98 protein-coding genes (2 of these 98 cut by a window edge) are annotated in these 115,343 nt (G+C 54.7%); 48 read left to right on the top strand and 50 right to left on the bottom strand.

From position 1 onward, the window contains the following. The 11 genes from WH298_RS20850 to WH298_RS20900 form a co-directional block, all read right to left on the bottom strand. Positions 1-915 carry the 5' portion of an ABC transporter permease gene (locus WH298_RS20850; RefSeq protein ID WP_180823892.1) on the bottom strand. Its footprint begins 183 nt before the window's first position, so only the first 915 of its 1,098 coding nucleotides appear in the window; the start codon lies at positions 913-915; its stop codon lies off the left edge, out of view. Beyond that, a complete protein-coding gene (locus tag WH298_RS20855; RefSeq protein ID WP_180823893.1) occupies positions 908-2,410 on the bottom strand; it encodes an ABC transporter ATP-binding protein in 1,503 nt (500 codons plus the stop codon). The genes WH298_RS20850 and WH298_RS20855 overlap by 8 nt, the downstream gene beginning before the upstream one ends. Before the next feature lie 4 nt (positions 2,411-2,414). Further along, on the bottom strand, positions 2,415-3,380 hold the full coding sequence (locus WH298_RS20860; protein WP_180823894.1) for a BMP family protein: 966 nt from the start codon (positions 3,378-3,380) through the stop codon (positions 2,415-2,417). Between the two features lie 79 nt (positions 3,381-3,459). Beyond that, positions 3,460-4,575, bottom strand: a complete 1,116-nt coding sequence (locus tag WH298_RS20865; RefSeq protein ID WP_180823895.1) for an LLM class flavin-dependent oxidoreductase — start codon at positions 4,573-4,575, stop codon at positions 3,460-3,462. Between the two features lie 14 nt (positions 4,576-4,589). Continuing rightward, the gene (locus WH298_RS20870; protein ID WP_238344497.1) at positions 4,590-5,384 is read right to left on the bottom strand and encodes an alpha/beta fold hydrolase; all 795 of its coding nucleotides are present in this window, start codon (positions 5,382-5,384) and stop codon (positions 4,590-4,592) included. Between the two features lie 191 nt (positions 5,385-5,575). Then, entirely contained in the window at positions 5,576-6,463 is an 888-nt protein-coding gene (locus tag WH298_RS20875; RefSeq protein ID WP_180823896.1) for a LysR substrate-binding domain-containing protein, read from the bottom strand. Positions 6,464-6,530: 67 nt separating this feature from the next. Beyond that, entirely contained in the window at positions 6,531-8,138 is a 1,608-nt protein-coding gene (locus tag WH298_RS20880) for a hypothetical protein (protein ID WP_180823897.1), read from the bottom strand. A 276-nt stretch (positions 8,139-8,414) separates the two neighbouring features. Further along, complete coding sequence (locus tag WH298_RS20885) at positions 8,415-14,369, bottom strand: autotransporter outer membrane beta-barrel domain-containing protein (RefSeq protein WP_180823898.1); 5,955 nt, start codon at positions 14,367-14,369, stop codon at positions 8,415-8,417. Positions 14,370-14,718: 349 nt separating this feature from the next. Continuing rightward, positions 14,719-15,366 carry a hypothetical protein gene (locus WH298_RS20890; protein WP_180823899.1) on the bottom strand — a complete coding sequence of 216 codons (648 nt, stop codon included), beginning with the start codon at positions 15,364-15,366 and terminating at the stop codon, positions 14,719-14,721. After that, positions 15,367-16,437, bottom strand: a complete 1,071-nt coding sequence (locus tag WH298_RS20895; protein ID WP_180823900.1) for a ParA family protein — start codon at positions 16,435-16,437, stop codon at positions 15,367-15,369. A gap of 238 nt (positions 16,438-16,675) precedes the next feature. Then, on the bottom strand, positions 16,676-17,158 hold the full coding sequence (locus WH298_RS20900; RefSeq protein WP_180823901.1) for an Lrp/AsnC family transcriptional regulator: 483 nt from the start codon (positions 17,156-17,158) through the stop codon (positions 16,676-16,678). 260 nt (positions 17,159-17,418) lie between these two features. Between WH298_RS20900 and WH298_RS20905 the strand changes: the two genes are divergently transcribed. Beyond that, complete coding sequence (locus tag WH298_RS20905) at positions 17,419-17,841, top strand: DUF2000 domain-containing protein (RefSeq protein WP_180823902.1); 423 nt, start codon at positions 17,419-17,421, stop codon at positions 17,839-17,841. On the opposite strand, the gene WH298_RS20910 is transcribed toward WH298_RS20905, so the two are convergent. Beyond that, positions 17,838-18,746, bottom strand: coding sequence for an AraC family transcriptional regulator (locus WH298_RS20910; protein WP_180823903.1), 909 nt, complete (start codon positions 18,744-18,746; stop codon positions 17,838-17,840). The genes WH298_RS20905 and WH298_RS20910 overlap by 4 nt on opposite strands. Positions 18,747-18,845: 99 nt before the next feature. On the opposite strand from WH298_RS20910, the gene WH298_RS20915 reads away from it, so the two are divergent. Both WH298_RS20915 and WH298_RS20920 read left to right on the top strand, forming a co-directional pair. Further along, the gene (locus WH298_RS20915; RefSeq protein WP_180823904.1) at positions 18,846-19,592 is read left to right on the top strand and encodes an SDR family oxidoreductase; all 747 of its coding nucleotides are present in this window, start codon (positions 18,846-18,848) and stop codon (positions 19,590-19,592) included. 131 nt (positions 19,593-19,723) lie between these two features. Further along, positions 19,724-20,185 (top strand): GNAT family N-acetyltransferase, encoded by a 462-nt coding sequence (locus WH298_RS20920; RefSeq protein WP_180823905.1) that lies wholly within the window; start codon positions 19,724-19,726, stop codon positions 20,183-20,185. Here the strand turns inward: WH298_RS20920 and WH298_RS20925 are convergent. Both WH298_RS20925 and WH298_RS20930 read right to left on the bottom strand, forming a co-directional pair. Then, entirely contained in the window at positions 20,182-20,604 is a 423-nt protein-coding gene (locus tag WH298_RS20925) for a nucleotide triphosphate diphosphatase NUDT15 (protein WP_180823906.1), read from the bottom strand. The two genes, WH298_RS20920 and WH298_RS20925, sit on opposite strands and share 4 nt — an antisense overlap. 78 nt (positions 20,605-20,682) lie before the next feature. Further along, positions 20,683-21,831 carry an MFS transporter gene (locus tag WH298_RS20930; RefSeq protein ID WP_339541596.1) on the bottom strand — a complete coding sequence of 383 codons (1,149 nt, stop codon included), beginning with the start codon at positions 21,829-21,831 and terminating at the stop codon, positions 20,683-20,685. 246 nt (positions 21,832-22,077) lie between these two features. On the opposite strand from WH298_RS20930, the gene WH298_RS20935 reads away from it, so the two are divergent. Continuing rightward, entirely contained in the window at positions 22,078-22,572 is a 495-nt protein-coding gene (locus WH298_RS20935; RefSeq protein ID WP_180823907.1) for a MarR family winged helix-turn-helix transcriptional regulator, read from the top strand. A gap of 90 nt (positions 22,573-22,662) precedes the next feature. Then, complete coding sequence (cybB, locus tag WH298_RS20940; RefSeq protein WP_180823908.1) at positions 22,663-23,202, top strand: cytochrome b561; 540 nt, start codon at positions 22,663-22,665, stop codon at positions 23,200-23,202. 30 nt (positions 23,203-23,232) lie between these two features. Here cybB and WH298_RS20945 read toward each other — a convergent pair whose 3' ends face one another. Further along, entirely contained in the window at positions 23,233-23,586 is a 354-nt protein-coding gene (locus WH298_RS20945) for an MmcQ/YjbR family DNA-binding protein (RefSeq protein ID WP_180823909.1), read from the bottom strand. Between the two features lie 126 nt (positions 23,587-23,712). Here WH298_RS20945 and WH298_RS20950 point away from each other — a divergent pair, with 126 nt between their 5' ends. Then, on the top strand, positions 23,713-24,828 hold the full coding sequence (locus WH298_RS20950) for a metallophosphoesterase (RefSeq protein ID WP_180823910.1): 1,116 nt from the start codon (positions 23,713-23,715) through the stop codon (positions 24,826-24,828). A gap of 62 nt (positions 24,829-24,890) precedes the next feature. Here WH298_RS20950 and WH298_RS20955 read toward each other — a convergent pair whose 3' ends face one another. After that, the gene (locus WH298_RS20955) at positions 24,891-25,502 is read right to left on the bottom strand and encodes a TetR/AcrR family transcriptional regulator (protein ID WP_180823911.1); all 612 of its coding nucleotides are present in this window, start codon (positions 25,500-25,502) and stop codon (positions 24,891-24,893) included. A 137-nt stretch (positions 25,503-25,639) separates the two neighbouring features. Here WH298_RS20955 and WH298_RS20960 point away from each other — a divergent pair, with 137 nt between their 5' ends. After that, positions 25,640-26,857: an MFS transporter gene (locus WH298_RS20960; RefSeq protein WP_180823912.1), complete on the top strand. Its 1,218-nt coding sequence runs from the start codon at positions 25,640-25,642 to the stop codon at positions 26,855-26,857. A 74-nt stretch (positions 26,858-26,931) separates the two neighbouring features. On the opposite strand, the gene WH298_RS20965 is transcribed toward WH298_RS20960, so the two are convergent. Next, positions 26,932-27,768: an alpha/beta fold hydrolase gene (locus WH298_RS20965; protein WP_180824289.1), complete on the bottom strand. Its 837-nt coding sequence runs from the start codon at positions 27,766-27,768 to the stop codon at positions 26,932-26,934. Between the two features lie 256 nt (positions 27,769-28,024). Here WH298_RS20965 and WH298_RS20970 point away from each other — a divergent pair, with 256 nt between their 5' ends. Next, on the top strand, positions 28,025-29,029 hold the full coding sequence (locus WH298_RS20970) for a GlxA family transcriptional regulator (RefSeq protein WP_049853473.1): 1,005 nt from the start codon (positions 28,025-28,027) through the stop codon (positions 29,027-29,029). Positions 29,030-29,033: 4 nt separating this feature from the next. On the opposite strand, the gene WH298_RS20975 is transcribed toward WH298_RS20970, so the two are convergent. Further along, complete coding sequence (locus tag WH298_RS20975; RefSeq protein ID WP_180823913.1) at positions 29,034-30,974, bottom strand: methyl-accepting chemotaxis protein; 1,941 nt, start codon at positions 30,972-30,974, stop codon at positions 29,034-29,036. A 395-nt stretch (positions 30,975-31,369) separates the two neighbouring features. On the opposite strand from WH298_RS20975, the gene WH298_RS20980 reads away from it, so the two are divergent. Beyond that, positions 31,370-32,353: an IS110 family RNA-guided transposase gene (locus WH298_RS20980; RefSeq protein WP_180823914.1), complete on the top strand. Its 984-nt coding sequence runs from the start codon at positions 31,370-31,372 to the stop codon at positions 32,351-32,353. An 87-nt stretch (positions 32,354-32,440) separates the two neighbouring features. Here the strand turns inward: WH298_RS20980 and WH298_RS20985 are convergent, their stop codons facing one another. Then, positions 32,441-34,864: a membrane-bound PQQ-dependent dehydrogenase, glucose/quinate/shikimate family gene (locus WH298_RS20985; RefSeq protein WP_191322290.1), complete on the bottom strand. Its 2,424-nt coding sequence runs from the start codon at positions 34,862-34,864 to the stop codon at positions 32,441-32,443. A 384-nt stretch (positions 34,865-35,248) separates the two neighbouring features. Between WH298_RS20985 and WH298_RS20990 the strand changes: the two genes are divergently transcribed. After that, positions 35,249-36,355, top strand: a complete 1,107-nt coding sequence (locus WH298_RS20990) for a Fic family protein (RefSeq protein WP_422616042.1) — start codon at positions 35,249-35,251, stop codon at positions 36,353-36,355. A 156-nt stretch (positions 36,356-36,511) separates the two neighbouring features. Here the strand turns inward: WH298_RS20990 and WH298_RS20995 are convergent, their stop codons facing one another. The 3 genes from WH298_RS20995 to WH298_RS21005 all read right to left on the bottom strand — a co-directional run bounded on the left by WH298_RS20995 (position 36,512) and on the right by WH298_RS21005 (position 38,293). After that, positions 36,512-36,868, bottom strand: a complete 357-nt coding sequence (locus WH298_RS20995) for a YebG family protein (protein ID WP_180823916.1) — start codon at positions 36,866-36,868, stop codon at positions 36,512-36,514. A gap of 73 nt (positions 36,869-36,941) precedes the next feature. Beyond that, positions 36,942-37,736, bottom strand: coding sequence for an SIR2 family protein (locus WH298_RS21000; RefSeq protein WP_008108794.1), 795 nt, complete (start codon positions 37,734-37,736; stop codon positions 36,942-36,944). Next, positions 37,733-38,293 carry a non-canonical purine NTP pyrophosphatase gene (locus WH298_RS21005; RefSeq protein ID WP_009128449.1) on the bottom strand — a complete coding sequence of 187 codons (561 nt, stop codon included), beginning with the start codon at positions 38,291-38,293 and terminating at the stop codon, positions 37,733-37,735. The genes WH298_RS21000 and WH298_RS21005 overlap by 4 nt, the downstream gene beginning before the upstream one ends. 375 nt (positions 38,294-38,668) lie before the next feature. Here WH298_RS21005 and WH298_RS21010 point away from each other — a divergent pair, with 375 nt between their 5' ends. Further along, positions 38,669-40,000, top strand: a complete 1,332-nt coding sequence (locus WH298_RS21010; protein WP_238344498.1) for a putative bifunctional diguanylate cyclase/phosphodiesterase — start codon at positions 38,669-38,671, stop codon at positions 39,998-40,000. A gap of 85 nt (positions 40,001-40,085) precedes the next feature. Here the strand turns inward: WH298_RS21010 and WH298_RS21015 are convergent, their stop codons facing one another. The 9 genes from WH298_RS21015 to WH298_RS21055 all read right to left on the bottom strand — a co-directional run bounded on the left by WH298_RS21015 (position 40,086) and on the right by WH298_RS21055 (position 48,478). Next, positions 40,086-40,574 (bottom strand): hypothetical protein, encoded by a 489-nt coding sequence (locus WH298_RS21015; protein WP_238344499.1) that lies wholly within the window; start codon positions 40,572-40,574, stop codon positions 40,086-40,088. A 242-nt stretch (positions 40,575-40,816) separates the two neighbouring features. Further along, positions 40,817-41,722, bottom strand: a complete 906-nt coding sequence (locus WH298_RS21020) for an ABC transporter substrate-binding protein (RefSeq protein ID WP_180823918.1) — start codon at positions 41,720-41,722, stop codon at positions 40,817-40,819. Further along, positions 41,722-42,519, bottom strand: a complete 798-nt coding sequence (locus tag WH298_RS21025; RefSeq protein ID WP_009128457.1) for an amino acid ABC transporter ATP-binding protein — start codon at positions 42,517-42,519, stop codon at positions 41,722-41,724. The genes WH298_RS21020 and WH298_RS21025 overlap by 1 nt, the downstream gene beginning before the upstream one ends. Then, positions 42,503-43,426: an amino acid ABC transporter permease gene (locus tag WH298_RS21030; RefSeq protein WP_009128459.1), complete on the bottom strand. Its 924-nt coding sequence runs from the start codon at positions 43,424-43,426 to the stop codon at positions 42,503-42,505. The genes WH298_RS21025 and WH298_RS21030 overlap by 17 nt, the downstream gene beginning before the upstream one ends. A gap of 9 nt (positions 43,427-43,435) precedes the next feature. Further along, complete coding sequence (locus tag WH298_RS21035; protein WP_009128461.1) at positions 43,436-43,948, bottom strand: GNAT family N-acetyltransferase; 513 nt, start codon at positions 43,946-43,948, stop codon at positions 43,436-43,438. 9 nt (positions 43,949-43,957) lie between these two features. Further along, the gene (locus WH298_RS21040) at positions 43,958-44,890 is read right to left on the bottom strand and encodes an ABC transporter substrate-binding protein (RefSeq protein WP_009128463.1); all 933 of its coding nucleotides are present in this window, start codon (positions 44,888-44,890) and stop codon (positions 43,958-43,960) included. 16 nt (positions 44,891-44,906) lie between these two features. Then, positions 44,907-46,220, bottom strand: a complete 1,314-nt coding sequence (locus WH298_RS21045) for an LLM class flavin-dependent oxidoreductase (protein ID WP_180823919.1) — start codon at positions 46,218-46,220, stop codon at positions 44,907-44,909. 82 nt (positions 46,221-46,302) lie between these two features. Then, on the bottom strand, positions 46,303-47,460 hold the full coding sequence (locus WH298_RS21050) for an amidohydrolase (RefSeq protein WP_180823920.1): 1,158 nt from the start codon (positions 47,458-47,460) through the stop codon (positions 46,303-46,305). 22 nt (positions 47,461-47,482) lie between these two features. Further along, complete coding sequence (locus tag WH298_RS21055; RefSeq protein WP_009128467.1) at positions 47,483-48,478, bottom strand: MsnO8 family LLM class oxidoreductase; 996 nt, start codon at positions 48,476-48,478, stop codon at positions 47,483-47,485. Between the two features lie 368 nt (positions 48,479-48,846). On the opposite strand from WH298_RS21055, the gene WH298_RS21060 reads away from it, so the two are divergent. The 13 genes from WH298_RS21060 to WH298_RS21120 all read left to right on the top strand — a co-directional run bounded on the left by WH298_RS21060 (position 48,847) and on the right by WH298_RS21120 (position 62,533). After that, positions 48,847-49,824, top strand: coding sequence for a TRAP transporter substrate-binding protein (locus WH298_RS21060; protein ID WP_180823921.1), 978 nt, complete (start codon positions 48,847-48,849; stop codon positions 49,822-49,824). Positions 49,825-49,872: 48 nt separating this feature from the next. After that, a complete protein-coding gene (locus WH298_RS21065; protein ID WP_009128472.1) occupies positions 49,873-50,379 on the top strand; it encodes a TRAP transporter small permease in 507 nt (168 codons plus the stop codon). Between the two features lie 12 nt (positions 50,380-50,391). Then, positions 50,392-51,678 (top strand): TRAP transporter large permease, encoded by a 1,287-nt coding sequence (locus WH298_RS21070; RefSeq protein ID WP_009128473.1) that lies wholly within the window; start codon positions 50,392-50,394, stop codon positions 51,676-51,678. A 282-nt stretch (positions 51,679-51,960) separates the two neighbouring features. Continuing rightward, entirely contained in the window at positions 51,961-53,583 is a 1,623-nt protein-coding gene (locus tag WH298_RS21075) for a TIGR04028 family ABC transporter substrate-binding protein (RefSeq protein WP_180823922.1), read from the top strand. A gap of 12 nt (positions 53,584-53,595) precedes the next feature. Continuing rightward, positions 53,596-54,540 carry an ABC transporter permease gene (locus WH298_RS21080; RefSeq protein WP_036621453.1) on the top strand — a complete coding sequence of 315 codons (945 nt, stop codon included), beginning with the start codon at positions 53,596-53,598 and terminating at the stop codon, positions 54,538-54,540. Beyond that, on the top strand, positions 54,537-55,394 hold the full coding sequence (locus WH298_RS21085; protein ID WP_180823923.1) for an ABC transporter permease: 858 nt from the start codon (positions 54,537-54,539) through the stop codon (positions 55,392-55,394). Before WH298_RS21080 ends, WH298_RS21085 begins: the two co-directional genes overlap by 4 nt. After that, positions 55,391-57,001: a dipeptide ABC transporter ATP-binding protein gene (locus WH298_RS21090; protein ID WP_180823924.1), complete on the top strand. Its 1,611-nt coding sequence runs from the start codon at positions 55,391-55,393 to the stop codon at positions 56,999-57,001. The genes WH298_RS21085 and WH298_RS21090 overlap by 4 nt, the downstream gene beginning before the upstream one ends. After that, entirely contained in the window at positions 56,998-57,987 is a 990-nt protein-coding gene (locus WH298_RS21095) for a putative FMN-dependent luciferase-like monooxygenase (RefSeq protein ID WP_180823925.1), read from the top strand. Before WH298_RS21090 ends, WH298_RS21095 begins: the two co-directional genes overlap by 4 nt. 235 nt (positions 57,988-58,222) lie before the next feature. Further along, a complete protein-coding gene (locus WH298_RS21100; protein ID WP_180823926.1) occupies positions 58,223-59,326 on the top strand; it encodes an alkylhydroperoxidase domain protein in 1,104 nt (367 codons plus the stop codon). A 2-nt stretch (positions 59,327-59,328) separates the two neighbouring features. Continuing rightward, positions 59,329-60,480, top strand: a complete 1,152-nt coding sequence (locus WH298_RS21105) for an amidohydrolase (protein WP_180823927.1) — start codon at positions 59,329-59,331, stop codon at positions 60,478-60,480. A 23-nt stretch (positions 60,481-60,503) separates the two neighbouring features. Next, on the top strand, positions 60,504-61,352 hold the full coding sequence (locus WH298_RS21110) for a VOC family protein (protein WP_180823928.1): 849 nt from the start codon (positions 60,504-60,506) through the stop codon (positions 61,350-61,352). 181 nt (positions 61,353-61,533) lie between these two features. Next, positions 61,534-62,085 carry a GNAT family N-acetyltransferase gene (locus tag WH298_RS21115; RefSeq protein WP_180823929.1) on the top strand — a complete coding sequence of 184 codons (552 nt, stop codon included), beginning with the start codon at positions 61,534-61,536 and terminating at the stop codon, positions 62,083-62,085. Positions 62,086-62,257: 172 nt separating this feature from the next. Next, a complete protein-coding gene (locus tag WH298_RS21120; protein ID WP_009128496.1) occupies positions 62,258-62,533 on the top strand; it encodes a hypothetical protein in 276 nt (91 codons plus the stop codon). A gap of 206 nt (positions 62,534-62,739) precedes the next feature. Here the strand turns inward: WH298_RS21120 and WH298_RS21125 are convergent, their stop codons facing one another. After that, positions 62,740-63,252 (bottom strand): SRPBCC family protein, encoded by a 513-nt coding sequence (locus tag WH298_RS21125; RefSeq protein ID WP_180824293.1) that lies wholly within the window; start codon positions 63,250-63,252, stop codon positions 62,740-62,742. Positions 63,253-63,427: 175 nt separating this feature from the next. Here WH298_RS21125 and WH298_RS21130 point away from each other — a divergent pair, with 175 nt between their 5' ends. Beyond that, complete coding sequence (locus tag WH298_RS21130) at positions 63,428-64,327, top strand: LysR family transcriptional regulator (RefSeq protein WP_180823930.1); 900 nt, start codon at positions 63,428-63,430, stop codon at positions 64,325-64,327. Between the two features lie 383 nt (positions 64,328-64,710). Next, positions 64,711-66,354, top strand: a complete 1,644-nt coding sequence (gene eptA, locus WH298_RS21135; protein ID WP_180823931.1) for a phosphoethanolamine transferase EptA — start codon at positions 64,711-64,713, stop codon at positions 66,352-66,354. An 80-nt stretch (positions 66,355-66,434) separates the two neighbouring features. Here eptA and WH298_RS21140 read toward each other — a convergent pair whose 3' ends face one another. Then, positions 66,435-67,211: an ABC transporter ATP-binding protein gene (locus WH298_RS21140; RefSeq protein WP_180823932.1), complete on the bottom strand. Its 777-nt coding sequence runs from the start codon at positions 67,209-67,211 to the stop codon at positions 66,435-66,437. Positions 67,212-67,405: 194 nt separating this feature from the next. On the opposite strand from WH298_RS21140, the gene WH298_RS21145 reads away from it, so the two are divergent. From WH298_RS21145 to WH298_RS21155, 3 genes are all read left to right on the top strand, one after another. Continuing rightward, a complete protein-coding gene (locus WH298_RS21145) occupies positions 67,406-68,479 on the top strand; it encodes an ABC transporter substrate-binding protein (protein WP_180823933.1) in 1,074 nt (357 codons plus the stop codon). Positions 68,480-68,489: 10 nt separating this feature from the next. Then, entirely contained in the window at positions 68,490-69,497 is a 1,008-nt protein-coding gene (locus WH298_RS21150) for an ABC transporter permease (protein WP_152929155.1), read from the top strand. Positions 69,498-69,607: 110 nt separating this feature from the next. Continuing rightward, on the top strand, positions 69,608-70,657 hold the full coding sequence (locus WH298_RS21155; RefSeq protein WP_180823934.1) for a PLP-dependent cysteine synthase family protein: 1,050 nt from the start codon (positions 69,608-69,610) through the stop codon (positions 70,655-70,657). Between the two features lie 72 nt (positions 70,658-70,729). On the opposite strand, the gene WH298_RS21160 is transcribed toward WH298_RS21155, so the two are convergent. After that, positions 70,730-71,788 carry an ABC transporter substrate-binding protein gene (locus WH298_RS21160; protein WP_180823935.1) on the bottom strand — a complete coding sequence of 353 codons (1,059 nt, stop codon included), beginning with the start codon at positions 71,786-71,788 and terminating at the stop codon, positions 70,730-70,732. A 199-nt stretch (positions 71,789-71,987) separates the two neighbouring features. Between WH298_RS21160 and WH298_RS21165 the strand changes: the two genes are divergently transcribed. Continuing rightward, entirely contained in the window at positions 71,988-73,136 is a 1,149-nt protein-coding gene (locus WH298_RS21165) for an acyl-CoA dehydrogenase family protein (RefSeq protein ID WP_180823936.1), read from the top strand. Positions 73,137-73,297: 161 nt separating this feature from the next. Here the strand turns inward: WH298_RS21165 and fhuE are convergent, their stop codons facing one another. Further along, positions 73,298-75,493, bottom strand: coding sequence for a ferric-rhodotorulic acid/ferric-coprogen receptor FhuE (gene fhuE, locus WH298_RS21170; protein ID WP_180823937.1), 2,196 nt, complete (start codon positions 75,491-75,493; stop codon positions 73,298-73,300). A 575-nt stretch (positions 75,494-76,068) separates the two neighbouring features. Here fhuE and WH298_RS21175 point away from each other — a divergent pair. Next, positions 76,069-76,464 carry an H-NS family histone-like protein gene (locus WH298_RS21175; protein WP_180823938.1) on the top strand — a complete coding sequence of 132 codons (396 nt, stop codon included), beginning with the start codon at positions 76,069-76,071 and terminating at the stop codon, positions 76,462-76,464. Between the two features lie 135 nt (positions 76,465-76,599). Here WH298_RS21175 and WH298_RS21180 read toward each other — a convergent pair whose 3' ends face one another. The 3 genes from WH298_RS21180 to WH298_RS21190 are packed head-to-tail and all read right to left on the bottom strand — an operon-like array spanning position 76,600 to position 80,226. Then, positions 76,600-77,799 carry an aminotransferase class I/II-fold pyridoxal phosphate-dependent enzyme gene (locus tag WH298_RS21180; RefSeq protein ID WP_180823939.1) on the bottom strand — a complete coding sequence of 400 codons (1,200 nt, stop codon included), beginning with the start codon at positions 77,797-77,799 and terminating at the stop codon, positions 76,600-76,602. A gap of 19 nt (positions 77,800-77,818) precedes the next feature. Beyond that, positions 77,819-79,123 (bottom strand): LLM class flavin-dependent oxidoreductase, encoded by a 1,305-nt coding sequence (locus WH298_RS21185; protein ID WP_180823940.1) that lies wholly within the window; start codon positions 79,121-79,123, stop codon positions 77,819-77,821. Between the two features lie 32 nt (positions 79,124-79,155). Continuing rightward, entirely contained in the window at positions 79,156-80,226 is a 1,071-nt protein-coding gene (locus WH298_RS21190; protein ID WP_180823941.1) for an iron-containing alcohol dehydrogenase, read from the bottom strand. Between the two features lie 340 nt (positions 80,227-80,566). On the opposite strand from WH298_RS21190, the gene WH298_RS21195 reads away from it, so the two are divergent. Genes WH298_RS21195 through WH298_RS21205 form a run of 3 tightly spaced genes read left to right on the top strand, consistent with a single transcriptional unit; the run spans position 80,567 to position 83,573 of the window. Continuing rightward, positions 80,567-81,112: a GNAT family N-acetyltransferase gene (locus WH298_RS21195; protein WP_007890026.1), complete on the top strand. Its 546-nt coding sequence runs from the start codon at positions 80,567-80,569 to the stop codon at positions 81,110-81,112. After that, on the top strand, positions 81,109-82,260 hold the full coding sequence (locus tag WH298_RS21200) for an amidohydrolase (RefSeq protein ID WP_180823942.1): 1,152 nt from the start codon (positions 81,109-81,111) through the stop codon (positions 82,258-82,260). Before WH298_RS21195 ends, WH298_RS21200 begins: the two co-directional genes overlap by 4 nt. Then, the gene (locus tag WH298_RS21205; RefSeq protein ID WP_180823943.1) at positions 82,260-83,573 is read left to right on the top strand and encodes an MmgE/PrpD family protein; all 1,314 of its coding nucleotides are present in this window, start codon (positions 82,260-82,262) and stop codon (positions 83,571-83,573) included. The genes WH298_RS21200 and WH298_RS21205 overlap by 1 nt, the downstream gene beginning before the upstream one ends. On the opposite strand, the gene WH298_RS21210 is transcribed toward WH298_RS21205, so the two are convergent. Both WH298_RS21210 and WH298_RS21215 read right to left on the bottom strand, forming a co-directional pair. Next, complete coding sequence (locus WH298_RS21210) at positions 83,570-83,794, bottom strand: hypothetical protein (RefSeq protein ID WP_007890034.1); 225 nt, start codon at positions 83,792-83,794, stop codon at positions 83,570-83,572. The two genes, WH298_RS21205 and WH298_RS21210, sit on opposite strands and share 4 nt — an antisense overlap. Before the next feature lie 115 nt (positions 83,795-83,909). Next, entirely contained in the window at positions 83,910-84,032 is a 123-nt protein-coding gene (locus WH298_RS21215) for a hypothetical protein (protein ID WP_255438391.1), read from the bottom strand. A 459-nt stretch (positions 84,033-84,491) separates the two neighbouring features. Here WH298_RS21215 and WH298_RS21220 point away from each other — a divergent pair, with 459 nt between their 5' ends. Beyond that, a complete protein-coding gene (locus WH298_RS21220; protein WP_180823944.1) occupies positions 84,492-88,205 on the top strand; it encodes an FAD-dependent oxidoreductase in 3,714 nt (1,237 codons plus the stop codon). Positions 88,206-88,247: 42 nt separating this feature from the next. Here the strand turns inward: WH298_RS21220 and WH298_RS21225 are convergent, their stop codons facing one another. From WH298_RS21225 to WH298_RS21250, 6 genes are all read right to left on the bottom strand, one after another. Then, entirely contained in the window at positions 88,248-88,613 is a 366-nt protein-coding gene (locus WH298_RS21225) for a type II toxin-antitoxin system PemK/MazF family toxin (RefSeq protein ID WP_180823945.1), read from the bottom strand. Next, a complete protein-coding gene (locus tag WH298_RS21230; protein ID WP_180823946.1) occupies positions 88,613-88,885 on the bottom strand; it encodes an AbrB/MazE/SpoVT family DNA-binding domain-containing protein in 273 nt (90 codons plus the stop codon). The genes WH298_RS21225 and WH298_RS21230 overlap by 1 nt, the downstream gene beginning before the upstream one ends. Positions 88,886-88,971: 86 nt before the next feature. Further along, positions 88,972-91,257 carry a molybdopterin-dependent oxidoreductase gene (locus WH298_RS21235; protein ID WP_180823947.1) on the bottom strand — a complete coding sequence of 762 codons (2,286 nt, stop codon included), beginning with the start codon at positions 91,255-91,257 and terminating at the stop codon, positions 88,972-88,974. A gap of 53 nt (positions 91,258-91,310) precedes the next feature. Next, on the bottom strand, positions 91,311-92,072 hold the full coding sequence (locus WH298_RS21240; protein WP_007894075.1) for an amino acid ABC transporter ATP-binding protein: 762 nt from the start codon (positions 92,070-92,072) through the stop codon (positions 91,311-91,313). Then, on the bottom strand, positions 92,065-92,988 hold the full coding sequence (locus tag WH298_RS21245) for an amino acid ABC transporter permease (protein ID WP_180823948.1): 924 nt from the start codon (positions 92,986-92,988) through the stop codon (positions 92,065-92,067). Before WH298_RS21245 ends, WH298_RS21240 begins: the two co-directional genes overlap by 8 nt. Next, a complete protein-coding gene (locus WH298_RS21250) occupies positions 92,985-93,881 on the bottom strand; it encodes an ABC transporter substrate-binding protein (protein ID WP_007894078.1) in 897 nt (298 codons plus the stop codon). The genes WH298_RS21245 and WH298_RS21250 overlap by 4 nt, the downstream gene beginning before the upstream one ends. A 500-nt stretch (positions 93,882-94,381) precedes the next feature. Here WH298_RS21250 and WH298_RS21255 point away from each other — a divergent pair, with 500 nt between their 5' ends. Further along, positions 94,382-96,553: a TonB-dependent siderophore receptor gene (locus WH298_RS21255; protein WP_180824294.1), complete on the top strand. Its 2,172-nt coding sequence runs from the start codon at positions 94,382-94,384 to the stop codon at positions 96,551-96,553. 17 nt (positions 96,554-96,570) lie between these two features. Here WH298_RS21255 and WH298_RS21260 read toward each other — a convergent pair whose 3' ends face one another. Beyond that, positions 96,571-97,485 carry an alpha/beta fold hydrolase gene (locus WH298_RS21260; protein ID WP_180823949.1) on the bottom strand — a complete coding sequence of 305 codons (915 nt, stop codon included), beginning with the start codon at positions 97,483-97,485 and terminating at the stop codon, positions 96,571-96,573. Positions 97,486-97,655: 170 nt separating this feature from the next. Here WH298_RS21260 and WH298_RS21265 point away from each other — a divergent pair, with 170 nt between their 5' ends. Continuing rightward, positions 97,656-98,573, top strand: a complete 918-nt coding sequence (locus WH298_RS21265; protein ID WP_180823950.1) for a DMT family transporter — start codon at positions 97,656-97,658, stop codon at positions 98,571-98,573. Between the two features lie 2 nt (positions 98,574-98,575). On the opposite strand, the gene WH298_RS21270 is transcribed toward WH298_RS21265, so the two are convergent. Continuing rightward, a complete protein-coding gene (locus WH298_RS21270; protein WP_180823951.1) occupies positions 98,576-99,463 on the bottom strand; it encodes a MurR/RpiR family transcriptional regulator in 888 nt (295 codons plus the stop codon). A gap of 298 nt (positions 99,464-99,761) precedes the next feature. Between WH298_RS21270 and WH298_RS21275 the strand changes: the two genes are divergently transcribed. The 4 genes from WH298_RS21275 to WH298_RS21290 all read left to right on the top strand — a co-directional run bounded on the left by WH298_RS21275 (position 99,762) and on the right by WH298_RS21290 (position 104,466). Further along, on the top strand, positions 99,762-101,891 hold the full coding sequence (locus WH298_RS21275) for a TonB-dependent siderophore receptor (protein ID WP_180823952.1): 2,130 nt from the start codon (positions 99,762-99,764) through the stop codon (positions 101,889-101,891). Between the two features lie 49 nt (positions 101,892-101,940). Continuing rightward, positions 101,941-103,050: an ABC transporter substrate-binding protein gene (locus WH298_RS21280; RefSeq protein ID WP_180824295.1), complete on the top strand. Its 1,110-nt coding sequence runs from the start codon at positions 101,941-101,943 to the stop codon at positions 103,048-103,050. A 117-nt stretch (positions 103,051-103,167) separates the two neighbouring features. Next, positions 103,168-103,320, top strand: a complete 153-nt coding sequence (locus WH298_RS21285; protein ID WP_007891871.1) for a con-10 family general stress protein — start codon at positions 103,168-103,170, stop codon at positions 103,318-103,320. 249 nt (positions 103,321-103,569) lie between these two features. Beyond that, entirely contained in the window at positions 103,570-104,466 is an 897-nt protein-coding gene (locus WH298_RS21290) for an SDR family oxidoreductase (RefSeq protein ID WP_007891876.1), read from the top strand. A gap of 67 nt (positions 104,467-104,533) precedes the next feature. On the opposite strand, the gene WH298_RS21295 is transcribed toward WH298_RS21290, so the two are convergent. After that, positions 104,534-105,439: a LysR family transcriptional regulator gene (locus tag WH298_RS21295; RefSeq protein ID WP_180823953.1), complete on the bottom strand. Its 906-nt coding sequence runs from the start codon at positions 105,437-105,439 to the stop codon at positions 104,534-104,536. Between the two features lie 146 nt (positions 105,440-105,585). Between WH298_RS21295 and WH298_RS21300 the strand changes: the two genes are divergently transcribed. Further along, entirely contained in the window at positions 105,586-106,332 is a 747-nt protein-coding gene (locus WH298_RS21300) for an SDR family oxidoreductase (RefSeq protein WP_007891719.1), read from the top strand. A gap of 35 nt (positions 106,333-106,367) precedes the next feature. Here the strand turns inward: WH298_RS21300 and WH298_RS21305 are convergent, their stop codons facing one another. Further along, complete coding sequence (locus WH298_RS21305; RefSeq protein WP_180823954.1) at positions 106,368-107,540, bottom strand: ROK family protein; 1,173 nt, start codon at positions 107,538-107,540, stop codon at positions 106,368-106,370. Positions 107,541-107,692: 152 nt separating this feature from the next. Between WH298_RS21305 and WH298_RS21310 the strand changes: the two genes are divergently transcribed. The 6 genes from WH298_RS21310 to proP form a co-directional block, all read left to right on the top strand. After that, positions 107,693-109,012, top strand: coding sequence for an MFS transporter (locus WH298_RS21310; RefSeq protein ID WP_180823955.1), 1,320 nt, complete (start codon positions 107,693-107,695; stop codon positions 109,010-109,012). Positions 109,013-109,022: 10 nt separating this feature from the next. Further along, positions 109,023-110,666 carry a GMC family oxidoreductase gene (locus tag WH298_RS21315; RefSeq protein ID WP_180823956.1) on the top strand — a complete coding sequence of 548 codons (1,644 nt, stop codon included), beginning with the start codon at positions 109,023-109,025 and terminating at the stop codon, positions 110,664-110,666. Continuing rightward, complete coding sequence (locus tag WH298_RS21320) at positions 110,659-111,738, top strand: M24 family metallopeptidase (RefSeq protein WP_180823957.1); 1,080 nt, start codon at positions 110,659-110,661, stop codon at positions 111,736-111,738. The genes WH298_RS21315 and WH298_RS21320 overlap by 8 nt, the downstream gene beginning before the upstream one ends. A gap of 10 nt (positions 111,739-111,748) precedes the next feature. Continuing rightward, positions 111,749-112,528, top strand: a complete 780-nt coding sequence (locus WH298_RS21325) for an SDR family oxidoreductase (protein ID WP_180823958.1) — start codon at positions 111,749-111,751, stop codon at positions 112,526-112,528. A gap of 215 nt (positions 112,529-112,743) precedes the next feature. Continuing rightward, a complete protein-coding gene (locus WH298_RS21330) occupies positions 112,744-113,634 on the top strand; it encodes an oxidoreductase (RefSeq protein WP_180823959.1) in 891 nt (296 codons plus the stop codon). A gap of 333 nt (positions 113,635-113,967) precedes the next feature. Continuing rightward, positions 113,968-115,343, top strand: the 5' portion of a protein-coding gene (proP, locus tag WH298_RS21335; protein WP_007891707.1) for a glycine betaine/L-proline transporter ProP. 64 nt of this gene lie beyond the right edge of the window; the window shows 1,376 of its 1,440 coding nt (coding positions 1-1,376); the start codon lies at positions 113,968-113,970; the stop codon falls past the right edge of the window.

A 115,343-nucleotide genomic window follows, 5' to 3' on the forward strand; every position in this document is an offset into this window, starting at 1 on the left:
AAACGGTTGCAGTCCGGCGAGAAATGACACCGCCAGTCCTTCAAAACCTAATCCCGATGAGAAGCCGTCGATCAGGCGATAATGCACGCCGAGCACTTCAAAGGTGCCCGCCAGGCCGCTGATGGCACCAGAAATTGCCATGCTGGAGAGCACGGTTTTAGCGGCAGATTGTCCCTGTAAGCGCACAAAGCGTGGACTTTGCCCACTGGCGCGCAGTTTTAAACCGAAGGCGCTATGGTTGAGCATCACCCACACTGCCACGGCGATCAGCAGCGCCAGAAACACGCCCGCATGCAGTCGCGTGCCCTCAATCACCTGCTGAAATACGCCATCGGCCGGAAGCTGCGCTGACATATTGAAATTTGAGTTCACCGGGCGCATCGGTCCCTGCACCAGATACTTCAGCAAATAGATGGCGATAAAATTCATCATCAACGTAACGATGATTTCATCGATGCCACGCCACACTTTCAGCAGTGCCGGGATCGCGCCCCAGATAGCACCACACAAAGCACCGCTGATAATTGCCAGTGGCAGCAGCGCCGCCCCCACATCACCGAAGGCGAGAAACGGCAACATCGCGCCAATCGCTCCCATCTGCAGCTGCCCTTCGCCGCCGAGATTAAACATGCCGCCACGAATGGCGATCAGTGCGCCGAGCGCCACCAGCAGGCGTGGCGTCATAAACACCAGCGTGTCCGAAAATGCACGGATATTACCGAATGCGCCGTCAATGGCGGTGGACAGCGCCGCATGCGTCGGCACGCCCATGCCAGCGATGAGGGCTAAGCCCACCCCTAACGAGCCGACAAAGGCACTGAGTGTGATCCACAACGATCGTGACGCGCTGAGCTGTGCCAGCACGCGGCGCAAGGAAGCGCTGGTTTGTGCCAGCGTGGTGACGGAATCAGACATGCACACCTCCAGTCATCTGCGCACTGTGACCCGATGTCATCAAGGTGCCAATTCGTTCCATATTCATCTCATCACCCACTACAGTGCCGGTAATACGTCCACCGTTCATCACGACGATGCGGTCCGATACGCGAATTAATTCTTCAATGTTTGAGGAGATAATCATGACCGCGGTGCCCGCATCTGCCGCATCAGCGAGGCGCGTGAGCACCGCTTCCGCTGCCGCCATATCAAGACCGCGCGTCGGTTGATACACCACGATAATTGACACCGCCTGCGCCAGTGCGCGCGCCACCACGATCTTTTGCTGATTGCCACCCGACAGCGAGCGCGCCGGGCTGGCATGGGAATGAGTGCGAATATCGGCGTGTTCGATCATCTCGATGGCGCGCCGGGCAATCGCCGGATGATCAAGTAAACCCAGGCGGCGATAGGCGCCACGCATAATGTCGGGATAGAGCAAGTTGTGAGAGACTGGCAAATCGAGCGACAACCCTTCGTGATGACGATCCTGCGGCACCAGCGCCAGGGTGACGTTGTCACTTAAGCGCGCGACGTCACCGCTGTCCGGCTGCAGTTCACCCGCCAATAAGGCAAACAGCTCGCTCTGCCCGTTACCCTCTACGCCCGCGACACCAATCACCTCGCGCGATGCCAGCGTTAAGTTGATGTCATGCAAACCTGGAGAGCCGCTGCCAGGACGCACCTGAATGTTGTTCAGACGCAACTGCTCGGCTCCGCTACTGCGCTGTAAACCCAGTCGCGTGCCGCTGCTGACCGCGCGCCCAACGATTTTCTCCACCAGTTCGTCCGGCGAACAGCCAGCGGTTACTCCGCTGCCGTTGGTTTTACCGCGACGCAAAATGGTGTAGCGATCGGTATTTGCCAGCACTTCATCGACGTTATGCGTGACCACCGCCACCGCCGTGCCGCTGGCACAGATGCGGCGCAGTGTTGCGTACAATGCAGCGATCTCTGTGGGGGTGAGAATGGTGGAAGGCTCATCCAGCAGCAGCACGCGCGTGTCATTGACCAGCGCTTTGAGAATCTCAACCCGCTGCTGCAACGCCAGCGGCAAGTGAGCGACCCGCGCTGCCGGATCGAGATCAACGCCGTAGTGCTGCATAAAGGCACGGATGTCAGCATGACGGCGAAACGCTTTGCGCCGATCGCCACGTGCCACCAGCGCGAGGTTCTCTGCGACGCTGAAGGGTGCCACCAGTTTGAAATGCTGATGCACCATGCCAATGCCATTGGCGATGGCATTGGCTGGTCGTCGGTGAATCACCTGACGTCCGCCCATCAGCACTCCGCCTTCCGTTGGCTCATGCACGCCATACAGAATGTTCATCAATGTCGATTTGCCCGCGCCGTTTTCACCCAGCAGCGCGTGTATCTCGCCGGGAAAGAGCGACAACGAAACCTTGTCCAGCGCGACAAAGCCGTTGGCATAGCGCTTTGAGACGTGATCGAGTTCGATAAGCGGGCTCGACATGATATCAATCCTCAACCTTGACCTTGCCGGATTTGATGTCGTCCATCACCTTAAACACCTTGTCCTGCACCGCTTTATCCACGTGGGCAAAGGGTTTCGACAGGGTCCAGCCGTTGGTTTTCAGGTTTTCGGTAATGATGCGATTGCCTAACTGATGATCGGCATAATGCTTGCCGATATCGGCGTAGGATTTATCAAAGTTCATCACCGTTGAGGTCATAATCGAATTAGGAAACGATTTGGCTTGATCGGTATAAGAACCAATGGTCAGCACGCCCTCTTCATCCGCCGCTTGTTGAATCCCGGCATCGGCGGTATCAGCAGAAGGAATAACGAAATCGGCACCGCGCGCGATGGCGCCTGTCGCAATCTCTTTGGCGCGCGCCACGTCAGTAAAGGAGCCAACGTAGGCGGAATCGACCACGACCCTGGGATTAACATAGGCGGCACCTTTCTTGATGAACTGCACGGTGCGTTCTGCCGACGGAATCGGTTCACCGCTGATGACCGCAATATGCCCGCTTTTACTGGCGGAAGCCGCCAGAGCACCGAGCACAAAACCGTATTCATCCCAATCCACTGACCATGCCGAGTAGTTAGGTAGATTATTGGTCGAACCCTCATAGGAATAGAGGACAAACTGGGTGTTCGGGAATGCCCGTGCTACCTCTTTGATCGCCGCGGAATAGCCGGATGAGTGCGCAATGATTAGCTTCACGCCGTCAGAGGCGAGCTGGCGTAACACCGATGGCGCTGCTTCGTAAGTGGTATGTTCAAGATAGCTCGGCGCGAAACCCTGTTGCGTGGCCATCGATTTGAATGCGGCATAACCCGCCATATCCCATGAACCTTGGGTGACGGTCTGCGTGAACAGTGCCGCCACGCGTGGTTTGCTCTCATCGGCTTGCACCATGGCGCTGCTGCCCATCGCCGCCGCTACCGCAACAGCCAACATCATTTTCATTTTCATCGCTCGACTCCTGGCAATCCGCATCGCGGAAAAAAGGTGGGTGACTATGTGTTGTTCCCAATCGCCATCAATGACGACACTACACTGCATTCGCGCGTTGGTATTCGCGTGCGTGGGTGTTGACGCCATGCTGCTCCAGCACTTCCAGCACCTCAGTGCCAACCGTGCGCAAATCGTCAATAAAGTCCGGTACTATCACCGTCACACCATCAAGTTGTGCGCCTTTAATAATCGCTGCCAATTTCCTGCCGATGGTTTCAGGCGACCCGACCAACGCGGCGCGTGTCATCGAGTTGCGCTGCTCGCCCTGCGACACAAAACGCTGCGCCATGGTGTTCTGCTTGAAGCTCTTATCGCCGGAGTATTCGCGCGTCTGATTATCCAGCGCGATGGTGTCGACGCCCGCGTCATACAGCGCCACCCGCTCATGTGCTTCAGCATCCGTTGCGCCTGGCACGATGGTGAAAAGCCCGTAGGTTTTGAAGTCCGGTTTGCCCTGCTGCATAGCGAGTTCTTTGGCACGCAGCCCGGTTTTGATGAAGTCGTCATGATCCGAACCAAGCATAAAGCTGCCGGTACAGTGCTCCATGGTGAACAGAAAACCGCGGTCTGAGGCACCGGCACAGATAATCGGCGGTGGCGATGCCGGTTTTGGGTTCGACATGCAATCGGTCAGCTGGTAATGCTTGCCGTTATGATTGACGCGATCTTCCGTCCATAACCGCTTCAGCACCGTCAGCCACTCCGCCGCCAGTTCGTAGCGCTCGGCATGATCGAGATCTATCCACAAGCCCATTTGCCCCTGATCGGTAGGATTTGAACCGGAGACGATATTCAGACCAAAACGTCCCTGCGAGATTTGATCCAGCACCGCGCTCATTTTCGCTACCACCGCCGGATGAAACACCATGGTGTGTACCGTGCCCCACACGCCAATACGGCTGGTGGCTTCGGCAATCCCCGCCATGGTTGTCAGGCTTTCCAGCGTCACGTCCCAATGCTGTGAGGGCCCACCGTAGCCGCGCCATTTCGCCATCGACAGCGCAAAATCAAATCCCAGCTGTTCCGCCAGCATCGCCACCTGCTTGTTGTAATCGTATGTGGCTGGTAGCTGCGGGCTGGTGGTAGAGGTAATCCAGCCGCCGTTGCCAACCGGCAGAAAGACGCCGAACTCAACATTTTTCGCGCTAGTCATTTCAACTCCTCAGTTCAATGCACAGGCGAGTGAAGGCTCGCCATAAAGTCGCGGGTAATTTGGTTAAACAGCGGGGTTTCAGTCTCGGAAAAACTGTGGCCACCCTGCGGCACAATTTTCAGCTGCGCGCCGGGGATGTTCTCGGCCAGCAGGCGTGATTGGTAGGGCGGCGTCAGAATGTCGTCCTGCGCACACATCACCAGCGTTGGCGTTTGGATCTGTGGCAGCGCGGCGCTGGCATCGTGCGCCATAATCGCGTCAATACGGCTCAGCACCACGTCGCGCGCCGGAAAGCGTGTTGCCGAAGCCAGCAGCGCGGGCGATAAGGTGTCGGCGTTGGCCTTGATATGTTCTGGCGGATAGAGAAAAAGCGCGCTGCCATGCACATACTCTTCCAGTGAGCTACCTAGCAGCAGCGCACGGCGCATACGGAAGCACCAGTTGAAATGCATATCTGACTTGGCCCAGCTGGCGTACTGCACCATGCCCGCCAGCAGCTGCGGTTGACGTGCCGCCAGAATCTGGCCAATCGCGCCGCCGGTAGAGTGCCCGACTAAAATCGGACGATGCAGCTGCAGCGCGGCAATCAACGCCTGCAAATCGTCCACCAGCGTATCGATGCTGTAAGGTCCGGTAGGATGATCGGACTGGCCTGCACCACGTTGATCGTAAGTCACCACGGTAAAGTCATCCGCGAAAGCACTGACCTGTGGTTGCCAGTAAGCGGCGGTTCCGCCGAGTCCGGAGACAAAAATGATCGTCGGTCCCTGTCCCGCAATTTCATAATGGGTGCGAATTCCGTTAGTCATGATGCTCGGCATCGATTTCCCCCTAGTGGATTTTTGCCTGTCTGCAGCGATGACTAATAAGTACCATGCACTTTCCTGCCAGCTGTAATATCGAATGCAGCACGCGGCGTTGCCGCTTTTAGAACGCGCGGGACGTGCAGCACATCGATCCGGTCGCCAAAAATCGCGACGCTACCAACCGGGTCGATCACTCAATCAAATTCCCGGCACACATGCTTAAGAAATTGATGGGCGGCAAAGGAGAGCGTGCGGTCGCGATGCACACAGATCTCGATGTTGGCCGATTCCATGGCTTCGTTATCAATCGGTATGGCAATCAACCTGTTCTGTTCTATTTCACGTGCGGCTATTTGTTTCGGACCAATGGTTAACGTGCGCCCGGCAATGGCCATCGCTTTGGTCAGTTCGAGATTGTTGGTGTTCACTATCGAACGCGGGTTGAGATGCAGGCTGCGCGTGACTTTGTCGAAAGTTTGCCGCATGCCAAAACTGGACACCGGCAGCGCCACCGGATAAAAACAGATGTCTTCAAGGGAAAGGGATTGGTGCTGGGCAAGCGGATGCTGCGGGGAAACCAGGCACTGAATTGGTGCAGGACAGCGTTTAATCACTTCTATTCCAGGGCGATCGCCCATGTTGAAGACGATGCCAATATCGATCTCATCACGAATGATGGCCTCAATGGTCCGATCGGAAGATTCGCTGTTAATGGAGAACTGAATCGCGGGGTAGTTTTCATTAAAGTCAGTCATGATGCGCGGCAAAATAGCCTGCACCACCGCTTCAATCACCCAAATTTTCACTTCGCCTTCGCGCAACCCTTTTAAGTTTTTGATCGACTCGTGAATGCGGTCGAGGTCGCGACACATCTTGCGCGTAAAGCGCTCGAGCATCATGCCTGCCGGGGTCAGGCGAATGCCGGTATTACTACGTTCAAGCAGCATCACGCCAAGCGTATGTTCGAGTAAGGCGATTTGCCGACTAATGGCCGAGGGCGCGACGTGCAGACGATCCGCTGCGCGCCTGATCGATCCGGTGGCAGCGACTTCGTTGAAGTATTTATAGGTGTTGAGGTTCACTTACATCGCCCTGTGTAAAGGATTTATCGCACAAGGTGATGCAAGAGTTATTCCATATCTCGAAACATTACTTACTGGGATTAATTATACTCACGGTGTCTGACTCAATACCCTGTTGCCTAAGCATGTAACCTAAATCATCCACTAAATCAGTAATGATATAAATGCGACTTCCAGGATAATGTATTTGTTGGCTGATTATGTGCTGGCACAACCTTTCCATTCCTCTAACCTCATTATTTACCCCGTCAGTTTCACCCGACATATCGATTAACCCGGGATAGCTCTCCCCTTCATAACTCATAACCTCATGGGCAAAGGTCCAAATTTTAACCTGCCCGCCTTCAGCGGATAAATCCGCCTTCTCGGTAACAAAATCCTGGAATTCCCCATTAAAATAATGGCGCATGCTATGTGATATATCGATATACCATACTTCATTGAGATGGCGTTTAAAGAGGTGTGTTTGTTGTAAAAAATCTTCAAACGCCTGAGTTTCTGTCGTATCTGGTGAGACTTGGGTGAAAAGCATTTGGCGACTGTTATTCACATGACGGTGATTATCGATGCCATCATAATTAACTACCACCACCTGTCCATGTTGCGGACAAACACCGGCAGAATATTTATTGAACACGATATCAATATGCGCATCGGTCAATTCGATACGTTGTTTACATTCGATAATTAACGTTGAGTTTTGAGCAGTAACATTTTCATCAGTGGTAAGCACTAAGTCGGGATGAATCGCATCATTATCTTGGTTCACATAGCGGGGTTGATAAATCAACTTGTAATCAGAATGCGGATGCGTCGCAAGCGTTGCTGTTTTTCCTAACGCCAGTGGCGAGCGGCCATCTTGCGCGGCTTTGAGCTGGAATCCGCAGCGGGATAATTGCTGACAGCTAATAGCAATTATCCAGATTTCATACACTTGCCATCTGAATTTCCAAAAGGGCAATTCAACAAATCCACTGGCAATTTGTAAGATATTTTCATGGCCGAAATGGGTTTGGACTTCAGTTAATAACTCAGCATAACCAGGATGATTTTTGACAACCTCTTCAATATGGCCATTTTTTTCATGATATCTATCGCCAATGTAACAATTATTCAACCCCTTAAAGATAGTATAATGTTCATCGCCGTAGATTTTGTTTGCGCGTTTAAGAATTGAAAAAAGCTCTAATGCACTCCAGTCAATGTTATTATCGCTAATATCAATGGAAAGTTTATTAATAACTTCATGCCCCATCCAATCCATCACATCATTCTTGACGCGCCGCATCTGCTCGTAATCTCCGGGCATCAAGGTTTTGAGTTGTTCAAAATGACGAAATGCTTCCATGGTAAAATCCACGTTACCACTGTCTGTTTCAACTTGCCATTGAATTAAACCTTCGCCGCTTGCTGTAAGGAAGTTAGAACGTTCACAATAATTAATAATATCGGTATACATTTTAGATAACGGTTCTGCTACAGCAATCAAGGCGCGCAAATATGCTTCGGCAGAAACATGACGCGACTCCAATGCTGAAATGAACTCACCTTCGGGTAAATCCAACCGCTGTTTCATTTTTCGATACAGATCAAGATCGCGAGAATGTTCAGGATGGAAATCAAAATTTTGGTTTTTTAGCAAAAAGCGATGTAGCTCAGCAGCCGAAGTGATCATCGAATGAAGTTCCTTATCATATTAAGTCAAATAATGGGTTGACTATGTGCGAGATTGATTGGCAATAGGCGCGTTAATTCAAGTAATATTCGAATGTAGCGAAAGCGTATATTAAATCCAAGCAGAATTTATTTTACCGACGAAGCTTGAAAGGGATTCGAACGGTTGCCATCCATAGCGTGTTGAACGTCAGTTAAGCGTTTTTTCGGTCACATAAATGGCGCCCCTACGAAGCGTGAAATTTGTAGGGGCGCCATTCATGGCGACCTGGATCAATCAAAATGACCACCTAACGCCCGCGTTATAGCGCCAGCCTTTGGCGCCGTTGCCGTCGATCTCTTTGCGGTAGTCCGCTTCGGCATACAACGATACATCCTTGTTTAGCGTTGCGCTGCCGCCCAGGCCGACATCCCACATCTGGCCGAATTTACCGCTGTCAAACGTTTGACTGCCTTCTGCATCCGCCGCACCAATTTTGGTTTTCGCAGTGCCGCCCCAGCCTTTGTAGTAATTGGCGCGAACATACGGTGTGTAGGCGTTCTGGCTGCCGTCTTGCCAGGTGCGATCGAGGCGCGCGCCGAGGCGGCCAATGGTTTGATCGTAATCGTTATACGACACGCGGGTGTTATCACGATCGGTGAAGCTATCCATCTTCATCTGCAGCCAGGTAATTTGCGCCTGCGGTTCGAGGCGCACGCCGTTGGCGAAGGTGAACGGATAGCCCGACTCCACCGAGGCGGTCCAGCCGTTGCCTTTCGGTGATGCCACCTCTTTCTGCCGCGCAATATCCGTCTCGCCGCGATACCAGCCCCAACTTAGCGAGCCATCGAGGTAGAACCCGCTGTCGCGCAGCCAGGTGCCGTAGAGCGAAATGGTGTCGCTATCGAAACTGGTGGAGCTGTAACCGTCCGCCGCCTGTGGACGAATGCGCGTATTACCCCGCGTATATGCCACCCCACCGCGCAGGCTTTCTTCAGCACCATCAACCTGCAGCAGGTTGCCGCCCAGTTGTACCGCGCTGTAATCCAGGTCGAAGTCGTAACCGTAATCGGCTAAACCGCGATTACTTTGGTACTTCAGATTAGAGCCGAGATAACGAATAAACATCTCGCCGCCCACGCCTTCAGGCTCGCCTTGCTGCTGACGCAGTTCACCGAGGCGCTTATGCAAGTCGTCAGTCACCGCCAGCGAGTAGTAAGCCAGACCAACCGGCGCCGAGATATACGATGGCACCTGCGGTGTAACGGCCAGGCGCGCCGCACGCTGGCCGCTGCCCGCTTGCGGCTGGCACAGCGAGCCATCTTCACAGACGAAGGTATTGGCGAGACGATAATCCCACGCCCCCGCAGCCGAACTGCCCGGCGCGAAGCTGGCTAAGCCGTATTGCCACGGCCCGGATGCGACATAGCCATTCTTCAGCACAAAGCTCGTGGCGCTGGCGTTACCGGTTACCTGCGCCAGCGAGACGCCTTCGTTGGCAGCAATCACGCCATCGCGGTTGCTATCCAGCAGCGGGCCGCCAGCCAGTTTATCCTCAATCAAAGTGGTGCCCGTGGCGTTGCCGTTGACGCGTAACAAATCACTTTGCGTTGCCGTCGAATTGAGTTTCAGGTTGCCGCCGGTTGATGCCAAATCGCCATCAATGGTTAAAGTATTCGCCGCTGCGTTGCCGCCGTTGGTGAGATCCAGCGTACCGGCGTTGTTTACCACCAGCGAATCGCCGGTTGCGCCCTGCAGCAGCGGATTAACATTATCACCGGCGTACAACGTACTGCCGGCATCGATATTGATGGTGCTATGCGCCAGTTTGATGTTGTCGGTCAGCGTCCATTGGGTATCGAAGAAGTTGAGCGTGCTCCAGCCCGCGCCGAGGTTGGTGCCTTTGCTGGCATCATCGCTGGCAAAGGAACCGCCGCGCGCCGACAGCTTGCTGAGGTTAAGCGTGCTGCCCGCCCCGTTTTCCGTGGTGATGTGGCGCGTATCCGCCAGGCTGACTTTTTGCACCGTCGCCTGATTCGCCGCACCGCTGCCCATCGTCAGGCTGCCGTTCAGCGTGCCGCCGGTAACGATCAGCTCATCGCTGCCGCTGCCGGTATTCACGTCGCCGATTACCGAACCATCAAGGAGCGCGATCACATCATTGCCTGCGCCACCGGCCACCACGACCTGATCCGGGAACGGTGCGTTGATGGTGCCTTCATTGACAAATACCGTGTTTCCGCCGCGCAAATCGATCAGCGGAGAGACGCGGCTGAGTGAGCTAATCGATCCCTGATTGATCACCTGGCTGGCGGTGCTGGTCTTAATCGCCGAGCCGCCGTTAGCATCGCGAATGCTAATCGACCCCTGCGAAATGACTCTGCCGCTGGTATTGGCGCGAACGCCGGTGCCCTGCGTGGAAACCAGAATCGAATAGTCCTTGCCGATCACCAGATCGTTACTGGTGGTCGAGCCATCTTCATTTTCGAAGCGATAGCCGGTGCCGGTACCGCTGACGTTAATCAGCACGCGACCATTAGGATCAAATGAGGTGGCCGAACGCACGCCGTTGCCGCCTGATACCTCAAGCATCACGTTTTCCAGCGAGATGTTGGCGGTTTCAGCGCGGTTATTGAGGGCACTTCCGCTGCCTAAAGCGCCGATAATGATGTCGTTGGCTTCAACGCCCTGCGCACCGCTATCGAGCAGCAAACCGTCGGCTTTGCGCATCGCTTGTATCGTGCTCGCGCCCTGCCCGTCACCATAGATTTTTAGCCAGCCACCGTCGCCAACACGCAACGCGGCGATGCCGTCGTCAACGCGCAGGGAGCTATCCATTGGCACGTATTGCCCGTAGCCGCTGCTGACGTCTACGCCCGTGCCCGAAGCAATATGGATGCTGCCACGGTTAATGAAATTACCGCCGTCATGCACGCGCGCGCCGGTGCTGTTGGGGCCGCGCAGATCGACTGCGCCCTGATACTGGTTGAAAATGCGCGCGCCGTCGCTGACATCAAAAGCGGTGGCATGGCGGCCATTGCCGTTGATTAAACCGGCGGCGTAGATCTCCGTTTCATTGGTACTCGCCTGTGCCGCGGTATTGTTGCGTCCGTTAAGCGTGATGGTGTTGGTTAATACGCCGGAAGCGTTATAGGTTGCGCGCATCACCGTGGCATTCTTGCCGGTAACAAGATAATTATCGGTCCCAGACACGTAGGATCCTGACTCTGACACCACAATACCGGTGGTGTTTTTGCCGCTGAGCGTAACGGTGCCGGCGGCCTGCGGGTAGAGCCACCCCTCAGTGGCGACTTCATACAGCGTCGAACCTTCAGTACTGACGTTAACGTTGCCACCATTGCTGATCAGCCGCGAACCGTGATCCTGAATCTGATAGCCCACCTGCTGTGGATGATGAAACACCACGCTACTCTGCGGGCCAAGGTTTACCTGTCCCCCCGCGCTCACCAGTCCACCGACCGTGTAATCGCCATACAGATTCATGGTGCTGTTTTGATTGATGCGGGATAGCCGGTCATAGGCAATAAAGCCGTAGGCACCCGAGTAAATATTCAGCGTACCGGTATTGTTGATGTCAGTGGTTGTCACCTTGTCGCCGACAAACTCATAACCATCGGCATACAGCGCCACACCATTATTGGCGACGCTAATTACGCCGCTATTGGTCACCTTGCCACCGTTGGTCGCATAGATTGCCTGCGGTGCCAACCCCATTAAGCTGATATTGGCGGTATTGATCACCTGCGCATGATTACGCGCAATCAAACCACGCTGAAATTTATCATTACCGCTTAGCGCTGCATGGTTGGTTAACAAGGTATTTTCATTAAACTGCGTATCGGGATTAACCACAGAGCCCTGCAACAAATAGCGATTACCGTCCACTTGAGCCCAGCGGGCATCTTGACCGATAAGGTTGACCTTGGTTGCCGCATCAACGGTGGCACGTGCACCGTCGGTAATCCACAGCCCGGAAGCGTAATCACTGTTCAGATTGAAGGTCGCCCCGTGAGTGGCGATCTCGCTGCCGTCGCCAGCGGCAAATACGCCAAGGGCAAAGGGCGCATTCATGGAGAGCGTCATGCCGCGGCCATCAAAATCCGCGCCCTGCTCAAGGCGAAAAAGCGTGCCGCCGTTACTAGATGTGGCGTAGTGCCCGTTAGCCGGCAAGTTGATTTTGGCGTTGGGCCCGATGGTGTAAAAACTGATTTGTCGCTGAGCGAGAAAGTCTCCATTGCCTACGGATGAGGGCACGGCGCTGGGAGTGACGTTGACTGTGGCATTGCCTTCAGCGCGGATGCCGATGCCTGCCGTGCCGCGCAAATTAATTTTCCCGCTGACATTAGCCGTAGCGCTGCTGCCCGGCTCACCTATCACCCAAACAGCGGTATTGTTGGTGCCGCTAAAACGATCGGCATCACCACGCACGTTAATGGTGCCGCTGGAGTAAGCGCTAGCGCTGTCACCATCACGCGCGATGACTTTGAGGCCGGTGCCGTTATCGCCATTAAGATTGATGGTGCCAGCATTGCCCACCTTACCGCCGCTGCCGGCATTAATCGCCAACATGCCAACGTTTTCCAGGGGCTGATATTGCGCTTTGCCGTTTACATCGATCACACCGTTGTTGCGGGTAACGGCGTTCGGCGCAAGTTCTACCCGCATTCCCACCGCATTTTGTACTTTGGAACCAATCACGATGCGGCCATCGTTAATCACTTTTGAATCCAGCAGCTGATAAATGCCGCTGACACCGCCACTCAAATTAACGGCGACCTCTTCGCTGCGATCATTTTTACGATTCTGCGGTGCACGGCCGATATAGATGGTGCCGTCTTTGGCATTCACGAAACTACCGTTTCCATCGCTGCTCGGCAGCACGCCCGCCGCGCCGCCAGCGCCGGAAATGTCGCTGACGCCGACATTGATATTGCCGTGGTTCACCACCCTGCTGTTGTAGGAACTGATGCCGGTACTGAAGCCCGGGCCGGGTTGCAGATTGATGACGCCTCGATTGATAAAGTGGCTACTGTAATTGGCGGTCACCGCGCTACCGGCCGCACCAACCGTGCTGCTATCGACGCCTTTACCGTTGGCGTTATTAAGAAAACCGGTATTAATCACGCCATTGTTTATTCCGCGCGCGCCGTTGAGCAACTCCAGGCCAGAACCGGTGCTGGAGAGCTTGCCATTGATAATCGCTTTCGCGCCATTTATGGCGCGCATCACCACGCTATTACTGTTCACCACCTCCAGCGTTTTGCCGCGATTGATTTTGACCGTCGCCTTAGGACCATCGGCGCTGAGCACCACCTGATCGAAAATCGGTAGCGCCACCTCATCGTCGAAGTTGTTGCCGCTCATGCGATAGACCACGCGTCCGTCCCGCAGCGCGTAGGCTTTGTTAAATTCTGCGTTGTAGCTGTCGGTGCTGAGATTGGCGTTGGACAGTTGATCGATCAGCCAATCGTTGTAATTGCGAAGTTCATTGAGATTGGTGACGTTGAAGGTGCTGGTGCCGCCGTCCAGCGTGTTGACGGTGAAGACGCCCGCATATTGCACCACGTTGCCCACATCATAAGCCAGGCGATCGCCGCCGTATGGCGTGGTGCCTGCGGTGAAGGTGATGCGATTATTGGAATTCCAGTTGAGGTTGCCTTTATTGCTGGCGGTAAATAACTGGCTTTGCTTCGCCGCCATCGACCAGCTATTCGTTGAGGAATTGGCCGCTGCGTTATGCTCGCCAATATCGATATTAAGCGTGCCATTGCTAACGGCAGCGACGCGTGCATTAATATATTGTTTGTCGTTTACATCAAAATAATCTGGCACTACGGTATCCAGACCTACTGCGGGAAGATCGACAATTTCAGACGTTTTAAACACGGAATATGTGGTGTAAGTATTTTCCTCATAATTAGGAATACCAATTAAATAGCTCTGCTGACCGATTTGCAGTCGCGCTTCGCCAATGACATTGTCATTGATAATTCGACCAATAGTGCGCAACTCACCAATCGTCACGCTGCCCGTGCCATTCTCACCGGGCGTAAACTGCGGCAATCCACTGAGCGTTTGTGTGCTGCCATTACATAAACAGTATGCACCCACCTTATTGTCATTAATTTCAGGCGTATAGGGCTTTAATATCGCAGCCGTTGTCGGCAGCACAGGGAACATCATGCCTTGCGCAGCCACAAGGCTTAGTAACACCGGATTTAATTTAAACACAATGTTTTCCTCAACAGAGAAAAGACAAATTGCGTACGGATGTACGCTTCAGGTTTGTTTAACTGACTGAATTATTTTGTTTCAGGTTTTTAATGTTTGAAATTGGGTGAAATGAGTATCAACGCTAGGTAGGGTTAGCGTCTAGTTTGAGTTAAGGATTTGTGAGATGGGAGAGAGGATTTAGGAATTTGGCTAACATTAGCCTAATATATATTGGACCTACAAAACTTGATTTGAAATTTCACCATTCAAAAATCAAGTCAATCATTAGATTGTCAAAAACTAATGTTAGAACATATTAAAAAAGAAAAAACCCTCAGCCATTTAATTAATGCCTGAGGGTTAAGAATCAACTAAACCTTTCAGGACTGAGGGAGGTTCCAATTGCTCGGTCACAATAGTTTGCAAGCCAAATGCCCTTTTGGATAATGGATGTAGACTTACTTGCGATGCAACTTTTCACAATGCCAGAAATTTTATTAACAAACAAATCATCATGCTCCCCCTGCAAATAATTGACAAAATGCAAACCATCATATTCTTTAACTAAAAGATCTGGAACTTGTCCATTTGGAAACAATAAATCAACCACGTCTGATGAGACCACGACACGAGGATAAATCGCCTTTTCACTCTCAACAAAATATGCATCGATCAAAGCCGGACTGAAAATGAAGCTGTTTGAGCTATAATGTTTATTGATAACAACACCACCTCTGCAAAGAAAGCCATTTTTAATCAAATGTTTTTGATACAATGACACCGCACTCACAAAGTCGTCAAACCCTTCTTTATGGTATAATTTAGATATCACTATCGAGTCTGAAAATTGAGTGAGCTCTATCTGTTTCTTGCCAAATATCCTTTGACATTCCACATGACAATCAAAAAGTGAATCCAGCAGCTCTCCTTTATATCCACTTTCTTTTTCTTTTTCAACAATACCTTTGAAACCAAGAATATCTATGAAGGCAACGAATGAAGTAGTAATTTCCATTTACTTAATTCTCTTTTCATATTCAAAAATAGTAGTGCATGCCTTTGCAAATAACTTGCGGTAGCTTTCAATCCTTTCCGCAGCGCCAGTCCAGTTATTACCTCTCCACGGATCTCCACTTTTTGTTATTAAAGCCGTATCAGATTGATTTATATTGAAAACTGCTTTACCCACTTCTTGCATCAATGGGGCCAATTGATTGAAATCAGGGATTTCAATAACAATAGCGCTACCTTTAGAATCCCCTGCAAATTCCGGAAGATACTTATCATCACCCATTAAAGGTTTAATCTTATTGTCAATCTCTGCAGGTATTCTATCCATCCACATTTGATAACCTGGCTTTGCTACTCCAGAATATTTTTTAAATGCTTGAACAATACAGCCTAAAAATGCAGGGCTACCATGTCTAATTGGCAATCCCATTTCATTATATGTTTTAATTGCTTGCTGGTGTTCGTTTATCCATCGACTGATAATATGACTTAATGTAGATATAGCTTGTACGTTAAAGCGATCAGGTGCAACTGGAATAAAGAAAGCATCACATGATAAGAAAAATGATCTCGTTAGTGCTCCAGAACTAGGCCCCACATCTATAAACACATAATCATACTTTTCTTTTTCAGCTATTCTTACAAGAAAATCACCAATTGATATGTAGGTCCTCATTAAATTAGTTCGTTGACTTAATCGTTGGACGTGAGCTTCTGCTAAATCATCCTCAATAGAAGATAGGTCTACAGAGCCTCTGATCAAGTCCAAATTCTCGCTTATCTTAGCTGTAAAAACTTTATCTAAGTCAATGAAGGCTGAATCACCCTTGATCCTCTGATTCAAAACCTCCAAAATATCCGTACCTGGTAACTCTGCAATTTTTTTGTTTTTTTCAGACTGTGCATCGAGTTCTTTAATAGTTACCGCCATGGAAATTTCGGTTAAATTACATTGAGGATCAGCATCAACCATTAAAACCTTTTTACCTATTCCTGCAAGATAGCTGCAGATATTGAAAGTAGTGGTGGTTTTTGAAACGCCACCTTTATGATTATACAGTGTGATAATTTTCATAATAAATCCTTCTATTATAATGATTTTTTGACTTACTGGATGTTTAACTACTATTAGCACTTTGGACTATCTTAAAACCTTTAAGTAAATCCATTGCTAATAATAACTCGCATATAAAAAGTTATGCAACCGCCATGTTTATGAGTAGATTATAAATCTACTTTCAATATATCTAATTTTAAAAATCACGGTTCACTTTTACCAGATAAATATTTCAAAAACAACAACATCAGTAAAATTAATTTCCTATATTAGATTGCACTTCTAAAGGCCAGGCCGCCAATCCCTTTATCTCCTTCAGCACAAACATACTCTGCATCTCTTTTATCCCTGGCAGTCTACGAATAACCGACATCGCGAAGTCGGCATACGCATCCATATCTGCCGCCACCACTTGCAATAAGAAATCGGCATCGCCGCCGATGCTGTAGCAGGACACCACATTATCCAGCGACATCACTTCCTGTTCGAATTTACGCGCTTCGGCTTCACTGTGGCTATCAATAGAGACGCGCACGAACACCATCACATTAAGGCCAATCTTTTTTCGATTAAGTACCGCACGATAACCCTGAATCACTTCATCCTCTTCCAGCTTGCGCACTTTGCGCCAGGTGGGGGATGCGGAGAGGCCAATTTCGTCGGCGAGGTGTTGGTTGGTGATGCGCGCGTCCTGCTGCAACTGCTGAAGAATTTTGATATCTGTCTTGCTTAAGCTCATAACGGGATAATCCTTTCCGTAGACTTGCGGTTTAGGGATTTTTTATCCCTAACGCGTCCTTTTTGCAATGCATTCCGCAAGCACTTTTCTTTCGCCTTGCCGCATACTTTTCACTTGATGATTGCCATCAGAATCATTGCGCGGAAGTCGCCATGAATGGCGACCCTACGTCGTAGGGTGCGCATTTATGCGCACCAGGCAGACCAGCATTATTCGCTAAACCGCGCACCTCTAAAACCACTCAAAGTGAAGGCTGTATCATGAATTTCGACGCAAACACCCATCGCTGCACCATCGTGATTGATCAGCAACTGCCCGCAGGATTGGCAATGAACGCTTGTAGCGTTATCGGCATTAGTTTTGGAAAATTGATAGGCAATTTGGTGGGGCCAGACCAGCAGAGCCAGGATGGCGTGAACTATCCTGGCGTTATTTACGCGCCGCTGCCGGTGTTATTGGCTGATGGCAATTACCTGCGCGAGTTGCAGCAAATAAGCGGCGTCGATAACGAGATCTTTGCGATGCCGTTCAGCGCGCTGGCACAATCCTGCAAAACCTACGATGAATATGGCGAACGTATCGCCAACGCGCACAGCGATCATATTGAGTTGGTGGCGTTGGGTTTGATCGGTCACAAGAAAAAAATCACCCGATTAACCGGCAATTTGAAGCTTTATCGCTAAACATCCTGTTCTGCCTCGGCCGCAAACCATGCAGGTGGCTGGCCGACGTAGCGGCTGAATGCCACGCTGAACGCGCTGGCAGAGCGATAACCGACGCGCTCCGCCACTTCGGCTACCGCCATGCTTTTTCCACGCAGAAGATTTTTCGCGAGCGCCATGCGCCACGTCAGCAGATAAACCATCGGCGCGACGCCAACTGCGGCCCGAAAACGCACAAAGAAAGCGGAACGCGAAAGTGCAGCGGCTTTAGCCAGTTCTGCCACCGTCCAGCTGTGCGCGGGATTAGCGTGAATAGCACGGATCGCTGCCGCCAGGCGCTCATCGGCTAATCCGCCCATTACGCCCGGACACGCATTACAGATCGGCATCGATCGCAGCGCCTCTATTAACAGCAGCTCCAGCAAGCGCTCCAGCACCACATGGCGCGCCGGCCGCTGCGCGCGACATTCGTCCACCACCAATTGCACCAAGGTGGTCAGGCGAGATTCACCGCGCACCTGAATAAACTGCGGCAGCAGCGAGACGATCAATCCAGCATCGGGCGCGCCGAACTGGCAATAGCCAATTAAGGTTTCCACGTCGGCTGGCTGCTGTTGATCGCCAATCCAGAACTCGCCGGGTGCGAGCATCTGCGGCACGGTTTCTGGCGCATCGTCGGCAGGTGGTTCAGCGCTGGTCATGCAAAATTCCCATGCGGCCGGAATCAGTACAAAGTCGCCCTGCTCAAGGGTTATTGGCGCATGCCCTTTCATCTTCAGTTGACTGCGGCCTGCCAGCACCAGGCAATAGAACGGTTGGCCAGTTTCGCTACGATGTACGCGCCAGCGACCATTAGCTCGCGCACGCTTGGAGAAAGCTGCTTGCGGCTGTAGCAACGAAACCATCTCAGCTAAGGGATCGATCATTTGGACTCCTGCTAATGAAAGTAGGACTCTGCATTGTAGTGAGTCCAGCACATTGACTCTATAGTGATCACCTACCCTAAGGCAATGCAGGAGTGAGAGATGAAAACGATTCTAATCACCGGCTGTTCTTCCGGCTTTGGTCACGCCACCGCGCTCTATTTCCTCGAGCGCGGCTGGAACGTGATCGCCACCATGCGCAATCCGCGTGCCGACCTGTTTCCCGCTGCAGATAATCTGCGTTTGCTGCCGTTGGATGTCAGCGATGCGGCCAGTATCGAGCAGGCTATCGCCGCAGCGGGCGATATTGATGTGCTGGTGAATAATGCTGGAATTGGCGTGCTGACCTCGCTGGAAGGCACGCCAATGTCGACCGTGCGCGACATCTTTGAAACTAACACGCTCGGCACGATTGCACTGACGCAGGCTGTGCTGCCGCAGTTCCGTGCCAGGCAGAGCGGTACCATTATCAACGTGACATCGACGGTCACACTGAAATCCTTACCGCTGCTGGCGGTTTACACCGGTAGTAAAGCCGCGGTGAATGCCTTTACCGAATCGCTGGCGCTGGAGCTACAACCGTTCAACATCAACGTGCGTCTGGTGCTGCCGGGTCTGGCTCCCACCACCGATTTCGGCAAGAACGCGATGCCGCGTATGGAAAACACCCAGCTCGAGCCGTATCAGCCGCTGCTTGATGGCGTGTTTAACGCGATGCAACAGCCGCAGCCGACCACCAAAGCGAGCGATGTTGCTGAAGCGGTATGGCGCGCGGCAACCGATCCCGATGCGCCGATGCGCATTCCGGCCGGTGAAGATGCGGTGGCATTAGCCAACCAGCCAGGTTAACTGTGAATCCCGGCGACAACAAGGTATTCAACAGATGATGCCGGGCGCCAGCGTGGTGCGCAGTTTGTTTGGCAATATCAATAGCTAACCGCTATGTTGTCACTCTCGCCTGCTCACTTTTAGGACTCTGCATGCACATCAGCCCGTTGGCGCAGCAGCCACAGTTATTCGATGCGGTCACCCAGATGTTGCATCGTGAATGGTCAGATTTACCAAACTGGCGCGATGCATCTGTTATTCAGCAGCGCTTGCAGGCACGCAACGCGGATCGAGCTAAAACGGTCACGCTGGTAGCGACCACCACAGCTGGCGAGTTAATGGCGACCGCCAGCATCATCCACTACGAATTAAGCGATCTCAGCGAGCGCGAGTTTTGGCTCGGCGAGGTCATTACCGCGTCAGAACATCGTGGCAAAGGCCTGGCCAGTGCTTTGGTAACGCAATTAATTGCCGAAGCGCGTCTGCGTGGCATCGCGGCGCTGTGGCTGTATACACCCGACCAGCAAGCGCTCTATCGCCGCTTCGGCTGGCAGGATGTGGAACAGCGCGAGATTGCTAATGAAGATGTGACGGTGATGAAGTTGGTCATTTAAGATGATTTCGCCAGCGCCTGCAGTGCCGCCAGTCCATCACGCGTAATCCAGCTACGCAGCGGCGCAAATAACGGTTCAGGTAATTCCTCGGGCGCGAACCAGTGCCAGCCGCTGCACTTCTCCGGCTCCATCAGCTGCGGCTCGCCGCTAGCGTCCTGCGCCACCAGTAACAGCGTGATGTAATGCTTGTTGACCTCGGGAAACACATCGCTCACAAAGGCGCCGTTTTGCACCTCACCGAGTTGCAAGCCGGTCTCTTCCAGCACTTCGCGTCGCGCGCAGGCTTCCGGCGCCTCACCAAATTCCAGATGACCGCCCGGCGCCGACCAATCCCCTGCGCCATGGCTACCTTTACGCTGCCCTAACAACAGTTTCCCATCGCGAAAAATTAACACGCCGATGCCCACTTGTGGCGACATATGTGCTCCTTGTTTGCAGGTCGTCATAAATGACGACCTGAGGTTATCGAAAAACTGCCCCACGTTTTATCACACTCTTTATTGCTGCGGTTTGAAACGTAACGCCATCACCATCAGCAGCACAATGCCCACGCTCATTATTGCCCACGCGCTATCCAGCGATGCGGCGCGATCGCGCACCATGCCGGCAATCAGCGGCATTAGCGCTGCCAGCAAATAGCCACCGCCCTGCACGAAGGAGAGCAGCGCGCCCGCCTCTTCTGGCGTGTGCGCATGATCCAGCGTGACAATTAGCGAAAGCGGGAACAACGCGCCGATGCCCAATCCCAGCAGCAAGGTGGGCAGCCACACCTGCGCGCCGCCCAGTAATATCAGGCTGATCAAACCCAACAAAATCAGGGCCAAGACCACCAGCAGCGGACGGCGACGATCGCGGAAGCGGTGAATCAGCGCCGACAGCACAAACCCCGCCACCACCTCGGTTAGCGTTAAAGCCCCCAGCACGTAACCGCTCTGCTCCGGCAGCCAACCGTGCTGAATATAAAACGGCGGCAGCCACGCCAGCACTAAGGTATAAGCGCCGGTGCCGATACCAAAGAAGATCATCAGCAGCCAGGCACGGCGTGCGCGATCCGCGCGGGGAGCGGTGCGGTGTTGTGCTGGCGCGCTGCCGGGCGAACCTACCAGCCACAACAGCAGTGCAATCGCAGCAGGTAACAGCGGAATCGCGAGCGTTACCGCCAAGCCCCGGGAGTTCGCCAATGGCACGGCACTGGCTGCCGCAATCGCTGCGCCTGCCATGATGCCGGTGGTGAACAACGCCATCAGCGTGCCCGCTTTCGCGCCGAAGTGACGTTTAATCTGCGCTGGCATCAATGCCTGAATTAAGCCAATGCCACAACCCGCCACCAGCGCGCTAACAATCAATGCAGTGGCGGATTGATCGAATCCACGCGCCAGGCTGGCCAGCGCCAGTAACAGCAACCCCGCCGCTATGCCACGCACTTCGCCCAGCGTACGCAGCAGCAGCGGACCGGCCAGCGCCGCTAATCCCATCATGATCACCGGTAAGGTAGTAAGCAGACTTAGCTGCGTGGCGCTAAGCTGCGCGTCCTGTTGCAGCAGCGGAAATAGCGGCCCCATCGCCGCCATAATTGGTCGCAGATTCAGCGCGATAACAAAAACCAGTAAGGCAAACATCCCAACCGCAGGTAAAGTACGATTCACTTTGCAACTCCTTGCACATTAAAAGTATCTTAACGTTAAGATACTTTTCGCGACAGCAATAGCCCCTGCGCACAAAGCAACAAATTAAAAGTTAGGAGGGCAAGGCTGAATAACACATACCAATCGTAGCGGCGCAATTTATTGCGCAATGCCTGGATGGGCATTTAGCCGTCATTGAGATGCGCGATAAATCGCGCCGCTACGGATGGTGCAAAATGTATAAAAGTTAATGAATGGAGAATCAGATTGGCGGATCACGTTGATTTTGTAATGAAACAGTGGACCAGCGCTATGCCTGAGCTGGATGCATCATCAATGGCGGTGTTTGGTCGCATGCTGCGCATCATGCAGCATCTGGCGAAAACCCGCGCGGCGGCACTAGCACCTTTTGGTTTCCGTGATGGCGAATTTGATGTGCTGGCGACGCTGCGGCGCGCGGATGCGCCCTATCGCTTATCGCCGACGCAGCTGTATAAATCCTTACTGGTAACCTCGGGCGCCATGACCAATCGGCTCAATCGACTGGAAGACGTGGGTTTGATAATGCGTGTCGCCGATCCTGAGGATAAGCGCAGCACGCTGGTGGCGCTCACCGACGCTGGCCTCGCAAAGATTGAGCAGGCGCTGCAAGTGCATACGCAAACGCAAAACCACTTGCTGAGCACGCTGGATGATGAGCAGCAGCAGCAACTGCAATCTCTACTCAGTCAGCTGCTGGTGGCAAGCGAAACGGGAAGTTAATTCGCGGTTATCGATGTGTCAAAATATGAATTAATTCAGCACTTTTTCCGTTAAAATATGCCTCCCGCCCGGCATTGTTACGGATTAGAGATGAGCAACAAATACGCCCCGTCGCAAATATTTCTTCACTGGTTGACCTTTCTGTTGGTCGTCACTGCGTATTGCACTATGGAATTTCGTGGACTGGCGACGCGCGGTTCATGGCAAGGCTTCGCGATGATCATTGGTCACTTCAGCGCCGGCAGTTGTGTGCTGGTGCTGATGCTGTCACGCGTGATGCTGCGTTTTCGTCATCGCAGCCCGGCAATTATACCCAAGCCCCCGCACTGGCAAACCGGCCTGGCGCATCTGATGCATCTGGCGATCTACCTGTTTTTCATCGTATTGCCGACGCTAGGCATTTTGTCGCGCTTCTATATGGGCCGCACATGGTGGATTTTCGGCATTCCGATGCCGGTGAGTGGCGATCCCGATCCCGATTTTGCTGACATGATTGCAGACTGGCACGAAACCCTCGCGCCTTATGGCTATTGGCTGATTGGCATTCACGCGGTTGCCGCATTAGCGCACCATTATCTGTTCAAAGACAATACGTTATTGCGCATGATGCCATCGCGTCGCTCACGTTAACACGCGTAGTGACAACGTCACGTAGCATGGCTAAAACGTCAGACTAAAACTGTCGTCGAGCAAGGCTAACATCTCGCTATCCGGCAAGCCGTTTTCCAGTGTGATGCTGAGCCAGTGCTCTTTATTCATATGGTAAGCCGGATAGACGCCATGCTGTTGACGCAGCGAACCATTCAGTTCGGGCCGGGTTTTAATGTTCATCACGTCGATCACCGGGCCATCCGGCAAACCGAGTTTGTGGCTCTCCAGCGGGAACACCAGCGCAAACCATTTGCGATGTCGCGGATGACGCAGCACCGCGTATTCACTGTGTTTTTTCCATGGATAATCGGGTTCTACCTGATAGTGCTGATATATGTAGTCGAACAGCTGCTGGCGTGTCATGCATCCTCCGTGGTGAGCCACGCGCAAAAAAAGCACGTGCGAAGCCATCATACTAATCAGTAAAGACTACACTGCGTATTGATTTTTTTGCGCTGAAACGGCGCCCTTAAACCAGGGAAGTGAATGATGTTTCATCTGATTTTCAGCATACCGAGCTGGTATGTAATCGCGCGGTTTTTATTCCCGTTAGCGATGCCGCTGCTATTAAAAATTGTTCTCTCTCTGCTGGTGTTACTGGCTTCACAGTATCTGCTGGTCAGTCGCTTTACCTCCGGCAGCATGTTCTCGCCGGAAATGCCCCGCGCCATCGTCATTCTGTTCAACTGGGGTTTTAGCGCCGTTTTGTTTCTCGCGCTCACCCAGTTTGTGATTGATGTGGTGGCGCTGATCTCGCTGTTATTCCGTCATCCGTTTGAAATCGTGCCGGCGATTCGTTATGTGGCGGCGGCTTTTGCTTTCATCCTTGCCACCGTCGGTGTTTATCAGGCGATACGCGTTCCGCCGGTTAAAGATGTGACGATCGCCATTAAAGATCTTCCCCGTGAGTTCGAAGGCTATCAGTTGCTGCAGCTGACCGATATGCACATCACCAAACTCTTCAATGAGAAGTGGACGCGCGCGCTGGTGCAGAAAGCTATGACGCTGGATGTCGATCTGATTCTGGTGACCGGTGATGTGATTGATGGCACGTTGCACAATCGCCGCGCGGACGTGGAGCCATTGCGCGGTTTACATGCGCCTGATGGTGTTTTTGCCATCACCGGCAACCATGAATATTTCTTCGAGCAGGAGCGCTGGACCGCGCATCTGGCATCGCTGGGGCTGGAACCTTTGCTTAATCGCCATACCGTGATTAACCGCCATGGCGCAGAGCTGGTGATTGCCGGCATGCCGGATACCTCAGCTTCACGTCGTGGGGCCGTGGGGCCGGATTTAGATTTGGCGTTGGCAGGTGCACCGGAAAATGCGCCGGTAATTCTGCTCGATCACCAGCCGCGCAATGCACGGCAAAACGCCGTGAAGAACATCGATCTGCAGCTGTCCGGACATACGCACGGCGGCCTGATTGTGGGCTTTGACCGGCTGTTTGCCAAACCTAACGCGGGTTTTGTCTCGGGGTTGTATCAGGTGGATGGCATGCAACTCTATGTCAACAACGGAACCGCACTTTGGCCGGGCATGGCGGTTCGCTTAGGCCGACCATCGGAGTTAACTCGCATTACCCTGCAGCGTAAAGAGTAAAGCGCTCACTCAGGTCGCCAGCGCGCATTGAGACTTCAATGCGCGCTGGAATGTAAAGCACATCAGCGCCGCGACGCATCCCACAATCTCATCATTTGCGCGATGCCCCGTTCAACCTCCACGAGGGGAACGTTATCCCGCGCCAGCGTTGAGATGCCCAGCATAAAACTGTTGAAGCTGACCGCCAGTGCCAGCGTCTCCTCATCATTTTTCAACTCTCCACTGCTGATGCCTCTCTCAACGCAATGCTTAATGCCTGCACCGGTACGCATGCGCGACGCCTCAAACGGTTTCAGCACGTGACGATTCTCTTCAGCGCAGGATGACATCACGCTGAGCGCAACCATGCATCCGCGCGGATGCGAAGGATCGTACTGCATTCTGGCGGAGTTCAGCAGCGCCGTCTCCAGCGCCTGCCGGGCGGGTAAGCGGCTATCCCACAACGCTTCCGTTACCTGGGCATGCGTTTGCAGATAACAGTTCGCCGCTTCAGCAAACAGTGCTTCTTTCGATCCAAACGCGGCATAGAAGCTTGGCGCGGTTATCCCCTTGCCTATCGATGCTTTCAGCTGCGCGAGCGAGGTTGAATCGTAGCCATTTTGCCAAAAGAGGTGCATGGCTTTCACTACCGCTTCATCCCGGTCAAATTGTCTTGGTCTGCCTGTTCTCATCATCAACTCCTCCGCCATTTATACTAATCGATACAGAATTCATTGACAACGTACAGCAGCTCTACGCAATATAAATACCGATCGATACATATATTGATGTTGCGCGATGGCGTTGTTCTTACTCAACTAAAGGCTTAACGATGAAATTAGATAAACATGGAGAGGCGCAGCAATTGCCGATATTGGCGCTGCTGGCGCTGGCGATGGCGGGCTTTATTTGTATTCTGACGGAGACGATACCCGCTGGTTTGCTGCCGCAAATCAGTCAGGGACTGGCTATTTCGCCTGCGCTGGCGGGTCAGCTGGTTACCGCGTATGCCGCTGGTTCCCTGATCGCAGCGATTCCGCTGACGCTGCTGACACGAAGCTGGTCGCGCCGCGTGGTTCTGTTGAGCACCGTCGGTGGATTTCTGGTTTTTAACACGCTCACCGCCGTCTCTTCTAACATCACCCTCATTTTAATCGCGAGATTTTTAGCCGGGGCGTCGGCTGGCTTAGCGTGGAGTTTGATTGCGGGCTATGCACGCAGAATGGTGATTCCCTCGCTGCAGGGACGTGCATTGGCACTCGCCATGGTAGGCACGCCAATTGCGCTCTCATTGGGCGTTCCAGCGGGAACCTGGATGGGATCGTTACTTGGATGGCGTCTGACTTTTGCCGTGATGTCGGGGCTGTCGATCATCCTGATTGGCTGGATACTGCTGGCCGTGCCGAATTATCCCGGCCATTCCGCGAAGCAAAAAATGCCGCTCGCGGCGGTATTACGTCTGCCCGGCGTACGCTCCGTGCTTGGCGTGGTGCTGGCGTGGATGCTGGCGCATAACATTCTCTATACCTATATCGCACCCTTTATTGCCTCGGCGGGACTGGCGGCGCGAGTGGATCTGGTGCTGCTGATCTTTGGCATTGCCGCGCTGGGCGGGATTTTCATCACCGGCAAAATCATCGATACCCATCTGCGCAAAGCGGTGCTGTTATCCCTGTCGATGTTTGCGGTGGTAGCGCTGGTGTTTGGCTTGATCACGTTAACACCCGGCGTGATCTATCCAGGCGCCGCCGTCTGGGGGCTGACATTCGGCGGTGCCGCGACGCTGCTCCAGACGGCATTGGCCGATGCCGCCGGTGAATATGCCGACGTCGCGCTATCAATGAATGTCGTGACTTGGAACAGCGCCATCGCTCTCGGCGGTTTAACCGGCGGATTGCTGCTCAAGCATGCCGGTTCCCAATCGTTCCCGTGGGCGATCCTCATATTGCTGTTGGTCGCATTAGCGATTGCCCTGCGTGCCCATCAGGGTTTCCCGGCGACGAGCAGCAGAGCCAAAGTATCACTTAGCCCTGCCAGCGAGACAGAGTGATAACAGGCAGCATGCGTAGGGGATAACGGCAAAAAGCTAAAAGCCGGACGGATGTCCGGCTCATGAGAGGATAATTACGCTTTAGCAAACGCCAGCAGATCGGGGTTAATCTGCTCAGGATGGGTCGCGAACATACCGTGTGACAAACCCGGATAAGTTTTCAGCGTGCCATGCTTCAGCAATTTGATGGCTTTGTGTGCTGAGTCATCAATCGGCACCACCTGATCGTCTTCACCATGCAGCACCAATACCGGCACGCCAATCGCTTTCAAATCTTCAGTAAAATCGGTTTCAGAGAAGGCAGCGATACAGTCGTATTGCGCTTTGGCGCCGCCCGCCATGCCCTGACGCCACCAGTTATCAATCAATCCCTGGCTGACTTTCGCGCCTGGACGATTAAAACCGTAGAACGGTCCTGCCGGCACATCGATAAAGAATTGCGCGCGGTTGGCTGCCAGCGCCGAGCGGAAACCGTCAAACACCGACTTTGGTAAACCTTGCGGATTGGCTGCGGTTTTCAGCATGATTGGTGGCACCGCGCCCATCAATACCGCCTTCGCCACCCGACCTTTCTCAGCGTGCGCCACATAACGCGCCACTTCGCCGCCGCCGGTGGAGTGACCAATATGGATGGCGTTGCGCAGATCCAACGCCCTGGCCAGTTCCGCGACGTCGGCAGCGTAGGTGGTCATATCATTGCCGCTGTCGGTTTGATCGGAACGCCCATGTCCGCGACGGTCATGGGCGATAACGCGGTAACCTTCGGCTAAGAAGAACAACATTTGGTTGTCCCAGTCATCGGCGCTTAAAGGCCAGCCGTGGTGAAACACCACCGGTTGTGCGTTTTTTGGACCCCAGTCTTTGTAGAAGATGCGGGTACCGTCTTTAGTAGTGATGATGCCGTTGCTCATTTTAGAATCTCCAGACTGTGATGATAATGATGTTAAACCGGTGGCGAAGGCCGAGTGCGCCAGCCCGATGCTGGCTGACAGCGTACCGCCAAGAATCAATAAACTTCGTCGTGAAATCGCTAACTGTTCAATCACTGCACCTGACATATTCAATCCCTGTTAACGCTGATTGCTGTTCGATGGATGCATTGTCAGGGAAAACGGCAAGGTGTAATATTGTCATTAATGACACATTAAGGGCCGTAAGTGACAAATGATGAAATCAGCTGAAAACCACGTTGTTGCCGAGGTCGGCCTGGTGATGTATCCCGATTGCCAGCTCGCGGCGATATATGGGCTGACCGATATGTTCAGGATCGCCGCAGAGTGGGCGGAGAATATCTCCGGAGAGGAACGCAAACGAACCATCCGCGTATCGCATTGGCAGATAGACCCAAACAGCGACCACATGCAGTGCGTCTGGGATAGTCATCCTGATACGCCGCATCGTTTAAGCTACGTGATTGCGCCGCCAAGCCTGGTGGTGCCCGCCAGGATGGTGCCGATGAAGGTGCCTGCCGCCTGGATGAGCGAGCTGTATAACGCGGGTGTTACCCTGTGTTCGGTATGCGCCGGCGCATTTGTGCTGGCTGAAACCGGGCTAATCGATCATCGCCGCGCCACCACGCACTGGGCGTTTGCGCAGACGCTGGCAGAGCGTTTTCCGGCGGTTGAGGTGGCGGTAGAAAATATGGTTATTGACGATGGCGATATTATTACCGCTGGCGGGATACTGGCATGGACGGATTTAGGTTTGACGCTGATCGAAAAAGTGTTAGGCACCGGCACCATGTTAGCCACCTCGCGCTTTTTGCTTGTCGATCCGCCGCGACGTGAACAAAGTACCTATTCCGCTTTCATTCCCAATTTTGAGCACGGTGATAGTCAGATTCTGCGCGCGCAGCATCACCTGCATGCACGCTATGCGGAACAGCACAGCATTGAGACCATGTCCGAGCTGGCAAGCATGACGCCACGCACTTTCCTGCGTCATTTTCAGAAAGCGACCGGCATGCGCCCAACGGATTATTTGCAGCAGGTGCGTATTATGAAAGCGCGCGATGCGCTGGAGCTGAGCAATCGTGCTGTCGATCAGATCGCCTGGGAAATTGGCTATAGCGATCCTTCCGCCTTCCGTAAAATATTCCGTAAACTCACCGGCATCACGCCTGGCCAGTACCGACAGCGGTTTGGCACCCAGGAACGGGTGCCAAACGCTTAAGACATCAACTCAGCTGGAAACGCCCAACGGTGTTCGCCAGCTGCGATGCCTGATCTTCCAGCGAACTGGCGGCGGCGGACATCTCCTGCACCAGCGCGGCATTCTGCTGCGTGGTGCTGTCCATTTCATTGACTGCGATAGTAACCTGGCTGATACCGCGCGCTTGTTCATCGGAGGCAATAACAATTTCACCGATGATGGTGCGCACCGAATTTACCGCCTGCGTCATCTCCTGCATGGTTCTGCCGGCATCCTGCACCAGCTGCACCCCGCTACCAACGCGCTGCGTCGACTCCTCAATCAGCGCACCGATATCCTTCACCGCATTGGCGCTGCGCTGCGCCAGATTCCGCACTTCCGATGCCACCACGGCAAAACCGCGCCCCTGCTCACCGGCGCGTGCGGCTTCAACTGCGGCGTTAAGCGCCAGAATATTGGTCTGGAAGGCGATGCTATTAATAATCGCCGTGATATCGCCAATCTTCTTCGCGCTGTCGTCGATCTGCGCCATGGTTTGCACCACCTCACCCACCAGCGTTTCCCCACGGCTGGCGATGTGCGTGGCGTTATCGGTCAGCGTTGTCGCCTGATGCGCATTGGTGGCGTTGTGTTTCACCGTCGCGGTGATCTGCTCCATGCTGGCAGCAGTTTGCTCCAACGCGGCAGCCTGCTGTTCAGTGCGTGATGCCAGATTTAGGTTGCCGCTGGCGATCTCACCCGCGCCCTGACGTACCGATGAACTGGCGTCCTGAATCTGCCCAACGATCTCACGCAGCTGGTTTTGCATGGTATGCAGCGCATAGAACAAGCTGCTGTTATCGCGCCCTTTCAGGATGATGACGTTATCCAGTTTGCCATCGGCCACCGCCAGCGCGATGGTTGCCGCCTCCAGCGGTTCGCCACCAATGGGTTTCAGCACCTTACGGTTAAACAGCATGCCAAGCAGCGTACACACCACCAGAATACTGATGATCATCAGGATTACCGCGTGGATCAGCTGGCGATGCGCGGCGGCCATCACTTTGCTCACCGGCGCCACCACGCCGAGATACCATTGCTGATCGCTGTTACCGATTGTCACCGGCTGCCAGGTCACCAGCGCATCTTCACCGAGCAACGCATCGTGTTGTTCCGTTACGCTATGGCTGAAGTTGTGGGTATCGGCCTTCCACGCTTTGCTGGTCTGGCTTTTATCCGGGTACGAAACCACCTTGCCAGCACTGGAGAGCAGCATCGCATAGCCGCTGCCATCCCAGGGTTTGATTTTATTCACCCTCTCCTGCAGCGAAGCCAGCGAAATATCCGACGTCACTACGCCCCACAGCTTGCCCTGGCTGACAATCGGTGCCGCGACGGAGGTCAGCAGCGTTGGCACGCCGTTGTAGGCGTAGCTGTAAGGCTCAATCAGCGTGTCTTTCTGGCTTTTCTGCGGCAGCAAATAGTAATCGCCCTGACCTGGCGTGAAGATTGAGGTCAGCGGATGCAGGTTGAAATTGCCAGTTTGGTCGCGATCGACAAAAAACGCGTAGCGACCTTTTGGCGCGGCATTCGGCTGGGCGGCAAACTCCGCGTCGCGGCCGTCAAAGGCGTTTTCTTCGAAGATCACTGAGATCGAGAGATAGTCTGGATTGTCGCGCAGTGCCGATTCCATCAGTTTGTCGGCGACCTTACGATCCTGAATGCCCGCTGCGGGCAGCGCGATCAGGCTATGGCCGAGGTTGTGGGCAACATCGCGCGCGTAGCTGAGTTGATGCTGAATTTGCAGCGCCTGGCTCTGCGCGATCTGTTGCAGATAGTTTTCGGCCAGCGACTTTTGTTCATTACTGGATTGCCAGCTCAGCACGCCGATGGTTACGGCAAACCCGAGCGTGATGGTCAAGGCGCCCGTCAGCAGCATCTGCGTGCGGGTGCTCATGGTTTTCTTAGGTGATGCGTGTTTGGCCATTATGGCGCTCCTGGAGTTGACACTTTTCGGTAATCAGAACCACTCCCTGTGCGCGTACATCCCTTTGAAGAGACTATCGGCGCGCGGCGGGGGAACTTGATGGCGAAGGAGGTCGGATCAGAGCGCGGAATCAAAGCATCGCACATTCCGTAGCGGCGCGATTTATCGCGCAATAAATTGCGCCGCTTGTATCTTGAATGTGTTGCTGGTTAGCTACCAGCAACATGAAACGGAGGCAGCTTTTTGCGCCGCTTAAGACCCGATCTTGCTTCGTAGCTTTAAGCCCTCCGTTTCTCCTTTCACGCCAGCAACTACTCTGAACGGTAACCAGAAGCTCTGACTTCGTATGTACAAGGCTAGATGGCGTGATGGTTTAAGTGAAAGGGAGATATCCGATGTTCTGTCTTGGTATTGATGTCAGCAAAAACAAACTCGACCTCTGCCTGTTCCCCGGCAACGGCAAAAAGAAAACGAAATCCATCAAAAATCAGGTCGGCGTAGAACGTGACATCTGCGACTGGCTCCAGAAGCAGAAGTGCCCGCCAGAGCAGGTGATGGTGGTGATGGAAGCGACCAGCGTCTATCACGAAAACGTCGCTTACGGGCTGCACGGGAACACGCCCGTGACGGTCTGTATCGGCAATCCGCAACGGGTCAGGGAGTTTGCCCGCGGAATGGGTATCCTGACCAAAAATGACGCGGTCGACGCCTGGGTGCTGGCCCGTTACGGCGAGCTGAAACAGCCCGATGCCTGGGTTCCGCCGCCACCGGAAGTCCGCAAGCTGAAAGACCTGCTGCGTCTGCGTGACGCCATCGTTGCAGATGTGCAGCGCGCGATGAACATGCTCGCGAAGGCGAAATCAACCCTGACGGCGGGCGAGGTGACCGAATCGCCTGAGTGCACAAAAAAATCGCGGGAAAAGGATCTGAAGCGAATAAACGCGCTGATTGACGACCACATGGATAAGAATGATGGTCTGAAAGATGATCTTAAGCTGCTGGAGTCGATAAAAGGTATCGGCGGCGTAGTGGGAACGACCATGCTGTCGGTGCTGCGTACGTGCCAGTTCCGCAATGCGGGTCAGGTAGCGGCGTGGCTGGGCGTGGTGCCGGTCGAGAAGACGTCAGGCAGTTCGGTGAGAGGGCTGGCCCGGATGTCGAAAACCGGTCCCGCCGACGTGAGAGCGAAGCTGTATATGGCCGCGATAGTAGCGGCAAGGTGGAATCGCCCCGTAAGAGCGCTGTATGAAAGGCTGATGGCGAAGGGCAAGCCAGCCAAAGTGGCGCTGGGAGCGGTGATGCGCAAACTGGTCCATCTCTGCTTCGGTGTGCTTAAAACACGAGAGCCGTGGAACGAAAACTACGTAGCTACCGCTTGACGTTCAAGACGGTAGCTACGGAATGTGCGCTTTTGAGAGGGCGACCGGCATCAGGCCAGCGCCCAATGCCGGTCTTTTCCTTAAGCGTTACTTTTTCTCCGGCAACGCATAGGCCAGCACGTAATCCCCAACCGGCGTCTCCATAAAGTGGTGACCGGCAGCGACAATCACCAGATATTCACGCCCATTCTGCGTGTAGATCATCGGATTGGCCTGGCCACCCGCGGGCAATTCAGTGCTCCACACCTGCTTGCCGGTATGCATATCGATAGCGCGAATCAAATCGTCGGTTGCTGCGGCAACAAAGATTAATCCGCTCGACGTCACCACCGAACCGCCGTTATTCGGCGTACCGATATTAATCGGCAAACCGGTCGGCAGACCGAACGGACCATTACGACGCGCCGTGCCGAGCGGACGATCCCAAATGGTGCGACCATCACGCATATCAATAGCGCGAATGCCGCCGTACGGGGGCTCTTTGCACAGCATGCCGGTGAACGGCAAGCGCCAGCCCGCATTGACGTTGACCGCATAAGGCACGCCAATCTGTGGATCGCCGGCGCCTTCCGCATGCCCTTCATCGTGTGGGTTGTAAGGAACCTCATCGCGCGGTTTCCAGCCCAACGCATCCGCTTTGGCGCGTGGCACCAGAATGTTGTAGTTCGGCATATCGTTGTAGTTCGCAATGATGATGCCGCGAGTAGGATCCACGGCAACGCTGCCCCAGTCAGAACCGCCGTTATAGCCCGGATACTCAATCGAATGACGATCGGCTTCCGGCGGCGTGTACTGGCCCCGGTAGCTGGCCTTCTGGAACTGAATGCGGCATACCAGCTGATCAACCGGGGTTAAGCCCCACATATCCTGCGGCGTTAGATCCGGCTTACTCAGATGATGGAACAGCGAATAGGGCTGCGTGGGCGAGCGCTGATCCGGCTCAATCCCGCCGCCGGTGACTTTACGCTCCTCGACGCCAAATAGTGATTTACCGGTGCGGCGATCCAACACGTAAATCTCACCTTGCTTGGTCGGCATGATGATAGCCGGGATTTTGCCACCGTTTTTATCCGGATAATCCACCAGCGTAGGCTGCGAGCCAGGATCGTAATCCCACACGTCTTTATGTGCGGTCTGGAATGACCAGGCAGGTAAACCGGTGTCGATATTCAGTGCCGTCAGCGATACCGAATACGTGTTCTCCGCCGCTGTCCGCGTGCCGCTCCAGTAATCCCCCGAAGCGTTGCCCACCGGCAAATAGACCAGTCCGAGCTTGTCGTCACCGGTGAACGAGGTCCAGACATCTGGCGAACCGCGTTTATAGGCATTCGGCCCGGTTTTCGGCGTCGCGGTATCCGGTGCTGCCGCATCCCACGCCCACTTCAACTGACCGGTGCGCACGTCGTACGCTTTGATCACGCCCGGTGGGCCAAATGCGCGTTGACCATCAATGGTTTGGTGCGCCACTACTAAGGTATCGCGGATCACCACCGGCGCGGAGTTAATCGCCACATAGCCGTCATAGGTTTCGCCCATATCCTCAGCCAGATTAACCGTGCCTTGATTGCCAAAGCTGCGGCAGACTTCACCGGTTTGCGCATTCAGTTCGATAATGCGTGCGTCCAGCGTGCCGAGAATGATGCGCTGCTGGCAATCGCTGTTATCGCCGGCTGGCGCACTCGTCACTGCGCTGTTTTGTCCGGCGGTGACGTGGCTGTTGGTTTGGCTGTCATACCATGTCAGCCCGCGACAGGCCGCGGTATAAGGAATGGATTTATCGCTAACTTTAGGATCAAAGTGCCATTTCTCCTTGCCGGTGCTGGCATCCAGGGCAAACACACTATTGCGCGCGCTACAGGTGTAGAGCGTATCGCCCACTTTAATTGGCGTGTTCTCCCCGCCCCAGCGCGCCTTAGGCAAATCGCCAGTACGGAACTGCCACGCCAGCTTGAGATCTTTGACGTTGTCCGGCGTGATTTGACTGGCATTGACGAAGCGCTGAGACGCCAGCGATCCGCCATAGGTATACCAGTCGCCGCTGTCCGGCGTGGAGGCTTTGCCGCTACCGGTATCCGCCATAAAGTTGGCCGAGCCGGCCGCTGGAACGTTGCTGGCCGGCGTTTCATTCAGCGGGGCAAACGGCAGCGCAGCGGCGACGATGAAAGCGACAATTAACACGCTCGCCAGCACGCGTGAGGTGCCACGACTGACGCGTGGCGCCAGATTAGGCAACTGGAAAGCGAACCAGATGCCCAATATCAGCATCAGTGCGAAGCGCGGCACCCAACGCCAATAGTCGAGACCCGATTCATAAATGGTCCAGATTAACGTGCCGATAAACACCAGCGTAAACCAGGCTGCACCGCTGGTGCGTTTCATGAAGATCAGCACGGCAGAGATAACTAAACCTATCCCCGCCAGCACGTAATACCAATTACCTCCTAGCGCGACCAGCCAGCCGCCGCCTGCCGCTAATGCAATGCCGAGCAGCAGCAAAACCGTAGCGAACAAGATATTCCAGAGCGAAAGTCTGGTTATTCGATTTGCGATATCCAAAATATGTTTCCCTTTGCCATTAATAATCACAGGTACAAATATTTTTTAACTTCGCTGTAAATTTTAGAATTCATTAACCACTTCGCCGTATTAATTGGTAAATATGCGCAATATTCGGCACTTTTTATCCGCTTATTTTCCCTATAGTTTCTGGGATAAATTTGAATAGCGCGTCACCGATATTACTTTTGCCGAAATTTTGTAATCACTGATTCTCTCTCATCACCAACCCGCTCCTTTCCTTCTGGTTAATGAGCCGATTACAGGCTATTATTCAGCTCACTAACTGAGCCGAATAGCATCGCTATTCGACTCATGCGACTCCGGAGCAACTTCATGATGTGGATTTGGCAGCAGCCTGACTGGCCGCAGTTCCGCTGGCAGGATGAAAAATTATTGCCACGCTTGCGCCAGCTGCAGCAGCAACGTGGCGTATTGCTGGGGCGCGCCAGCGTGCAAGATAATAGCGATCAACAGACGCTGGATACGCTGCTGAGTAACATCCTGTCATCCTCAGCGATTGAGGATGAACGCGTTAATGCGCAGTCGGTAAGATCGTCTCTTGCGCGCCGTTTAGGCGTTTCGCTCAACCAACCTTATCCGGTTTCCGAACGTTCAGAAGGTTTGGCAACCATGATGATGGACGCCATCACTCAGCGCGATGAAGCGCTCACGCTGCCACGTTTGTGCCAGTGGCATCGCTGGTTGTTCCCCGCAAGTGAATGGACGTTCAAGCGATTGAATGTCGGAACGCTGCGCGGTGAAGAGCCGATGCAGGTGGTTTCGGGCCGTATCGATCGACCAACAGTGCATTTCGAAGCGCCACCGCGCGCCGGGCTGGAAGCGCAGCTCAACGAATTTGTCCGCTGGTTTAATCATAGCCGCGAAGATCCCCTACTTGATCCGCTGCTACGCGCCGCGCTTTGCCACCTGTGGTTTGTCACGCTGCACCCGTTTGATGATGGCAACGGACGTATCACCCGCGCTTTGACCGACCTGGCACTGGCACAGGCTGATAGCCAAAGCATCCGTTTGTATGCCATGTCGGCGTCGATTCTGACGCGACGTGCAGATTATTACTGCATTCTGCAGGAGACGCAGCGTGGTGAACTGGACGTCACGACCTGGCTGCTGTGGTTTTTCGATGTGCTGAATGAAAGCCTGGAGCACGCGCTGGAGGCCGTTACGCGCACGCAAAATAAAGCACGCTTCTGGTTGATGCACAATGCGGCCGAGCTAAGTGCGGAACAAACCCGCGTGTTGAATCGTTTGCTGGATGGCGGTGAACAGGGCTTTAGCGATGGCATCAGCGCCGGCCAATATCAGAAGGTGGCGAAAGTGAGTAAAGCCACGGCGACGCGCCATTTAGCGGAATTAGTGATGAAAGGCTGTCTGGAGAAATTACCCGGCGGCGGGCGCAGCACCCGCTACCAGATCAAACGTTAAAACGCGCCGGTGCGCATGAATCTGTTAATAAGCACTTAGCTAAATCACCGCACGTTTCGTAGCGGCGCGATTTATCGCGCGTATCAATGGCGACGCCGTGCCCATTGAAAGATAGCGCAATAAATTGCGCCGCTACAGTGTGTGCGTGGAGTGATATCAGGCTGCTTTAACCGCGCGGACTTTCTTTTCCGGCGCTGCCGCTTCAGCATCCGGTTCCGCAGATGCCTCAGTCAGCTCAGCAGGTTCGGCAACTTCCGCCGCGTCACTCTTCACCACGTCCGGGAGTTTGCTGGTACGCAGGATATGCTGCACCGCGTCTTTCTGTTCAGCCAACAGCAGACCCAATGCTTCGGCCTGCGCTTCATCCAGAGCTGGCTGATGCTGTTGCAGCCAATCGGTAAAGGCGTCTGCCATATCGAGCATTTTGTCCCAGGCATCCGCGTCTTTTTTGTTGGCAAACGTCATCTTCTCTTCACCCTTTCTGACTACAACATATTTGGTTTCGACTGCCATGATGCACCTCGATTGACTGTATTTATATACAGTATATTCTGATCAAACTTTTTCAGGCAATCACTTTCTGCCCTTAAGCCAGTAATTCTTCCAGGAAGAGCGCCAGCGCTTTGCGCGGATCGTCCTCTTCAGAAACGATCATCTCAATGCCCCACTGTCCCAGCACCTCTTTCGCCACCGGATTGTTACGGTTGGTGAACAGATAGGATTTGGGGCGCGCGGTGGCCAGTCCGGTTCGACCCCACATTTTTGTCAGGCGGTAGAATAGCAGACGAATATTGAAATCACTGATGCTGTAGCCGACAAACAATACCGAGTTACCCATCACGTCATGCGTCAATTTAATGTCGAGCGGCGAATCAAAATAGAGGCGCTCAAAGTAGCTGCTCTCATCCAATACAATCGAGGTATCGTCGTCGAAATCGCCGTGCAGCTTAATGATGTGGCGTTTGTCCTCGGTCAATGACACCAGGTCTGCGGCATTGGCTACCTTGCTGTAAGGCACGTTATGCGCTTCATGCGCCATCTCCAGCCAGCGGTCATAATTGGTGGTATAGATGCGTGAGAAATTGCCCTGGGTGATCATGGTGTGAATTTCAGAACTGCGTACGTCGATATCCGGACGATGCCATTCGCGATCCATCCAGCTGCGCAGCGGTCCAAGTGAACCTTTCCGCTGCTTATAATATTCCGCTAGCGACAGATGCGTGCCGTAAGTATTGAAAATCTTCGGGTCGTAACCCAACTCTTTAGCCAAATGGGCAATCAACTCATGCCACTCAGGCAGGCCAAGATTGCGCGAGATACCTGCACCCGCAAACAGGATCAGTTTACCGGCGTCGTAGGCGCGTTTGAGCTCCGGTTTCATGCCAGTCCCCGCGATGTTTTCAAGAAGGTAGCGAAGCGATCCAGCGCCAGGCGGCGCATGGAGATCTCATTTTTCAATTCACCCATTTCGGCAAAGGTTTGCGTGTGGCCTTCCGGGATAAACACACAGTCCCACTGAAACTCTTGCGGACCGGCAGGCTTAGTGGCAATAGTGCCGCGCAGCTCACCTTCAAACTGATACATTTTTTGTCCGTCGCAGTAGCCCAGCACGGTTTTCGCCGTGACGCAGGGACTGTCCAAACCATTCACCAGTTTGGTAAAACGTTCGGCATTGAGACGGCTCCAGAAGATGCGCGTCAGCCCGGCCGGTAAGCCATTTAAGCCGTCCAGATACAATCCGGTATGCTCAACGAACAGTGGGCGACCAATAATCGAGAACGCCTTAGTGAGCTTATCGCGCACCAGTTCAACTTCATTTTCCGTCTGGATCTCTTCGATACGGCGTGCGATAGGAAGAACCTCGACGCCCACCGGCTCAAGGATGGTACGCACCTCGGCCAGCTTTAGTTCATTTGCGGACAGGAATCGTATTTTCATTGCAATCAGTAAGTTAAGAGTGAATTTACGTTCTGAAACAGCCTGTTGATTATGCTTTCATTCTAACGCGTGAAGGGTTAACTGGGTAGGAACAATCTCTTTCATCAGCCAAAGCACAGTTGATCGGGATGTGTTTAGCTCATCGCGCACTGCGCAAAATTGCAGAACGCTTGAACCACCTGAGTAGAAAAAATTAGACAATTGTCATTGCCTGGGCCAAATTTTAAATCAGCTCAGCCAAATGTAAAATTTAAGCAAAAAGTTATGGCACTCGCCTCGCTTAACCCTAGAATAGTTATAGCAAAATATTAAATTAATATGACAGTAAAGAAATGAGAACTGCAGATGATCTCTTATTTTAATTCCAGATATTCTATGGTAAAGAACCTGCCCTTTATTTTACAAGGTGACAGTCCTGAGAAAAAATTACGCTTAACCTTATTAATTGCAGGGTTTTCAAGCATTTTAGCCGGCACCTATATGGTGGTAAGCAATTTCTACAGCGGGCACAATGAGATTGCAGGTCTATATTGCTTGAGCACGGCCTTTGGATTTTATATTTCAGCCGCCGCTTTTCGTGACCAGCTGAATAAACATCTGTATGTCATCGTCCATGCTTTGTTACTGATCATAATGCTACTGTTCCTGCTGGATAATGGTCATGCGATTGAAAAACACTCCGAATACAACTATCTGATTGCGTTAACCGTGGGATCGGCGTTGGTGTTACGTCAGCAATCACCCTATTTAAGCAAGATATTTCCGCTAATCTGTCTGGCGGTTTATCTGTTTTTCATTTCGACCGGATTGACCTGGCAGTTCAAACAGTTCCATTTTAATTTCCCGCAAGAATCGGGATTCTATATCGTAAACTGCGCGGTACCGATGATTTCACTGTTATTAACCGCCTTTACCCTGCGCGGTAACTACTCTGAAACTGACCTAATCAAACGTGAGCTTGCGCTGGCGATGGGTAAAAACCAATTGGAGCTCTATTACCAGCCTCAGGTCGACAGTGATAAGAAGCTGATTGGTTTCGAAGCGCTATTGCGCTGGAAGCACCCTGCCAAAGGATTTATCTCCCCTGAAGTGTTTATTCCCGTCGCGGAGAAAAGCGGCTTAATTATCGAAATCGGTAAATGGGTCATGGAGCGCACTCTGCAGCAAATCGCCGAATGGGATCGTGCGCAATATCTGGGCGATTTAGTCTTCTCTATTAACATCAGTCCACTGCAGTTAATGCACAGAGATTTTACTCAGGACACGTTACTGGCACTGTCACATTACAAAATTCGACCTGAACGCTTGAAGTTCGAAATCACTGAGACGACGTTTATTTACGATCAAAAGCGCATTGGCGATGTTATCAGCCACTTTAGCCAGCTAGGTATCAAGTGGGCGATTGATGACTTTGGCGTAGGCTATTCGTCGCTGAAATCAATTAGCGACTTCGCCATTGATGATATAAAGATTGATAAATCGCTGATTATGCAAATATTCAAGAATGAATCATCGGCAATTGTAGTGCAGAAAACCATTGAGCTATCACGTGAAATGGGGATGAAGGTCCTCGCCGAAGGCATCGAAAGCGAGGAATATTTCACTTACCTGCGCGATAAAGGTTGTCACTTGTTCCAGGGCTATCATTTTGCCCGACCGCTTCCCGTGGCCGATGCAGCGCTATGGATTAAAAAAGCCAAAATATAAATCACTATTTAACCGGTGCGCATCATTGCGCACCTTACGATCTCATGGGGTCGCCATTAATGGCGACCGGTACAAGGCATACTCATTAAAACAGCAATTTCGCAAGTGAAAGACCCGCTCCTAAGGTTACAAATTGGGTAGTCACCATCCATTTAGTTTGCGTCATCATCGCTTTATACAAATCTACCTTTATCGCCGCAACATCCTCTTTAGTGGCGTAATTGGACTTGATCACCGCCACATCCGCTTTCACCGCAGCCACATCCTCCTTAGTCGCATAATTTGACTTGATTACCGCCACATCCGCCTTAACTGATTCCACATCCTGTTTCGTGGCATAGTTCGACTTAATAACTGCCACATCCGCGACCAATACGGTCACGTTATCTTCCAGCCTTTTAACCCGTTCTTGCATTCCTTTTCCTCCGCCCGGTGGTTGTCCGCCTTGATCGCATTTAGGTCGACGGCACGAATAATTGATAACGCTTTTACTTAACGGTTCAGCTAACATTACTTCACCCCAATCTTGTTTGCTATTGATTGGGTGATGCAGGTCGACGGTAAGCCATATCATCAAACTCCCTTTTAATATGGTGAACGTTAAACACCGCACTCGCCCAAAACCATCAGTATCGTGGCACAGCAATTCTTAAAAAACATTAGCGTTTGCCATAAGTAGTGGAAATTAAAAAATACCACTAAGCGCAATCATTTATTAAATGGCGCAATAAAATGCGCAGCCACCTAAATAAAACAAAAAAGCCCACGACTTTTACATCGTGAGCTTTCTCGCAAAATCAGGCCAATTAAAAACAATTACTGATAAACAATGCCCGGTGGATTAACCTGAGATGTTTCAACCGCCTCCTCCTGTTCACCCCAGCGCGCCAGCACCTGTTTGTACTCGCCGCTGGCGATAGCGCCGTTAATCGCCTGCTGCAGCGCCACGTCCAGGCCATTCCCTTTCTTCGTCGTTACCGCCACCCATGCGCGGAACGGGCCGTGGCCGACGATTTTGGTTTGTCCGCGTGAGGCAACCTTCCATGCCGCCAGCGCCTGCGGGCCAAACGACGCATCCGCGCGTCCGGAAAGCAGCGCCAGCGTTGCCGCCGCATCATCATTGAGATAAATCGGTTGCACCGGCGCTAAGCCCTGCGCACGGTTCTTCTCATCCCAGCCGAGCAGAATACGCTCCTGATTGGTACCGGAACCGACGATGATGCGTTTACCCGCCACATCCTCGCGCCCTTTGATTGCGGTAATCGCGCTGTTGGTTTTCACCGCAAACGCGTGGTTATCCGCGCGATAGGTGGCGAAATCGAACTTCTTCTTGCGCTCCTCGGTCACCGCAATATTGAACATGGCCACGTCATAGCGTCCGGCGGTTATGCCCAGCGGCCAATCTTCCCACGCCGCCGGCACCAGTTTCAATTTAAGGCCCAGACTATCCGCCAGCAGGCGCGCCATATCCGGATCGCTGCCAATTAGCGTCTTATTATCCGACGCCCACAACCCAATCGGCGGTGAATTCATCGCGGTAGTCGCTACCGTTAAATAGCCTGGATTGACGAAATGAAAACCGGCCGGAATTTTGGCAATCGCCTGCGGATTGGCGGCAATATTGATTGGCGTTTCGTTATTTTTGGCATCCAGCGTTTCTGCCGCGATAGCCGGAGAGGCCAACATCGCGCTCAGTAGCGCTGTAATAATTACACGTTGCATTAAAGTACCCGCGCCAGAAAACGTTTAGTGCGCTCATGGCGCGGCTGATTCAGCACCTGATGGCTGCTGCCCTGCTCAACAATGCGGCCGTCGACCATAAACACCACGTTATCGGCCACTTCACGTGCAAAGCCAACTTCATGCGTCACAATCACCAGCGTGGTACCGGAACGCGCCAGCTTTTTAATCACGTCCAGTACTTCGCCCACCAGCTCGGGATCGAGTGCCGATGTCGGTTCGTCAAACAGCATCACGCGTGGATTGAGCATCAGCGCCCGCGCAATGGCGATACGCTGCTGCTGACCGCCGGAGAGATGACGCGGCCAGGCATCGGCTTTGTGGCGCAACCCCACCACATCCAGCAGATCGCCCGCGCGATCGATAGCTTCACGCCGCGACAGCTGACGATGCGCAATCGGCGCTTCAATCAGGTTCTCCAGCACCGTCAGATGCGGGAACAAGTTGAAGTTCTGGAACACGTAGCCGACGTTGATGCGCTGACGCAGAATCGCCTTTTCCTTCAGCTCATAAAGCTTGTCGCCGCGCCGCTGATAGCCAATATAGTCGCCATCAATCTGGATATACCCTTCATCGACGCGCTCCAAATGGTTAATGGTGCGCAGCAGCGTCGATTTACCCGAACCGGATGGACCGAGGATTACTGTGACCGATCCCGGTTCCAGTTCCAGGGACACGTCATCCAGCGCTTTTAGCTTGCCGAACGATTTGCTCACGCCGGTAATGCTAATTGCGCCAGCGGTATGCAGATTCTTGCGGTAATCAATGGCTTCGGACATGGGAGAGCTCCTCGGTTGCAGGTTTGGCGCTGCGGTTACGCCATTGACGCCAGCGCGACGGCTGTGGTTCACGCGTGACGCTGCGTGCCAGCCAGCGCTCAACGCTGTGCTGCAGCAGTGACAACACGGTGGTGATAATCAGATACCAGGCGGCACCGACCATCAGCAGCGGAATCACCTGCTGGGTACGGTTGTAGATCATCTGGATGGTGTAAAACAGCTCCGGCATCGCCAGCACGTACACCATTGAGGTGCCTTTGGCGAGGCTGATAATTTCGTTAAACGTAGTAGGAATGATCGCGCGTAGCGCCTGCGGCAGAATGATGCGGAAAGTACGCCGCGTTGAGGACAAACCGAGCGCCGATGCCGCTTCAAACTGACCGTGGTCGACACCCAAAAAGCCGCCGCGAATGATCTCGGCGCTGTAGGCGCTCTGCACCAACGTCAACCCAATCACCGCTGCCGGGAACTGACCGAGCACGTTTATGGTCTGGAAATGGCCCCACGACAGCGCGGTAAACGGAATACCGAGCGACAGCGTGTCGTATAGATAGGAGAAATTGTACAGGATGATCAGCACCACAATCAGCGGCAGCGAGCGGAACAGCCAGATATAGCCGAACGCCAGCGTGCTCAGCAGCCACGATGACGAAAGCCGCGCCAGCGCCAGCAGGCCGCCGAAGATCAGGCTGAGAAGAGTGCCAAACAGCGTTAGCAGCAGCGTTTGCCCTAAACCGCTGAGGATCACCGGATCAAAAAACCATTTGGCGAACACGCCCCATTCCCAGCGCGGGTTAAAGGCAACGGAATCGATCACGCTGGCCAGAATAAACAGCGCGACTATCGCGCCGACGGTACGTGCCGGATATCGCGCCGGCACCACGGTTAATCGTTGTTGATCGTTCATTGTTACTCCTTAGCTGGCCTGCGCCACGCTATGCACATCAATCACTTTCAGGAAGCGCAAGCGTCCATCGTGTGGCGGGCGGCTGTAGATCTCCATATCCTCCAGCAGCTCAAACTGTGGCTGATAACCGTGGCCGATATACAGCTTCACCGCTTCCGGCTGGCGGAAACCGGTGGTGAGAAACACGCGCTGGTAACCCGCGCGCAGCGCGCGCCGCTCCAGTTCCTGCAGGATCAGCAGCGCCAAACCCTGACGACGCAGATCGCTGCGCGTCCAGATGCGCTTGAACTCGGCGGTCACCGCGTCATACGGTTTGTAAGCCCCCATGGCGATAATCTCGCCGTCGCGCTCCAGCACAATAAATAGCCCGCGCGGCGGCAAATACCATTCGGTCAGCTCAACCTCTTTTTGGCTGGTAAAGAATTCGCCGTAGCGCGCCGTATACTCGCCAAACAGTCCAGTCAAAATCGGCTGCAGCTCCGGCGCTTCCGGTGACACTTCGCGGAAAAATTGCTCGCTCATGCGGCCTCCTTAGTCGCCCAAGCCGGCTGGATTGATTTCGGAACTGTCGATGCGCTCGACGCCTTCCCCCCAGCGCTTCAGCACCTTGTCGTAATCACCGTTCTTGATCACGCCATTCAGCGCGGTGTTGATCGGCTGCACCAGGCCGCCATCTTTCTTCACCGTCACCGCGATGTGTGCCGCTTTCGGCCAGCCACCATCGACGCTGCCCACCAAACGCGTCTGTTTAGTCAACGCCGCTTTCCACGCGCCAATCACGTTGGGGCCAAAAAAGGCATCCGCGCGACCCGACTGCAGCGCCAGGGTTTGTGCCGCATCGTCTTTGGTATACACCGGCGTAAACGGCTTCAACCCTTTGGCCTGATTCTCTTTATCCCAGGCCAACAGGATCGACTCCTGATTGGTGCCGGAGCCGACGATAATGCGCAGTCCGGCGATATCTTCTGCTTTGGTGATCGCCTTAATCGGGCTGGTGGATTTAACGTAAAAACCGAGTGAATCTTTGCGGTAGGTGGCGAAATCGAAGCGCTCTTTACGCTCTTTGGTGACGGTCACGTTACTGATCGCCGCATCGTATTTACCCGATGCCACGCCAAGCGGCCAGTCTTCCCACGAGGTTGGCACCACGTTAAGTTTCAAACCCAGGCTATCGGCGACTAAGCGGGCGATATCCACTTCGCTGCCGAGCAGGGTTTTGTTGTCATCACTGAACACCGTCAGCGGCGGTGAGTTGAGCGCGGCGACGGCCACAGTGAATGAACCTGGCACCGCGAAGCGATGTCCGGCCGGAATCTGCGCCACAGCGGCGTCATTCTTTGCGGTATTGATCGGCGTTTTGTTGGCTTCCACACTGACATTCTGACCGTTAACCGCCACATCCTCGGCAAATACGGCGCTGCTCATGCCCAGCAACAGCAGCGCGATAAGGGATTTTTTCTGCATAGCGTTTTCTCGACTCTTATTGTTGTGTGAATTGGTTAAGCGGATCTTTTAGGCCAAAGCTGGCACGCAGCGTGGTGCCGGGATATTCGGTACGGGTTAAGCCGCGCGCTTGCAGAATCGGTACCACGCGATCGACAAAGCGTTCGAAGGTATCGGGCGTGCCGCCCTGAATGATGAAGCCATCGGTCGCTTCGCTCTCAAACCACAGCTGCAAACCGTCAGCCACCTGCTCTGGCGTGCCGTGGAACAATGGACGCGGCGTCGCAGCCTCCAATGCCGCCTGACGTAGCGTATGACCGTGCTCGCGCGCCTTGCGTTTGATTTCGTCGGTGGTGCTGCGGAAGCTGTTCTGACCGATAGCGCCGAGTTCCGGGAACGGTTCATCCAGCGGATATTGCGAGAAGTCATGATGATCGAAGAAGCGACCGAGATAGTTGAGCGCATCCTTGATGGAAACCAGCGCCGCGGTGGTTTGATACTGCTGCTCCACATCTTCCGCGCTATCGCCCACAATCACGCCGACGCCCTGGAAAATGTGCAAATCGCCTGGCTCACGGCCGTTCGCCACCAGCTGCTTTTTCACATCGCGGTAGAACTCCTGCGCTTCTTCACGCGTCGGCTGATGGGTAAAAATGGCATCGGCATGGCGCGCCGCCAGCTTTCTGCCATCTTCAGACGCGCCCGCCTGAAACACCACTGGACGGCCTTGCGGCGTGCGTTCGATGTTCAGCGGCCCCTGCACCTGGAAGAAATCGCCGTGGTGATTCAAGGTGTGCAGTTTGCTGGCATCAAAGAACTGACCGCTCTCTTTATTGCGCACGAAAGCATCGTGTTCCCACGAATCCCACAGCCCTTTCACCACTTGCAGATACTCATCGGCAATGCGATAGCGCAGCGCGTGTTCCGGATGCTGCTGACGCGAGAAGTTCTTCGCCGATCCCTCCAGCGGCGAGGTCACTACGTTCCAGCCGGCGCGACCGCCGCTCAGATGATCGAGGCTGGCAAACTGACGCGCCACGGTGAAGGGTTCGCTATAGGACGTGGACACGGTGCCGACCAAACCGAGATGCTCGGTGACGCCCGCCAGTGCCGACAGCAGCGTCAGCGGTTCAAAGCGATTAAGAAAATGCGGGATCGATTTTTCGTTAATAAACAGACCATCGGCGACAAACAGGAAATCCAGCTTGCCCGCTTCCGCCTTACGCGCGATGTGTTTGGCATAGTCAAAATTGATACTGGCATCGGCCAGCGCCGCCGGATGACGCCACGCGGACATATTGCCAGATGCGCCATGCAGGATGGTGCCCAATCGCAGTTGTCTTGCAGTCATAATGTTCTCTCTTTTGGCAAGGCGCAGCCTGACGGCGACAGAGCGTTGCCGTGCAGAACAGGTATTAAATGAGTGAATCGAGTTAGTTCAGGATGGCGTCACGACATCGCGCATTAAGGTGCTGCAACGCTTGCTGAGCCAGTTGCGTAAAGTAGTGTGCAGCGGGGGCAATCAGCGCTTCATCAGGGTTGAAGCCGCCATGATGCAGACCAAACTCGCTGGCGCTGCCAATGCTGACAAACGCGCCGGGGATGTGCTGTAAGTAGAATGCGAAATCTTCACCGCCAAGATGTAGCTCGGCGGTTTGCACGCGATAACCCACTTGCTGCGCCACGTGGCTGGCAAACTGCGCCCAGCGCGCATCGTTCTCCAGCACCGGAGGGCCAGGATGCCAGCTAAAGGTTGCGCTGGCACCGTTGGCTGCCGCGATGTTCTCTACCAGGGTGCGTGCGCGCTGTTCAAGCTCGGCGCGCACCTGCTTGTCATGGGTGCGCACCGTGCCGCCAAATTCAGCCTCACCGGGCAGCACGTTCCAGGTTTTGCCGGCGTCGATGCGCGTGACGCTCAGCACTAAGCTATCCAGCGTATTGAAGCTACGGCTGGTGAGCGATTGCAGCGCCTGAATGATCTGGCTGGCGACCACAATGCTATCGACGCCCTCTTCCGGGTGCGCTGCATGCGCGCCTTTACCGCCCACGCGTACGATAAATTTATCCGCATTGGCATAAAACGCGCCGCCGCGCGTGGCGAAGGTGCCGGTCGGTAAACCGGGTTCATTGTGCATACCGAAAATCGCCTGCACGCCGTCAAGCACCCCGGCATTAATCAGCTGGCGTGCACCGGTAGCGTTCTCTTCCGCCGGTTGGAACAGAATACGGATGCGGCCTGGCAACTGATCTTCAATCGCTTTCAGTTGTAATGCCGCACCCAGCATTACGGCGCTGTGCACGTCGTGACCGCAGGCGTGCATCACACCGCTATTGCGCGAGCGGTAAGCGAGTCCGGTGGCTTCGTGAATAGGTAACGCATCGATATCGGCACGCAGCGCAATCAGCGTGTCGCCGCGTCCCACTTCTACCACTACGCCGGTTTCCAGCGGGTAGTCCAGCAGACGCAAACCGGCGTCCTGTAACCAGCGGCGCAGGCGCGCAGTGGTTTCGACTTCGCGACCGGATAACTCCGGCCAGCTGTGCAGCTCGCGCCGCCAGTCGATCAGCTGATGTTCGCTAAATTGCGTCATACCTGCCTCCGGAATCGGCGAATCATGCCGTCACTAAACGGTGCGTGGCCAACAGTTCGAGTGATTTCACGCGCGCCTGCTCTTCAGCCACCGGCGTATCAATCACGAACTCTTCAATGCCGAAATTCTGATGCAGCGCATCCAGCTTGGCATGCACCTGCGCGGCAGTGCCTTTCAGCAACGATGGCGTGCGCGGTTCAATCACGTAATCGCTGTAGCCGCCCTGACGCACATAGCGTTCCGCCTGCTCAACGCTGCCTACATTGACGCTTGGGCCATCTTTTACGCTGACGTGATAGACGCGCAGCGTATCCACCAGCAGATCGGCTTCCGCCGGAGAATCTGCCACGACCACCTGCACCGCCACCAGCGCACGCTGGCCGTTGCTGTGCTGACGATAGCTATTGAGGACTTTCTCCATCAGCTGTGGATCGCCGTTGTGATGCGCAGCGAATACCAGCTGCCAGCCGAGTTCAGCCGCCAGTTTGGCGCTCTCTTCACTGGCACCCAGCAGGAAACGATTCGCCGGACGCGGCGGCTGCGGCGTGGCGCGCAAAATCTCTTCATCGCCTACCGGCGGCACCTGCAGCCAGCTATCCAGCAGCGTCAGCTGCTCCGCAAAGCTGCCTTTCTCCTGCAGATGGACACCAAGCTGCAGCGCCCGCGTGGAGAGCGGCAAGCCGCCCGGCGCTTTACCAACACCGATGTCGATGCGGCCAGGCGCCAGCGATGCCAGCAAGTTGAAGTTTTCCGCCACTTTGTAAGGGCTGTAGTGCTGCAGCATCACGCCACCGGAGCCAACGCGAATATGTTGTGTCTGGCCAATGATCCAGGCGATCAGCAGTTCCGGCGAAGGGCTCGCCAGACGATCGGTATTGTGATGCTCGGCCAACCAGAAGCGGTGATAGCCCCAGGCTTCCGCCTGTTGCGCCAGCTGTAAAGTGCGATGTAGCGCGTGACTGGCGGTCTCTCCATCGGCAATCGGCGATTTATCCAGCAAACTCAGTCGGTATGACATGCGCCTTATCCTTATCAACGTGAATATGGCGAGTAGTTTGGTGTGGTAATCACTGATTCGTAAAACATCATATTGTCGTATCTATATTTACTTTATGCATATCAGATAGATAGGCTAAGGCAATCTCGTTAAATCCCTTTTAAAACACACAATTAAGAAAACCGAATGGGGATTGTGATGGAGATATTTTGAAAATGTGACATTCCGTATAAAATTATTAAAACATCGTTTCAAAACGTGACGTAATTCATTCAATCGCAATTGCCTTATTTTTCCACGAAACATTTTATCTATGCTGGCACCACGCGGCTCCCTTCGGTAAATCACTGCGCCGCACCTCTGCCTCATCCTTTGCTGGAGAAAAAAGAATGACGTTTAAAAAATTACTGCTGGTAGTTTCGTTATCCTCCGCTGCAGCATTTTGCCCTGCCGTGGTGTCAGCGAAAGTCATCAAAGTGGCGGAAGTCCAACCCGCAGGCTATCCCACCGTTGTGGCGCTTGAGCACATGGGCGAGAAGCTTAAAAAAGCCACTGACGGGCGCTTAGAAATGAAAATTTATGCTGGCGGCGTGTTAGGCGATGAAGATCAAACGTTGCAGCAGGTGCAGCTTGGGGCTATCGATATGATTCGCGTGTCGCTGGCCCCGGTCACCACCATCGCCCCAGAAACCAGCGTGTTGACCTTGCCGTATGTTTTTCGCGATGAGAATCATATGCATCAGGTGTTAGACGGCGATATCGGCAAACAGATTGTCACAAAGTTCGATAACGACCCGAACGCCCGCATGATTTTCCTCGGCTGGACTGACGCGGGTGTGCGAAACATGATCACCAAAGAGCCGATCACCAAACCCGACGATCTCAAGGGCATGAAGATCCGTGTACAAAACAGTGCCATCTCACTGGCAACGTTAAAAGCGATGGGCGCGAATCCGGTAGCGATGGGCGTGAGTGAAGTGTTTAGCGCCATGCAAACGGGTGTTGTTGATGGCACCGAAAACAATCCCCCGACATTTGTCGCCCACAATTACATGCCCGTCACTAAGTACTACACCCTAACCGGTCACTTTATTCAGCCCGAAATGATCCTCTACTCCAAACCCTTATGGAATCGTCTATCCGCTGAGGATCAGGCCCTGCTGAAAAAATTAGGCAAAGAGGCGCAGGATGAAGAACGCCAGTTATGGGCCACCTACACGCAACAATCCGTTGAAAAGATGAAAGCGGGTGGCGTGACCTTCCAGCAAACCGATCGCGAAGCCTTCGTCAAGGCGACGCAGCCAGTGCGCGATCAATTTGGTGGCAAATATCAGGATCTGATGACACAGATTGCTGATGTGAAGTAATCCTCTCCACGCCACGTCTCTGCGTGGCGTTTTACTCAGGTAAACACGATGACTGCATATTCTCGTCTGATGGATGGGCTTTATTTACTGTGCATGGCGATTGCCGCCGTAGCGTTGTTGATCATGGTGACAGTAATTCCCATCGGGATTTTTTCTCGCTATGTGTTAAATGATGCGCTTTCCTGGCCTGAACCGGTCGCCATTATTTGCATGATCATCTTTACCTTTATTGGCGCGCCGGTGGGATTCCGCGCAGGTACGCATATCTGCGTGTCAATGATGACTGACCGACTCTCACCAGCCAATCAGCGCTGGCTGTTAAAACTGTCAGATCTGCTGATGATCGTCACCTGTGTGGTGATTTTCCGTGCCAGTTACAACCTGTGCGAAGCGATGTGGGTACAAACGCTGGCTTCTTTACCCATGGTGACTTACGGCGAAATGTATCTGCCCATCCCGATCGGCGCGGTATTTACGCTGTTGTTTGTAGCTGAGCGATTAATTAATGGCGATCAAAGCCAGCGCGCAATCGTCACTCTTGGTGGCACCCATTAAGCGGAGCAAAAAATGGACGCACTCATTTTAATTGGCAGTCTGGTGGTATTGCTGTTGCTCGGTTTCCCGGTCGCGTTTGCCGTAGGATTAAGCGCATTTATCGGCGCGTGGTGGATCGACTTGCCGTGGGAAGCCGTCGTGATTCAGATTACCAACGGTATTAACAAATTTTCACTGCTGACCATTCCCTTCTTTATTCTGGCTGGCGCCATTATGGCGGAAGGCGGCATTGCCCGCAGGTTGGTTAATTTCGCCTATATATTTGTCGGATTCATTCGTGGTGGACTGTCACTGGTGAATATTGTCGCCTCAACCTTCTTTGGCGCCATTTCGGGCTCGTCGGTTGCCGATACCGCCTCAATTGGTTCGGTCATGATTCCCCAGATGGAGGAGAAAGGCTATCCGCGTGATTTCGCTGCAGCAGTAACCGCTAGCGGCTCGGTGCAAGCGGTTTTAACTCCGCCCAGTCACAACTCGGTGATTTATTCACTCGCCACCGGCGGTATCGTCACTATCTCTTCGCTGTTTGTCGCCGGCATCATTCCAGGTCTGTTACTCGGTTTGTGCTTAATGATCATGTGCCTGATCTTTGCGCGTAAACGGGGTTATCCCAAAGGCGAGCGCATCCCTTATAAGCAGGCGTTGAAAATCTTCTTCGATGCATTTTGGGGACTGTTCACCATATTTATTATTCTCGGCGGGATACTCTCGGGCGTTTTCACCGCCTCTGAGTCGGCAGCAATAGCCTGTATTTGGGCGTTCTTCGTGACGATGTTTATCTACCGCGATTTCAAATGGACTCAGTTGCATATTTTGGTATTCCGCACCATCAAAACAGTGACCATAGTGATGGTGCTGATTGCCTTCGCCGCCGGTTTCGGTGCGGTAATGACCTTTATGCAATTACCCACCATCATTACCGAGGCCTTTACCCAATTTTCCAGTAACAAGTATGTGATTTTGATGTGCATCAACCTGCTGTTACTGGTAGTGGGAACACTGATGGACATGGCACCGCTCATCCTTATTCTGACGCCGGTATTATTGCCCGTGGCGACTGCACTGGGCGTTGATCCGGTACATTTCGGCATGATCATGCTGACCAACCTTGGCATTGGTTTAATCACCCCACCGGTCGGCACGGTATTATTTGTGGCCAGCGCGGTGAGTAAGCAGAAAATTGAGCAAGTGGTCACGGCCATGCTGCCGTTCTATGGGGTGTTATTTATTGTGCTGATGCTGATCACCTATATCCCGGCATTGTCGCTGTGGCTGCCGCGATTAATGGGGGTGATGTAACAACGCTTATTTATAAGGAGTGAGCAGGTTATTTAATATTCACACATTGTGTAGCGGCGCGATTTATCGCGCAATAAATTGCGCCGCTACAATTCACGGGATAAGCAATATCGTTGTTCATATCAACAAAGATGTTAAGAAGCGCCACGACATCCGTTCACCTTCTCCAATCCTATTTATTTTTTTCGGCAAAGCTTAGTGCAATTCATTGGTTCAACTCCCGGATGCGGCATTTGATGATGCAATCAGACCGCTCAAGCTTTGATAAAAAAGGGAAACACCATGACTAAGCATTTTCACTTGCAGGCGCTCAGTTTAGCCCTGCTCTCAGGGATTTTTAGCGCCCACGCGGCGGACACGCCGGTCAAAGGCGGTACGCTGGTTTATCTTGAACAACAGGCGCACACCAACCTTTATCCACCCGCTGGCGGCTTTTATCCGAATGGCGGTATTCTGAATCAAATAACCGATAAGCTGACGTGGCAAAACCCAAAAACCTTACAGGTTGAGCCGTGGATTGCCGAAAGCTGGAGCAGCAACGCCGATAAAACCGAATACACCTTTAAAATTCGTCCCGGCGTGACTTTCTCTGATGGCACGCCATTAGATGCTAATGCGGTGGCAAAAAACTTTGATACTTACGGGCTGGGAAATAAAGCCCAGCGCCTGCCGGTTTCCGAAGTGATTAATAATTACGATCGCAGTGAGGTTATTGATCGGCAGACGGTGAAATTCTATTTCAAAAAACCGTCCCCCGGTTTTTTGCAGGGCACCGCAACCATTGGGTCAGGTCTGGTTTCCCTCAGCACTCTGCAGCGTAGCTTCGATCAGCTAGGCGATGCACGCCATATCATTGGCTCCGGCCCGTTTGTGGTCAGCGATGAAAAACTCGGGCGCGAAGTCGATTTAACCGCGCGCAAAGATTACCAGTGGGGCCCGAAAAACAGCGCCCAGCAAGGTCCTGCCAATCTCGACGGCATCAAGTTTATCGTCACGCCGGAAGACAGCGTGCGCATTGGCGCATTGCTGGCCGGTCAGGCCGACTTTATTCGTCAGGTGCAAGCCTACGACGAGAAGCAGGCGCAGCAGCAAAACTTCCCGATTTATGCCGCACCCACGCGCGGCGTCAACGACAGCATCAGCTTCCGCCCGGATAACCCGCTGGTCAGCGAGGTGAAAGTGCGTCAGGCGCTGCTGCACGCCACTAACGCGCAGCAGGTGGTGCAAACCCTGTTCTCGCCGAACTATCCGCAGGCCACCTCGGTGATCGCCACTTCGGCGGCCGGTTACGTCAACCTCGCCGACAAGCTGAAATACGATCCAACGCTTTCGAAAAAACTGCTGGATGAAGCGGGCTGGAAACCGGGCAGCGACGGCATTCGTGAGAAGGATGGTAAGAAACTGGCGTTAACCATTTATGAGTCATTGCCGCAGCCGCAGAACAAAGAAGTGCTGCAGCTGGTGGCGCAGCAGTGGCGTCAGGTTGGCGTGGCGCTGGCGGTAAAAGCCGGTGATGCCGGCAGCCGCGTGCTGGATAACCTCGATCCGCTGAAAACCCCGCTGGTGGTTTCCGAAGTGGGCCGCGCCGATCCCGACGTGGTGAAAAGCCAGTTCTATCCGACTAACCGCGATGCGCTGCTGCAGAAAGGCGGCTCCAGCGACAAGGTGCAGAACTTCCGCGACGACAAGCTCAACACGCTATTGCTGAGCATCTCGTCGGAGGTCGATCCGGCTAAGCGCCTGGCGGTGACCGCCGATGCGCAGCGTTATCTGCTCGATCAGGCATATGTGATTCCCATCTTCGAAGAACCGCAGGTCTTTGCTGGCGCGCCGTGGTTGAAAGGCGTGAATTTTGAAGCCGTGGGTCGCCCGTCGTTCTACGGCGCGTGGCTGGAAAAACACTAAGGCAGGTCAATGATGCAACGTTCACTGCTGCGAAGAGTGGGTCAAAGCGTTTTGGTGCTGTGGGCCGCGTTTACCCTGTCGTTCTTTCTGCTGCAGGTGCTGCCCGGCGATGCGGTGCTGATCAAGTTTCAGAACCCGGATCTGGGCCTCAGCCCGGATCAAATCGCCGAAATGCGACTGGCTTACGGCGCGGATAATCCGCTCTGGCAGCAGTACGTGCACACGCTGCTGGCGATGCTGCGCGGCGATTTTGGTTACTCGGTGCAGGCGGGCGTGCCGGTCAGCGAACAGCTGGTTAGCAACCTGCCCGCCACGCTACAACTGGCGCTGCTCGGTTTTGCGCTCGCCACGCTAATTGCCTTTGCATTGGCGGCGCTGTCGCGTTTGCCGGGACTGCGCTTCCTGCGTTCCGTGCTGCAATCGGTGCCCGCGCTGTTTATCTCGCTGCCCACCTTTTGGCTCGGCATCGCGCTGATTCAGCTGTTCTCCTTCCAGCTGCGCTGGATTCCGGTAATCAACCCTTCAGCGCTACAAGGTTTGATCCTGCCGGTGATTACCGTGGCGATTCCGATCTCCGCGCCGCTGGCGCAGATTCTGTTACGCAGTATCGATCAGGTTTCCACCCAGCCGTTTGTGGCGGTGGCACGCGCCAAAGGTGCCAGTGAAAGCCACGTATTGTGGCATCACGTGATGCGCAATGCGCTGCTGCCGGTACTCAACGTCGCCGGTTTACTGCTCGGCGAACTGATTGCCGGTGCGCTGATTACCGAAACCGTATTTGGTTTGAGCGGCATTGGTCAGCTGACGCAGCAGGCGGTGAATAATCAGGACGTCGCGGTGTTGCAAGCGGTGGTGATGATCTCTGCGCTGGCCTTTGTGCTGATTAACCTGTTGGTCGATGCGCTGATGCCGCTGTTCGATCCGCGTCTGCAATCCATTGCCGGAGGCCACCGATGAGCCTGGTCGATTACGCAACTGCGCGTCAGAGCAACGGCAAGGCCCGGGCGTCGCGCGCGCTACATATCCAGCCGGGTTTATGGCTGGCGTGGGGCGTGATGCTGCTGGCGCTGCTGGCGGCCTTTGCGCCCAGTTTGTTTACCCATTTCAGCCCAACCGAAGGCGTGCCCGGCGCGCAGCGTCTGCCGCCGCAGGCTGCTTACTGGCTCGGTACCGATCAGCTGGGCCGCGATCTCTATGCGCGCATTATTTATGGTGCGTCACAGTCGCTGTCGGCCGCCGTCGCCGCCGTGGCGATGGGCCTGATTGGCGGCACCACGCTCGGCGTGCTGGCGGGCGCGATAGGCGGACGCAGCGAGAACTGGCTGATGCGTGTAGTCGATGTGCTGCTGTCGATTCCGTCGCTGCTGCTGTCACTGAGCATTCTGATCCTGCTCGGCTTCGGCACCGTGCACGCCGCACTGGCGGTGGGCATCGCGTCGATTGCCAGCTTTGCCCGTCTGGCGCGCGGTGAAGTGGTGCGCGTGCGCCGCAGTGAATTCGTCGAAGCCGCTTACGGCAGCGGCGGCAGTTTCTGGCGCGTGCTGTGGCGCCATATTTTGCCCAACTCGCTCACGGCGGTGATCGCCTTCGCCGCCCTGCAGTTTGGTCAGGCGATTCTGGCGTTATCAACGCTCAGTTTTCTCGGCTACGGCACGCCGCCGCCAACGCCAGAATGGGGTTTGCTGATCGCCGAAGGCCGCAACTATCTGGCCACCGCCTGGTGGCTCACTACCTTCCCCGGCATCGTGGTGGTCGCCGTCGTGCTGGCCGCCAATCGCATCAGCCGTCAACTGGCCGGAGGTGACGCATGAGCGCGCTATTAGCCATTGAGAATTTAACCCTGAGCTATCGCCAGCGCGGCGAGTGGCGCGCGGTGGTACACCACGTCAGTTTCGAATTACAGCCCGGTGAAATGGTGGCACTGGTGGGGGAATCCGGTTCCGGTAAAACCACCACCGCGCAGGCGATCATAGGTTTGATGGCGGAAAACGGCCGCCGTGATAGCGGCAAGATTGTGCTGAACGGCACCGATATCGCCGGTTGGTCGTCAAAACGGCTCGATAGCCTGCGCGGCGTCAGCATCAGCTTAGTGCCACAGGATCCGGGCAACTCGCTCAATCCGGTGAAAACCATCGGCGATCAGGTGGGTGAAATGCTGCAGCTGCACCTGAAAATCAGCAAAGCCGAGCGCCAGCAGCGCGTGCTGGAGCTATTGCAAAAAGTGGGTTTGAGCCATCCGGAGCAACGCCTGAAGCAGTATCCGCATCAACTCTCTGGCGGTATGAAACAGCGGGTGCTGATTGCTATCGCCCTCGCCCTGCGCCCACAAATCATCATCGCCGATGAACCGACCAGCGCGCTGGATGTGACGGTGCAAAAGCGCATCCTTGATCTGCTGGACGTGCTGCGCCGCGAATCCGGCACCGCGGTGCTGTTTGTCACGCACGATTTAGCGCTGGCGGCAGAACGCGCCGATCGTTTGCTGGTGTTCCGTCACGGCGAAGTGCAAGAGCAAGGTCCGGCGGCGCAGGTGATCAACGCGCCGCAGCATCCCTACACGCGACAGCTGCTGCAGGATGCCGATCCCGGTGAAGCCGCGCTGGCCGTTCCTGCCCGTGCCAACTTCTCATCACCGGCGATTCAGCTCTCCGGCATCAACAAACAGTTCTCTCTCGGTCGCCAGCAGCAGCTGCAGGTGGCCAAAGAAGTATGCGTCACCGTGGCGCGCGGCACCACGCACGCGCTGGTCGGCGAATCCGGTTCCGGTAAAACCACGCTGGCGCGCATTCTGCTGGGATTTGAGCAGGCCGATAGCGGACGCGTAGTGATCGACGGCATCGATGCCACCGCGTTGCGCGGTGAAGCCCAGCGCCAGCTGCGCCGCAAAATTCAGTTCGTTTATCAGAATCCATTTGCTTCGCTCGATCCGCGCCAAACGCTGTTCGCCATTATTGAAGAGCCGCTGCTTAACTTTGAAAAACTCAGCCGCGAAGCGCGTCGTCAGCGCGTCGAAGCGGTGGCGCAACGCGTCGCCTTGCCGCTCGACTTATTGACGCGCAAACCGCGCGAGTTGTCCGGCGGCCAGCGGCAGCGTGTGGCAATTGCCCGCGCCCTGATTCTGCAGCCGGCGATTCTGGTGCTGGACGAAGCTACCTCAGCGCTGGATGTCACGGTACAGGCGCAGATTCTGCAACTACTGCAGCAACTGCAACGCGAACTCGGCCTCACCTACCTGTTTATCACCCACGATCTCGCCACCGTGCGCCGCATTGCGCACAGCGTCACCGTGCTGCACGCCGGTGAAGTGGTGGAGCAAGGTGACACTGTCACGCTATTTTCTGCGCCTCAGCATGCCTATACCCGCGCGCTGATTGACGCGATTCCCGCTTTCCGTCCGCTGATTAAGGAGTCTGCATGACGCGTAAACGCATTGGCTTTTTCACCCGCCTGCTGGATGACACCAGCGCGCAACAGCGCTATCGCCTGGCCACCGAACAGATTCAGCACGCCGAGCGTACCGGTTTTGACAGTGCGTGGATCGCTCAGCACCACTTTCATGAAAAAGAGGGCGGCTTGCCGTCGCCGCTGCTGTTCCTGGCACACGTTGCCGCGCATACCCGCACCATTCGCCTCGGCACCGGCATCATCACGCTGGCGATGGAGAACGCGCTGCGGGTGGCTGAAGATGCTGCAGTACTGGATTTGCTGAGTAACGGGCGGCTGGAGGTCGGTTTAGGATCGGGCGGCACCGCCACGTCGTTTCTGCCGTTCGGCATCACCATCGATCAACGCGCCAGCGTGTTTGCCGATCATCTGCATCAGCTGCTTAGCGCATGGCGCGGCGATACGCTGGGACATCCGGATAATCATCTCTATCCTGCCGCGCCGACGTTGGCGCAGCGCGTGTGGATCGCCACCTTCTCGGTAGAGGGTGCGGCACGCGCGGGCCTGGCGGGCCACGGTTTGATGCTGTCGCGCACCCAGCCGCGCCCGGCGGGTCAACCTGATTTAACGCTCGATCAGATGCAGAACCCGATGATCGACGCCTATCTGGCGGCGTTACCGCCTGGCATCGCACCGCGCATTCTGGCGTCGCGCACCGCTTTTGTCGCTGACTCCAATGACTACGCGCGCCGTCTTGCCGAGCCCGGTTTACAGCGCCAGGCCGCTCATTTCCGCGAATCAGGACATGTTGTTGGCCATACGCTTGACGAGCAGGCGCGTCAGCTGGACGCACACTTTGGTGATGCCGACCGGGTGCGGCAATCGCTGCTGGCCGATAGCGTGTTGCAACGCGTCACTGATATCAGCTTCCAGGTGCACTCCATCGATCCGCCGCACGCCGACATTTTGCGTTCCATAGAGTTAATTGCCGACCACATCGCGCCCGCGCTGCGTGGCTAAGTCGGTGCGGTCACCATAAAGGTACAAACCGGACTGATGGGTAACATTAGAAGGTGCTTGCTGTCCCCCATCCCGGCCTTCCCCCGCAAGCGGGGGAAGGAGACGCTGCCACATGCAGCTCCCAACTCACATATAGCAGCATCTTCCTCCCCCATTTATGGGGGAGGACCGAGGTGGGGGACAGCCAGCACGGTACTAAATGGCGACCCTACTAATGCTTTAACTGGAGAATTGTATGTCCCAACCGTTTGATTTACTTAATGCGCTGGCCGATATCGATCCCGCTTCCGAACTGGCGCAAGCCCGTGCTGAACGCGCCGCCGCCACGCAGCATACGCAAGGCAGCTACGAGGTGCTATTTACGCAAGATGATGAGGATTTACCGTTAGCCGAACGCTTTTCGCTCGCCGCACAGGTCGCGGCCTGGCACGGGGTAACCGCGCTGCAGGCGCATTATCAACAGCAGGCGCAACCGCCAGCGCAAAACGCACGCTTTGACGCCGGTTTAGCGTTTGCTGAACTGCTCAGTCTGCATCCGGTGGAGGCCGCGCCGCAGCACATCGAGACACTGCAACATGCCGGCTGGTCGCCGCGCGGTATCGTCACGCTGGCGCAGCTGATTGCGTTTGTCAGCTTCCAGAGTCGTTTGCTGCTCGGTTTGCGTTTACTCAGCGGCGAAGAGACGGCTGCGCAGCCGCATGCGGTGGCCGGAAAGTGGCACGATGCGCCGTTAACCCTGAGCGGCAAAACCGCCCTCACCGCCTTTACCCAGCAGGAACTCGGCTGGGAGCCGTGGCTGGCGGCTAAACCGCTCAATGAATTTAGCGCTGACGAGCAGGCCACGCTGGCGAAATTCGGCCACAGCGATTCCGATTACTTCCGCCTGTTGGGACGCAACCAGCCGCTGCTGGAGCAGCGCACGCTCACCGATAAAGGCATCTTCTATGCCGCGGGTGGACTTTCGCGCGCGGAACGCGAACTTGCCGCGACGGTGGTAAGCAAGGTTAACGGCTGCATTTACTGCGCCTCGGTCCACGCGCGCAAAGCCAGCCAGCTGTCGAAAGATGAACCGGCGGTACAGAAGTTGCTGAATGTTGCGCCGGGTGCCGAATTGTCGCACGGACAATCGGCGCGCTGGGCGGCACAGATCGATCTGGTGGCGACCTTATCGATCACCCCCGCTGCCACCAGCCTGAAGCAGCTGCAAGCGCTGCGCGATCAGGGATTCAGCACGCTGGAATTGCTGGATCTGATTCAATCCGCCGCCTTCTTTGCCTGGGCGAACCGCCTGATGCTGACGCTCGGCGAACCTTTCTTACCTGCACAAACCCAAGGATGACCATGACCGATCTTTCCCCTCAACAGCTAGTACGCTGGCGACGCGAGCTGCATCAGCATCCCGAACTGTCGGATCAGGAATTTGCCACCACCGAGCGGCTAACGCGCTGGCTGCAACAACTCAACGTTAAGCTGCTGCCGCTGGCGCTGAAAACCGGGGTGGTCGCTGAAATTGGTCACGGCGAACCGCTGATCGCGCTGCGGGCCGATATCGATGCCCTGCCGATCGATGAGCAAACCGACCAACCGTGGCGCTCGCAGCAGCCGGGCGTGATGCACGCCTGCGGCCACGATCTGCACAGTAGCGTAATGCTCGGTGTGGCACAGCAGCTAAAACGCATCGAAGCCCAATTGCCTGGCCGCGTGCGCATTCTGTTCCAGCCCGCGGAAGAGATTTTCACCGGCGCGAAACAGCTGCTGGCGGCAGGCGCACTTAACGATGTGCAGGCGATTTTTGGCCTGCATAACGCGCCGGATCTGCCCACCGGCACGCTGCGCACGCGCGGTGGCGCTTATTATGCCAACGTCGATCGTTTCCAAATCAATATCACCGGCAAAGGTGCGCACGCCGCGCGACCGCATGAAGGTATCGATAGCATTGTGATTGGCAGCCACATCGTCACCGCGCTGCAAACGCTGCCGAGCCGCGTGTTCAGCTCGCTGGAATCGGTGGTGGTTAGCGTAACGCGCTTCACGGCCGGCAATAGCTGGAATGTGTTGCCGCAAACGGTGGAGCTGGAAGGTACGGTGCGCACCCACAACGCTGAGATACGGGCACAAATCCCGCAGAAAATGACGGCGCTGATTAACGGTATTGCCGCCGGATTTGGCGCGCAGGTTGAGCTGGTGTGGCAGGAAGGTCCGCCATCGCTGGTCAACACGCCAGAATGGGCCGATTTCGCGCTGGATTTGGCTGCCGATCAGGGCTATGCAACGCAAATCGGCACGCCGCAAATGGGCGGCGAAGACTTTGCCTTTTACCTGCAGCAGCTGCCAGGCGCTTTCGTCAGCATTGGCAGCGCCAGTGAGTTTGGCCTGCATCACGCCGGTTTCGATCCGGATGAAGCGATGCTGGAACCAGCGGTGCATTACTTCACCGAGCTGGCGCAGCGCGCGCTGCTGACGCTGCGCCAACAACAGGCGCTGGCATCGTGACCCTAAGAGCAAGGAGAAAAGCGATGGCGATTCCTGTACCGGTTCCACGTCTCGACCATGTGGTGATTAATGTTGCTGACCAGCTAGACGACGCCAGCGCGCTGTTTCGTCGCCTGGGTTTTCAGCTTACCGAGCGTGGCCACCATTCGCTCGGTTCCAGCAATCACCTGGCGATCTTTGGTGATAACTATCTGGAGTTATTAGGTTTTGAAGCCGGGCGCGGCAATCTGCGCCAGGATTTGTGGCAGTCGCCGATTGGCCTGAGCGGTTTGGTGTGGAAAACCGAGGATGCCGATGCGGTGTGGCGCTATCTGGAGAGCCAGGATATCGACGGCGATCAACCGGCGAGCTTTTTCCGTCCGGTGACTTTGCCGGATGGCAGCGAGCAGGAAGCGCGTTTCCGCACGGTGCGGCTGCGTCCGTCGCTGATTGCCAATGGCCGCAGCTTCTTTTGCCAGCACGACACGCCAGATTCGGTATGGCAGGACGCGTGGCGCATCCATCCTAATGGCGTAAGCGATATCGTTGAGTTTGTGGTGGTTGCACAGGATCCCGCCGCCGCCGCACAGCCTTACAGCCGTTTGTTTGGCGCCGATAAGCTCACTGCCTGTCAGGAGGGCGCGTTTGTGTTGAAAGCGGGCGTGGCGACGGTGCGCTTTGCCGCCGCGGAGTACGTCACCCAGCGCTTTGCCAGTTTACCGCTCGATTACGACGGCAGCGCGCGCATGGCCGGATTAACCTTGCGCACTACCGATTTGCGCAAGGTAAAAGCGAGCCTGCTGCTTGGCGATGTAGCGTTTCGCGAAGAGGAGTCCGCGATTATTGTCGGTGCCGAACAGGCGTTTGGCGTGGCGTTAAGGTTTCAGCAGTAAACATCAGCGCAATTTATTGCACCGCTACAGAATGATTGCACATATTTGTAGCGGCGCGATTTATCGCGTGTATTAGTCGCGACTCCGTGCCCATCCAGATATTGCGCAATAAATTGCGCCGCTACGTTACGTGCGTTCTAAAATACCTTCATCCTCCTTGTCGGATTTATGCAGGTGAACATTGACCAGCCGATTGCATCTCGAAACCACCAGACTCACCTGCTCGCAGCTCGAGGAAGCCGACTGGGCTTTCTACCGAGAGCTACAGCTAGCGCCACAGGTCATGCACTACGTCGCGGACCAAAAATCCGAAGAAAAAATTCTCGCAGATTTTTCAGCAAGATTGCCGCTTTGGTCGCCCCAGAGCGAACATTGGCTGTGCCTGATAGTTCGTGAAAAACAGTCGGGCAATCGCATCGGCGTCAGCGGCTATATTCATCGCGACAGCGACTGTGCCGAGGTCGGCTTTCTGTTCGCGCCCGAAGCGCAAGGCAAAGGCTATGCGTATGAGTCGCTAATCGCGCTGTGTGACTATGCGTTTAAGGACGGCGGCATCCGGCGGCTTACTGCGACCGTTACCGCAGGCAATATGCCCTCACGTCGACTGCTGGAAAAAGTTGGCTTCGTATTGGAGGGGGAACTGCGGGAAAGCTACTGGCTGAGAAATACGTGGCATAACGACTGGCTGTTTGGACTGCTGCGCGGAGAGTACTCAACATCCCTCTCCCTTTAAACGCATGTATGAGGCGTGGCATTGACCTTTCAGCAGTGACTTCCAAGCCTGAAGGTTGTGTACTTCATGTAATTACAAAATAAAACCAAGATTTTTCTTAACTGCATTTCTTATCCTCTAAAGTTTAACCATGCGAGGACGAAAATCCTTAAAGGTATTTGGAGGATGTCATATGTTAAAAATCCTGGTTGTATTGTCAGGCCTTGTGATGCTGCAAACGGCGATGGCCGAGGGTGGAACGATTAACTTCAGCGGTGCCATTGTTGAACCCGCCTGTACCACGTCCACGCTGCTACAACGTACGTCAGTTACTTGTAATCGCGAAGGTATTAACAAAGTGCGTACGATCGCATTCAACAGACAAACACAAACGTTGCCTTATCAACTGGGTACCGTAATTGTCAAAACAGTAAATAATTTTAAAATCATCGAAGTGACGTACAAATAAGCAGCGCCTTTAAGGTCTGCCGCTTATTATTTATTCGCAACGTTGTTTAATCGCTAGCACGATGCAACTGTTTAAAGGTTGCTCCACGTTTGTACTCACCGTAGCGGCGTAATTTATTGCGCGCCCTTAAACAACGCGCGATAAATCGCGCCGCTACAAATTGAGCATTATGCTGATTCCAAATCTGTCTAATCGGCTTTAATACATTACTGACGGGCTTTGGCCGCAGCGACCAAACCATCCAGCCAATCCTGATGACCATTTATCATCGGATTAGGCTGCGCTTTTGCCAGCTCAACAGCCGGTTTTCCATTTTGCGTTTCCTGGGTAAGAATGCGCACCCGGTTATCGGAAAGATCTTCAATCAGCCACGCATGCAGCACGTCCAGACGATCATCGCTGCCCGGCTCGCCTGCCCAACCGTGCCAGGAAACGCGCGCCGGTTCACCCGCAGCAGGCGCAACCAACTCGGTAACCAACGCTTCCACCGGAAAGCCAAAGGTTTCAAAGTAAAAGCGTGCGCCCTGCGCCAGCTCCGGGCCTTTGTTGTCATAAAAACGCGTGTTCGCTGAGTTCTTGTAGTAGGTCGGCCACAGTGCCGGTGTGCTGAGCAGCGGCCAGATTTCACGGGTGGTCAGGCCAGCAACGATCACTTCATTCGAGCAGTAATTGTCAGTAAAACCGGGTACGAAGCCTTCCGGCCAGTTAATCGCGTTCATTTTCATTGATACGTTCTCATGTTGTTCGATGAGCCACCGCCATCGGTAGCGGACGGATGCAGTATTCCGCTGCGAAAGAAATAAGGCCAATTGCCATTTTTTATTTCTGATATTACTTATCGTGATAACTGAACAAGGTTATGCTGCACACCTTCCCGGCTGTTGGTGAATTAACATGAAAACCGATTTGCGTACGTTGGATCTCAACTTATTGAAAGCGCTTGATGCCCTGCTGGACGAGCGCAATGTCACGCGTGCGGCAGAGCGTCTGTCACTCACGCAGCCTGCCGTCAGCGGCATGTTGACGCGTTTACGGGAATGTTTTAACGATCCGCTGTTTACCCGCACCCAGCGCGGTATTGTGCCGACGCTGCGCGCGCTGGAGCTGGCGCTGCCGGTGAAAACTATTTTGACCGATGTCAGTGAGCTGCTGCAGCCAAAGCAGTTTGATCCGGCAACAGCACAGATGACCATCAGTATCGCGGCCACCGATTACGCCCTGCGGGCGGTGGTTGTGCCGTTTATGGCGGCGTTGCGTCAGCAGGCACCGGGCATACGTGTGGCGGTTTTGCCGGTGAATAATGAGCAGTTAGCGCTGCAGTTTGAACGCGGAACGGTGGATATCGCCTTAATCACGCCCGATAGCGCGCCGCCCGACCTGCATGCCCGCGCGTTATATGATGAAGAGTATGTGTGTCTGATGCGTGATGACCATCCGCTGGCGCAACAGGAAACCCTTACGCTGGACGACTTCTGTGCACAGGATCACGCGCTGGTCTCGTATCTCGGCGGCAATTTTCACGGCGTCACCGATCAAGCCCTGGCGGCAATCGGACGTTCGCGGCGCGTCACGCTCTCGGTATGCAGTTTTCTGGTGTTGCCCGAAATTTTGCGCGTCAGCGATCTGATTAGCGTGGTGCCACGTCGTTTGGCGCAGCATCACGCGGGTTTAAAAGTGTGCGCACCGCCGCTGGCGATTCAGGGCTTCACTAAAACCGTAGCGTGGCACGAACGCACACACCGCGATGCTGGGCATCGCTGGTTGCGCGAACTGCTGTTCGCCACGGCAATTTGAGTCCGAACTTTAGCGCTGCCCGAGCGTTGAATAAACGGCGGTAAGCTAAGTAGGCGGCGATGAGGGTCGATAAACTGTCGCTGCCGATCACTATAGCTCTTAAAGGGATTTATTCGCCTCACGCTAAGGATCGCTTAATCTTCAGCACTGAAAATAGCCTCAACTGAAGAGGAAATTTTCCATGAAATCGATGATATCCCGCCCGTTTAGCGAATATCTGGCAGTTGCTGTCAGCGTATTTGCCGTAGTGAGTTTTGTTACCGTCTGGTTCTCCTGGTAGCACGCCCGTCTGTTAAGTCGAGCGTCAATGCTTTGCCTTAATTAAGGTTCACTTAACCTTGGTTTATTAAGCTCTCGCCTTCTCTCCCTGTTCGGATAAAACCATGACGTTTTCGCTGCCTAAAAGACCGACGGTAAGTCGGCTGACTTTTATTACGCTGTTTTCGATCTATATTGCGCTGTTTCTGAACATCGCCTTTTACCGTCAGGTTATTGACGCCATGCCGCTCGATAATCTACGCACGATGTGGGTGTTCGTCTCAATGCCGCTAGTGGCATTTAGCGTTATCAATATTATTGCAACGCTTGCCTCATTGGTCTGGCTCGACCGCATTGTTCTGGCGTTATTCGTATTGGTGGCGGCTTCCGCTCAATATTTTATCTGGAGCTTCGGCATAGTCATCGACCGCTCGATGATCGTGAATATTCTCGATACCACCGCTTCTGAATCCTTTGCGTTATTGTCACCCAAACTGATTATTACGTTGGGCTGCAGCGGCTTATTGGTCGCCGTGCTGACTTTTTGGCTGCGTATTAATAATGGAACACCATTGTGGAAAAGTTATGCTAAACGCGCCGCGTCGATGCTGGTATCGATTATTTGTATCTGCTTAGTGGCAATGTTTTTCTATAAAGATTACGCCTCGCTATTTCGTAATCAAAAAGAGCTGATTAAATCACTCAGTCCGTCGAACGCCATTGTGGCGTCGATCTCCTGGTATAACCACAGCCGCACCGCCAATTTGCCGCTGGTGAAAATTGGTTTAGACGCAAAGCAACAACCCGCGATGTTGATTGGACCAAAGAAAAATCTCACCATTTTGGTGGTGGGTGAAACCACGCGCGCGGTGAATTTTCAGCTAAATGGTTATGCGCGGGAAACCACGCCGTTACTGGCTAAGGACGCGGTTTCCTATTTTCCCAATACGCAGTCCTGCGGCACCGCCACGGCGATTTCGTTGCCGTGCATGTTCTCCAATATGCCGCGCAGCCATTATGACGATCAGCTTGCCGATCATCAGGAAGGCTTGCTCGATATTATCCAGCGTGCCGGTGTGCAGGTGCTGTGGAATGATAACGACGGTGGCTGTAAAGGCGCCTGCGATCGTGTCCCGCATCAGGATATGACCAGCCTGAACCTGCCGAATATGTGCCATGACGGTGAGTGTTATGACGAGGTGTTATTCCACGGTATTGAGGACTATATTAAACATCTCAAAGGCAATGGCGTGATCGTATTGCACACTATTGGCAGCCACGGACCAACGTATTTCAATCGTTATCCGCCACAGTTTAGAAAATTCACTCCGACCTGCGATACCAATCAAATTCAGGATTGTTCGCAAGAGCAGCTGGTTAACACTTACGACAATACCATTCTGTATATCGATTATATTGTCGACAAAGCGATTAAGGTGCTTAAAGCGCATCAGGATGAATATACCACCAGCCTGGTCTACCTCTCCGACCACGGGGAGTCGTTAGGCGAAAATGGCGCCTATTTGCACGGTATGCCGTATGCCATTGCGCCGGATGTGCAGAAACATGTGCCGATGCTGATGTGGCTGTCGCCAGACTATCAACAGCGCTATGGCGTCAGCAAAGCCTGTGTTGACCAGCAAGCGGCGCACCAAAGCTTTTCACAAGATAACCTGTTCTCCACCCTGCTGGGATTGACGGGAGTACAGACCAGTGAATATCAGGCTAAGGACGATATTCTCAGCACTTGCCGGAGCAGACTGAGTTAAAGCAGTCCAATACCGCACATGCCGTAGCGGCGCGATTTATCGCGCAATAAATTGCGCCGCTACAATAAAGGCTCTTTGTATCAAGCCGCCACCCGATCCGCCCCCAGCAAATCCAGAATCCGGCTGCGCAGTGCCACCAGCTGCGGATCGTCACGTCGACGCGGCCACGGCAGATCAACATCAATCACATCCACCACTTTTGCCGGACGTGGGCTGAACACCACTACGCGATTGGCCATCACCAGCGCCTCTTCCACATCGTGCGTCACCATCAGCGTGGTGAACCGCTGCTCCTGCCACAGGTCAACAATCTCCTGCTGCATGCGCAACCGCATGAGTGAATCAAGCTTACCCAGCGGTTCATCGAGGATCAGCAATCGCGGCACGTTAACCAGCGCGCGCGCCAGTGCCGCACGCTGCGCCATGCCGCCGGAGAGTTGATGCGGCCAGGCGCGCGCAAACTGTTTCAGCCCCACGCGATCGAGCATCGCGTTGATACGCTGTTCACGCACCGGACGGCTTTCACCGCGAATCTGCAGGCCGAGACCGACGTTGTCATACACCGTGCGCCACGGATAGAGCGTCGGATCCTGAAACACCACCACGCGCGACGGATCGGGTGCGGTGATCGCCTTGCCCTCTTCCGCCAGTAAGCCGCTGGCTGGCGGTTCTAGCCCCGCCAGCAGACGCAGCAGCGTCGATTTGCCACAGCCGGAAGGCCCCAACAGCGCGACAAATTCACCGGCTTTCACCTGCAGATTAATATTCTCCAGCACCGGCAAATCTTCGCCTTCTAACGTAAAGTGATGATTAACTTTCTCAATAGCGATATTAACGCCCGCCGTGGTATTGGTCATATTTCCGCTCCAGAAAAATAAGCTAAGAAATAAAGCATAAGCCGCACATGCCACACCTCGAAATAGCCATTTCGGCAAACTTATCCGCAAATACTCATAATGAAAAACTGCATGTTGTCATGCGGGATTGTTATTTGGTCGCGCTTAGCGCCTTTGCCATAGTGCCTGTGAACTTTATCTACAAGGAAGACAGGATGGCATTTCAACAATTCTCTCTGAGCCGACGCGCGTTATTACGCGGGTTGGGTCTTTTTAGTGCCGGTGTAGCGGTCAATCCTTTGCTGAGCAGCAGGGTATTTGCCGACGATAAACCCCTCAAAACTATCAAGCTGGCATGGGGACAAACGGCGGTGTGTCAGTCACCGATTTCGGTAGCGCTGAAGCAAGGTTTCTTCAAAAAGTACGGCCTGAATGTTGAACCAGTGAACTTCAGCGGCCCAACGGACGCGCTGCTGCAGGCGATTGCCACCGGACAAGCCGATGGCGGTATCGGTATGGCGCTGCGCTGGCTGAAGCCGCTGGAGCAAGGCTTTGATGTTGACCTTACGGTCGGCACCCACGGCGGCTGCATGCGTTTGCTCGCGCCGCAAAACAGCGGTATTCGTGATGTGAAAGATTTGGTGGGTAAATCGGTGGCGGTCAGCGATCAGGCTAGCCCGATCCGCAACTTCTTTGCCATCCAGCTGGCGAAACAGGGCATCGATCCGGATAAGCAGGTGAACTGGCTGCAATATCCGCCCGATCTGTTTGGCGAAGCGCTGCGCAAAGGCGAAGTACAGGCGCTGGCCACCGATGACCCGCAGGGCTGGCTGCTGAAGAAGCAGCATGATCTGGTGGAGGTGGATAACAACCTAAAAGGCGAATACGCCAACCTCACCTGCTGCGTGCTGGGTCTGCGCGGCTCGCTGGTGCGTGACGATCCAGCTACCGCGCGCGCCATCACGCAGGCGATTGTCGATGCGCAGCAGTGGACCGCCGAGCACCCGGAAGAGACGGCGAAAATCTTCCAGCCGTTTGTGCCGGGCTCCGTGGCGGTTGAGGATATTGCCGCGATGTTGAAAGAGCATACCCATAGCCACCATTCCACCGGGGCGCAGCTGCGCAAAGAGGTGGCGGTGTACATCGACGAGTTGAAGAAGATCAATGTGATCCGCCCGGATACCGATGCGCAGCGCTTCGCCGAGCACTATGTGCCGGACCTGCTGCCAGCGGAATCCGGCCATCAGCACGCCAGCAATATGGCGCACATGAGCAATATGTCGAGCTAAGGAGACGATGATGGCCAGTGAAACCCTGACGATTACCCGCAACCGTGACGAGCCGCGCCGTATTCAACCGGCGGTGTGGGGCGCGCTACTGCTGTGGTGGGCGCTGGTAGCGCTGATGGTGGCGGTGCCGGATAAGCCGCAGGGTTTTGCCGCCCCGCGCTTTGTTAATGAGACACATGAGCTGTTTGCCGGCATTGCGCTGTTGCTCAGCGTGCTGGCCATCGCCTCCAGCCTGTTTCCACGCCTGACGCTGCTGGCACCGCTCAAGCGCAGCGGACCGTGGCTGATTGTACTGGCGCTGTTGATCGGTCTGTGGGAAATCGTGACGGGCAAACTGGCGCTGCTGCCAGCGCCGTTTTTCGCCCCGCCGCGTGCGCTGGTGGAGGCCTATGCCACCGATTGGCCGCGCCTGCTCGATAGCGTGTTGAATTCGCTGCGCCTGCTGGCTTTTGGCTTTATCTACGGCAGCGTGGTGGGCTTTGTGACGGGCGTGGCGATTGGCTGGTCGCGCGGGCTGGGATATTGGGTACATCCGATTCTGCGGTTCCTTGGCCCGGTTCCCTCTACCGCGCTGCTGCCGCTGTCGCTCTACTTCTTCCCGTCAAGCTTCTCTGCGGCGGTATTTCTGATCGCGCTCGCCACCTGGTTCCCGGTAACGGTGCTCACCTGGTCCGGCGTCTCCAGCGTTGATACCCGTTATTACGACGTGGCGCGCACGCTGGGTGCTAATTCGCTGTTTCTCGTGCTGCGTGTAGCCGTTCCTGCGGCGCTGCCGCACCTGTTTGTCGGCCTGTTTATGGGGCTGGGCGCCTCGTTCTCGGTGCTGGTGGCAGCGGAAATGATGGGGGTGAAATCCGGACTGGGTTGGTATCTGCAGTGGGCGCAAGGCTGGGCGGCCTACGCCAACATGTATGCCGCGCTGATAGTGATGGCGCTGCTGTTCTCCTCGCTAATCTCCCTGCTGTTCCTGGTTCGCGACCGGCTGCTGTCGTGGCAGCGCAGCGCGGTCAAATGGTAACAACACACATTGCGCAATAAATTGCGCCGCTACGGTATGTGCATGCATTCGTAGCGGCGCGATTTATCGCGCAGATATTCGGTTCAAATCATCCATTGCCGAGGTCGATTATGGCTGCAAAAATTTCTGCTTCTATCACTGAACTGATTGGCAACACGCCGCTGTTGCGCCTGTCGCGTTATGCGCAGCAGCAGGCGATCCAGGCCGATTTGGTCGCCAAGCTGGAGCTGTTTAACCCCAATCACAGCGTAAAAGATCGCATCGCCCTCAGCATGATTGAAGCTGCCGAACGCAACGGCATCATCCAGCCTGGCGATACGCTGGTAGAAACCACCAGCGGTAATACCGGCATTGGCCTGGCTGCAATTGCCGCGGCCAAAGGCTACAAATTTCGCGTCTATATCAATGATTTTGTCAGCATCGAACGCAGCCAGATCATTCAGGCCTACGGTGCGGAAGTAGTGCCATTCAGCACCATCGAAGGTTTTAAAGCGTTTTACGATGCCAGCAACGGCGATTTCGTCGCCGCCACTAAATGGCTGGCCGAGCAAGTCACCGCCGCAGAGCCGGAGGTGCATTTCCTGCTGCAGTTGGATAATCCCGCCAATCCGGCGGTACACGAGCGCACCACCGGGCCAGAAATCTGGCGCGACAGCGGTGGCGAGCTGGATATTTTTATCGCCGCGGTTGGCACCGGCGGCACGCTATCCGGTACCGGGCGCTACCTCAAACAGCAGCATCCGGGTTTGCAGGTGATTGCGGTGGAACCGGGCGTCGGCTCACAGCCCAGCGAACTGCGTCCCGATCCGCTGGAGATCACCGGCGTTCATGCCTTCAGTAATCAGACGCCGGAGCGCATTCCCGCCAATCTCGACCATCGCGTTTACGATGAGGTTATCGCGGTGGAGACCTGGCAGGCTTACGCCGCCGCACGGCAGCTGGCGCTAAGCGAAGGTGTGCTGGTGGGCGATTCATCCGGTGCGGTGCTGTGGGCAGCGCAACAGGTGGCGGCGCGGCCGGAGAATCATGGCAAGCGCATTGTGGTGTTGCTGGCCGATGGCGGCAGCAGTTATCTGACCACCCAGCTGTTTGCGCATCAGGTGCCGGCCGAATCGCTCAAGCTGGCGAGCGCCGTGCAGACATCGAGAAAAATTGCCTGAACGTCGAGGAGCGCATGAATGCGCACTCTACAATCTCGTAGGGTCGGCATTCATGCCGACCTGGTTTACCCATTAAGCCAGCACGTTACTGGTGATCCCTTTGGCAAACAACAACGGATCGGTCTCCGGTCGTAACACGTTGATCGCCTTCAAATCCCGCGCATAGACGTCGATCTCATTCACAAACGCATTGCCCACCGAGTAATGCCCATGCGTATGGGTTTTCAACACGCTGGCGATCTCTTGCGGCGTGGTGTTCAGCGCATGGCCGTTAAACTCGCTGCCAATCGCTTCCGGATGCGCCGCCGCATAGGCATGCGCCTGCAGAATGGCGTGAGTAATGGCGGCGGCCACTTCTGGCTGCTCGCGAATCAGGCTGCCGCGCGTGCCTACCACGCAGCAGCTCAGTTTGGCGTATTCGTCCATTAAGTTAGTGCCAATCTCGCGATAGCCCGGTTTCTGTGTCAAACGCCACATCACCGGATCGGAGCCGCTGGCGGCCTGAATCTCGTCCTTCTCCAATACCATTGGCAGCAAATCCTGCGGGAATACGCGCCAGTCGACATCGCTATTGGGATCGACGCCGTGCTTTTTCAGCATCAGCGAAAAGAAGTTTTTATCTGCGCCAGCCATGTCGGTGACACCGATAGTTTTGCCCTTCAACTGCTCAAGCGTGGTTGGACCGCCATCGCGTGCCAGCAGGCGCATACAACCGCCGTGCGTACCGGCGGTGAGTTTAACGTCAAAGCCCTGCTCCAGCGCTTTGAGCCAGCGCAGCGCCATGCCAATCGCCGCTTCTGCTTTGCCGGTGGCAATCGATTCCAGCAGCAGCTCGGTTGAGCTGCCGAAGTTAACGAACTCCACTTCCAGATTGTGTGCTTTGAAGAAGTTATGCTGATCGGCCACCACAACCGGTGCGAGGCAAATGGCATTGAGATTGACTGCAAGGCGCACGTGCGTCGGTTTTGCCAGCGCCCATTTACCTGGGCCGCCCTGTAATAAATCGCCCGGCATCGGCATACCCGCCATATGATCCTCGGCAAACGCCCTTCCCGGTAAGGTTGCCGCCATCGCCGCCGCAGCGGAATATCCCAGAAAATGCCGACGCGAAAGTAAATAATTATTTGGCATTAAATAACTCCGAAAAAAATATGCAGGTGAAGGGTTAACCCTAATTAATGCGATACGCAGAAACAGCCATTGCAAATTAACACCTCAAACGACGGCGCAATTATGCCGATTACGCATGTCTATACCCGCTTTATTGCTTTTACAGTTACAAAGGAAAAGTAAACAATTAACGCTTATTGCACAGAGGAATTAATTACGCATGGCAAATAACCTGCCGTTCCTGGCTGAAATATTGCCGGTGGTCACTCGCGCGTTAGAAAAAGATGCCGAACAGGTTGATCGCAGCGGCGAATTCCCTAAAGCGGCATTCAGCGTATTGCAGCAACAGGGTTTGCTGCATTTTGCATTGCCGCTTGAATTAGGTGGTGGCGGCGGAAACCTGATTGATTGCCGGACGATCGTGCAGGCGGTGGCACGCGGTGAACCTTCCGCCGCGCTAATCCTCATTATGCAGTACCTCCATATACGTCGCCTCGACGACACCTCAAGCTGGCCGGAAGCAATACGGCGCAAAGTGGCGGCGAGCGTGATTGCTGAAGGTGCGTTGATCAATGCGCTGCGCGTCGAACCCGAGTTGGGCACGCCGGCGCGCGGCGGATTGCCCGCCACCCGCGCCCGCCGCACATCTGAGGGCTGGCGCATCAGCGGCGAGAAGATTTACTCCACCGGCAGCTATGGGCTGAGCTGGATGCTGGTGTGGGCCAGCAGCGATGATGCCGATCCGCTGGTCGGCGGCTATCTGGTGCCCGCCCACGCGCCTGGCATTACGATTATCGATGAGTGGGATCACCTCGGCATGCGGGGCACCTGCAGCCATCGCGTGGTGTTGAATGACGTGCTGATCCCGCTTGACCACGCGGTTAACGTGGCGCCGTGGAGCGAGCCGCGAGCCGGCCTGAATGAAGAGGAAGCGCTGTGGATGGCGGTGCTGCTCGGCTCGCTATACGACGCGATTGCGCAGAGCGCGCGTGACTGGTTTATCACCTTTTTACAGCAGCGGGCGCCTGCCAATCTGGGCGCGCCACTGGCTTCACTGTCGCGCTTTCATGAGCTGGTGGGTCGCATCGATACACTGCTGTTCACCAATCAAACCCTGCTGAGCAGCGCCGCACACGGCCACATCGCCAGTGGACATGCCGCGCAAATCAAACAGGTGGTGACCGAAAACGCCATTCGCAGCGTGCAGCTGATGGTGGAGAGCATCGGCAATCACGCCTTAACGCGCCACCATCCGTTACAACGTCACCTACGCAACGTGTTGTGCGGTCGCATCCACACGCCGCAGGATGACGCCATTTTCACTTCTGTGGGCAAAGCGGCGCTTTCTGCTAAGAGGGGTTCAGCATGACTACTTTTAGGAGTGGTGCGCTCCAGATGTTGTAGGGTGCGCATTTAGATATGACCGGGCTGATGAGTTACAGATTAAACCGGGCACATAGGTAACATATTGATGCTCAGTCGAGCCTGGGTCGGTGCTGGGTGCACAATCCTGCACACCCAGCATTTTCATCAGAAACGATAGGTCGCGGAGACGGAGAAGTTACGTGGATCGCCGTAAACGATGCCGCCGTTACTCACGTTGGTGTCGTACTCTTTGTCGAACAGGTTGTTGATATTTGCCTGCAGCGAGACGTTTTTGGTTACGTCATAGCGTGCGAACAGATCCACCACCGTGTAGCTGCCCTGACGTGCACGCCAGGTACCGTTGCCGTCTGGTCCGCCGATATCGCCGTAGGTTTTCGACTGCCAGGTTGCACCGCCACCCAAGGTCAGCTGATCCAGCATCGGCAAGCGATAGCTGGTGAACAGATTGAATGAGGTGCGTGGCAGATTGGAGTTGTAACGATCGCCATTCGCATCTTCCGCCACATAGCTGGTACCACCGAAGGTCATTTGTAAGTTATCGGTGACTGCGCCGTTCACTTCGAACTCTACGCCACGACTCACAACGCCTTTTTTACCAACATAAATCGCATTGCCGGTTTCAGGGTTAGTTTGGCCGGTTGCTTCACCCACGTTATCCAGCTCGGTGCGGAACACAGAAATAGACGTGGTCAGGCGGCTGTTAAACCAGTCTGATTTCACGCCCGCTTCGTAGTTTTTACCAATCACCGGCGCCAGGTAAGCACCTGAAGCATCCTGATAATCCTGCGGCTGGAATACCGAGGTGTAGCTGGCATACGCTGACCAGTTGTCGTAGAAGTCCCAGATCACGCCACCATAAGGCGTGATGTTGTTCTTCTCCATCTCGGCATTCAGCGTCTGACGATTCCAGTTGGTATAGCGTGCACCGAGAATCACATGTAGCGGATCGGCCAATGAAATGCGCGTAGCCAGATAGGCAGATTTCTGGCGCACCAGCTGGGTATCTAATGCCGGTTCACGTGGATTCCAGTTGGTCTCTGGATAATCGCCGTTGTAGTCGTTGAAGTTACCCAACTGCTCTGAGGAGATGTTCTCCCACGAACTAAAGTACTTATTGTCCTGACGGCTGTAGTTAACGCCGATCATCAACTCATGCTGACGGCCCAACAATTCGTAAGGGCCGCTGGCGAACGCATCCACCGCATCCACTTTACGCTTGCCGGTGTTGTAACCCGTACCGCCGATCACCGGATAGCCGGCGTAAGAAGAGGATCCCGCACCGGTGGTTTTATCGAAGAAACCATCGATATACAGCTGCTTACTGTCGAGGAACATTTCGTTGTGCGTGCCGTTAAGCGTGATATTCCAGCCGTTATCGAAGTTCTGCTGCAGGTTAACAAAGACTTTTTTGTTCTCTTTGTTGTTGTAAGCCCAATCCGGCGCGGTGTTATAACCACGGCGCAACTTGGTTTGTGAACCGTCGGTATACCAACGCGGTGAGCCGCCCCACATGGGCGAATCGGTATTCACCTGAGAGAACTCATAGCCGACGGACAACTTGGTGGCATCGGTAAGATCGGCATCGACCACGCCGTAGACGAACTTCTTGTCTGCGCCGTAACGTTCAATAAAGCTGTTTCTGTCTTCATAGCCCGCCACCAGGCGTCCACGCACGTTACCTTCGGCGGACAGTGGCGCAGAGAGATCGGCAACATAACGCTGTTTGTTCCAGCTGCCGTAGCTGGCTGAAACGCTGCCAGTAAACTCTTTGCTATCGGCGTGCTTGCGCACCATGTTGATTGAGGCTGAGGGATTGCCCGGTCCGGTCAGTAAACCGGTGGCGCCGCGTACCACTTCAACGCGCTCATACAACGCCATATCGCTCTGCGCATCGCCGAGGTTCCAGCGCGAAGCGAAGGCAGTGGGAATACCATCGGTCATATAGTTGTCGATGGTAAAACCGCGCGAAAAGTAGTTGGTGCGATCCATATCGGAAGAGACGCCGTGGATGCCGGTGGTATTGGCCAGCACATCATTCAGCGACTGCAGCTGCTGGTCTTCCATGCGCTGCTTGCTAACGATCGAAACCGATTGCGGAATATCGCGCGCGGTGAGCGCCATTTTGGTACCGGCGCGTGTGACTGGCACGCTGTAGTCTTTTGCCGCCTGCTCTTGCTGGTCGGCATTGGCGCTGGCGTCAACGTTCAGCGTTTGTTCTGTGGGCGTGGTTTCAGCTGCTTGCGCGATACCTGACGCAACCAACATAGCCAGTAAAGAGAGACGCAGCGCGCGCTGTGGAGCACTGCCCGGGTTCCTGACGCGCAAATCTTCGCAAAACATACGATTCCTCGATCAACTTATCATTATTTTTTTGCGGCACCGCTGCTGACGTCTGCAAGAGGAACGACAGTAAGGAAGCCGTTAAGAAAGCAAATGAGAAATATACGCATTAAGATTTCCAATGCAAGAAATTGTTACCGGTTAACTGACACTTTTACACTTATAGAAATGCCTTATTCTTCAACGAGTAATAGTTGAGCAGCGTTATTTTCCGGAATGATTACGTTTGGATTTTTGGCAACTCTGTGAAATTGAAAGGATTCTGGTGAGCGGTAAGCTTACCCGCAGCTTATCGATGCATACCTTGCAATGCAGAATCGACCTCTATGACGACCAAATCATGCCGCTAGCGTAGATTAAATGCATAATAAATGAGCACTGTTAATTATCTTTATAATCAGCCAGGTCAGTAATAAGCCAAATAAATTGTGTGACCTGCTGCAAATATAAAGAAATTTCTGGTCGAATGGATATTTTCCGGACAATTCTGTCCTCGCGTAATTATTTTAATTTGAAAAAAAATCTCGTAGAATGCGCGCTTTGATACTCGTTAAATAAGTAATAAGGATTTATTCATGAGCGATGCACTTAAAGCATTGAACAATCTTCGTACGCTGCGTGCTCAGGCGCGTGAAATAGAGGTAGCAGCATTAGAAGAGATGCTGGAGAAGTTCGCCGTGGTGGTCGCAGAGCGCCGTGAAGAAGCGGCTGCAGAAACCGCAGCTCAGCGCGAAAAAGAAGAAAAACTGGCGCTGTATAAAGAGATGCTGATGAAAGACGGCATCGATATTAATGACCTTGCGCAATTAAACCAGCCGGAAACTAAAGCTAAACGCGCACCGCGTCCAGCCAAGTATAAATTCATCGATGAGCAGGGTAACGAGAAATTGTGGACCGGTCAGGGCCGCACGCCATCGCCAATTAAAGCCGCAATGGATGCAGGCGGTTCATTGGATGATTTTCTAATCTGATTTAATAAGGTGGATATCACTATCCACCTTATTTTTTTGTTTAGCATCACGGTGCGCTTTTACGCGTTTTTTTAACAGCAGCGCTGTTTATTTAAAGAGCGCGATAAATCGCGCCGCTACAATATCTGCACGTTGCTATTTTAGAACGGCACACGCCTGGGCAATTCTTCGCCCTGCTTCACGCACCGTATCAATATCGGTAGCAATCGACAGGCGGAAATATGGCGATAAGCCGTATGCACTTCCGGCAACGCCAGATACGCCGCTTTCCAAAAGATAATTCATCACATCCTGTTCGCTCTCAATTTTCTGACCGTCAGGACGCGTTTTGCCCAGCAAACCGGCACAGCGGCAGAAAATAAAGAAGGCTCCGTCAGGATTGAGCACTTCAATCTCCGGTACCGGCTGCAGCAACGCCATAATCGCGTCGCGACGATCCTGATAAGCCTTGCGCTGCGGCGGCAGAAAATCGAGTCCGCCATTGAATGCAGCAACCGCAGCGGCCTGGCTGATGGCGCTGGCACCCGAGCTGTTTTGCGACTGCACCACCACCATCGCGTCAATCAACGCTTTTGGCCCGGCACCGAAGCCGATGCGCCAGCCGGTCATCGCGTAGGTTTTCGACACGCCACCCACCAGTAAAATACGATCCGTCAGATCGGGCGCGACGTGCAGCAGGCTGACATGTTCACGACCATCAAACAGAATGTGTTCGTACAGCTCATCCAACATGATCAACACATCAGGGTGATCGCGCAGCACCGCCGCCAGTGCGATCAGCTCCTCGGCGCTGTACACCATGCCGGAAGGATTGCCCGGATTGTTTAATACCAGCCAGCGCGTTTTGTCGCCGATGGCCTGTGCCAGCTGCTGCGGTTGCAGCTTATACTCCTGTTCCAGCGCGCACTCCAGCAGCACGGCTTTTCCGCCGTTAAAACGCACGCTATCCGGGAAGGTCGGCCAATACGGCACCGGCACAATCACCTCATCGCCATCATTCAGCGTGGCGGCAAAAGCATTGAAAATGATCTGCTTGGCACCATTGGCGATACAAATCTGCCCCAACTCATAATCAAGCTGATTTTCACGCTTCAGCTTAGCTAACACCGCGTTACGCAGCGGCGTGGTGCCGTTGGTCGGCGTGTAGCGCGTTTCACCGGCTTCCATCGCCGCGACCGCCGCCTGACGAATATGCGGCGGGGTATCAAAATCGGGTTCACCGGTGGTGAGATCGAGAATATCGACGCCCTGCTCTTTCAACTGGCGCGTCAGTTGGCGCGCCGCCGCATTGGCAGAGAGCGACACGGACTGCACACGCTTAGATAAGGTGACCATGTAGTGCTCCTGAAGGGGATTAAACCACCACCGGCAAGCCGAGGTTTTCGCGCAGCGTGGCGAACTCATAATCGTCACGGAACAGGCCACGACGACGCAGTTCCGGAATCACCAGTTCCACAAACAGATCCAACTGCTCAGACATGATGGCTGGCATGATGTTGAAACCATCTGCGCCCCCCTCTTTCAGCCACAGCTCGAAATCATCGGCGATATCTTCGGCGGTGCCGACAATCACGCGATGCCCGCGTGAACCCGCAGCCACAGCGGCCAGCTCGCGCAACGTTAGATTTTCGCGCTTCGCCATATCGGTCATCAATTTGACGCGGCTCTGGTTACCTTCACCCAGCGGCACTTCCGGCACCGGGCCATCCAGCGGATATTGGCTGAGGTCCATGCTGAAGCGCAGCGACAGCTGACGCAGACCATTTTCAATATCGACCAGCGTGTTCAGCTCTTTCCACAGCGCTTTGGCTTCTTCGCGCGTGCGTCCCACAATCGGCATCACGCCCGGCATGATAACCACGTGATCCGGATTACGGCCGGCAGCGATCACCTGATCTTTCTGCGAGCGGTAGAAGGTTTGCGCTTCTTCGAGGCTGGCGGCAGCGGTGAAAATCACTTCGGCGGTTTCAGCCGCCAGCTTCTGACCATCGGCTGACGAACCGGCTTCAATGATCACCGGACGCCCCTGCGGTGAACGGGTGATGTTAAGCGGACCCTGCACCTGGAAGTGTTCGCCCTGGTGATTAATCGGCTGAATTTTTTCATCAACGAAGTAGGCGCCGGTCTCTTTGTTTGGCTGCACCGCGCCCTCTTCCCAACCGGCCCACAGCTTGTCCGCCACTTCAAGGAATTCGCGCGCCCGCGCGTAGCGCTCGGCGTGATTCGGCATATCGCTACGACTAAAGTTCCGCGCCACATCGGTAGAGAACGACGTCACCACATTCCACGCGGCGCGGCCGCGGCTGATGTGATCCAGCGAAGAGAAACTGCGCGCCATGGTGAACGGATCGCTAAAGGTGGTGGAGGCGGTTGCCGCCAGACCAATGCGTTTGGTGTTCACTGCCAGCGCCGACAGCAAGGTTAGTGGTTCGAGGCGAGCCATGGTTGACGGCAGGCGGTACATGCTGGTGGCCAGCGCATCACCGACGAAGAACAGATCGAATTTGCCCGCTTCGGCTTTTTTGGCGATGGTGATCAGCCAGTCAATATCGGTGGGATCGCCGAGCTTTTCCGTTAAGCGCCAGCCGCTAACGTGTTGTCCTACCGGTTGTACGAAAAGGCCTAAACGGATGCGGCGTGGTGGTTGTAAATTAGCCATAAATTTGTCCTGGTGAATAAAAAGTAATGCGTTTAAAAGGTGTTCTCGGTCGCCAGCAGCGCCTGCTCCAGCGCATCTGCAGAGATGCGGAAAGGCAGACGTTCTGCGCTGGCCGCCGGGAATTTGATTTGTTCCGCGATGCTGCGGATCGTCGCCGCGCGATCGCCGGTTAACGGCGCCAGCGTTAACGGCATGTCGTAGTCGCGCAGCAGCGCCAGCAGCTCGGCATCCGGCACGCCGTCATGTTCAATCAACGATTGCACTAGCAGGCTATAGCCCACTTTCTCGCCGTGCAGCCACGCGTGCAGTTCCGGCTGATGCGTCAGGCGATTGTGGATGGCATGGGCAAAGCCCGGCGTCGGTAACACATCGCGCACGCTGTTTGCCAGACCCGCCAGCACGATATTGGCATCGATGATCTGCACCAGCTCCGGCGTTACTTGCTGCTGTTGATTGGCGGCAACCGCCGCCGCGCCCAGTTGCAGATAGCGATCGAGCGCGCGCTTAGCGGTCATCACTTTAAGGTCCAGCGCCAGATCGTGGGGATTGTGACGCTGATAAGGGTAGAACTCGTAATATTTCGCCAGCGCATCCACGATGCCGGCTTTCAGATACCGCACATCGCTACGCGCAATCACTTCGCTATCCACCAATACCAGATCGGGCATTTTACCCAGCGGCTGGCTGCGAACGTGTCCGCCCTGCTCGTTGTAAATGATGGCGACCGGCGACCACGCTGCGCAGGTGGCGGCCACGGTAGCAAAGTTGATCACTTTGAGATCGGGCAACTGGCTGCCCACCGCTTTCGCCGCATCCAGCACGCGTCCGCCACCGATGGCAAACAGCAGTTCTGCGCCCTGCTGCTGCACATTTTGCTTGAGCGTTTCAATCGCGGCATCGGTGCATTCACCCGGCAGATACTCTATTTCCCAGCGAATACCGTTGGCCTCAAGGCTCTGCGTTAATTCTGGATTGACCGCCTGCCAGGCGCGAGGAGAAGTAAAGATGCGAATATGTGAGGCATAAGGTTTGATAAATTCACCGGCGCGCGCACGCAATCCGGATTCATGTGCATAAGCACGCGGAGATTTGATCGCTAACACGGCGTCACCCTGATTAAGAATAAGGCTATAACGGATTAAATTAAGATAATTCAGAGGGTTAATACAGAATAGTTATAGCGCTATGTATTTTCTGCATACTACGGTAAATAACGATTTAAGCAATGCAAAACCCGCGATTTCATTTTCACAAATTCGCATTAGCTTAGTTATTTTTCACATATAGCGCGGGTTAGCTTTGCTGGTAATCTGACTAGCCTTGTATGAAAGGGTGATGGCGAGCACATTCCGTAGCGGCGCAATTTATTGCGCAATAAATTGCGCCGCTACGGAATGTGCATGTTTTTTTCTCCGCCAGCTGGCGGTTTTTCCGGGGATATCTATGTCACTTGAATTTCGTCAGGTTAGAGAAGACGAGGTGGAAACCTATCAGGCGCTGATGCATGCCGCCTATGCACCAACGCTGGCGTTGGGCATCAAGTTTGATGCCGCCACGGCCGATCGCGCTAAAACCCTGCGTCATCTGCAAAGTCACGGTGTGTATGCGCTGTATGCCCATGACGTGATGGTCTCATCCGTCACCGTGCGCTATCCGTGGGGACCGCTGCCGGGCCCGTTTGGCCTGCCGCATATCGGCTGGTTTGGTGCGCATCCCGATTATCCCGGACGCCAATATGGCCGTCAGGTGCAGGATCGCCTTGAGCAGGAGATCCTGCTCGGCAAGCTGCGCGCCCCCGCCGTTTCGCTCGGCACCGCCACCAGCCATCCATGGCTGATTGAGATGTATAAAAAGCGCGGTTTTCAGCTGATGCACACTACCGATCTCGGCAAAGGCCACATCACGCAATATATGAAGAAAGTACTGGATGAAGCCGCTCATGATGCGTGGTTAACGCGTCAGGCCGCTCAACAAGGAATTAAAGCATGAGCCAACTCCTCGACACCCTCGGCGAACAGCTGATCGCCTTCCGCCATGAACTGCACCGTTTTCCCGAACTCTCCAACGAGGAGTTCGAAACCACCGCACGCATTCGCCAGCAGTTAGAACAACATCACATCCGCGTGCTGGATCTGCCGCTCAAAACCGGCTTAGTCGCTGAGATCGGCCCGGAGCAGGGTCCACTGATCGTGCTGCGCTCCGATATCGATGCGCTGCCGATTGAGGAGCAGTCTGATGTTACCTTCCGCTCTGAACGTCCCGGCGTGATGCACGCCTGCGGCCATGACTTCCACAGTTCGGCGGCGCTGGGCGCGGCGATTTTGCTCAAACAGCAGGAAAGCACGCTGCCGGGCCGCGTACGTATTCTGTTCCAGGCCGCCGAAGAGACCGGCCAGGGCGCACCCGATGTGATTGCGACCGGCGCGCTGGACGATGCGGTGGCGATTTTTGGTATTCACAACGATCCGTCGCTGCCGCCGGGCGTGATTGGCTGCAAAGCCGGTCCGTTAACCGCCGCGGTCGATCGCTTTGATATCAGCATCACCGGCATCGGCAGCCACGCAGCCAAACCGCATCAGGGCAACGATCCGATTGTTATCGCCGCGCAAATTGTCTCCGCTGCGCAGACGCTGATCAGCCGCAATGCGCCATCTGGCGATAACGCGGTGGTGTCGATTACCCAGATTCACAGCGGCAGCACCTGGAACGTGATTCCCGACAGCGCCTGGCTGGAAGGCACGGTGCGCTCCTTCTCGCAACAGACGCGCGAGCGCCTTGAGCAGCGCTTCCGAGAAATTGTGCAAGGCATCGGTGCCGCATTTGCCGCCGAAGTGAAATTTAACTGGCATGCGGGTCCGCCATCGGTAGTGAATGATGCACACTGGGCGGATTTCGCCCTGCAGCAGGCCAGTGCCAGCGGCTTTGAGGCGCGCGTAGTGGAAGCCAGCCCAATCGGCGAAGACTTCGCGTTTTATCAGCAGCAACTGCCAGGCGCATTTATGATGATTGGCACCGGTGAACCCTACGCGCTGCATCATCCGGCATTTCGCATTAACGATGAGGTGCTGCTGCCCACCGCGCGCTATCTCAGCGATTTGGCGCTTGCGGCATTGCGCAGCCTGGAGCACACCCGCTGATGAACCTCACTGCTGCGCTGGCTGAGCGCATTGTTCACAGCCAACCGGACGCCGCCGCTCGCGAGGCGGCGCGTGAAGGCGTGCGTGATTTTCTTGCCGTCAGCTGGCCGGTGCTGCAAGGCCAGGTGCCGGACAGCGGTTTACCGGCGTTACGCAACGTGTATGGCGGCGGCAGCACCCGCTCAACAGCCCTGCTGCTGGGTTATGCCAGCCACGCGCTGGATTACGATGATTTTCATGCCGATTTTCGCGGGCATCCCAGCGTGGTAATCCTGCCCGCGCTGCTCGCCTGGCAGCAGCATCAGCCGACTGAATTGGACGACTTTCTGGATGCTTATGTGATTGGCGTAGAGGTGGCGGGTCGTTTGGGGCTCGCCGTCAGCCAGCAGCACTATGCGCTCGGCAATCACAATACCGCGACGCTCGGCACAGTTGCCGCTGCCGCCGCGCTGGCGCGATTAATCGGGACAGATACTTCTGCGACGGCAACGCTGATTGGCATCGCCACCACCCAGGCCAGCGGTTTACGCGCGCAATTTGGTTCGGCGGTAAAACCGCTGCACGCCGGTTTTGCCGCTGAACGTGCGGTGACCGCCGCGCAGCTGACGCTGGCAGGTTTTGACGGCAAGCAGGATGGTGTGATTGAAGCCTTTATCTCCGCCACCAGCAATGGCCAGGCACAGCCGGAAAAGCTGATTGATAACTGGGCTGAGCCGTGGCGTATGGTTTCGCCGGGCCTGGAGTTCAAACCCTTTCCCACCTGCGCCGGTACGCACAGCGCAGCCGAAGCGACGCGGATGTTGCGTCAGCAGTGGCTGGCAAACGGTCATTCACTGCAAGCGTTGCTGGACAACATCGCTGACATTAGCGTGGCGTTTCCGCCGGGTGGCGATATTGCGGCATCGGTGCGTGTGCCAGCCAACGGCATTGAAGCGCGTTTCAGCCTGGAGTATGTGATTGCCGCGATGTTGATGTACGACGACTTGCGGTTGCAGGATTTTGCTGAGGGCGAGCTTAACCACGCCGTCATGCCGCTGGCGGCTAAAGTACGCCGCACGCCGGATGAGAATGCGCCACCGGATGCGATTAATCCGGCACTGCGCTTTCACCTGGTCACCCTCACCTTGCGCGATGGCTCACAGCTGCAGCAGCGCCGCACAAGACAGCAATCGCTAGCCGATGCGGTAGATGTCATGGGTAAACTGCGGGCAGCACTGCAGCAGGAGATGCCACAACGCCAGCAGCAGTTGCTGCACAGCAGCGCGCTGCGCAACACCGCTGATCTGGCGGCGTTAATCCAATTGCTACTTTAGAGCGTTTCTACCGGTTCCAGCGCGTCCTGAATGGCATCGGCCAGATTGGCAATCTCATTGGCAACCGCCTGCAAATCCCATGATGCCTTCGATCCGCTGGCGGAGGTGGAGGCGCTAACCGACTCTTTTGCCACGGCTAACGCCGCGGCCACCGCGACGGTGCGCTTGTGTTGTTCTACAGTTACGCCAATCGGTGGCTGTGTGAAATAGTCGTTGACCATCGTATCTCTCCCTTGGATGTTAAAAATAAAAATGAATTCCTGGAGAGCTATTATGGGGGAAATGTCACAGAGTGCTATCTAAATAGTGAGCCGCCAGCGGCGGCTCTAGCCATTTTCAGATTTTAGGTTGCTGATCTTCGGGAAATTCAGTGTCGCGAGGTAAATCATCATCTTCGTCAGGTAAAGGTTCATCATCGCCTGGCAGGGGAATTACATCATCATCTGGACGCTCTGACATAGGTACCTCCATTAACCCGAATTGGGTTATTTAAGTGTAGTAATGCCGTTAAATAGCCCAATGGTATTCTCTTCAATATGTGAGTTAAGCGTAAGAAATATTTAAGGTGCATTTATCTAAAACTCATCTACCGCTTCACTTATAGTAAATCTAATTAGCGCTGTGCTTATTTTCTTTTACGCTCAATAATTTGCGTTAAGCTAAACCGTGGTTATAATTTAAAATAAGTTTCATAATTTAATCCCCGAACGTTTTACCAACAGACGAATGATTCAAACAATTACCGCACTATCCGTAGCGGCGCGATTCATCGCGCAATAAATTGCGCCGCTACAAAATGTGCGCTGGTTAAAATTGGCATTTATATCTTACTGATAAGCATTGATTCACATCACGCTGTTAATAATTAACTCATTATTATTTATCTCTATTTCCTGAATATTATTCCGGGGGAACAGCATGCCGCCATTTTCTAGCTTTTGGCAGGCCGGTTACGAGGGTGCGGACCATATCAATCCCTTCGGCGAAAAACTTTCCATGAATGCAGTGAATGATCATTTAACTCAATACCATAACGATTACGCCGCGCTGCAGCAGTTCGGTATTACATCCGTTCGCGAAAGTATTGGCTGGCGACTGGCAGAAATGGCGCCAGAGGAGACTTTTTCCAACCTGAAAAAACGTATGAATTCGGCGCGCTCGTTTGGATTACAAATCAACTGGAGCTTTTGTCATTACGGCTGGCCTGACGATCTCACCTTATTTGCGCCTGAATTCGTGCCACGCTTTGCCGACTTTTGCCAGCGTATGGCGCTGTTTCTCGCTGAATATTATGAAGACGCACCGATTTATTCGCCGATGAATGAGATCTCATTTATGGCGTGGGGAATTTCAGTTGGACTGTTTGGCAATAATGCGCACAGCGATCCCGATGAGATTAAACGCCAGCTCATTCGCGCCACGCTGGCCGGATGTGCCGCCATTGAGAGCGTCGATCCCCGTGCGCGCTTCCTGCACTGTGACCCGATCATTCACGTGGTACCCGATGAAGATAGCGATGCGTGCCACCAGCGCAGCGCAGAGATTATCGCCTCGCAGTACCAAGCATGGGACATGATCGCCGGTTTGCGCGAACCCGAGTTGGGCGGTAAGCCGCGTTATCTCGATCTGGTCGGTGCCAATTACTACCACGGTAATCAGTGGTTGACCTGGTCCGGCTGCCGGCTGGAGTGGCATTTAGGGGATGCACGCCGCGTGCCGCTGCACCGGATGCTTGCGGCGTTATCGCAGCGCTATCAGCGGCCGCTATTGCTGGCCGAAACCAGCCATGTCGGTAGCGGACGCGCCGCCTGGCTGTCTCAGGTTACCGCCGATGTCGTACAGGCACAGCTGAGTGGCTGCGATATCCGCGGTATCTGTCTCTATCCCATTATCGATCGTCCCCTTTGGGAAGATCTCGAACACTGGCCACGCAGCGGCTTGTGGGATGTCGATCCCCACAAAAAACGGGTGCTCAACCCGGTTTATGCCGCGTCATTGCAGCAGTCACAACAAATATTAGCCCGCTTTCAGGGTCATATCACCGCGGCCAGCTGGCCAGAGGAATGCGTCATGAAACAATCGGTATTAGTGGTTTTTAGTCATCTGCGTTGGGGATTCGTGTTTCAGCGTCCGCAGCATCTGTTGTCGCGCCTCGCTCAGTTTCACCGCATTGTGTTCATCGAAGAGCCGATTTATCAGCCTGGCGAAGCGGCGCTACGACAATATCAACCGGCGCCCAACGTCACGGTGATTGAACCGCATACCGATGTCGCCGCGCCGGGCTTTCATGATAGCCAAATCGCCGTGCTGCAACCGCTGCTGGCCGAGCTGCTCGACGCAGATGAAACGCCGCTGGTATGGTTTTACACCCCGATGGCGCTGCCACTGCTGGCCTGTTTTAACCCCAGCGCGATCATCTATGACTGCATGGATGAGCTCTCGGCCTTTAACCAGGCGCCGCGCCAGTTGCAGCAGCGTGAATCGGCCCTGCTGAGCCGCGCCGATGTGGTGTTTACCGGCGGCACCAGCCTGTATGAAGCCAAAAAGCATCGCCATGCCCACGTCTATTGCTATCCAAGCAGCGTGGATGCGGCGCATTTCGAACAGGCGCTGGATCGCACCAACAGCCATCCGCTGCAGGAGAATATGCCGAAACCGCGCCTGGGTTATTACGGCGTCATTGATGAGCGTCTGGATTTGCCGCTGCTCGCCGCGCTGGCGGATGCCCATCCCGACTGGCAAATTGTGATGGTCGGCCCGGTGGTGAAAATAGACCTCGCCAGCCTGCCGCAGCGCAGCAACCTGCACTGGTTCGGCCAGCAACCCTACGCAGCGTTGCCGCACTTCCTTGCCGGTTGGGATGTCTGTCTGATGCCGTTTGCGCTGAACTCCTCCACCCGCTTTATTAGTCCCACCAAAGTGCTGGAGTATATGGCGGCGCAGTTGCCGATCGTCAGCACCGCGATTGCCGATGTGGTGCGCCATTATGCCGAGGTAGTCAGCATCGCCGATTCACCGCAAACCTTTATTGCCGCTTGCGAAACGGCGCTAACCATGCCGATTGAAACGCGCTATCAGTTAGCGAAAAACATGGCAGCACGGGTGGCGGAAACATCATGGGATCGCACCGTTGAGGAGATGCAGACGCATATCGTCGCGCTAAACAAACGTGACCTTTCCCAGCCCGAGGTTATCGCTGCACGTCCACAGCCGCTGGCGCAAAACCCGATTGAGTGTCTCATTCTCGGAGCCGGGCCAACCGGGTTGAGTGCGGGTTATCACTATGGCGCAGGCGCGGTGGTGCTGGAGAAAAATAGCTCGGTGGGCGGATGGTGCCGTTCTATCAAAGATCAGGGTTTCACCTTCGATCATGCCGGCCACATCATGTTCTCCAACGATCCCTACGTGCTGGGCTTATACGACACCTTGCTCGGCGACAATCAGCACTGGCAAGAGCGTGAAGCCTGGGTTTACAGCCATGAAGTTTACACGCGCTATCCTTTCCAGTCGGCGCTACACGGTTTGCCCGCCGAGGTGATCGGTGAATGTGTGCTGGGGGCAATCGAAGCGCGTTACGGCGCGCATCCGGCGACGCTGCAAGCGGTGACCTCTGAGACGCGTCGTGATTGCTGCGCCGATGGTGCGATACCGGATGGTGAGAGTTTTGCGGCGCAAACAGAGAGCGAAGATTTTGAGAGCTTTATCTTCCGTACCTGGGGCAAAGGCATCGCTCACCATTTCGCCCTGCCCTATAACCAAAAGCTGTGGAAAACGCCGCTGGCAAATATGGAAACCTCCTGGCTCGGCGGGCGCGTACCGCTGCCGGATCTCGAGCAAATTATTAGCGGCGCACTGGCCCCGCTGGAGAAGCCGGTCGGCCCCAACGCGCGTTTTGGCTATCCGCTGCGCGGTGGATTTCAGGCATTAATGGAGGGGTTCCTGCCGCACCTGAGCTGTACGCTGGAACGGGAGGCAGCGGTTACTGAGATCCAACCGCTGCAACGACGTGTGCGCTTGCAGGATGGACGACAATTCCATTATGACCAGATGATCAGCACCTTGCCGCTGCCAGAACTGGTACGACTGATGGGCAATTTCGCCCCGGAAGCGGTGCAGAAGGCCGCAAAACAGTTGCGACATATCTCGGTGCGCTGCGTCAATCTAGGCATAGGGCGTGCGGCAATCAGCGATAAACACTGGATTTACTATCCCGGCGACACCTTATTTCACCGCATCTTTTTGCAAGGTAACGCCAGCCCGCAGTGTAATGCGCCGGGCGGTTTTGGCCTGACCTGTGAAATGACCTATCGCGACGATCAGCCGCTGCCTTGCGAAGGTGACGCCTTGATTGAGCGCTGCATTAAGGATTGCATTCGGGTCGGCATCATCAATGCCGATGATAAAATTATCACCGCCAGTGAAGTCGATATGCCGTACGCCTATGTGGTATATGACCACCAGCGCAGCGCCAATATCGCGTTGATACGAAGCTGGCTGGCGACGCAAAGTATTCAACTGTCAGGACGCTACAGCGAGTGGGAGTATTACAACTCCGATCACGCCTTTCTTGCCGGCAAACGCGCGGCGGAAACGGTGAAAGATTTAACGCAGAATCGTAAAACCACGGCGTAGTTGAAGGTGCGCATAAATGCGCCGTGAAGGCGCATTTAGATTTCATCGCGGATCAATCAAATCCACCACCATCGACAATATTTCATCCATGATATGTGGTTCGACTTTAGCGGCAAAATTCGCTTTATGCGCAGTGAGATCCAGAGACCGAAGTTGATAGCACAACGCAACTCCGGTGACATTACCGGTATCAGTGCTATTACCATCCAGATAAACCGTGACCGCCTGCGAGCGCGATGCGCCGCCTCCACTGGTTACTGGAATGCAAACCGCTGTCCCTAGCGCGGCGACGAGTTCCCGCCTTGAAATCACCAGATAATAATGCGGCCCTTTAAACTCCCTGCCTTCAACGGGATCGCCGTTGACGTGCCAGATTTCACCCAACTGCGGAACTCTACGCGATATCATCAGATAGCCTCCTTGCCTTGCGGTTTATCCTGTAAATCATCACTTACGGCTTCGTTAAACTGGCGAATCTCGTCCTGATCAATGCCAGCTAACAGTTGCTCCATCGTTTTCCTGCCGCGTGCTACCCGGTTAACAGGTTTTATACTGATTGACTCATCAGTCGCAGTTACGTCCAGCTCAATTCCCACATGCCAACCCGCTTTGGCGGCTATGTCGCTGGGAATCGTTAGCACGACGGCTCCGCCTTGCTGACGTAGTTTCGTTAATGCCATACATCCTCCAAAGTGTAACTTTGTCACACGGAGCTTATCACTCGGTGAGACAAAGTCACACTTTGTTTATGGCGATCTGTCTGTTTTTATAGCGGCGGAATAAACGCCTGCACCGGCGTCAATTCGCCGCGGTATTTGCGAACCTGCACCACGGTGATTTGTCCGCTGCAGCCTTGCGCCAGTGACGAAGTGCCGATATCCAGCGTGAGCACATTGGGATTGCCGTGGCGGCACAGCGGACGCAATGCCGTAGGATCGACCGGATCGTACCAGGCGCCGGTGGGCAATTGCACCACGCCGCGCATGATGGTTTCGGTCAGGCGCGCGCTGGCCAGCACGTGGCCTCGCTCGTTGTAGAGCTCGATAATCTCGCCATCACGAATCCCCAGGGACGCCGCATCCGCCGGATGCAAACTGCACACCTCACGGCCATCGCGTTTACCACTCTGACTGTAATCACCAAAATCCAGCTGGCTGTGCAAACGCGTCGCCGGCTGATTGGCTATCAGCCAGAATGGATGATCGGGATTCGGTTTTTGCTGCGGTTCGCGCCACACCGGATGGCCCGGACAGTTTTCATAATTGAAGCTGGCGATGGTGGCTGAGAAGATCTCAATTTTACCGCTCGGCGTTGGCAACGGCGCGGCTGCGGGGTCGGCGCGGAACGCGTTGATCATACGGCCGCCATCTTTCAGCTGCGGTAACTCCAGCACGCCTTGCTGCCAGAACTGGTCAAACGTAGGGATCTCCACCTGATGCGCCGCCAGCTTCTGCTGCAGCTGCGCGTAGTGGTGTTGCAACCAGCCACGCGTATCGCGCCCTTCGGTGAAGGCTTCTTCCCGGCCTAAACGGCGCGCCAGCTCGGTGAATATCGCGTAATCGTCTTTCGCTTCGCCAAAGGGTTCTGCCACCGGCTGCATCGCGAACAGATGGCGATCGGTCGGGGCGCCGCCAATGTCTTCACGCTCCAGCGTCATGGTAGCGGGCAGGACGATATCGGCATGGCGCGCGCTGGCGGTCCAAGCAATTTCATGCACGATCAGCGTATCCAGCTGACAGAATGCCTGGCGCAAGCGCGCCAGATCCTGATGATGATGAAACGGATTACCGCCGGCCCAATACGCCAGACGAATATGCGGATAGGTTAAGCGCCGCCCGTTGTAATCAAACGGCTTGCCAGGATTGAGCAGCATATCGGCGATGCGCGCCACCGGAATCAGGCGATCGATGCCATTTTTGCCCTGCGGCAGCGCCGGGAAACTGACCAGATTGTGATGTTTGCCGTAATGGCCGAGCGCGCCGAGCGCATACGTGTAGCCGCCGCCCGGTAAACCCGGCTGCCCGAGCGCTGCCGCCAGCACCAGTCCCAGCCACACTGGCTGCTCACCGTTTTCCGCGCGCTGTAAGGCATGCGCCACCGTTACCAGCACGCGCTTGCCGTGCAGCTGGCGCGCAAAATCGCGGATAAATTCAGCGCTTACGCCACAAATCTCTGCTGCCCACGCCGCATCGCGCGGGGTGCCATCCTCTTCCCCGCGAATATAAGCCGCCATTGCTGGCCAGCCCACGGTGTAGCGGGCGAGGAAGGCTTCATCGGTGAGCTGTTCGGCAATCAATACCGATAACACGCCAAGCATAAAGGCCGCGTCGGTGCCTGGGCGCAGCGCCAACCATTCGCCCTGCGCTTCAGCGGGTAGATCGCTTTGCAGCGGGCTGACCGAGATAAAACGCGTGCCACGCTCTGCCGCCTGCTGCATAAAGCCGCGCTCGGTGTGTTCACTTAAACCACCGCTAGCGACCTGCGAGTTTTTCAGCGCCAGACCACCAAACGCCAGCACGATTTCGCTGTGCTGGGCGATCTCCTCCCAGCTCACGCCGCGCCGCGCAATCTCATTCATGTCGCCGACGATATGCGGCAGCAACACCGAAGCGGAACCCGAGCTGTAGCTGTTGACCGAGCGCACATAGCCGCCGAGCGTGGTATTGAGGAAGCGATGTACCTGGCTCTGTGCATGGTGGAAGCGTCCCGCGCTCGACCAGCCGTAAGAGCCGCCGAAAATGCCTTCCGGACCGTAAGTGTCGCCGACGCGCTGCAGTTCACGCGCCACTAATGCGTAAGCCTCGTCCCAGCTCACCGCCACATATTCGTCGTTACCGCGCCGATCGTCCGGGCCCGGGCCACTCTCCAGCCAGCCACGACGCACCATCGGACGGGAGACGCGCGCCGGATGGTTTAAGGCGGTACGGAAATTTTGTAGCAGCGGACTGGGATCGGGATCGCCCTTAAACGGTTCGATGCTGAGCCGATCGCCCTGTTGCTGGGCATGAAAAGCGCCCCAGTGGGCGCTGTGCATTACCGATTTTTGCGTCATCACTTTTCCTGGCATTAAAAATGAAAAACGGTGCCTGAGGCACCGTTGCAATCCTAGAGGACTGTGGCAATAAAATTTCTTACGCGCCCGTTTTCCGGGTCGTCGAGGACCTGCTGGGTTGGCCCAGCCGCCACGATTTTGCCGCTCTCCATAAAGACAATGTTGTCGGCAACCTCGCGCGCAAAACCAATCTCATGCGTCACCACCACCATGGTGATGCCGGAGTGCGCCAGCTGTTGAATCACCTGTAACACTTCGCCGACCAGTTCTGGATCGAGCGCTGAGGTAGGTTCATCAAACAGCATCACGCCAGGATCCATGGCCAGCGCACGGGCAATCGCCACGCGCTGCTGTTGCCCACCGGAGAGATTCTGCGGCCACTCATCTTCACGACCGGATAAACCCACCTGCTTTAGCAGCGACAACGCTTTGCTGGTTGCCTGCTGGCGGCTCTGCTTCTTCACCCGCATCGGCGCATCAACGATGTTTTGCAACACGGTACGATGCGGAAACAGGTTGAACTGCTGGAACACCATGCCGATTTCGGCACGCTGGCGCGCCACTTCGCTGCTGCTCAACTCGTGCAGTGCCTGGCCTTTCTGCTTATAGCCAATGATTTCGCCGCCGATGCGAATGGTGCCACCGTCGAGTTTTTCCAGATGGTTGATGCAGCGCAGCAGCGTCGATTTTCCTGAGCCCGATGGCCCCAGGATCACCGTCACCGAACCGGCCGGAATATCCAGATTCACTTCATCAAGAATGGTGACGCCTGAGAAGCGCTTGGTGACTTTACGTAAGGCGATGGCTTCACCCATTGCTGACGCTCCTTTCTGCTTTGGCCGCTGAGAAGCCCGGCAGCGATTTCAACAAGCTGCGTTTTTCCCGGCGCGTCACACCACGTCCAAAATAGCGCTCCACATAGAACTGCCCCACCGACAACACCGAGGTCATCAGCAGATACCACAGCGTGGCAACCAGCAGCAGCGGAATCACTTCATAGGTACGCTGATAGATAATCTGCGCCGAAAACAGCACGTCCTGCAGTGAGATCACCGAGACCACCGCAGTGGTTTTCAGCTGACCAATAATTTCGTTACCGGCGGGCGGCATGATGGCGCGCATCGCCTGCGGTAATACGGTATGGCGGAAAATCTGTGACGGGCGATAGCCCAGCGCACGCGCCGCTTCCAGCTGGCCGTTGCCGACACTCTGGATACCGGCACGCACAATCTCAGCGGCGTACGCGGATTGGTGCATCACCAGCGCGATCACCGCAGCACTGAAGGGGCTCACCAGCGCGTTCGATTGAGTGCTCCAGATTTCACCAAGGCCGGGAATGGAGAGTGCGATAGTCGGATAAAGCGCCGCAATGTTGTACCACAGGAACAGCTGCACCAGCATCGGCACACCGCGGAAGAACCAGGTATAAAACCAGCTCACGCCCACCAGCACCGGATTGGAGGAGAGGCGCATCAGCGCCAGCACCGTACCAAAAGCAAACCCCAGCACCACAGAGATGGCGGTGAGCTGCAGCGTCATCAACACGCCTTGCAGGATCGACTCGCCGGTGAAGTTTTCCGCAATCACGCTCCATTCGAAGCGTGGATTGTTAATCATCGAGTGCGCCATCGCCACCACGCACAACAGCACCACCAGCGCACTCAGCCAGCGTCCGTAGTAACGTTTGCCGACGATTTTCAGGTCGTCGGTATGGTGGTGAATGTCACTCATTGAAAGATTTCCTGATTGCGTTTGGCTTGTTTAACAGCACCAAAACCGATGCCCCAGTTGTCGAGGATCTTGTTGTAGCTGCCATCTTTGATCAGCGAGTTCAGTGCCGCCTGTACCGCTGGCTCCAGCGCTGAATCTTTCGGGAAGGCGACAGAAACTGGCGCATCGTGCACGGTGATTTCGCCGCTCATGGTCAACGGTTTGATCACTTTCACCTGCCACAGCAAACCTTCGTACGGGCCGAGGAACATCGGCACGCGACCACTTACCACTGCCTGCACGCCCGCTGGACGATCCGGGAATACCGACACCTTGATAGGTTTGTTACCGGCGGCTTCACAGGCTTTGCTGGCTTCTTCGAGACGCGTGACCTGCGTGGTACCGGAACCGGCACCGACTTCTTTACCGCAGACATCTGACAGGTTTTTGAACGGGGCAATATTGGCATCTTTACGCGAGATAATGCCCAGGCGGCTAGCATCGTAATAACCGACAAAGTCGATGATTTTGGCGCGCGCCGGGGTGGCGTTGATGTTTGAGAGCGCCACATCGTAACGACCGGTTTTCAGGCCCGGAATAATGTTGTCGAAACCGCCGGTATCGCGCCACTGAACCTGGATTCCCAGGCGCTCACCCACGGCATTCATGATATCGATTTCACGACCGGCCAGGGTTTTGTTGTCTTCTTTATAGAAGGTGGTTGGCGGCGTGTTGGGGTTGGTTCCGGCCACAATGTAGCCACGTTTAACCACATCTGCAGGCAGCAGGCTTTTCAATGCAGGATCGGCCTGCACATGAATTGAGCTGTCAGTTGGGACATTTTCATCGGCGGCGAACGCGGTGTGTGCACTCAGAGCGAGCGCAAAAAGAGTTAAACCTTTTGCGAATTTCACTGGAACCTTTCTCCTGATTTATAAAATGTTTCCCCACAGGGAAAAGGCGTTGAGGTAGCGATGGTTTTTTCTCCAGACTCACCCGCGCGAAGGCGCGTGGTGGAAGGAATTGTCATCCTCATTACGTCCCGATTAGCATTCTCTGGAACTTAGATAACAATCACAAATGCAAAAAATACATATCTATTGCCGAAAAATGGGAATAGAGATGCAAATCCATTAAAACTGGCTTTTCGGCTATGGCGGACGCGTAGAAATGCGCCCACATTTCAGATTTTGCTAGCGAATCAACTACCTGCTTTTGCTGACTGAACTGACAAAACTCTTCTTAGTCATAACAGATTCGTCTAATCACCAGGAATTCTCTCACCTATCTCCATGATGCCACTGATGTGTAAAGGTTTGTCATGCCAGATATACAATGAGAAGCATTATCATTATCATGCGCATTTACTTACAATTGTTAACGTAACAGGGAGAAAACTTAAGTGAATGTAACCATGCGTGGCAAAAAGCGTCCGATTGCGCTTTTTTTAGCGGGAATGCTAACCTCGCCGGCTTTTGCAGCTGAAACCGTAGAAAAGCTGGCTGACGATGAATCAATGATTGTCACCGCCGAGCAGGAGCTCAAACAGCAACCGGGTGTGTCCACCATCACCGCTGAAGACATCAAGAAAAATCCCCCTGTTAACGATCTCTCAGACATCATCCGCAAAATGCCGGGCGTGAACCTGACCGGAAACGGTGCCAGCGGCAGCCGCGGCAACAACCGACAAATTGATATCCGTGGCATGGGCCCGGAGAACACCCTGGTGATGATTGACGGCGTGCCTGTCTCCTCTCGTAACTCGGTGCGCTATAGCTGGCGCGGCGAACGCGATTCTCGTGGCGACACCAACTGGGTGCCCGCAGAGATGGTCGAGCGCATTGAAGTGATTCGTGGTCCAGCCGCTGCGCGCTACGGTTCCGGGGCGGCAGGTGGCGTGGTGAATATCATCACTAAGCGCCCTACCAACGACTGGCACGGTTCGCTGTCGCTCTATACCAGCCAGCCAGAAAATGACAAAGAGGGTGATACGCGCCGCGCCAACTTCAACCTCAGCGGTCCACTGGCCGGTGATGCGCTAACCATGCGGCTGTACGGCAACATCAACCGTACCGATGCCGATGCGTTCGATATCAACACCGCTGAAAATGGCTCCTACGCGGCAGGTCGCGAGGGCGTGCGTAACAAAGACATCAACACGGTGCTGTCGTGGAAAATCACCCCGCTGCAAATCGTTGACTTCTCTTACGGCTACAGCCGTCAGGGCAATATCTACGCCGGTGATACGCAAAACAGTAATAGCAACGCCAGCACCGGCGGCTTAGTGGAATCGCTGTATGGCGATGAGACCAACCGCATGTATCGCCAAAGCTATGGTATTGCGCATAACGGGATTTGGGATTGGGGCACCTCGAAGCTCAACTTCAACTACGAGAAAACCAATAACACCCGCTTGCAGGAAGGTACCGCAGGCCGTACCGAAGGGATGATCAACAGCGACACCTATGCCACCAGCCGATTAGAAAGCTATCGTGCAGGCGGTGAAATCAACTTCCCGCTGCAGCTGCTGGTTGATCAAACCGTTACTCTCGGTGCCGAGTGGAACCGCGATGAGTTGAACGATCCGGCTTCAATGCTGGCAGCTAGCGCGCCCGGTGTGAATCTGCCCGACAGCTCTGGCGATCCCTCGCAGCGCAGCAGTAAAAATAGCGCCACCCTCAGTTCACTCTTTTTTGAAGACAACATCGCCGCGACCGATAGCACCGAAGTGATTCCCGGCCTGCGATTTGATTATCACGATCAATTTGGCGCGAACTGGAGCCCGAGCCTCAACGTCTCGCAAGGCCTGGGGGAATACTTCACCTTAAAAGCCGGTATTGCACGGGTGTTTAAAGCACCCAATCTGTATCAGTCAACGCCGGGTTATCTGCTTTCAACGCGCGGCAACGGTTGCCCAATTGGCCTTAGCCGATGCTATTTATTAGGCAATAAAGACCTTGATGCGGAAACCAGCGTCAATAAAGAGATTGGGCTGGAGTTCAGTAATGAGGGTTATGTGGCGGGCATCACCTGGTTCCGCAACGATTATAAGAACAAGATCGTTTCTGGTACCGAACCGGTCTATTCCAGCACTAATCCAACTTACAACGTGCTGCGCTGGGAAAACGGCGGAAAGGCGATTGTTGAAGGGCTGGAAGGTAACCTAACCATCCCTTTGATTGCCGATACGCTGGAATGGCGTACCAACGCCACCTACATGTTCCGCTCTGAGAGCAAGAAAACCGGCAATCCGCTGTCAGTGATCCCGGAATTTACCATCAACTCTCAGTTGGAGTGGCAGGCGACACAAGATCTTAGCGCCAATATCAACTGGACGCAGTATGGCCGCCAGAAACCGCGTCAGAATGTTGAGACCGTTATCGATGCCAGCAACATGACCTCGAGAGAGATCAGCCCGTATTCGGTGTTTGGTCTGAACGTCAATTACGACATCACCAAAAATCTGCGCGCCAATGCAGGTATCAACAACCTGTTTGATAAACGCATTTACCGCGAGAATTCGGGTGCTTCAACCTACAATGAACCGGGCCGCGCTTATTATGCCGGGGTAACGATGTCGTTCTGATTAAGTGACAGCGTCACCTAAATAAAGAACTCGCTTAACGCTTCGGCTAGCGCCTGCGGTTGCTCATCTGGGATGAAGTGACCGCAGTGCGCGATCTTAATTCCCGTGACATTTGCCGCAAACTCTCCAAGCGGCAACGCCATATCGGCAATCGAACCTTGATCGGCGCTGATAGCCAGCAGCGGCAGCGTTAATTTGCCCCGCTCTCGCAGTAAATCCCGATTTTGTGCCGCCGACACCGTCACTTCGCGGTAAGCCGCCATCCCCGCGCGTATGGCGCCCTTCTGCTGTAATAAACGGGTGTATTCCGCCATATCCTCATCGGTGAATACCATCGGGCTAGCCGCTTTGCGTTTCAGGAACCATTCAAGATAAACCGTTTCGCGACCCTCAATTAAGACTTCCGGTAGATCCGGCAACAGGTGGAAGGCAAAGTGCCAGGTTTTCCACGCTTTATCCGGCGTAGCGGGCAATGCTTCCGGTAAGGTCACGCCAGGAATACCGGCATCGAGCAGCGCCAGCTTTTTCACTTGATCGCCATACAGCGTGGCATAAGGCCAGGCAACCCAGGCGCCCACATCATGCGCGGCAAGGTAGTAGCGCGAGTGGTTCAGCTGCTGCATCAAGCCCTGCACTTTCTGCGCCAGCGAGGTAGTGTCGTAGCCGCTGAGCGGTTTGTCGGAATCGCCCTGCCCGGGCAGATCCGGCGCAACAATAAAGTAGCGATCGCCCAACAGCGCCATCACCTGACGCCAGGCAAACCAGCTTTGCGGAAAACCGGCCAGCAGTAGCAGGGTTTCACCGTTTACGTTACCGCCGCTGACATAGTGCAAGCGCACGCCATCAACGGTGGCGTAATGGTGAGAAAAACCGTCGAGTGGCGCAAAGGGCTGCGTCCAACCGGGCGCGTCTTTTAATACTGAAGCTGACATAGTGACTCTCCGCACATTTAGGAAATGATCAATTCCTAAATAGTACATGATGATTGCGCCGCCAGGGAATCTTTCTTCAACGCGGGAGGCGGTCGCCATAAATGGCGACCACTACGCAGTGGGTTGTTTGCTATTCTGTGCGCGAATCTTTCTTAACAATTGTGAAACCTATGCGAACATCGGATTTGTTGCGACTGCTGCTGCTGGCGGCGATTTGGGGTGCCAGTTTTTTGTTTATGCGCATTGCCGTACCGGCGTTGGGCGCGGTAAACACCGCATTTTTACGTGTGTTATGCGGCATGTTGGGTTTGTTGATTATCATGGCGGTGATGCGTATTCCGCGTCGCTTTGTCGGCAAACTGGGCTGGGCGATGCTGTTGGGCGTGATCAACTCCGCCATTCCGTTCCTGATGTATTGTCTGGCGGCGCGCGTGCTGCCTGCCGGCTACTCCGCGATTCTCAATGCCACCACGCCGCTCATGGGCGTGCTTATCGGTGCAGCATTCTTCGACGATAAGCTGACGCTCAATAAAGTGCTGAGCATGACTGCAGGATTTGCCGGCATTATTGTCATCAGCACCACCGGCGAAGCCCACTTAAGCAGTGCGTTAATCTTCGGGATTTTGGCCTGTTTAGTGGCGACCGCCTGTTACGGCGTGGCGGGTTTTCTGGCGAAACGCTGGATCGGCGCGCGTGGCGGATTAGACGCCACCAAGGTAGCGTTTGGTAGCCAACTCGGCGCATCGCTATTTTTACTGCCGTTCTTCGCCTTCAGCGCACCGCAAACGCCTGCCGCCAGCTGGCAAATCCCGCAAGTATGGGCCTGCATTTTGGCGATTGGTTTTATCTGTACCGCCCTCGCCTACATCCTCTACTTCCGTTTGCTGGCTGATATTGGTCCGCTACGCACCTTAACCGTCACCTTTATGATCCCGCCCTTCGGTATTTTGTGGGGCTGGTTAGTATTGGGTGAGCAGATAAATCAGGGCTTTATTGGCGGCTCGCTGCTGATTGTTTGTGCAGTGTGGCTGGTGACCAGTAATGGATTGGGCAAGCGCGCCACGCTAAAGAGCGGCGCGAATAAATAGGCTTACTTTTTCCCGCCGGGCTTCAGCGATCGATTGAGATCCTGAATGCGCTTCATGGTTTTTACCGTACGCGTTGAGGTCGCTGAAGCCACCGACAGAATCAGCATTTCCAGACACACCAGCACCGTGCCGTGCAGCGGCATACGTCCATTCTCGCCGCCGCGCGGCACGTTAATGATCACATCCGCCTGCTGAGCGAAAGCCGAATCAATGGCGTTCGTCAGCAAAATCACCGGCATGCCCAGCCGTTTCGCCTCTTTTAGTGCCGTGATGCCTTCACGATGCGCCGATTTCTGCGCCATCATAATTAGTACATCGCCGCGTTGTAGCGTGATCAGCTGTTCCGCCAGCGCAATACCGGAGCGATTCAGCGTCACTGCGGGAATACCAATACGGGTAAACAGCCGCGCGCTGTAATCCGCCAGAATCCCAGAGGCGTTGATGCCAAACAGGGCAACCTGACGCGCATCAATCAGATGCGTGACCGCTTGCGCCACGGCCTGTCGATTGTGCGGCTCTGCTAACGCATCGCAGGCGCGCTTATGGCCGCTTAATACGAAATCGATGCCCGAATTGATATCGCAAGAGAGTTCTTCCACGGTGGCGCTCATCTTCTCTTCCGAATTCATCGCCGGACCAAACCAGGCGACAAGCGTGGTTTTTAAATCACGCAAACCGGCAAATCCTAGCGCCTGAACCGCACGCACCACTGTGGCATCGGAGGTATGAGTTGCATCGGCTATTTCCATCGCGGTGGCATCCAATATTGCCTCACGATTATCGTGGATATATCGCGCCACCGTTTGCAGACGCGTAGATAATGTCGGTGCGCGTAGCCGATAACGTTCACCCAATATATCCACACGGCTTTTAATCCTATTTCTACTCATTTGTTAGCTGCACTCTGTAAAAATGAAAATAGCCGATCGGCGCGCCATCAGTTTGTAGTAAAATTGCCGTTTTAAGGGCCTTCATACTGCATAATAAGCCCACTACACCCGGACGAAAACAGATAAGCAAACATCAGTTAATTAGCTGTTATTTAACTATTTAAATCGAACTACTCCGATCGCACAAGCGCGATTACCTGCCCTAAACATGCTGTAGTATCTGCACAATCATTTCCATTTACTACTACATTCTTTCATGTTTGAATGATTCTCAATTGCATCGCACCAGGTTCCAGTAATGAATAACAATAAGACGTTCGCCGTTAAATCCCAGCGTCATCCAGCCATTCTGGCGGCTATTTATGGCGTAAGCATGTGGACTTCCGCAAATAGCATGGCGGCAGAAGAAGCTAATACGTTGACCGTTTTGGCGCAGGAGAGTAATGCGCAAGGTTATAACGCCACCAGCAGCTCCGTCGGCAGCAAAACGCCCACGCCGCGTCTGAATGAGGCGCAATCCGTCAGCGTGGTGACCCAGCAGCAGCTGGAGGATTATCAGGTATCAAACCTTGCCGAAGCGATGCGTTTTGTCAGCGGCGTCAGCGAAGGCAACACATTGGCTGGCACCGAAGATGGCTTTGTGCGGCGCGGTTTTGGCAGCAATTCAGATGGTTCGATCTACCGTGACGGCGTGCGCAGCAGCCAGGGACTGAATTTTGATGCCACCACCGAGCGGGTTGAAGTGTTGAAAGGCTCCGCATCACTGCTGTACGGGATCCAGAATCCCGGCGGCGTCATCAATGTCATCAGCAAGAAGCCGCAGTATGAGTGGCACACCAAAGTCAGCGGCAAAACCTCAAGTGAAGGCGGCGGCGCGGGTACCGTGGATGTCACCGGTCCGCTCGGCAACGGCTTTGCCTTTCGAATGATTGCCGAAAAACAGAACCAGGATTACTGGCGCAATTTTGGTAGCGAAAAGCACCAGCTGATCGCGCCTTCATTACAGTGGTTTGGCGAGCAAGCTAGCTTCCTGATCAGCTATGCCGATTATCAGTACGATATTCCCTACGATCGCGGCACCGCATTTATCAACGGCAAACCCATTGATATTGGCTACAAAGATCGCCTTGATGACAAAGCCAACCACGCGTGGGGCCACAACAAAACCCTCAACGCGCACTACGACTGGCAATTTAACGAGGCGTGGAGCACCCGCGTGACGCTGGGCTGGAACCAGCGCCAATACGACAACAACGAAGTGCGCGTCACCGCGGTGAATCCCACCACGGGCGCAGTGACACGTCGTGCCGACGCCAATCGCGGCTTCAATCATAAAACCAAGTACGTTTCATGGGATTTGATCGGTTCACAGCAAGTGTTCGGCATGACGCACGATATCGTGCTGGGCACCGATTACGAAATGATCCAAACCTACCGCGCGCATCAGTACCAGGGCAAAGCCAACAACGGATTTAATTTCTACGATCCGCAATATGACATCCTCGCGCCTGTAACGAATAGCAGCACGGAAAATAGCGCTAACGCCAACAACCTTAACCGCACCCACAGCCGTTCGCTCTATGCCAAAGACAGCATCAGCCTGACCGAAAACTGGATTGCGGTGCTCGGTGGGCGTTATCAGCATTATGAACAGCGTGCTTCGAAAGGTTTCGATCCGGAGGTGCAAACCCTGGACAGCGAAGGCAACAAATTCCTGCCGCAGGCCGGTTTAATCTACAAAATCACACCTGACGTTTCGCTCTACACCAGCGTGAGTAAATCCTTCACCCCTTCCACCGATGTGGATGACGATGGCAACGTCGGCAAACCGGAACAGGGCACCACCTGGGAAGTGGGCAGCAAATGGCAGATTTCACCCAAGCTGTTTGCTAGCGTAGCGTTGTATCGCATCAATGAGCGTGACATGTCGCTCAGCATTAACGGCACCACGCGCGCCATTAATAAAGCCCGCTCCAGCGGCGCAGAATTTGAGTTAAATGGCGAAGTGATGCCGGGCTGGGATCTCAGCGCTAACTATAGCTATGACAAGGCAAAGATTGTTGATGATGGCGTTAACTCCGACAATAACGGCAATCGCCTGCAGAACGCGCCCCGCCATTCCGGTGCGCTCTATCTGAGCCATAACCTGGCAATCTCCGGCATTCCGGGTGATTTCCGCGTGGGCGGCGGCGCACGCTATATCGGCACGCGCGCCGGCGATCCGGAAAACAGTTTCAGCATGCCCGATTACGTGGTGGCAGATAGCTTTATTGCCTGGAACAATCAGCTGTTTGGCGAGAAAACGCAGCTCAAACTGAATCTGAATAACCTGTTTAACAAACACTATTACACCTCCAGCGGCGGCAATTTACGCGTGCGTGAAGGCGAAACCCGTAATCTGATGCTCGAGGCCAGCGTTGAATTCTGATGCGATTTTTTCACCAGGCGCACGACGTGCGCCTTCCCTACTCGGCCCGATGCTGCGGGTGCTGGCCTGTTTCCTGCTGCTCTTAAGCAGCGCGGCGTGGGCGAAAACTATCATCGATATCGACGGAAACCATGTGGTGATTCCCGACCATCCGCAGCGCATCGTGCTGGGTGAAAGCCGCATGTTGTATACGCTGGCGTTACTCGAACCGGGCGATCCGTTTCAACACATTGTGGCGTGGCCGCAGGACCTGAAAAAATACGATAGCCAAACCTGGAATAGCTTTGCGCGCCAGTTCCCCCAGATGCTGAAAATTCCTTCGCTGGGTTCCGGCGGACCTAACGCCATCAATCCCGAGCAAATTCTGGCCATGAAACCGGACGTGGTGATTTTACCGAGCCTGGCGCGCTACGATGATGCCGATTTGCGCCTGGTGACCATGCTGAAAGCGGCGCATATCCCGGTGGTGAAGATCGATTTACGCGTACATTTGCTGAAAAACACCCGACGCAGCGTGGAAATTTTTGGTGAAGTATTGAATCAGCAAGCGCGGGCTCAGGCATTTAATCGCTTTTACGATCGGCATATGCAGGTGATTCGTGAACGCCTCGACCGCTATCACGGCCCGAAACCTTCGGTGCTGCTGCAGCTGCATCTTGGCCGGCGAAATGAGTGCTGCGTGACGGCGATTAACGGTAGCCTCGGTGAATTATTGAATGCAGCAGGCGGCGAAAACATTGCCAATAAAACGCAGCATGGCGTGTTTGGTCGTCTCAGCGAAGAGAGCGTTATCGCCGCGCAACCGGATTACTACATCGCGACCGGCTTTGGCGATAACGCTTCTCAGGGATTGCTCAAGTTGGGTCCTGAGGTGGCGCCCGAAACGGTGCTCAGCAGTTTCAGGCAGCTCACCGCGCAGCAAAATGGTTTGCGCGAACTGAACGCAGTGCACAATGGTCACTCTGCAGTCATCTGGATGAACTTTTATCTCAGCCCGTGGCATATTGCCGCGACAGAGTTTATGGCGAAAACCCTCTATCCCCAGCTGTTTGCCGACGTGGAACCTGAGCAGACGCTGCAGCAGATTTTTCACGATTTTTTACCGATTCCCTTTAGCGGTACCTATTTTACGTTAATCAGTGCCACGGATGATAAATAATCGCTCGCGCTGCGCTTGTGATTAACCGGAACCTCGCTAATCTTAAATTTGCAGCACGGGCATGGCGTCGAAGAGGTTATTTCCGCCATGCAACAACAACTCATGAGAGGATGTTTTATGGCTGAGCATAGAGGCGGTTCCGGTAATTTCGCTGACGACAAAAAGAAAGCGTCTGATGCCGGTAAGAAAGGCGGAGAAAAAGGCGGCGGTAGTTTTAAAGACAACCCCGAGAAAGCTTCAGAAGCAGGTAAGAAAGGCGGTAAGAAGTAGATATCGCCGCGTTAAAGAGTAAGCAACACCCTGGAAGCCCGCCTGGGCATGGATGCCCTCAGAAATATCCCATCACACATTATCCCTCTGAAAAAATGACTGTTAATTACCTTGCGTAACTGATGCTGATTTTTAGCTTTTCGATTGACCATTTAGGGTTAATAAATCTGATTGCTCACTTTCTGACGTGACAAATATCACATTTATGCCAGGCTTTAATTATTCACTTCATGCGACAAGGAGATATATATGACGACGCAAACCACTAATAAAACCTTAATTACTGAAGAGTATCCGGTTCCGCCTTTTAAAAAGCAGACGCAACCGATGCCAGGTTTAGCGAGCAAAATGGATCCCCGTCCCGATCATGGTGAAACCAGCTATCGTGGCAGCGGCAAACTCACCGGACGCAAAGCGCTGATCACCGGCGGCGACTCAGGTATTGGCCGCGCCGTTGCTATTGCTTATGCACGTGAAGGTGCTGATGTAGCGATCAACTATCTGCCGGAAGAGGAATCTGATGCGGCGGAAGTGGTGCAACTGATTGAAGCAGAAGGCCGTAAAGCGGTGGCGATTCCGGGCGATATTCGTTCTGAAGAGTTTTGTAATAAGCTGGTACATCAGGCGGCTGAACAACTCGGCGGGCTGGATATTCTGGTGAACAATGCCGGACGTCAGCAGTTTAACGAGTCGATTCGTACGCTTTCTACTGAAGACTTCGATGCGACCTTCAAAACCAACGTTTATGCGATGTTCTGGATCACTAAAGCGGCACTGGAGTACCTGCCCGCAGGCTCCTCAATCATCAATACGTCATCGGTTCAGGCTTATCAGCCTAGCGCCATTCTGCTGGATTATGCTCAGACTAAAGCCTCGATTGTCGCGTTCACCAAAGCGCTGGCGAAACAGTTGGGTAAAGATAAAATCCGCGTGAATGCGGTCGCGCCCGGCCCTTACTGGACGGCGTTGCAGGTCAGTGGCGGACAGCCGCAAGAGAAAGTGGAACAGTTTGGTGCCTCGGCTCCGCTAGAGCGTCCGGGCCAACCGGCAGAAATTGCCCCGTTGTACGTCACCTTTGCTCAGGTGAATAACAGCTTTACCTCTGGTCAGGTTTGGTGTTCTGACGGCGGTACCGGTACGCTGTAATCGATTCCGTCCCCGGTGCGCAGCAATGCGTGCCCTGCGAAATCCCTGCCAAATGGCGGGGATTTTTTTATCCGTTCAGACGCGTGGGAAAGACTTCCTTAAGCCACTCAATCAACACTTTAAGGCGCTGGGTTAAATGGCGATTTTGCGGATAAACCACATGGAACGGATAGTTTGCCGGACGCCACGCAGCAAGGATTTCCACCAATCTGCCCGCCTGCAGATCGGCTGCCGCCGCATAACGGAACGTCTGAATAATCCCCAATCCCGCCACCGCCGTGGCCAGATGCGCGTTACTCTCATTGACGCCGATGCGATGCTCGGTTTTGATCTCGATCTTTTCTGCGTTCTGCACAAATCGAAACGGAAACGCCCTGCCGCTTTGTGGTGACAAATAGCTCACCAGTCGATGACCGTTTTTTAGCTCCTGCGGATAAGCGGGTACGCCATAGGTTTTGAGATAGCCTGGTGCAGCGCAGGTAATCATCTCGGCATCGCCTAAATGACGCGCCACCAGCGAGGAATCGCTCAGTGGGCCACCACGAATCACGCAATCGACATTGCCACTGATCAAATCCACGGCGCGATCCGCCACGCCCAGATCGAGACGGATTTCCGGATAACGCGCGATGAAATCAGGCAGCGCGGGAATCAAGACGTCACGCGCGGTTGAGCCGCCAATGTCGATGCGCAGGTAGCCACTGGGCCGGGCGCTTTCCGCGTTAAACGAGTGATCGATATCTTCCAAATCGCGCACGATACGCAGCGCTTTTTCGTAATAGTCGCGCCCTTCCGGCGTCACCGTCACACGGCGCGTGGTGCGTTGCAGCAAGCGAATGCCGAGATGGGCTTCCAGCTCCTGCACCAGTTTACTTAGCGTCGCGTTGGGTAGGTCGAGCGAATCTGCGGCGCGAGTAAAATTGCCGGCTTCTACTACGCGGGCAAATGCCCGTATCGCCATTAACTGGTCCATCCCGTTCTCCGCCCAATTGATTATCCACACACAGGAATAGTCCTTTCTATTTTACACCATTTATCAACAAACAGCTGAGCGTTACATTGGCTGTCATGCACTGCATCGCAGTCATCACAACTCAACTTAAATGGGAGAACGTCAACATGAACGCATTGAACGGTAAAATAGCGCTGGTAACTGGCGGCACGACCGGCATTGGCCTGGCATCGGCGCAGGAGTTAGCGGCACAAGGCGCGCGTGTGTTTATCACCGGTCGTCGTCAGGCCGAACTTGACGCGGCAGTGGCCAGCATCGGCAGCAGCGCGAGTGGCATTCGCGCTGACGCCTCCGTGCTGAGCGATCTCGACCACGTTTACGCCGAAATCGCTCAGCAGGCAGGCCGATTGGATATTCTGTTTGCCAACGCCGGTGGCGGCGATATGTTGCCGCTGGGCGCCATCACCGAGGAACATTTTGACCGTATTTTCGGCACCAACGTGCGCGGCGTGCTGTTTACCGTGCAAAAAGCGCTGCCGCTATTGAGTGACAAAGCCTCGGTCATTCTTACCTCTTCCACCACTTCGGTTCAGGGCACCGCCGGCTTTAGCGTCTACAGCGCCAGCAAAGCGGCAGTGCGCAACTTTGCGCGTTCATGGGCACTGGATGTGAAGGATCGCGGTATTCGCGTCAATGTCGTCAGCCCAGGTCCCGTGCATACGCCAGGTTTGGGCGGGTTGGTGAGTGAAGATCAGCGGCAGGGATTGTTCGATGCGTTAGCGGCGCAGGTGCCATTAGGCCGACTTGGCGAACCCGCTGAGATTGGCAAAGTGGTGGCTTTTCTGGCATCCGATGCCGCCAGCTTTATCAATGCCGCTGAATTGTTTGTCGATGGCGGTATGGCGCAGGTGTAATGCGCATCGGGTCGCCATTAATGGCGACCGCTCTCTCAAGCCGCACTAAGATCCGCATCCACATACAAATAACCAATTCCCAACACCTGCCGCGCCCGATTCAACTGACCAAAATGCACATTAGTACCTTTGCTTTTCAACGCATCACGCGGATCGAACGGATTGAAATCGATCTGCCGAACAATGGTTTGCAACCAACTTTCACCAAAGGTACAGCTACGACCATACAACCAAATCTGATTAATATTTAGCGTGTTAAGAAAGTTATATAAGCTCATGCCAATCGCTTCGGCGGCGCGCTGTGACCACGCCACAATCCAGGGCTCGCCCGCTTGCCACGCCCGCAGTAACTGCTTGCTGCTGGGCTGCGGCGCATCTGGTTGGCGCTGATGAGCCACCTGTTTCAAGGTGCTGAGTGAGGCCACCGTTTCCAGACAACCCTGGCGCCCGCAGCTGCAGCGCTGGCCGTTAGGCTCAATGATGGTGTGACCGATTTGGCCGCTGCCGTAAAGATTGCCGCGAAAAATCTCACCGTTTATCACGAATGATGAGCCGATACCGTAATCCACATTGATCACGCAGAATTCGCTGAGAGCATTTTGATTCAACCATTTCTCGGCCAAAGCCAACATCACGCAGTCATTATCCACGCGCACTTCCACACCAAGCTTCTCCTCAAGCAAAAATTTCATCTGCAGCGGCGTTCTCCACGCGGCCTGCGGCATATGCTGTGACACACCAGTCACTGGATCGACCTGTCCGTGCACCGCTAACGCTAAATTAATGCGCCGCTTAGGCCACTGTTTGCAGATTTTCCGCCAGGCCGCTTCAATCTCACTCAGCAACGCCTCGGGCGTGTCGGCTTTGATGGTGTTTTGCTGAAATTCGCCCTGCGCCACTAGCTGCGCATCGGCCAGCTGCAATTCAATGCTGGTTGGTTTGACACATAAACACAGCGTCCAGGCTCCGTTGGATGGCAGCTGAAAACTGCCGTTGCTGTTACCGCGCGCGCTCATCAATGCATCAGAGTGCTGCAGTTTTCCTTCCTCCAGCAGTGCTTGCACAATTTTGCTGGCGGCGGGAATCGTCAAACCACTCAGGTGAGCCAGCTGCGATTTGCTTAGCTGTTTATGACGCCACATCAGCTCAATAAACAGCGCCTTATTATGCTTTCGCACCTGGAAATTGTTCAGTCCAACCTGCTTCATCCTCTCTCCACCGCCGTGCATCAACCCGTTTACTAAACAGAGTTTACTGTCTTTTGTGATGGTTTCGCCATCCTGCCCACAACCATTGCTCTAGAGTTCGTCCTCATGCCAATAACAAAAAAACCTGATCACCTCTCAAGAGAAATTTAAAAATGACAACATCACCTGCAAAACACTCGTGGCTGGTCCGCCTTGGCATCCCACCCGCGCTGGCCTGGGGCTACATCGCTGTATTGCTGTTTATGATTGGCGATGGCGTGGAATCGAACTATCTCGCGCCTTACCTGCATGAAAATGGCTTTACCCTCAATATCGCGGCGGCGGTCATCGCCTTCTACGGCGTCACCGTTACGCTCGGTTCGTGGCTGGCCGGTTCACTCTCCACATTGATTGGCCCGCGTAAAGTGATGCTGGCAGGCGGTGTGATTTGGATTGTGTTTGAAGTGTTGTTCCTCGCCATCGCCTTACCTTCCCACAGCGTGGCCCTGCTCGCGTTAACCTATGGTTTACGTGGCGTCGCCTATCCGATGTTTGCCTATGCATTCCTGGTATGGATTCAGGCCGCAGCGCCCAGCGATATGCGCGGTTCAGCAACCGGCTGGTTCTGGCTGGCCTTTACCGGCGGCTTGCCAACGCTGGGCTCGCTGGTGGCGATCTTCTCAATAAAGTTAATCGGAGAATACGCCACGTTCTGGCTGTCGCTTGGGCTGGTCGCGTTAGGGTTGCTGGTCATGGTGGTCGCACTGAAAGAGCGCAGCGGCTATCAATCGTTACTTGATGAGCAACAGCGTCAGCAGAGCGTCGCTCGCACGTTGATGGGCGGTATCGATATTTTGTGGCGTGAACCACGGATTGCCGCCGCTGCCGTGGTACGCATCATCAATACCACGCCGTACTTCGGCTTCTTTATCTTTCTTCCCGGCTTTTTCACCGATCAGATCGGATTTACGCAAACCGAATATCTCAGCCTAATCACCATCATGGGATTAGTCGGCATGAGTTTTAACCCGATTGTCGGCAAGCTCAGCGATCGCATCGGCTGGCGCAAAGTGCTGACGGTATTTGGTGGACTTGGCTCCGGCGTTTCAATGCTGCTGATGTACTTCGTACCACAGTGGAGCCACGGTAGCTTTGTACTCAGCGTCATCTGCGCCTGTTTATATGGCATCACCTTATGCGGCTATGTTCCCGCTGCCGCGCTGTTCTCATCCCTGTGCCAACCCAAAGATAAAGGCAACGCAATGGCGATTTACTGCTTTGCCGCCGGACTCTCCACCTTTTTTGGCCCCGCGCTTTATGGCACCTTCAACGCGCTATTTGGCACCTCGGGCGTGGTGTGGGGTTACGCCGCCTTATACCTGATCAGCGCCATCGTTTCCTGGTGCTTCCTGCTCAGCCCGCTTGATCCCGGCGAGCAGCATAATCCCGAGGCGCAGCGCCTGCGCCGTTTAGATTCTGTCGCTTCAGAGTAAAGAGAGAGCCATGAAAGAGTTTGATTACATTGTGGTGGGCGGCGGCAGCGCCGGTTGTATCGTCGCCGCCAGGTTAGTCACGAAAGGCAACGCGCGCGTACTACTGCTGGAAGCCGGGCGCGATGAGTATCATCCAGTGCTAAAAATGCCGGCGGGTTACATGAAGTTTCTCGCCAGCGACAAATTCCTCACCATGCACCAGACCGAGCCGCAGCCGCAGCTTAACGGACGCGGCGTGATTGTGCCGCAGGCGAAAGTGCTGGGCGGTGGTTCGACGGTAAATGCGATGGTATATATGCGCGGCCATCGTCAGGATTACGCCGACTGGAACAGCGCGCTGGGCAATCAGGGCATTGACTGGTCGTGGAATGCGCTGCTGCCGCACTTTACCGCCATCGAAGATAATGATCATCTCGGTGCACCCTATCACGGCGTCGGCGGGCCAATGAAAGTGTCGCATCTCGGCCACTTCAGTCCACTCAGCCGCGCCTACGTGAAGACGATGCAAGGTTTAGGCATTCCTTACACGCCAGATTTCAATACCGGCAATCCGTTTGGCGTGGGATTTATGCAGCACACCATTAACGGAGAGACGCGCCAGCGCTGTAGCGTGGTCGATGCCTTTATCACGCCGCTGCGCGAGGACGCGCGCTTGACCATCGCCAGCGGTGCGCAAGTTGAAGAGATTATCTTTGAGGGCCAAACCGCCATCGGCGTGCGCTACGCACAAGATGGCCATCCACAACTTGCCAGCGCACGCAAAGAGGTGATTCTTGCTGCCGGTGCCTATCAAACACCCAAGCTGCTAATGCTCTCCGGCATTGGTCCGCAGGCGCAGCTTAAACAGCATGGCATTACGCTGCGTCAGCATTTGCCGGGCGTCGGCAAAAATTTGCAGGATCACTATGAAGTGCCGGTCGTAGCCAGCACCAACGGTGCGTTTGGCTACTATGGTCAGGATCGTGGCTGGCCGATGGTTAAAGCCGGCCTGCAATATATGTTGTTTAAAAGCGGCCCAGTCACCACCACTGGCGTGGAAACCTGCGCCTTTTTTGATCCTCTCGATTTTAGTGCAATGCCAACCATTCAGATGTTCTGTGTGCCTACCGTGTATCTCGACCGCGACATCATGGGTGCCGATCCCGGTCACGGCGTCACCGTCAATTCGTTGTTGCTTCGGCCCAAAGCTACCGGCGAGGTAACCCTGCGCGATAGCCGCGCCAGCAGCTTGCCGATAATCGATACACGCATCTTTGGTCATCCCGACGATTTAGCACGCACCATCGCCGGCTTCCGTTTTGCGCGTAAGGTGATTGCCGCTACGCCCATCGGCGCGATGGTGCAGCAAGAGATCTTCCCCGGCGCAGAGATCAATGCTGATGAAGCCATCGCCGAACACTGCAAACGCATGGTGAAAACCGGCTATCACCCGGTTGGCACTTGCCGCATGGGCCACGATAACGATCCGCTGGCGGTGTTACACGATGATCTGCGCGTGCGTGGCGTTAACCGCCTGCGCGTGGTCGATGCTTCAATGATGCCCAACATTATTAGCGGCAATACCAATGCCATTGTGATGGCGGTGGCCCATCGTGCTGCTGAATTGTTGTTGCAGACACACCTCAGCGAGAACAAGGAGCCCGCTTATGAGTGAAAAATTAATTCGCCTGCAGCGTGCGCTCGCCGACTGGCAGCTCGACGGCGTGCTACTTACCCGGCGCGATAACATTGCATGGCTAACAGAAGGTGCCAGTTTTTACGTAGTGGAGCGCGCCGAAACCGGCGTAGCCAGCCTGTTCATTACGCAGGATAAGGTTTTGCTGCTCGCCCCCGAAAATGAAATGCCGCGCATCGTCGCTGAAGAAGCACTGCCGTTTGCCTACCAAGCGCTGAGCTATCCGTGGTTTCAGTCGCTAAATGGCATGTTGCCGTTGGGTCATTTTGGCAGCGATACGCCGCAAAGCGGCATGACTGATATTCTGCAATCGATGATCGTGCTGCGTCAGGGGCTGAACGCCAACGAGCAACAGCGATACAGAGTGCTGGGGCGCGAAGCCGCGCAAATTGTCGAGGGCGTGGCGCGCCAATTACAGTCGGGCGTGACGGAATGGCAGGTTGAAGCCAGAATTGCTGCAGCCTGTCTGGCACGCGGAATTCGTCCAATGTGCATCTTAATCGCGGCCGATGAGCGCATTGCCGCGTTTAAACATCCGGTGCCGACACAGAAAAAGCTGCAACAGCAAATGTTGATTACGCTCGGTGCCGAGCGCCATGGGCTGCACGTGAGTCTGACGCGGTTGGTGCATATCGGCGAACCTGAACCCGTATTACGCCAGCGGTTCAACGCGTTGTGCCAGATCCACGCCGATATTCTCTGTGCGATGCAGCCGGGACACAGCTGGTCAGCGCTATTTAAAGCGATTGAAGCTGCCTACCAGCAGCATGGACATGTTGATGCATGGCGTGACCATCATCAGGGCGGCCCCGCCGGTTATGGTTGCCGCGACATGATCGTGACGCCAGAAACACCGGGCAACGTAAGCAACGATAGTGCCGTGGCGTGGAATCCCACGCTAAAGGGCGTAAAAAGTGAAGATACTTTTTTGCTCACCGTTGAAGGTTGCGAAGCGTTAACGCGCAGTGGCGAATGGCCCATGATTAAGGTGCAGCGTAGTGAGCGTACGCTGCACTTCCCTGACTGGCTGGTGTTGCCATCATCGGCATAAGGAAGCGTTTATGTCACCTCGATTACACAATAAAACCGCGATTGTTACTGGTGCTGGCAGCGGCATTGGCAGCGCGATCGCTACACTGTTTGCGCAACAAGGTGCCCGCGTGGCGCTGTTTGATTTCAATAGTGAAATCAGTGAAACGCTGGCTGCGAAATTGCAGCAACAAAGCGGTCAGCGTTGTCTGGCCTGGTGCGCTGACGTCACGCAGCCCGATCAGGTGCAAGGTGCGGTGACGGCGGCGCAACAAACCCTTGGCCCTATTGATATTCTGATCAACTGTGCGGGCGTGAATGTGTTTCGCGATCCGCTGACATTGGAAGATGACGACTGGCAGCGCTGTATGGAGGTCAATCTTAAAGGACCCTACAACCTGATTCGCAGCGTGCTGCCGGGTATGCTGGCGCGCCAGTATGGCAACATCGTCAACGTTGCGTCGGTACACGGTCATAAAATCATTCCCGGCGCGTTTCCCTATCCGGTTGCTAAACACGGTTTGATTGGCATGACGCGCTCGCTAGGCGTGGAGTATGCCAGCCAGGGGATTCGGGTTAACAGCATTTCACCGGGTTTGATCCTGACACCGGCGGCTGAAGCCTGGCTAGCAAGCTGTAATGATCCACAAGCAGAGCGTGCGCGGCAGGCGGCATTGCTACCTTGCAAACGTATTGGTGAACCGCAAGAAGTGGCGTATACCGCGCTGTTTCTGGCATCCGATGAAGCGCGTTTTATCAACGCCACTGATATTCTGGTCGATGGCGGGCGTAGCCAGGTGTATCACGAGTAATCAGTGATCGATTGGGTTGCCGCCTCAGCCTTCGCGATTGGCGATTGGCGATTTAACACTCGCCAGCACGTTGATTGTTGATGCGCCACCCGATGACGAAATGTGCCAGTTGTTGCGGAAAAAGAACATTACTCTGCTGTAACCCGCTATGCTTCGGTGCTGAACCGAAAACGCGTCCGCTCTGTGGCGGCACTTGATAATCAGGAGCATAAAAGATGTCTGAGAATCCCTCCATCGCCCTTATTGGACCGGGCGCGATTGGCACCACCATTGCGGCGGCCCTGCATGAAGTTGGGCGCACACCTACCCTTTGTGGTCGAACTGCGCACCCCCAACTGGAGCTGCGTCACGACAGCGGTAAGATTATCGTTCCTGGTCCGGTGCTCACCAATCCGGCTGAAATTGCGCAGCCATTTGATCTGGTGTTCGTGGCGGTGAAAACCACGCAGGTGGCCGATAGCGCCGCGTGGTTGTCAGCGTTGTGTGGCGAACACAGCGTGGTGTGTGCGTTGCAGAATGGCGTGGAGCAGAAAACCCAACTTGCGCCGTATGTTAACGGCGCCAGCGTGCTGCCCTCGGTGGTGTGGTTCCCAGCCCAGCGCGAACCGGATGCCTCAGTGTGGTTGCGGGAGAAGCCGCGCTTAACGCTGCCTGATACGCCGCAGGCGCAGCGGGTGGTTGCCGCCCTGCGTGACACGCGCTGTGCGGTTGAGCTGTCTGATGATTTCCTTACTATTGCCTGGCGCAAGCTGCTGCAAAACGCGGTTGCTGGCTTGATGGTGCTGTCGAACCGTCGCGCTGGCATGTTTCAGCGTGAAGATATCAGCGCGCTGGCGCTCGCCTATCTGCGCGAATGTTTGGCAGTGGCGCGTGCAGAAGGCGCTGCGCTAAGCGATGACGTGCCACAGGAGATCGTGGAGCGCTTCCATCGGGCACCGGCCGATTTAGGCACCTCTATTCTGGCCGATCGCCAGGCCGATCGCCCGCTGGAGTGGGATATCCGCAACGGCGTGGTGCAGCGTTACGGTCGTGCCCGTGGCATTGCGACACCGATCAGCGATGTGATCGTCCCGCTGCTGGCGGCCGGCAGCGAAGGCCCGGGTTGAATTAAAAGCGCCACGCCGCAAACGGTACGCCGCTTTCCTGGCCTGATTGCTCGGTAATGGGGCTATTAGCGGCGTGATTTTCCATCCGGTTAAGTGGCAGCCCCCTTCATACGTGCATTAATCTCCGCAATTGATTCCTTTCCCATTCCCCACATCTCCAGCGCAACGTTTCTTTATTTCCACGCTTTGCAGTGATAAATGTCACAAACTTGCGCATTGTTAAAATCTTTACTAGGGTTTGCGCTTCTTTAGACTCTTATAGCTTTCTTTTCCTTTCGTGAAAACATGGCTGCGAAAGCTATAAGATCGCGCCACTTTTTCTCATGGAGGTTTATGAGCACAGAAGCGAATTCCCATCAGTCGGCCACATCCAGCGGATTGACCGTGGACGATATCACCGTCATCGACAACAAATTACTCAAACGCGCCGTCGGTGCTGCCGCGTTGGGTAATGCCATGGAGTGGTTTGATTTCGGTGTATATAGCTATCTCGCCGTGATTATCGGCCAGGTGTTTTTCGCTGATGCCAGCGCGGCTGCCCAGCTGATTGCCTCGTTCGGGACTTTTGCGGCGGCATTCTTAGTACGCCCCATCGGTGGCCTGGTCTTCGGCCCGCTCGGCGATCGCATTGGTCGTCAGAAGGTGCTAGCGATAACCATGATCATGATGTCGATTGGTACCTTCTGCATCGGACTGATCCCGAGCTATGCCAGCATTGGCATCGCCGCACCGATTCTGCTGTTCGCCGCGCGCTTGCTGCAGGGCTTCTCCACCGGCGGCGAATATGGCGGTGCCGCCACCTTTATCGCGGAGTATTCCACCGATAAGCGTCGCGGTTTTATGGGCAGTTTCCTTGAGTTCGGTACGCTCGGCGGTTATCTGCTGGGGGCCAGCCTGGTTACCGCCATGATCGCCTTCTTACCGCATCAAACCATGATGGATTGGGGCTGGCGTGTGCCGTTCTTCCTCGCCGCACCTTTGGGTCTGTTTGGCCTGTATATCCGTTTGAAGCTGGAAGAAACGCCGGCGTTTAAAGATCACATGGACAAGCGTGAAGAGATGGAGCACAACAAGCCGCGCTTGAGCGTGTGGCAGATGCTGCGCGATCAGCGCAAACCGCTGCTGAAATGTATTGGTCTGGTGCTGCTGTTTAACGTCTCCAACTACATGCTCACCGCCTATATGCCAAGCTATCTCACCGGCGTGCTCGGCATGAGTGAACTGTCCGGCCTGATGTTGGTGATGGTGATTATGTTTATCATGATGCCGCTGACGTTAATGTGGGGACATTTGACAGACCGCATTGGTCGCCGTCCGGTAATTGGTTTAGGTGCGCTGGGATTAATTTTGCTGGCAATCCCGAGCTTTATGCTGATCGGCACCGGCAATATGCTGCTGGTATTTGCCGGACTGGCGGTGCTGGGGTTATTACATACCTGCTTCAGCGGCACCATGCCCGCGACGTTACCGGCGCTGTTTGTCACGGACATTCGTTACAGTGCGTTGGCGATTGGTTTTAACCTGTCGGTTTCGCTGTTTGGTGGCACCACGCCATTGATCACTGCCTGGCTGGTGGACACTACGCACAACAATATGATGCCGGCGTACTACATGATGGGTGCCGGGATTATTGGTTTGCTGACCGTATTAACGCTGAGTGAAACGGCGCGTAAACCGCTGAAAGGTTCATCACCGGCGGTGGCGACGGA

The sequence above is a fragment of the Pantoea nemavictus genome, assembly GCF_037479095.1.
In the GTDB taxonomy this organism is placed as follows: domain Bacteria; phylum Pseudomonadota; class Gammaproteobacteria; order Enterobacterales; family Enterobacteriaceae; genus Pantoea; species Pantoea nemavictus.

Bases quoted from the DNA above. Each gene is read 5' to 3' on its own strand.
- WH298_RS20855 (WP_180823893.1), bottom strand. From the start codon at position 2,410: ATGTCGAGCCCGCTTATCGAACTCGATCACGTCTCAAAGCGCTATGCC.
- WH298_RS20860 (WP_180823894.1), bottom strand. From the start codon at position 3,380: ATGAAAATGAAAATGATGTTGGCTGTTGCGGTAGCGGCGGCGATGGGC.
- WH298_RS20865 (WP_180823895.1), bottom strand. From the start codon at position 4,575: ATGACTAGCGCGAAAAATGTTGAGTTCGGCGTCTTTCTGCCGGTTGGC.
- WH298_RS20870 (WP_238344497.1), bottom strand. From the start codon at position 5,384: ATGACTAACGGAATTCGCACCCATTATGAAATTGCGGGACAGGGACCG.
- WH298_RS20880 (WP_180823897.1), bottom strand. From the start codon at position 8,138: ATGATCACTTCGGCTGCTGAGCTACATCGCTTTTTGCTAAAAAACCAA.
- WH298_RS20890 (WP_180823899.1), bottom strand. From the start codon at position 15,366: ATGGAAATTACTACTTCATTCGTTGCCTTCATAGATATTCTTGGTTTC.
- WH298_RS20895 (WP_180823900.1), bottom strand. From the start codon at position 16,437: ATGAAAATTATCACACTGTATAATCATAAAGGTGGCGTTTCAAAAACC.
- WH298_RS20900 (WP_180823901.1), bottom strand. From the start codon at position 17,158: ATGAGCTTAAGCAAGACAGATATCAAAATTCTTCAGCAGTTGCAGCAG.
- WH298_RS20905 (WP_180823902.1), top strand. From the start codon at position 17,419: ATGAATTTCGACGCAAACACCCATCGCTGCACCATCGTGATTGATCAG.
- WH298_RS20910 (WP_180823903.1), bottom strand. From the start codon at position 18,746: ATGATCGATCCCTTAGCTGAGATGGTTTCGTTGCTACAGCCGCAAGCA.
- WH298_RS20915 (WP_180823904.1), top strand. From the start codon at position 18,846: ATGAAAACGATTCTAATCACCGGCTGTTCTTCCGGCTTTGGTCACGCC.
- WH298_RS20920 (WP_180823905.1), top strand. From the start codon at position 19,724: ATGCACATCAGCCCGTTGGCGCAGCAGCCACAGTTATTCGATGCGGTC.
- WH298_RS20925 (WP_180823906.1), bottom strand. From the start codon at position 20,604: ATGTCGCCACAAGTGGGCATCGGCGTGTTAATTTTTCGCGATGGGAAA.
- cybB (WP_180823908.1), top strand. From the start codon at position 22,663: ATGAGCAACAAATACGCCCCGTCGCAAATATTTCTTCACTGGTTGACC.
- WH298_RS20945 (WP_180823909.1), bottom strand. From the start codon at position 23,586: ATGACACGCCAGCAGCTGTTCGACTACATATATCAGCACTATCAGGTA.
- WH298_RS20950 (WP_180823910.1), top strand. From the start codon at position 23,713: ATGTTTCATCTGATTTTCAGCATACCGAGCTGGTATGTAATCGCGCGG.
- WH298_RS20955 (WP_180823911.1), bottom strand. From the start codon at position 25,502: ATGATGAGAACAGGCAGACCAAGACAATTTGACCGGGATGAAGCGGTA.
- WH298_RS20960 (WP_180823912.1), top strand. From the start codon at position 25,640: ATGAAATTAGATAAACATGGAGAGGCGCAGCAATTGCCGATATTGGCG.
- WH298_RS20965 (WP_180824289.1), bottom strand. From the start codon at position 27,768: ATGAGCAACGGCATCATCACTACTAAAGACGGTACCCGCATCTTCTAC.
- WH298_RS20970 (WP_049853473.1), top strand. From the start codon at position 28,025: ATGAAATCAGCTGAAAACCACGTTGTTGCCGAGGTCGGCCTGGTGATG.
- WH298_RS20975 (WP_180823913.1), bottom strand. From the start codon at position 30,974: ATGGCCAAACACGCATCACCTAAGAAAACCATGAGCACCCGCACGCAG.
- WH298_RS20980 (WP_180823914.1), top strand. From the start codon at position 31,370: ATGTTCTGTCTTGGTATTGATGTCAGCAAAAACAAACTCGACCTCTGC.
- WH298_RS20990 (WP_422616042.1), top strand. From the start codon at position 35,249: ATGTGGATTTGGCAGCAGCCTGACTGGCCGCAGTTCCGCTGGCAGGAT.
- WH298_RS20995 (WP_180823916.1), bottom strand. From the start codon at position 36,868: ATGGCAGTCGAAACCAAATATGTTGTAGTCAGAAAGGGTGAAGAGAAG.
- WH298_RS21000 (WP_008108794.1), bottom strand. From the start codon at position 37,736: ATGAAACCGGAGCTCAAACGCGCCTACGACGCCGGTAAACTGATCCTG.
- WH298_RS21005 (WP_009128449.1), bottom strand. From the start codon at position 38,293: ATGAAAATACGATTCCTGTCCGCAAATGAACTAAAGCTGGCCGAGGTG.
- WH298_RS21010 (WP_238344498.1), top strand. From the start codon at position 38,669: ATGGTAAAGAACCTGCCCTTTATTTTACAAGGTGACAGTCCTGAGAAA.
- WH298_RS21015 (WP_238344499.1), bottom strand. From the start codon at position 40,574: ATGATATGGCTTACCGTCGACCTGCATCACCCAATCAATAGCAAACAA.
- WH298_RS21020 (WP_180823918.1), bottom strand. From the start codon at position 41,722: ATGCAACGTGTAATTATTACAGCGCTACTGAGCGCGATGTTGGCCTCT.
- WH298_RS21025 (WP_009128457.1), bottom strand. From the start codon at position 42,519: ATGTCCGAAGCCATTGATTACCGCAAGAATCTGCATACCGCTGGCGCA.
- WH298_RS21030 (WP_009128459.1), bottom strand. From the start codon at position 43,426: ATGAACGATCAACAACGATTAACCGTGGTGCCGGCGCGATATCCGGCA.
- WH298_RS21035 (WP_009128461.1), bottom strand. From the start codon at position 43,948: ATGAGCGAGCAATTTTTCCGCGAAGTGTCACCGGAAGCGCCGGAGCTG.
- WH298_RS21040 (WP_009128463.1), bottom strand. From the start codon at position 44,890: ATGCAGAAAAAATCCCTTATCGCGCTGCTGTTGCTGGGCATGAGCAGC.
- WH298_RS21045 (WP_180823919.1), bottom strand. From the start codon at position 46,220: ATGACTGCAAGACAACTGCGATTGGGCACCATCCTGCATGGCGCATCT.
- WH298_RS21050 (WP_180823920.1), bottom strand. From the start codon at position 47,460: ATGACGCAATTTAGCGAACATCAGCTGATCGACTGGCGGCGCGAGCTG.
- WH298_RS21055 (WP_009128467.1), bottom strand. From the start codon at position 48,478: ATGTCATACCGACTGAGTTTGCTGGATAAATCGCCGATTGCCGATGGA.
- WH298_RS21060 (WP_180823921.1), top strand. From the start codon at position 48,847: ATGACGTTTAAAAAATTACTGCTGGTAGTTTCGTTATCCTCCGCTGCA.
- WH298_RS21065 (WP_009128472.1), top strand. From the start codon at position 49,873: ATGACTGCATATTCTCGTCTGATGGATGGGCTTTATTTACTGTGCATG.
- WH298_RS21070 (WP_009128473.1), top strand. From the start codon at position 50,392: ATGGACGCACTCATTTTAATTGGCAGTCTGGTGGTATTGCTGTTGCTC.
- WH298_RS21075 (WP_180823922.1), top strand. From the start codon at position 51,961: ATGACTAAGCATTTTCACTTGCAGGCGCTCAGTTTAGCCCTGCTCTCA.
- WH298_RS21080 (WP_036621453.1), top strand. From the start codon at position 53,596: ATGCAACGTTCACTGCTGCGAAGAGTGGGTCAAAGCGTTTTGGTGCTG.
- WH298_RS21085 (WP_180823923.1), top strand. From the start codon at position 54,537: ATGAGCCTGGTCGATTACGCAACTGCGCGTCAGAGCAACGGCAAGGCC.
- WH298_RS21090 (WP_180823924.1), top strand. From the start codon at position 55,391: ATGAGCGCGCTATTAGCCATTGAGAATTTAACCCTGAGCTATCGCCAG.
- WH298_RS21095 (WP_180823925.1), top strand. From the start codon at position 56,998: ATGACGCGTAAACGCATTGGCTTTTTCACCCGCCTGCTGGATGACACC.
- WH298_RS21100 (WP_180823926.1), top strand. From the start codon at position 58,223: ATGTCCCAACCGTTTGATTTACTTAATGCGCTGGCCGATATCGATCCC.
- WH298_RS21105 (WP_180823927.1), top strand. From the start codon at position 59,329: ATGACCGATCTTTCCCCTCAACAGCTAGTACGCTGGCGACGCGAGCTG.
- WH298_RS21110 (WP_180823928.1), top strand. From the start codon at position 60,504: ATGGCGATTCCTGTACCGGTTCCACGTCTCGACCATGTGGTGATTAAT.
- WH298_RS21120 (WP_009128496.1), top strand. From the start codon at position 62,258: ATGTTAAAAATCCTGGTTGTATTGTCAGGCCTTGTGATGCTGCAAACG.
- WH298_RS21125 (WP_180824293.1), bottom strand. From the start codon at position 63,252: ATGAACGCGATTAACTGGCCGGAAGGCTTCGTACCCGGTTTTACTGAC.
- WH298_RS21130 (WP_180823930.1), top strand. From the start codon at position 63,428: ATGAAAACCGATTTGCGTACGTTGGATCTCAACTTATTGAAAGCGCTT.
- eptA (WP_180823931.1), top strand. From the start codon at position 64,711: ATGACGTTTTCGCTGCCTAAAAGACCGACGGTAAGTCGGCTGACTTTT.
- WH298_RS21140 (WP_180823932.1), bottom strand. From the start codon at position 67,211: ATGACCAATACCACGGCGGGCGTTAATATCGCTATTGAGAAAGTTAAT.
- WH298_RS21145 (WP_180823933.1), top strand. From the start codon at position 67,406: ATGGCATTTCAACAATTCTCTCTGAGCCGACGCGCGTTATTACGCGGG.
- WH298_RS21150 (WP_152929155.1), top strand. From the start codon at position 68,490: ATGGCCAGTGAAACCCTGACGATTACCCGCAACCGTGACGAGCCGCGC.
- WH298_RS21155 (WP_180823934.1), top strand. From the start codon at position 69,608: ATGGCTGCAAAAATTTCTGCTTCTATCACTGAACTGATTGGCAACACG.
- WH298_RS21160 (WP_180823935.1), bottom strand. From the start codon at position 71,788: ATGCCAAATAATTATTTACTTTCGCGTCGGCATTTTCTGGGATATTCC.
- WH298_RS21165 (WP_180823936.1), top strand. From the start codon at position 71,988: ATGGCAAATAACCTGCCGTTCCTGGCTGAAATATTGCCGGTGGTCACT.
- fhuE (WP_180823937.1), bottom strand. From the start codon at position 75,493: ATGTTTTGCGAAGATTTGCGCGTCAGGAACCCGGGCAGTGCTCCACAG.
- WH298_RS21175 (WP_180823938.1), top strand. From the start codon at position 76,069: ATGAGCGATGCACTTAAAGCATTGAACAATCTTCGTACGCTGCGTGCT.
- WH298_RS21180 (WP_180823939.1), bottom strand. From the start codon at position 77,799: ATGGTCACCTTATCTAAGCGTGTGCAGTCCGTGTCGCTCTCTGCCAAT.
- WH298_RS21185 (WP_180823940.1), bottom strand. From the start codon at position 79,123: ATGGCTAATTTACAACCACCACGCCGCATCCGTTTAGGCCTTTTCGTA.
- WH298_RS21195 (WP_007890026.1), top strand. From the start codon at position 80,567: ATGTCACTTGAATTTCGTCAGGTTAGAGAAGACGAGGTGGAAACCTAT.
- WH298_RS21200 (WP_180823942.1), top strand. From the start codon at position 81,109: ATGAGCCAACTCCTCGACACCCTCGGCGAACAGCTGATCGCCTTCCGC.
- WH298_RS21205 (WP_180823943.1), top strand. From the start codon at position 82,260: ATGAACCTCACTGCTGCGCTGGCTGAGCGCATTGTTCACAGCCAACCG.
- WH298_RS21210 (WP_007890034.1), bottom strand. From the start codon at position 83,794: ATGGTCAACGACTATTTCACACAGCCACCGATTGGCGTAACTGTAGAA.
- WH298_RS21215 (WP_255438391.1), bottom strand. From the start codon at position 84,032: ATGTCAGAGCGTCCAGATGATGATGTAATTCCCCTGCCAGGCGATGAT.
- WH298_RS21220 (WP_180823944.1), top strand. From the start codon at position 84,492: ATGCCGCCATTTTCTAGCTTTTGGCAGGCCGGTTACGAGGGTGCGGAC.
- WH298_RS21225 (WP_180823945.1), bottom strand. From the start codon at position 88,613: ATGATATCGCGTAGAGTTCCGCAGTTGGGTGAAATCTGGCACGTCAAC.
- WH298_RS21230 (WP_180823946.1), bottom strand. From the start codon at position 88,885: ATGGCATTAACGAAACTACGTCAGCAAGGCGGAGCCGTCGTGCTAACG.
- WH298_RS21235 (WP_180823947.1), bottom strand. From the start codon at position 91,257: ATGACGCAAAAATCGGTAATGCACAGCGCCCACTGGGGCGCTTTTCAT.
- WH298_RS21240 (WP_007894075.1), bottom strand. From the start codon at position 92,072: ATGGGTGAAGCCATCGCCTTACGTAAAGTCACCAAGCGCTTCTCAGGC.
- WH298_RS21245 (WP_180823948.1), bottom strand. From the start codon at position 92,988: ATGAGTGACATTCACCACCATACCGACGACCTGAAAATCGTCGGCAAA.
- WH298_RS21255 (WP_180824294.1), top strand. From the start codon at position 94,382: ATGCGTGGCAAAAAGCGTCCGATTGCGCTTTTTTTAGCGGGAATGCTA.
- WH298_RS21260 (WP_180823949.1), bottom strand. From the start codon at position 97,485: ATGTCAGCTTCAGTATTAAAAGACGCGCCCGGTTGGACGCAGCCCTTT.
- WH298_RS21265 (WP_180823950.1), top strand. From the start codon at position 97,656: ATGCGAACATCGGATTTGTTGCGACTGCTGCTGCTGGCGGCGATTTGG.
- WH298_RS21270 (WP_180823951.1), bottom strand. From the start codon at position 99,463: ATGAGTAGAAATAGGATTAAAAGCCGTGTGGATATATTGGGTGAACGT.
- WH298_RS21275 (WP_180823952.1), top strand. From the start codon at position 99,762: ATGAATAACAATAAGACGTTCGCCGTTAAATCCCAGCGTCATCCAGCC.
- WH298_RS21280 (WP_180824295.1), top strand. From the start codon at position 101,941: ATGCTGCGGGTGCTGGCCTGTTTCCTGCTGCTCTTAAGCAGCGCGGCG.
- WH298_RS21285 (WP_007891871.1), top strand. From the start codon at position 103,168: ATGGCTGAGCATAGAGGCGGTTCCGGTAATTTCGCTGACGACAAAAAG.
- WH298_RS21290 (WP_007891876.1), top strand. From the start codon at position 103,570: ATGACGACGCAAACCACTAATAAAACCTTAATTACTGAAGAGTATCCG.
- WH298_RS21295 (WP_180823953.1), bottom strand. From the start codon at position 105,439: ATGGACCAGTTAATGGCGATACGGGCATTTGCCCGCGTAGTAGAAGCC.
- WH298_RS21300 (WP_007891719.1), top strand. From the start codon at position 105,586: ATGAACGCATTGAACGGTAAAATAGCGCTGGTAACTGGCGGCACGACC.
- WH298_RS21305 (WP_180823954.1), bottom strand. From the start codon at position 107,540: ATGAAGCAGGTTGGACTGAACAATTTCCAGGTGCGAAAGCATAATAAG.
- WH298_RS21310 (WP_180823955.1), top strand. From the start codon at position 107,693: ATGACAACATCACCTGCAAAACACTCGTGGCTGGTCCGCCTTGGCATC.
- WH298_RS21315 (WP_180823956.1), top strand. From the start codon at position 109,023: ATGAAAGAGTTTGATTACATTGTGGTGGGCGGCGGCAGCGCCGGTTGT.
- WH298_RS21320 (WP_180823957.1), top strand. From the start codon at position 110,659: ATGAGTGAAAAATTAATTCGCCTGCAGCGTGCGCTCGCCGACTGGCAG.
- WH298_RS21325 (WP_180823958.1), top strand. From the start codon at position 111,749: ATGTCACCTCGATTACACAATAAAACCGCGATTGTTACTGGTGCTGGC.
- WH298_RS21330 (WP_180823959.1), top strand. From the start codon at position 112,744: ATGTCTGAGAATCCCTCCATCGCCCTTATTGGACCGGGCGCGATTGGC.